The organism is Paenarthrobacter sp. NPDC089714 (assembly GCF_044748905.1).
GTDB lineage: Bacteria > Actinomycetota > Actinomycetes > Actinomycetales > Micrococcaceae > Arthrobacter.
This window is the reverse complement of record NZ_JBIVGX010000001.1, coordinates 1-115,343: the sequence shown is the minus strand read 5'-3', so window position 1 is coordinate 115,343 and position 115,343 is coordinate 1. Positions and strand designations below refer to the sequence as shown.

Annotated in this window: 96 protein-coding genes (1 of these 96 running past the window's edge); 45 read left to right on the top strand and 51 right to left on the bottom strand. The window is 61.5% G+C overall.

Annotation, left to right across the window (positions count from 1 at the left end; all coding sequences use genetic code 11):
• From ACIPY3_RS00480 to ACIPY3_RS00470, 3 genes are all read left to right on the top strand, one after another.
• Positions 1–262: the final stretch of an ABC transporter substrate-binding protein gene (locus ACIPY3_RS00480; RefSeq protein ID WP_397324437.1), read on the top strand. Its footprint begins 533 nt before the window's first position; the window shows 262 of its 795 coding nt (coding positions 534–795); its start codon lies off the left edge, out of view; the stop codon is at positions 260–262.
• Between the two features lie 100 nt (positions 263–362).
• The gene (locus ACIPY3_RS00475; protein WP_397324438.1) at positions 363–1,154 is read left to right on the top strand and encodes an amino acid ABC transporter permease; all 792 of its coding nucleotides are present in this window, start codon (positions 363–365) and stop codon (positions 1,152–1,154) included.
• An 11-nt stretch (positions 1,155–1,165) separates the two neighbouring features.
• Positions 1,166–1,948, top strand: coding sequence for an amino acid ABC transporter ATP-binding protein (locus tag ACIPY3_RS00470; RefSeq protein ID WP_400328733.1), 783 nt, complete (start codon positions 1,166–1,168; stop codon positions 1,946–1,948).
• Positions 1,949–2,185: 237 nt separating this feature from the next.
• Here the strand turns inward: ACIPY3_RS00470 and menD are convergent, their stop codons facing one another.
• Positions 2,186–3,895, bottom strand: a complete 1,710-nt coding sequence (gene menD, locus ACIPY3_RS00465) for a 2-succinyl-5-enolpyruvyl-6-hydroxy-3-cyclohexene-1-carboxylic-acid synthase (RefSeq protein WP_400328730.1) — start codon at positions 3,893–3,895, stop codon at positions 2,186–2,188.
• A gap of 225 nt (positions 3,896–4,120) precedes the next feature.
• On the opposite strand from menD, the gene ACIPY3_RS00460 reads away from it, so the two are divergent.
• The 6 genes from ACIPY3_RS00460 to ACIPY3_RS00435 all read left to right on the top strand — a co-directional run bounded on the left by ACIPY3_RS00460 (position 4,121) and on the right by ACIPY3_RS00435 (position 12,124).
• On the top strand, positions 4,121–5,212 hold the full coding sequence (locus ACIPY3_RS00460; RefSeq protein ID WP_400328727.1) for a LacI family DNA-binding transcriptional regulator: 1,092 nt from the start codon (positions 4,121–4,123) through the stop codon (positions 5,210–5,212).
• A 215-nt stretch (positions 5,213–5,427) separates the two neighbouring features.
• Positions 5,428–6,702, top strand: coding sequence for a sugar ABC transporter substrate-binding protein (locus tag ACIPY3_RS00455; protein WP_400328724.1), 1,275 nt, complete (start codon positions 5,428–5,430; stop codon positions 6,700–6,702).
• Between the two features lie 2 nt (positions 6,703–6,704).
• A complete protein-coding gene (locus ACIPY3_RS00450) occupies positions 6,705–7,649 on the top strand; it encodes a carbohydrate ABC transporter permease (RefSeq protein WP_400328722.1) in 945 nt (314 codons plus the stop codon).
• A gap of 12 nt (positions 7,650–7,661) precedes the next feature.
• Positions 7,662–8,516: a carbohydrate ABC transporter permease gene (locus ACIPY3_RS00445; protein WP_400328719.1), complete on the top strand. Its 855-nt coding sequence runs from the start codon at positions 7,662–7,664 to the stop codon at positions 8,514–8,516.
• Between the two features lie 47 nt (positions 8,517–8,563).
• Positions 8,564–10,477 carry a glycoside hydrolase family 3 protein gene (locus ACIPY3_RS00440; RefSeq protein ID WP_400328716.1) on the top strand — a complete coding sequence of 638 codons (1,914 nt, stop codon included), beginning with the start codon at positions 8,564–8,566 and terminating at the stop codon, positions 10,475–10,477.
• Positions 10,478–10,489: 12 nt separating this feature from the next.
• Positions 10,490–12,124 carry a glucoamylase family protein gene (locus tag ACIPY3_RS00435; protein WP_400328713.1) on the top strand — a complete coding sequence of 545 codons (1,635 nt, stop codon included), beginning with the start codon at positions 10,490–10,492 and terminating at the stop codon, positions 12,122–12,124.
• 186 nt (positions 12,125–12,310) lie between these two features.
• Here the strand turns inward: ACIPY3_RS00435 and ACIPY3_RS00430 are convergent, their stop codons facing one another.
• From ACIPY3_RS00430 to ACIPY3_RS00420, 3 genes are all read right to left on the bottom strand, one after another.
• A complete protein-coding gene (locus tag ACIPY3_RS00430; RefSeq protein WP_400328711.1) occupies positions 12,311–14,401 on the bottom strand; it encodes a PhoX family protein in 2,091 nt (696 codons plus the stop codon).
• 99 nt (positions 14,402–14,500) lie between these two features.
• Complete coding sequence (locus ACIPY3_RS00425) at positions 14,501–15,487, bottom strand: o-succinylbenzoate synthase (protein ID WP_400328708.1); 987 nt, start codon at positions 15,485–15,487, stop codon at positions 14,501–14,503.
• A gap of 60 nt (positions 15,488–15,547) precedes the next feature.
• Entirely contained in the window at positions 15,548–16,159 is a 612-nt protein-coding gene (locus ACIPY3_RS00420) for a hypothetical protein (RefSeq protein WP_400328706.1), read from the bottom strand.
• A gap of 103 nt (positions 16,160–16,262) precedes the next feature.
• On the opposite strand from ACIPY3_RS00420, the gene ACIPY3_RS00415 reads away from it, so the two are divergent.
• From ACIPY3_RS00415 to ACIPY3_RS00405, 3 genes are all read left to right on the top strand, one after another.
• On the top strand, positions 16,263–16,883 hold the full coding sequence (locus tag ACIPY3_RS00415; protein WP_400328703.1) for a DUF2510 domain-containing protein: 621 nt from the start codon (positions 16,263–16,265) through the stop codon (positions 16,881–16,883).
• Between the two features lie 12 nt (positions 16,884–16,895).
• Entirely contained in the window at positions 16,896–17,534 is a 639-nt protein-coding gene (locus ACIPY3_RS00410) for a DUF2510 domain-containing protein (protein ID WP_400328700.1), read from the top strand.
• A 70-nt stretch (positions 17,535–17,604) separates the two neighbouring features.
• Positions 17,605–18,654 (top strand): LacI family DNA-binding transcriptional regulator, encoded by a 1,050-nt coding sequence (locus tag ACIPY3_RS00405; protein ID WP_400328697.1) that lies wholly within the window; start codon positions 17,605–17,607, stop codon positions 18,652–18,654.
• A gap of 75 nt (positions 18,655–18,729) precedes the next feature.
• Here ACIPY3_RS00405 and ACIPY3_RS00400 read toward each other — a convergent pair whose 3' ends face one another.
• The 4 genes from ACIPY3_RS00400 to ACIPY3_RS00385 are packed head-to-tail and all read right to left on the bottom strand — an operon-like array spanning position 18,730 to position 23,404.
• Positions 18,730–20,127: a glycoside hydrolase family 32 protein gene (locus ACIPY3_RS00400; protein WP_400328694.1), complete on the bottom strand. Its 1,398-nt coding sequence runs from the start codon at positions 20,125–20,127 to the stop codon at positions 18,730–18,732.
• Positions 20,128–20,157: 30 nt separating this feature from the next.
• Complete coding sequence (locus tag ACIPY3_RS00395) at positions 20,158–21,030, bottom strand: carbohydrate ABC transporter permease (RefSeq protein WP_400328691.1); 873 nt, start codon at positions 21,028–21,030, stop codon at positions 20,158–20,160.
• A gap of 8 nt (positions 21,031–21,038) precedes the next feature.
• Positions 21,039–21,989: a carbohydrate ABC transporter permease gene (locus ACIPY3_RS00390; RefSeq protein WP_400328688.1), complete on the bottom strand. Its 951-nt coding sequence runs from the start codon at positions 21,987–21,989 to the stop codon at positions 21,039–21,041.
• On the bottom strand, positions 21,986–23,404 hold the full coding sequence (locus ACIPY3_RS00385) for an extracellular solute-binding protein (protein ID WP_400328685.1): 1,419 nt from the start codon (positions 23,402–23,404) through the stop codon (positions 21,986–21,988). Before ACIPY3_RS00385 ends, ACIPY3_RS00390 begins: the two co-directional genes overlap by 4 nt.
• A gap of 54 nt (positions 23,405–23,458) precedes the next feature.
• On the opposite strand from ACIPY3_RS00385, the gene ACIPY3_RS00380 reads away from it, so the two are divergent.
• The 3 genes from ACIPY3_RS00380 to ACIPY3_RS00370 all read left to right on the top strand — a co-directional run bounded on the left by ACIPY3_RS00380 (position 23,459) and on the right by ACIPY3_RS00370 (position 26,918).
• Positions 23,459–24,472: a phosphatase PAP2 family protein gene (locus tag ACIPY3_RS00380; RefSeq protein WP_400328682.1), complete on the top strand. Its 1,014-nt coding sequence runs from the start codon at positions 23,459–23,461 to the stop codon at positions 24,470–24,472.
• A 198-nt stretch (positions 24,473–24,670) separates the two neighbouring features.
• Complete coding sequence (locus tag ACIPY3_RS00375) at positions 24,671–25,483, top strand: VanW family protein (RefSeq protein ID WP_400328679.1); 813 nt, start codon at positions 24,671–24,673, stop codon at positions 25,481–25,483.
• 106 nt (positions 25,484–25,589) lie between these two features.
• Positions 25,590–26,918 carry an acyltransferase gene (locus ACIPY3_RS00370; RefSeq protein WP_400328676.1) on the top strand — a complete coding sequence of 443 codons (1,329 nt, stop codon included), beginning with the start codon at positions 25,590–25,592 and terminating at the stop codon, positions 26,916–26,918.
• A 290-nt stretch (positions 26,919–27,208) separates the two neighbouring features.
• On the opposite strand, the gene ACIPY3_RS00365 is transcribed toward ACIPY3_RS00370, so the two are convergent.
• The 5 genes from ACIPY3_RS00365 to ACIPY3_RS00345 all read right to left on the bottom strand — a co-directional run bounded on the left by ACIPY3_RS00365 (position 27,209) and on the right by ACIPY3_RS00345 (position 32,923).
• The gene (locus ACIPY3_RS00365; protein WP_400328673.1) at positions 27,209–28,426 is read right to left on the bottom strand and encodes an MFS transporter; all 1,218 of its coding nucleotides are present in this window, start codon (positions 28,424–28,426) and stop codon (positions 27,209–27,211) included.
• A gap of 93 nt (positions 28,427–28,519) precedes the next feature.
• On the bottom strand, positions 28,520–30,292 hold the full coding sequence (locus ACIPY3_RS00360; protein WP_400328670.1) for a cell wall anchor protein: 1,773 nt from the start codon (positions 30,290–30,292) through the stop codon (positions 28,520–28,522).
• 98 nt (positions 30,293–30,390) lie between these two features.
• Positions 30,391–31,485: a hypothetical protein gene (locus tag ACIPY3_RS00355; RefSeq protein WP_400328667.1), complete on the bottom strand. Its 1,095-nt coding sequence runs from the start codon at positions 31,483–31,485 to the stop codon at positions 30,391–30,393.
• A gap of 167 nt (positions 31,486–31,652) precedes the next feature.
• Complete coding sequence (locus ACIPY3_RS00350) at positions 31,653–32,537, bottom strand: MBL fold metallo-hydrolase (protein ID WP_400328664.1); 885 nt, start codon at positions 32,535–32,537, stop codon at positions 31,653–31,655.
• 179 nt (positions 32,538–32,716) lie between these two features.
• Entirely contained in the window at positions 32,717–32,923 is a 207-nt protein-coding gene (locus ACIPY3_RS00345) for a hypothetical protein (RefSeq protein WP_400328661.1), read from the bottom strand.
• 34 nt (positions 32,924–32,957) lie between these two features.
• Between ACIPY3_RS00345 and ACIPY3_RS00340 the strand changes: the two genes are divergently transcribed.
• Together ACIPY3_RS00340 and ACIPY3_RS00335 are read left to right on the top strand one after the other, a co-directional pair.
• Entirely contained in the window at positions 32,958–33,785 is an 828-nt protein-coding gene (locus tag ACIPY3_RS00340; RefSeq protein WP_400328658.1) for a hypothetical protein, read from the top strand.
• A gap of 143 nt (positions 33,786–33,928) precedes the next feature.
• Positions 33,929–34,639: a hypothetical protein gene (locus ACIPY3_RS00335; RefSeq protein ID WP_400328655.1), complete on the top strand. Its 711-nt coding sequence runs from the start codon at positions 33,929–33,931 to the stop codon at positions 34,637–34,639.
• Positions 34,640–35,023: 384 nt separating this feature from the next.
• Here ACIPY3_RS00335 and ACIPY3_RS00330 read toward each other — a convergent pair whose 3' ends face one another.
• The 5 genes from ACIPY3_RS00330 to pdhA form a co-directional block, all read right to left on the bottom strand.
• Positions 35,024–37,450, bottom strand: a complete 2,427-nt coding sequence (locus ACIPY3_RS00330; protein WP_400328652.1) for a S8 family serine peptidase — start codon at positions 37,448–37,450, stop codon at positions 35,024–35,026.
• 212 nt (positions 37,451–37,662) lie between these two features.
• Entirely contained in the window at positions 37,663–37,791 is a 129-nt protein-coding gene (locus ACIPY3_RS00325) for a hypothetical protein (RefSeq protein ID WP_400328649.1), read from the bottom strand.
• Positions 37,792–38,185: 394 nt separating this feature from the next.
• Positions 38,186–39,625: a dihydrolipoamide acetyltransferase family protein gene (locus ACIPY3_RS00320; RefSeq protein ID WP_400328646.1), complete on the bottom strand. Its 1,440-nt coding sequence runs from the start codon at positions 39,623–39,625 to the stop codon at positions 38,186–38,188.
• 2 nt (positions 39,626–39,627) lie between these two features.
• Positions 39,628–40,716 carry an alpha-ketoacid dehydrogenase subunit beta gene (locus tag ACIPY3_RS00315; RefSeq protein WP_400328643.1) on the bottom strand — a complete coding sequence of 363 codons (1,089 nt, stop codon included), beginning with the start codon at positions 40,714–40,716 and terminating at the stop codon, positions 39,628–39,630.
• Positions 40,713–41,906 (bottom strand): pyruvate dehydrogenase (acetyl-transferring) E1 component subunit alpha, encoded by a 1,194-nt coding sequence (pdhA, locus tag ACIPY3_RS00310; RefSeq protein ID WP_400328640.1) that lies wholly within the window; start codon positions 41,904–41,906, stop codon positions 40,713–40,715. The genes ACIPY3_RS00315 and pdhA overlap by 4 nt, the downstream gene beginning before the upstream one ends.
• A 171-nt stretch (positions 41,907–42,077) precedes the next feature.
• On the opposite strand from pdhA, the gene ACIPY3_RS00305 reads away from it, so the two are divergent.
• The 6 genes from ACIPY3_RS00305 to ACIPY3_RS00280 all read left to right on the top strand — a co-directional run bounded on the left by ACIPY3_RS00305 (position 42,078) and on the right by ACIPY3_RS00280 (position 51,746).
• Entirely contained in the window at positions 42,078–42,542 is a 465-nt protein-coding gene (locus ACIPY3_RS00305) for an Lrp/AsnC family transcriptional regulator (RefSeq protein WP_397325546.1), read from the top strand.
• A gap of 59 nt (positions 42,543–42,601) precedes the next feature.
• Positions 42,602–43,168 carry a YdcF family protein gene (locus tag ACIPY3_RS00300; RefSeq protein WP_400328638.1) on the top strand — a complete coding sequence of 189 codons (567 nt, stop codon included), beginning with the start codon at positions 42,602–42,604 and terminating at the stop codon, positions 43,166–43,168.
• A gap of 199 nt (positions 43,169–43,367) precedes the next feature.
• The gene (locus ACIPY3_RS00295) at positions 43,368–45,017 is read left to right on the top strand and encodes a hypothetical protein (RefSeq protein ID WP_400328636.1); all 1,650 of its coding nucleotides are present in this window, start codon (positions 43,368–43,370) and stop codon (positions 45,015–45,017) included.
• Positions 45,018–45,642: 625 nt separating this feature from the next.
• A complete protein-coding gene (gene wecB / locus ACIPY3_RS00290; RefSeq protein ID WP_400328633.1) occupies positions 45,643–46,803 on the top strand; it encodes a non-hydrolyzing UDP-N-acetylglucosamine 2-epimerase in 1,161 nt (386 codons plus the stop codon).
• Between the two features lie 239 nt (positions 46,804–47,042).
• Complete coding sequence (locus ACIPY3_RS00285; protein ID WP_400328630.1) at positions 47,043–49,766, top strand: glycosyltransferase; 2,724 nt, start codon at positions 47,043–47,045, stop codon at positions 49,764–49,766.
• Positions 49,767–49,778: 12 nt separating this feature from the next.
• Positions 49,779–51,746 carry a glycosyltransferase gene (locus ACIPY3_RS00280; protein WP_400328627.1) on the top strand — a complete coding sequence of 656 codons (1,968 nt, stop codon included), beginning with the start codon at positions 49,779–49,781 and terminating at the stop codon, positions 51,744–51,746.
• 154 nt (positions 51,747–51,900) lie between these two features.
• Here the strand turns inward: ACIPY3_RS00280 and ACIPY3_RS00275 are convergent, their stop codons facing one another.
• From ACIPY3_RS00275 to ACIPY3_RS00240, 8 genes are all read right to left on the bottom strand, one after another.
• Complete coding sequence (locus tag ACIPY3_RS00275; protein WP_400328625.1) at positions 51,901–52,764, bottom strand: SGNH/GDSL hydrolase family protein; 864 nt, start codon at positions 52,762–52,764, stop codon at positions 51,901–51,903.
• Between the two features lie 164 nt (positions 52,765–52,928).
• Positions 52,929–53,897: an FkbM family methyltransferase gene (locus tag ACIPY3_RS00270; RefSeq protein ID WP_400328622.1), complete on the bottom strand. Its 969-nt coding sequence runs from the start codon at positions 53,895–53,897 to the stop codon at positions 52,929–52,931.
• A 162-nt stretch (positions 53,898–54,059) separates the two neighbouring features.
• On the bottom strand, positions 54,060–55,349 hold the full coding sequence (wecC, locus tag ACIPY3_RS00265; RefSeq protein ID WP_400328620.1) for a UDP-N-acetyl-D-mannosamine dehydrogenase: 1,290 nt from the start codon (positions 55,347–55,349) through the stop codon (positions 54,060–54,062).
• An 11-nt stretch (positions 55,350–55,360) separates the two neighbouring features.
• Entirely contained in the window at positions 55,361–57,034 is a 1,674-nt protein-coding gene (locus ACIPY3_RS00260; RefSeq protein ID WP_400328618.1) for a glycosyltransferase, read from the bottom strand.
• Positions 57,035–57,257: 223 nt separating this feature from the next.
• A complete protein-coding gene (locus ACIPY3_RS00255) occupies positions 57,258–58,151 on the bottom strand; it encodes an ABC transporter ATP-binding protein (protein WP_400328615.1) in 894 nt (297 codons plus the stop codon).
• A complete protein-coding gene (locus tag ACIPY3_RS00250) occupies positions 58,138–59,025 on the bottom strand; it encodes an ABC transporter permease (protein WP_400328612.1) in 888 nt (295 codons plus the stop codon). Before ACIPY3_RS00250 ends, ACIPY3_RS00255 begins: the two co-directional genes overlap by 14 nt.
• Positions 59,025–60,386: a glycosyltransferase family 4 protein gene (locus ACIPY3_RS00245; RefSeq protein ID WP_400330569.1), complete on the bottom strand. Its 1,362-nt coding sequence runs from the start codon at positions 60,384–60,386 to the stop codon at positions 59,025–59,027. Before ACIPY3_RS00245 ends, ACIPY3_RS00250 begins: the two co-directional genes overlap by 1 nt.
• Before the next feature lie 386 nt (positions 60,387–60,772).
• The gene (locus tag ACIPY3_RS00240) at positions 60,773–61,987 is read right to left on the bottom strand and encodes a glycosyltransferase family 4 protein (RefSeq protein ID WP_400330566.1); all 1,215 of its coding nucleotides are present in this window, start codon (positions 61,985–61,987) and stop codon (positions 60,773–60,775) included.
• Between the two features lie 1,146 nt (positions 61,988–63,133).
• Here ACIPY3_RS00240 and ACIPY3_RS00235 point away from each other — a divergent pair.
• The 3 genes from ACIPY3_RS00235 (at position 63,134) to ACIPY3_RS00225 (ending at position 66,771) form a co-directional block, all read left to right on the top strand.
• Positions 63,134–64,681, top strand: a complete 1,548-nt coding sequence (locus ACIPY3_RS00235; RefSeq protein ID WP_400328610.1) for a hypothetical protein — start codon at positions 63,134–63,136, stop codon at positions 64,679–64,681.
• A gap of 56 nt (positions 64,682–64,737) precedes the next feature.
• Complete coding sequence (locus ACIPY3_RS00230) at positions 64,738–65,439, top strand: DUF6270 domain-containing protein (RefSeq protein WP_400328607.1); 702 nt, start codon at positions 64,738–64,740, stop codon at positions 65,437–65,439.
• Between the two features lie 255 nt (positions 65,440–65,694).
• Positions 65,695–66,771: an LCP family protein gene (locus ACIPY3_RS00225; protein ID WP_400328604.1), complete on the top strand. Its 1,077-nt coding sequence runs from the start codon at positions 65,695–65,697 to the stop codon at positions 66,769–66,771.
• A 63-nt stretch (positions 66,772–66,834) separates the two neighbouring features.
• Here the strand turns inward: ACIPY3_RS00225 and ACIPY3_RS00220 are convergent, their stop codons facing one another.
• The gene (locus ACIPY3_RS00220) at positions 66,835–67,617 is read right to left on the bottom strand and encodes an alpha/beta fold hydrolase (RefSeq protein ID WP_400328601.1); all 783 of its coding nucleotides are present in this window, start codon (positions 67,615–67,617) and stop codon (positions 66,835–66,837) included.
• Between the two features lie 451 nt (positions 67,618–68,068).
• Between ACIPY3_RS00220 and ACIPY3_RS00215 the strand changes: the two genes are divergently transcribed.
• The 3 genes from ACIPY3_RS00215 to ACIPY3_RS00205 all read left to right on the top strand — a co-directional run bounded on the left by ACIPY3_RS00215 (position 68,069) and on the right by ACIPY3_RS00205 (position 71,659).
• Positions 68,069–68,464: a hypothetical protein gene (locus ACIPY3_RS00215; protein WP_400328598.1), complete on the top strand. Its 396-nt coding sequence runs from the start codon at positions 68,069–68,071 to the stop codon at positions 68,462–68,464.
• A gap of 480 nt (positions 68,465–68,944) precedes the next feature.
• The gene (locus tag ACIPY3_RS00210; RefSeq protein ID WP_400328595.1) at positions 68,945–70,315 is read left to right on the top strand and encodes a sugar transferase; all 1,371 of its coding nucleotides are present in this window, start codon (positions 68,945–68,947) and stop codon (positions 70,313–70,315) included.
• Positions 70,316–70,375: 60 nt separating this feature from the next.
• The gene (locus ACIPY3_RS00205; RefSeq protein WP_400328593.1) at positions 70,376–71,659 is read left to right on the top strand and encodes a hypothetical protein; all 1,284 of its coding nucleotides are present in this window, start codon (positions 70,376–70,378) and stop codon (positions 71,657–71,659) included.
• Here the strand turns inward: ACIPY3_RS00205 and ACIPY3_RS00200 are convergent.
• From ACIPY3_RS00200 to ACIPY3_RS00155, 10 genes are all read right to left on the bottom strand, one after another.
• The gene (locus ACIPY3_RS00200) at positions 71,588–72,337 is read right to left on the bottom strand and encodes a WecB/TagA/CpsF family glycosyltransferase (RefSeq protein WP_400328590.1); all 750 of its coding nucleotides are present in this window, start codon (positions 72,335–72,337) and stop codon (positions 71,588–71,590) included. The genes ACIPY3_RS00205 and ACIPY3_RS00200 overlap by 72 nt on opposite strands.
• Positions 72,334–73,362 carry a glycosyltransferase gene (locus tag ACIPY3_RS00195; protein WP_400328587.1) on the bottom strand — a complete coding sequence of 343 codons (1,029 nt, stop codon included), beginning with the start codon at positions 73,360–73,362 and terminating at the stop codon, positions 72,334–72,336. Before ACIPY3_RS00195 ends, ACIPY3_RS00200 begins: the two co-directional genes overlap by 4 nt.
• An 87-nt stretch (positions 73,363–73,449) precedes the next feature.
• Positions 73,450–73,752 (bottom strand): PqqD family protein, encoded by a 303-nt coding sequence (locus tag ACIPY3_RS00190; RefSeq protein WP_400328584.1) that lies wholly within the window; start codon positions 73,750–73,752, stop codon positions 73,450–73,452.
• The gene (locus tag ACIPY3_RS00185; protein ID WP_400328581.1) at positions 73,753–74,649 is read right to left on the bottom strand and encodes a hypothetical protein; all 897 of its coding nucleotides are present in this window, start codon (positions 74,647–74,649) and stop codon (positions 73,753–73,755) included.
• A gap of 29 nt (positions 74,650–74,678) precedes the next feature.
• On the bottom strand, positions 74,679–75,911 hold the full coding sequence (locus ACIPY3_RS00180; RefSeq protein WP_400328578.1) for a lipopolysaccharide biosynthesis protein: 1,233 nt from the start codon (positions 75,909–75,911) through the stop codon (positions 74,679–74,681).
• Entirely contained in the window at positions 75,899–77,092 is a 1,194-nt protein-coding gene (locus tag ACIPY3_RS00175; RefSeq protein WP_400328575.1) for a polysaccharide pyruvyl transferase family protein, read from the bottom strand. The genes ACIPY3_RS00180 and ACIPY3_RS00175 overlap by 13 nt, the downstream gene beginning before the upstream one ends.
• A 45-nt stretch (positions 77,093–77,137) precedes the next feature.
• Positions 77,138–77,866, bottom strand: coding sequence for a signal peptidase I (gene lepB, locus ACIPY3_RS00170; protein WP_400328572.1), 729 nt, complete (start codon positions 77,864–77,866; stop codon positions 77,138–77,140).
• Complete coding sequence (locus ACIPY3_RS00165) at positions 77,863–78,987, bottom strand: PqqD family peptide modification chaperone (RefSeq protein WP_400328569.1); 1,125 nt, start codon at positions 78,985–78,987, stop codon at positions 77,863–77,865. The genes lepB and ACIPY3_RS00165 overlap by 4 nt, the downstream gene beginning before the upstream one ends.
• 155 nt (positions 78,988–79,142) lie before the next feature.
• Entirely contained in the window at positions 79,143–79,784 is a 642-nt protein-coding gene (locus ACIPY3_RS00160) for a hypothetical protein (protein WP_400328567.1), read from the bottom strand.
• 200 nt (positions 79,785–79,984) lie between these two features.
• Entirely contained in the window at positions 79,985–80,701 is a 717-nt protein-coding gene (locus tag ACIPY3_RS00155; RefSeq protein ID WP_400328564.1) for a helix-turn-helix domain-containing protein, read from the bottom strand.
• A 288-nt stretch (positions 80,702–80,989) separates the two neighbouring features.
• Between ACIPY3_RS00155 and ACIPY3_RS00150 the strand changes: the two genes are divergently transcribed.
• Both ACIPY3_RS00150 and ACIPY3_RS00145 read left to right on the top strand, forming a co-directional pair.
• Positions 80,990–82,522 (top strand): polysaccharide biosynthesis tyrosine autokinase, encoded by a 1,533-nt coding sequence (locus ACIPY3_RS00150; protein ID WP_400328562.1) that lies wholly within the window; start codon positions 80,990–80,992, stop codon positions 82,520–82,522.
• Complete coding sequence (locus tag ACIPY3_RS00145) at positions 82,522–83,142, top strand: low molecular weight phosphatase family protein (protein ID WP_400330563.1); 621 nt, start codon at positions 82,522–82,524, stop codon at positions 83,140–83,142. Before ACIPY3_RS00150 ends, ACIPY3_RS00145 begins: the two co-directional genes overlap by 1 nt.
• Here the strand turns inward: ACIPY3_RS00145 and ACIPY3_RS00140 are convergent.
• Positions 83,139–83,576, bottom strand: a complete 438-nt coding sequence (locus ACIPY3_RS00140) for a VanZ family protein (protein ID WP_400328559.1) — start codon at positions 83,574–83,576, stop codon at positions 83,139–83,141. The genes ACIPY3_RS00145 and ACIPY3_RS00140 overlap by 4 nt on opposite strands.
• A 113-nt stretch (positions 83,577–83,689) precedes the next feature.
• Here ACIPY3_RS00140 and ACIPY3_RS00135 point away from each other — a divergent pair, with 113 nt between their 5' ends.
• Together ACIPY3_RS00135 and ACIPY3_RS00130 are read left to right on the top strand one after the other, a co-directional pair.
• Positions 83,690–83,938, top strand: coding sequence for a hypothetical protein (locus ACIPY3_RS00135; protein ID WP_400328556.1), 249 nt, complete (start codon positions 83,690–83,692; stop codon positions 83,936–83,938).
• Between the two features lie 72 nt (positions 83,939–84,010).
• Positions 84,011–84,454: a hypothetical protein gene (locus ACIPY3_RS00130; protein ID WP_400328553.1), complete on the top strand. Its 444-nt coding sequence runs from the start codon at positions 84,011–84,013 to the stop codon at positions 84,452–84,454.
• 31 nt (positions 84,455–84,485) lie between these two features.
• On the opposite strand, the gene ACIPY3_RS00125 is transcribed toward ACIPY3_RS00130, so the two are convergent.
• Together ACIPY3_RS00125 and ACIPY3_RS00120 are read right to left on the bottom strand one after the other, a co-directional pair.
• Entirely contained in the window at positions 84,486–85,427 is a 942-nt protein-coding gene (locus ACIPY3_RS00125; RefSeq protein WP_400328550.1) for a lipid kinase, read from the bottom strand.
• Positions 85,428–85,482: 55 nt separating this feature from the next.
• Positions 85,483–86,238, bottom strand: a complete 756-nt coding sequence (locus ACIPY3_RS00120; RefSeq protein ID WP_400328547.1) for a hypothetical protein — start codon at positions 86,236–86,238, stop codon at positions 85,483–85,485.
• Between the two features lie 161 nt (positions 86,239–86,399).
• Here ACIPY3_RS00120 and ACIPY3_RS00115 point away from each other — a divergent pair, with 161 nt between their 5' ends.
• Positions 86,400–87,944: a hypothetical protein gene (locus tag ACIPY3_RS00115; protein WP_400328544.1), complete on the top strand. Its 1,545-nt coding sequence runs from the start codon at positions 86,400–86,402 to the stop codon at positions 87,942–87,944.
• Positions 87,945–87,955: 11 nt separating this feature from the next.
• On the opposite strand, the gene ACIPY3_RS00110 is transcribed toward ACIPY3_RS00115, so the two are convergent.
• The 7 genes from ACIPY3_RS00110 to ACIPY3_RS00080 form a co-directional block, all read right to left on the bottom strand.
• Entirely contained in the window at positions 87,956–88,735 is a 780-nt protein-coding gene (locus tag ACIPY3_RS00110) for an enoyl-CoA hydratase/isomerase family protein (protein ID WP_400328542.1), read from the bottom strand.
• 9 nt (positions 88,736–88,744) lie between these two features.
• Positions 88,745–89,950, bottom strand: a complete 1,206-nt coding sequence (paaE, locus tag ACIPY3_RS00105) for a 1,2-phenylacetyl-CoA epoxidase subunit PaaE (RefSeq protein WP_400328539.1) — start codon at positions 89,948–89,950, stop codon at positions 88,745–88,747.
• Positions 89,951–89,958: 8 nt separating this feature from the next.
• Positions 89,959–90,516 carry a 1,2-phenylacetyl-CoA epoxidase subunit PaaD gene (paaD, locus tag ACIPY3_RS00100; protein WP_400328536.1) on the bottom strand — a complete coding sequence of 186 codons (558 nt, stop codon included), beginning with the start codon at positions 90,514–90,516 and terminating at the stop codon, positions 89,959–89,961.
• Positions 90,513–91,436, bottom strand: a complete 924-nt coding sequence (gene paaC / locus ACIPY3_RS00095) for a 1,2-phenylacetyl-CoA epoxidase subunit PaaC (protein WP_400328533.1) — start codon at positions 91,434–91,436, stop codon at positions 90,513–90,515. The genes paaD and paaC overlap by 4 nt, the downstream gene beginning before the upstream one ends.
• Complete coding sequence (gene paaB / locus ACIPY3_RS00090; RefSeq protein WP_400328530.1) at positions 91,433–91,831, bottom strand: 1,2-phenylacetyl-CoA epoxidase subunit PaaB; 399 nt, start codon at positions 91,829–91,831, stop codon at positions 91,433–91,435. The genes paaC and paaB overlap by 4 nt, the downstream gene beginning before the upstream one ends.
• Positions 91,831–92,826 (bottom strand): 1,2-phenylacetyl-CoA epoxidase subunit PaaA, encoded by a 996-nt coding sequence (gene paaA / locus ACIPY3_RS00085; protein ID WP_400328527.1) that lies wholly within the window; start codon positions 92,824–92,826, stop codon positions 91,831–91,833. The genes paaB and paaA overlap by 1 nt, the downstream gene beginning before the upstream one ends.
• Positions 92,827–93,108: 282 nt before the next feature.
• Positions 93,109–95,469 (bottom strand): glycosyltransferase family 2 protein, encoded by a 2,361-nt coding sequence (locus ACIPY3_RS00080; protein WP_400328524.1) that lies wholly within the window; start codon positions 95,467–95,469, stop codon positions 93,109–93,111.
• A 256-nt stretch (positions 95,470–95,725) separates the two neighbouring features.
• On the opposite strand from ACIPY3_RS00080, the gene ACIPY3_RS00075 reads away from it, so the two are divergent.
• The 5 genes from ACIPY3_RS00075 (at position 95,726) to ACIPY3_RS00055 (ending at position 105,569) form a co-directional block, all read left to right on the top strand.
• Complete coding sequence (locus ACIPY3_RS00075; protein WP_400328521.1) at positions 95,726–97,249, top strand: chitinase; 1,524 nt, start codon at positions 95,726–95,728, stop codon at positions 97,247–97,249.
• A 136-nt stretch (positions 97,250–97,385) separates the two neighbouring features.
• Complete coding sequence (locus ACIPY3_RS00070) at positions 97,386–100,898, top strand: response regulator (RefSeq protein ID WP_400328517.1); 3,513 nt, start codon at positions 97,386–97,388, stop codon at positions 100,896–100,898.
• Positions 100,895–101,821, top strand: a complete 927-nt coding sequence (locus ACIPY3_RS00065) for a diguanylate cyclase (RefSeq protein WP_400328512.1) — start codon at positions 100,895–100,897, stop codon at positions 101,819–101,821. The genes ACIPY3_RS00070 and ACIPY3_RS00065 overlap by 4 nt, the downstream gene beginning before the upstream one ends.
• A 112-nt stretch (positions 101,822–101,933) precedes the next feature.
• Positions 101,934–103,199, top strand: a complete 1,266-nt coding sequence (locus ACIPY3_RS00060; RefSeq protein WP_400328507.1) for a hypothetical protein — start codon at positions 101,934–101,936, stop codon at positions 103,197–103,199.
• Positions 103,200–103,349: 150 nt separating this feature from the next.
• Complete coding sequence (locus ACIPY3_RS00055; RefSeq protein WP_400328504.1) at positions 103,350–105,569, top strand: S9 family peptidase; 2,220 nt, start codon at positions 103,350–103,352, stop codon at positions 105,567–105,569.
• A 79-nt stretch (positions 105,570–105,648) separates the two neighbouring features.
• Here the strand turns inward: ACIPY3_RS00055 and ACIPY3_RS00050 are convergent, their stop codons facing one another.
• Both ACIPY3_RS00050 and ACIPY3_RS00045 read right to left on the bottom strand, forming a co-directional pair.
• Entirely contained in the window at positions 105,649–106,452 is an 804-nt protein-coding gene (locus ACIPY3_RS00050) for a class I SAM-dependent methyltransferase (RefSeq protein ID WP_400328501.1), read from the bottom strand.
• Positions 106,453–106,490: 38 nt separating this feature from the next.
• Complete coding sequence (locus ACIPY3_RS00045) at positions 106,491–106,874, bottom strand: STAS/SEC14 domain-containing protein (RefSeq protein WP_400328498.1); 384 nt, start codon at positions 106,872–106,874, stop codon at positions 106,491–106,493.
• A gap of 195 nt (positions 106,875–107,069) precedes the next feature.
• On the opposite strand from ACIPY3_RS00045, the gene ACIPY3_RS00040 reads away from it, so the two are divergent.
• Complete coding sequence (locus tag ACIPY3_RS00040; RefSeq protein ID WP_400328495.1) at positions 107,070–108,713, top strand: ATP-binding protein; 1,644 nt, start codon at positions 107,070–107,072, stop codon at positions 108,711–108,713.
• Between the two features lie 145 nt (positions 108,714–108,858).
• On the opposite strand, the gene ACIPY3_RS00035 is transcribed toward ACIPY3_RS00040, so the two are convergent.
• On the bottom strand, positions 108,859–109,026 hold the full coding sequence (locus tag ACIPY3_RS00035; protein ID WP_021473873.1) for a hypothetical protein: 168 nt from the start codon (positions 109,024–109,026) through the stop codon (positions 108,859–108,861).
• 107 nt (positions 109,027–109,133) lie between these two features.
• Here ACIPY3_RS00035 and ACIPY3_RS00030 point away from each other — a divergent pair, with 107 nt between their 5' ends.
• Both ACIPY3_RS00030 and ACIPY3_RS00025 read left to right on the top strand, forming a co-directional pair.
• On the top strand, positions 109,134–110,195 hold the full coding sequence (locus tag ACIPY3_RS00030) for a hypothetical protein (RefSeq protein WP_400328492.1): 1,062 nt from the start codon (positions 109,134–109,136) through the stop codon (positions 110,193–110,195).
• 2 nt (positions 110,196–110,197) lie between these two features.
• Positions 110,198–111,754: a putative bifunctional diguanylate cyclase/phosphodiesterase gene (locus tag ACIPY3_RS00025; protein WP_400328489.1), complete on the top strand. Its 1,557-nt coding sequence runs from the start codon at positions 110,198–110,200 to the stop codon at positions 111,752–111,754.
• 141 nt (positions 111,755–111,895) lie between these two features.
• On the opposite strand, the gene ACIPY3_RS00020 is transcribed toward ACIPY3_RS00025, so the two are convergent.
• Positions 111,896–112,483, bottom strand: a complete 588-nt coding sequence (locus ACIPY3_RS00020) for a GNAT family N-acetyltransferase (RefSeq protein WP_400328486.1) — start codon at positions 112,481–112,483, stop codon at positions 111,896–111,898.
• 199 nt (positions 112,484–112,682) lie between these two features.
• Between ACIPY3_RS00020 and ACIPY3_RS00015 the strand changes: the two genes are divergently transcribed.
• The 3 genes from ACIPY3_RS00015 (at position 112,683) to ACIPY3_RS00005 (ending at position 115,183) form a co-directional block, all read left to right on the top strand.
• A complete protein-coding gene (locus ACIPY3_RS00015) occupies positions 112,683–113,144 on the top strand; it encodes a hotdog fold thioesterase (RefSeq protein ID WP_400328483.1) in 462 nt (153 codons plus the stop codon).
• 7 nt (positions 113,145–113,151) lie between these two features.
• Complete coding sequence (gene paaK, locus ACIPY3_RS00010) at positions 113,152–114,492, top strand: phenylacetate--CoA ligase PaaK (protein WP_400328480.1); 1,341 nt, start codon at positions 113,152–113,154, stop codon at positions 114,490–114,492.
• Positions 114,493–114,580: 88 nt separating this feature from the next.
• The gene (locus ACIPY3_RS00005; RefSeq protein ID WP_397325481.1) at positions 114,581–115,183 is read left to right on the top strand and encodes a TetR/AcrR family transcriptional regulator; all 603 of its coding nucleotides are present in this window, start codon (positions 114,581–114,583) and stop codon (positions 115,181–115,183) included.
• Positions 115,184–115,343: the final 160 nt, after the last annotated feature.

Below are 115,343 nucleotides of genomic sequence, written 5' to 3'. Positions count from 1 at the left end.
CTCCGGCCTCCTGGTCCAGGCCCTCAAGGCCGGCACCATCGACGCCGCCGTCGGCAACCAGTCCGTCCTGGGCTACGCCATCAAGGATGACTCCAAGATCAAGCGCATCGAGGACTACGCAACCGGCGAGAAGCTTGGCATTGCCATCAAGAAGGGCAACACCGCCATGGCCGACTCCGTGAACGCCACCCTGAAACGCCTCACGGACGACGGAACGCTGGCAAAGTTCAAGACCACCTGGTTCGGCGAAGCCGCAAAGTAAGGCAACCGGCTCCCGATATCCACGCAAGCGGGGCCCCGTAACTCTCTGTTAAAGCAGTCGGTTCGGGGCCCCCGCTGCGCAACATGATTGTGAGAACACCATGGCAATGACTGCACGTCAACGAGCCAGAGTCAGTCTTTACGTCCAGGCCGGAATCTTCGTTGTGGCTGTGGCCGCAGTGATCATCGCCGTGGACTGGAAGACCATTGGCAACAGCGTCTTCAACTTCGCCAAGATCGGCCCCATGTTCCCGGGAATCTTCCTGGTTGGCCTCAAGAACACCCTCATCTACACCGCACTGGCATTCGTGGTGGGCCTCTCAGGCGGCCTCCTGCTCGCCCTGATGAAGCTCTCCTCCTTCCCGCTTTACCGCTGGATCGCCACCGGCTACATCGAGTTCTTCCGCGGTGTTCCGGCCCTGCTGGTCTTCATCGCCTTCGGCTACGGCGTGCCCCTGGCCTTCGGTGTGCAGTGGGACGTCAACATTGTGGTCATGGTGTCCTTGGGCATCGTCGCTTCGGCCTACATCGCCGAAACCCTCCGCGCCGGCCTCCAGGCTGTTCCCAAGGGACAGATGGAAGCCGCCCGGTCCCTCGGCATGCCGCACTGGCGGGCCATGGTCTCGATCGTGATCCCGCAGGCCTTCAAGATCGTCCTGCCTCCGCTGACCAACGAGATCATCCTGCTCACCAAGGACTCGTCCTTGATCTACGTCCTGGGCCTCACGGCGTCCCAGTACGAGCTCACCAAATTCGGCCGCGATGGCATCTCCAGCCTGGGCGCAGGCCTGACCCCGCTGCTGGTGGCCGGCGCGTTCTACCTCGTGATCACCATCCCCTTGAGCCTCCTTGCCAGGAAATTCGAAAGCCGCTCTGCGCGGACCAAGCGATAGGACGGACAGTCATGACCAACTCCGCAACAGTCCGCGCTGCGGGCGTGGACATCAAGGACCTCCGCAAGTCGTACGGCAACAATGAGGTCCTCAAGGGCATCTCCCTGACCGTCGAGCCCGGACAGGTGGTCTGCCTGATCGGTCCTTCGGGTTCGGGCAAGTCCACGCTCCTGCGCTGCGTCAACCTGCTTGAGCAGCCCAACGCCGGCACCATCAACGTAGGCAAGTTCGAGGCCACGGACCCGGATGTGGACCTCAACCGCATGCGCCAGAGCGTGGGAATGGTGTTCCAGCACTTCAACCTGTTCCCGCACCTGAGCGTCCTGGACAACTGCACCATCTCGCAGGTCAAGGTCCTCAAGCGGTCCAAGTCCGAGGCTGCCGACGTGGCCCGCCGCAACCTGGAACGCGTGGGGCTTGGGCACCTTGCGGACCGTTACCCGGACCAGCTTTCCGGCGGCCAGCAGCAGCGCGTTGCCATCGCCCGGGCGTTGTCCATGGATCCGCAGCTGATGCTTTTCGACGAGCCCACGTCCGCGTTGGACCCTGAAACCGTGGGCGACGTCCTGGCCGTCATGCGCAAGCTGGCCCAGGAAGGCATGACCATGCTGGTGGTCACGCACGAGATGGGTTTTGCCCGCGAAGTGGCCGACCGCGTGGTGTTCATGGACGGCGGCGTTGTAGTGGAGGAAGGCGTGGCCGAGCAGGTCATCAGCGCCCCCACACAGCCGCGAACCAAGGAATTCCTGCGCCGCGTCCTGGACCCGACGCACATCGACGTCGTCGAGGACTGAATCCCCCGTTCAGCGACGCAGGAGGGCGGCACCCGCATTCGGGTGCCGCCCTCCGTGTTTCTTAGCGCGGCATTTCCCGCCCGGCGCACCACTTCTTCGCCCGCGGCGCACCCTGCGATCGTTCCTGACGCACCCACTCCCGCCCAGCGCACCACTGCTTCGCCCGCGTCGCACCCTTTCACGCCTTGCGCCCCCGAGGTTACGGGCGCGGACGGCGGAAACGGGCACGGTCGATTCCTAGCCTGCCGTGAGGACCTTGCCCACGGCTGCGTTGATGGCTTTTTTGATCCGCGCATGGAGTCCCCGCAGGCCCGCCCGGTCCACGCGCACTTCCACAATGGTGCGTCCCTTGAGCGGCGCCCTGAGCGCTTCGGCCAGTGCCGCCGTCGTACTTACCGCGCTGTGCCCGACGCCGTACGCCGCCGCGAGGGCCGCGATGTCCACTGAGTGCGGGGTTCCGAAGAGGCGTTCGACGGCGGTGCCGTAGGCCCCTGAGTCTTCCACCGCACCGTGCTCCAGCAGGCCGAAAATGGCCCCACCGGCGTCGTTGAGGACAACGATGCGCAGGTCCGGGGTGGGTTCGCCTTGGCCGAGGAGAAGGCCGCCGACGTCGTGCAGGAAGGTCACGTCACCGAGCAGGACTGTGGTTTCGCGGCCGCTGCCCAGGGCGATGCCGGTAGCCGTGGCGAGAGTGCCGTCGATGCCGGCGAGACCCCGGTTGGCGTAAATCGTGGCCAACGGGTCGGGGTGTGGTTGCCCGGCGAGGTCCACGTCCCGGATGCCATTGGACGAGCCGAGCACCAGCTTCCCGCGGGCATGTGCCCACACGGTTGCTCCTACCGACGGGCCCGTGGCTGTGGGCTCCCCGTTGAGGACGGAGTCGAGCGCGTGCTGGGCGGCGGCGCCCGCGAGGAGCCAGGAATCCAACCAGTCATCCGAACCGCGGCCCGCGAACTCCGCGAGTTCCGGCAGGGTTTCGACCGGGGTTTCCCGGCGTCGGCCATCCTCGTACCACGCCACGGGAACGGGCTGGTAGATCACTGACTCGACGCTTTCCCTCGCCAGCAACGCCGAGACCGGCCGGGACAAGGTGGGGCGGCCGAACAGGACCACTCGCTCAACAGGGGTGGGTGATTCGGGGCCGAAGTGCTCCAGCAGCAGCCGGTACGGGCCCACGGCGTTGGGGCCGAAGCGGGCGTTGGACGATGGCTCAGCGAGCAGCGGCAGGCCGTGGGCGCGGGCGAAAGCCTCAGCCACGGGACCGGCATCGTGGCCCGCCAGGACCACGGTCCGTCGCTCGGGTAGCTCGCTGGAAGCCGCCGGCAGGTCGAGTGCCTGCGGTCCGGCGTCGTAATGGAAAAGGGCGTGGCCCGCGGCCGGCGGCAGGGCATCGCCCGACTCCGGCACCAAGGGGTCCCGGAACGCGAGGTTTACCTGGACCGGGCCTGGCGGAGTGTCCTCGAGTGCTCCCGTGGCCGCGTACAGTGCCGTGGCGACTGCCCTCTGCGGGTTGCCCCCTGCCGCGACGTCGACGGCGAAACGGACGTGCTCGCCGAAAAGGTCCAGTTGGAGCGTGGTCTGGTTGGCCCCGGTACCGTGCAGTTCCTCAGGCCGGTCGGCCGAAACAACGATCAGCGGAACCGCCGCGTGGTTAGCTTCCATCACTGCCGGGAGCAGGTTCCCGACGGCGGTCCCGGACGTAGTGACGACAGCGGCTGGCGCTTCGGTTGCCAGGGCCAGGCCAAGGGCCGTGAAACCGGCATCGCGTTCGTCGATCCGGACGTGGAGGATCACCCTGCCCGTAGCCTCTGCCTCCGCCAAGGCGTAGGCCATAGGCGCCGACCGCGAACCGGGCGCCACCACCACGTGCCGCACACCGCCGTCGAGCAGGGCGGATACCGCAACCCGGGCGGCGCCAATGGATGTCAGAGAGTCCTGGGAAGTCACCGTCCCAGTCTATGGGCGCCCCTCGGCCCGAAAGCGGCCGAACGGTGAGAGAGCGATCACCGAAAACGGCCATTCGGTGAGAGAGCGTCGGATACCACCGACGCTCTCTCACCGAACACCCCCTTCCCACCGACGCTCTCTCACCAAACACCCCCTTCCCACCAACGCTCTCTCACACGACGGAAGCGAGCTAAGCGCTTAGACTCGATTCAGGAGGAGATTCACATGGCAAAGGGTCCCACGGTCTACCACGTCGCAGAACGGGCGGGCGTCTCAATCGCCACGGTTTCGTTCACCTTTCGGCAGCCGGAAAAGGTCAAAGCGTCCACTCGCGAGGCGGTGCTCGCAGCGGCCGAGGCCCTGGGCTACGTTCCCAGCGCCAGCGCCCGTGGCCTGGCCCGCGGCAGGACCGGCGCCCTGGGCTTGTTCGCTTACGACTACCTGCTGGACCCTTCGCATGGACGGAGGGAAGAGGGCATTGCTGCCTCGGACCCAGCCTTGGCCGAGGGGCTCGGGAATGAGGACCTCCGGCTGTTCCCTTTGTATGTTGACGAGGTGCAGCGCGGCGTCGAGTTGGAATGTTGGCGGCGTGGCCAGGCCCTCCTGGTGGGTGGCGGCAATCCGGAAAACAACGAGGCTGTCTTGTCCGACATCGCAGGCCGAGTGGATGGGCTCGCCGTATTTCCACGCTCGGTCCCCAGCGAAGCCCTCGCCCGAATAGCCCGGCGCATCCCGGTTGTGGAAGTCTCCGAAAGCGTCCTCAACCGGAAACTGGACCACGTGACCGTGGACAATGCGTCCGGCTTTCGACAGATAACCGAGCACCTCTTGACGGTGCATGGCATGACCCGGCTCATGTTCCTTGGCGGCATGCCCTCCTCCGACAATGACCAGCGCCTCCAGGCCTTCCTGGGGACGCTCCATATTGCCGGACTGTCCGCAATCCGCGAGCCGGACTATCCCTGCGGCAGTGACGAAAGCGTGGCAGACGTTATCCGCACGCTTTGCCGGGAAGGGAACCTGCCCGAGGCCATTGTTTGCGCAACGGATCAGGATGCGCTCATGGTCCTGGATACACTTGCCGCCGCTGGACTCAGCGTTCCCAGCGACGTCGCCGTGACCGGCTTCGACGGCATTGCGGCGGGTCGCGTGGTCCGGCCTTCTCTGAGCACGGTTCGCCAACCCATGGAACAAATGGGCCGGGCCATGGTGCAGCTGCTCCTTGACCGGCTTGACCATCCTGATCGACCGCCCGCAACTGTGCACCTTCCCGTTCGCCTTGTGGTGCGGGAGAGCTGCGGCTGCCAGCCCAGGTAATTGCCACCCACCCAGAGTCCGGCATGTAAAACATGCCGGACTTTTTTGTCCACATTCTTCCCACCTGCTGTTGCCAAAGTCACATTCAATGCGCTTAGATTGGGTCTCGTCGGCATATCAAAGCGCTTAGATTCGATGAGCGCAGCAATTCGGCCCTCTCCATCGGCGCTCTCCCCAAGTACCTGAGAAGAGCGGGACCCACGAAAGGAACAACGATGATCCATCCGAACGCCACGAAAGCAGCAGCGATAGGCCTCGCTGCCGCGCTGCTGCTCACAGCCTGTGGCAGGGATACAGCTGCTCCAGCCGGTGGAGCTTCCGCCGCTTCCATTGCTTCAGGACCGGCAACCGGCACCATCACCCTGTGGGCCCAAGGCAGCGAAGGCGAGGCGCTGCCCGCCCTCCTGAAGGAGTTTGAGTCCGAAAACCCCGGCGTCAAGGTGGACGTTACGGCAATTCCCTGGGACGCGGCGCTCAGCAAGTACCAAACCGCCATAGCAGGCGGAACGACCCCTGACGTTGCCCAGATGGGCACTACGTGGATGGGTGACTTCAGTGACGCCTTCGATGCCACTCCCCCGGAGATCGATGACAGCACGTTCTTCCCCGGCTCCGTCAAATCAACGGAGGTTGAAGGCACCGCTTACGGCGTGCCGTGGTATGTGGACACCCGCGTGGTCTACTACCGCAGCGACCTCGCAGAGAAGGCCGGAATCACCGAAGCACCGGAAACCTGGGACGACTTCAAGGCCTTGGCCAAAGCACTCCAGGACAAGGCGGGCGCCAAATTCGGAATTCAGTTGCCCACCGGTGTGGCCGGCTCTTTTCAGGACACCCTCCCGTTCCAGTGGTCCAACGGCGCAAAACTCATGAACGACGACGGCACCAAGTGGACTCTTGATTCTCCCGAGGCCGCCGAAGCACTGAAGTTCTACTCGAGCTTCTTCACGGACGGGATTGCGTCAAAGGCGGCTTCCACAGGAACGACGGCAGAAGCCTCCTTCGTGGACGGCACCGCACCAATGATGATCAGCGGGCCATGGCATGTTGGACTCCTGAACAAAGCCGGCGGGGAAGGCTTCGCGGAAAAGTACAAGGTTGCCCCCATGCCCAAAGCCAAGAGCTCCACGTCATTCGTCGGCGGATCCAACATGGTGGTGTTCAAGAAATCCAAGAACCGGGACGCGTCCTGGAAGCTCCTGCAGTGGCTGTCCAAGCCCGAGATCCAGCTGAAGTGGTACCAGGCCACAGGAGACCTCCCTTCCCAGCAGAGCGCCTGGAAAGATCCTTCCCTTTCCGGCGACAGCAAGCTCTCCGTGTTTGGCGAGCAGTTGAAGAACACCAACAATCCGCCGTCTGTCACCACCTGGACCCAAGTTGCTGCAGCTGCCGACACCGAGATTGAGCAGATTGTCAAGGCTGGCAAAGATCCTGAAGAGGCCCTGAAGTCCCTGCAAAAGACAGCGGAGTCGATTGGCACCGGGAAGTAACGGTGGCGACCACCACTAGCGTCAGGCCTGCCGGCAGCGAGGTGGCTGGCAGGCCCCCTGCCCCGGGAGGACGCCCACGCCGCCGAAACGCCCTGGTGGCTTGGCTTTTCGCGTTGCCGTTCATCCTGGTCTTCTCTGTCTTCATGCTGGTCCCGCTGGTGTCGTCGTTCTTGATGTCCTTCACGGACTTCACCAGCCGCGACATAGATAACCCCTTTGCTGTGGGCTTCGTTGGACTGGACCAGTACGCCGCCCTCTTCAGAAATCCCCAATTCCTGCATTCCGTCCTCAACACGGCGTACTTCGTGGTGGCGGGCATACCTTTGACAATCGTTCTGGCCTTGGCATTGGCAGTTGCCCTCAACAACGGCATAACCCGTTTCCGCACCGCTTTCCGCGTCGGGTTCTATACGCCGGTAGTTACCAGCATTGTGGCCGTCGCCGTCGTCTGGCGTTTCATCCTGCAGCCCGACGGCCTGTTGAATGTCATCCTCGGCTGGGTGGGCATTGCCGGTCCTGACTGGCTCAACAGCACCGCGTGGTCCATGCCTGCGCTGATCATGCTCGCGGTGTGGAGGAATCTGGGAACCCTCATGGTCATCTTTCTGGCGGGTCTCCAGAATGTTCCAGCCGATGTTCTGGAAGCGGCAGCCGTTGATGGTGCCAATACCTGGCAGCGATTCATGCGCATCACTTTGCCCATGCTGCACCCCACCTTGCTTCTCGGCACAGTCCTTCTGTCCGTCGGCTTCCTCCAGTTCTTCGAAGAGCCGTTTGTGATGACCAAGGGCGGTCCGTTGGACTCCACGTTGTCGGTCAGCTACTTCACGTTCAACCAGTTCGGATTCGGCAAATACGGGCTCGCTTCGGCCGCCAGCTATGTGCTGTTCGTGGCCATCGCGCTCCTGAGCCTGATCCAATTTCGAGCCCTGCGATCAAAGGACTGAGGCCGAACTTCAATGACGACTGATCAAATGATACGGAAGGCCAAGCAGCGAATAGGCCCTGCGCGGCCGTTGACGTACGCCGTCCTCATTGTGGCGGTTGCCGCCACCCTTCTGCCGTTTGTGTGGATGTTCCTGGGCGCCTTCAAGACCCAAGGGGAGCTCCTTCGGCGTCCCATCACTTGGTGGCCGGAACAACCCACGCTAGAGAACTTCCTGAGGTGGTTCAACGATCTTCACATCGGCACGTTCTTCCTTAACAGCGTGGTGGTTGCCGTGTTCACAGTTCTGGGCAATCTCTTGTTCTGCTCGATGGTTGGATATGCCCTGGCAAAGATGGACTTCCCTGGTAAGCGATTCCTGTTCCTTCTGGTCATGGTCGTGCTGATGGTCCCGGGCGTGGTGACCTTTGTCCCCCTGTTTGTGATGGTCAGCAAACTCGGTTTGGTCAGCACCTACCCGGCTTTGATCCTGCCGTTTCTCGCTGCGCCCATGGGCGTTTTCCTCATGCGCCAATTCATCATGGGTATCCCGGACTCGCTCATCGAGGCCGCCAGAATTGATGGCGCCGGGGAATTGCGCACCTTCCTGCGGATCGTTTTGCCGTTGTGTGGACCACCTCTGGCGACGCTGGGAATCCTGACCTTCCTTGGGTCGTGGAACAACTTCCTGTGGCCGCTGGTGGTGGCCCAGAGCGAGGAAATGTACACGTTGCCGGTAGCGCTCTCCCTATACTCCACCGGCCAGAACGCCACAGACTACGGACTGCTCCTGGCTGGATCGGTCCTGGTGATCACGCCCATCCTCCTCTTGTTTGTTGCCCTGCAGCGCTTTTTCATCCAGGGGGTTGCTGCCACCGGCATCAAATAGCCTCTGCGCGCCAAACGCGCCCCGAACGCACTAGACCGAAAGTACCCATGACATCGCAAATCCACACCAGCCCGGGCCGGGCAACCTCCCTATCGGACCACGGCACGCCATACCGGGACCTCAACGGCAACGGGTTCATGGATCCCTATGAGGATCCTGCCCTCACCGCGGAGGAACGCGCAGCAGACCTGGCCTCCCGCCTCAGCCTCGAGGAGAAGGTCGGCCTAATGTTCCACACGGTGATCGAAACCGGTCCCGACGGTTCGCTGTTGGAGGCACCCGGGAACATCAGCAAATCGCCCACCAGCACCGTGGTTCTTGGCAAGTTCATGAACCATTTCAATATCCACGGCTTGGGGACCGCCCGTGAGGCTGCCCGCTGGAGCAACGCACTTCAGGAACTCGCACAGCAGACGCCTCACGGGATCCCTGTGACCATCTCCACGGACCCACGGCACGCATTCATGGAGAACTCGGGCGTCTCCTTCACGGCCGCCCACTTTTCGCAATGGCCCGAAACCCTGGGGCTCGCAGCCATCGGCAACGCCGAACTGATTCGCCGGTTCGCGGAGATCGCACGCCAGGAATATACGGCCGTGGGTATAAGGGCAGCTCTCCACCCCACAGTTGACCTGGCAACAGAGCCGCGATGGTGCCGACAGGCGGGAACCTTCGGCCAGGACTCCCAGGTCAGCGCCGACTACGTGGTGGAGTACCTGAAGGGTTTCCAAGGAGAGAATCTTGGGCCCGGCAGCGTCGCCTGCACCACCAAGCACTTCCCCGGAGGCGGCCCACAGCGCGATGGCGAAGATGCACATTTCCCCTACGGGCGGGAACAAGTTTATCCGGGTGGCAGGTTCGACGAACACTTGGCTCCCTTTCGGACGGCCATCGCCGAGAAAACCAGCGCCATCATGCCCTACTACGGAATGCCCATGGGCCTCGAACTCGACGGCGAACCCGTGGAAGAAGTGGGCTTCGGCTACAACAAACAGATCATCGCTGGCCTGCTGAGGGAAAAGCTGGGGTACGACGGCGTTGTGCTCAGCGATTGGGAATTGGTCAACGACAACCTGGTAGGAGACCAAGTGTTGCCGGCGCGGGCTTGGGGTGTCGAGCAGCTCACGGCGCCGGAGCGGATGCTCAAAATCCTTAACGCCGGGGTGGACCAGTTTGGCGGCGAAGAGTGCACGGACCTGCTCATAGCCCTGGTGCGGGAGGGCTTGGTCCGGGTGGAACGCATCGACGAATCCGTACGCCGCCTTCTGTTGGTCAAGTTCCAATTGGGCCTCTTCGACAACCCCTTCGTGGACGAGGATGCGGCAGCAGAAATCGTAGGGAACGCAGAGTTTCGGCGCGAGGGCCACAGCGCACAGGCCCGGTCCGTCACGGTGCTGGCAAACAGCACAAACGACGCCGGTACCACCCTTCCGCTGGCGGGGTCACCTTCCTTCTACGTGGAAGGTTTGGACCCCGCGGGCCTCGCCGAATTTGGAACACACGCCGAGAACCCGGACGATGCGGACATTGCAGTCATTCGGCTGCACGCACCCTGGGACCATCGGGACGATTTGTTCCTCGAGAAACACTTTCACGCCGGAAGCCTGGACTTTCCACCTGGGCTGGTTTCACGCCTGAAGGCGTTGGCAGAACGCGTGCCTTTGATCATCGATGTCCGCCTGGATCGTCCCGCAGTTCTGACTCCGCTGGAGGAGTTCGCTGCGGCATTGGTTGGCACGTTCGGAGTCTCGGACACAGCTCTCCTGGATGCGTTGTTCGGACGAATCCTGCCAGAAGGAAAGCTGCCTTTTGACATTCCAAGGTCAATGGAAGCTGTCCGGGCATCTCGATCGGACGTCCCGGGTGACACCGCGGACCCGCTGTACCCCTTTGGACACGGCCTTCGCTTGCTCCCGCAAAATTCTGCGCCATCTACCGAAACGTCCTCCACAACCGAGTAAGGGACTGATCTCATGAACCAACACCTCGCACGAACCTCCGGAATGTCCGTCGCCACCCGCCGCCAGCTCCTTGCAGGCGTTGCGGCCGTTGCCGCCACAGGCCTCACGGCCGCCACGGCGCAGCCCGGCGTTGCCACCGCAGCCGCAGTTCCGGCGTCGAACGCTTTCGGGCTGGCGGCGGCAACCAACAAGGACGGCATCGATCACAAAGTCATCAAGCGGTGGGCCCAGGACACCTGGAATTCCTTGGTGGCCATGACTGATCCGAGGACCGGGCTACCTGCGGATTACATCGGCGACTCAATCTCCAGTCCACGGCGCAGCGGCTTCACATCCCCGACCAATATTGGGGGCTACATGTGGAGCACAGTGGTGGCACGGGAGCTTCGCCTCATTAGCGCCAACGAGTGCAGGGACCGGCTGACGCAGACCCTGACGACGTTGTCCAGACTGAAACACCACGAGCCCAGCGGCATGCTTTACAACTGGTACGACGAAGCCACTGGCGGCGTCATCACCGTGTGGCCAGAGAACGGCAACGTGGTCCAGCCGTTCCTCTCCAGCGTGGACAACGGGTGGTTCGCGGCTGCGCTCATGGTGGTCCGCAACTCCGAACCGAAGATTGCCCATTTGGCTGAAAGCATCCTCCACCGGATGAACTTCGGCATCTTCTACAACAAAGACGCGAGGCCCGGCGTTGCCGCGGGCCTGTTGCGCGGCGGGTTCTATGACGCCAAACCTACAGTGAACACTGTTCAGGGCAACTACCTTGCCAACGGCCCCGATGTCTATTACACGCCCAACCACTACGACGTCACCAACTCCGAACCCCGCATCGCCACGTACATTGGCATCGCACTGGGCCAGATCCCGCCGGCCCACTACTTCGCCACCATGCGGGTATTTCCGGACACCTGTGATTGGTCCTGGCAGGAGCAACAACCCATTGGAGAGCACCGCACGTATCTGGGCATCGACGTATTTGAGGGCGCTTACACGTACCGCGGCATGCGCATTGTTCCCAGTTGGGGCGGGGACATGTTTGAATCGCTGATGCCAGACCTGTTCGTTCCCGAAGCCAGTTGGGCCCCGAAGGCGTGGGGCATCAACCATCCGCTCACTGTCCGGGCACAGCGCGAGTTCGGTTTGGAGGACGCCAAGTACGGGTACTGGGGCTTCTCACCGGCGAGCCACCCAAACGGTGGCTACTCGGAATGGGGCGTGGATGCGCTGGGGATGAGCAGCGAAGGTTACCCGTCCGATGTTGAGCGGACCAGCGTGGACAATGGCTTTGGCGAGTGTCGGCCGTCAGCCAATCCCACTCCTACGTGGGGCGATGGGGTGGTAACACCGCATGCCTCGTTCCTGGCTATGGAGTACGAGCCACGGGAGGCGTACGACAACCTGATGCGGATGGAAAAGGACCTGGGAGCATACGGCCAAGGCGGATTCTTTGACGCGGTTGCCGTCAAATCCGGCACGGTCGCCCGGCGATACCTTTCCCTCGACCAGGCCATGGTGCTCGGGGCCTTGGGGAACGTTTTTGGCGACAATGTGATCCGTCGGAACTTCGTGCGCGGCGAAGTTGAAAAAGTCATCAAACCGCTCATTGCTGTTGAGGAGTTCGGCGCCGGCTTGGTTGGTTGATTCCTGCTTCCGGCGACGGACGCTCACCAGTCGACCGAAAGCGGCCGAACGGTGAGAGAGCGATCACCGAAAACGGCCATTCGGTGAGAGAGCGTCGGATACCACCGACGCTCTCTCACCAAACACCCCTTAAACGGAAACGCTCCTCCACCCCGGGGGCTGGAGGAGTGTCTACGCGGAACAGGCCTACTTGCGGAACACCTGGACGATCGCCGGGCGGGGCGCACGCACGGAGCCGGCAGCCGGGCGTGATCCCGCGCCGACGTAGTCCGGGAAGTACGAGTGCGGGGCCTCGAACGTACCCTCTTCACCCGGGTGCTGGACGGCGACGAAGACCGTGCGCTCCTCGTCGTGGATGATCGGGCCACAGGTCTCGGCGTCACGCGGGACGGCAAGGAACTGCTCCACCTTGCCACGCTCCGGGCCTTCCAAGGTGACCTTGAAGAGACCGTCGTTGTAGCCGATGGTGGACGGGGCACCGTCGGTGGAGATCCAGAGGTTGCCCACGGAGTCGAAAGCCACGTTGTCAGGGCAGGAGATCGGGGAGACCTTGTCCGCCGGGAAACCGGAGAAGTAGGTGGAGGTGTTCTTGGCGGGATCGCCGGCCACCAGCAGGAGGGTCCAGTTGAACTTGGTCCCGGTCTGGCCTGGCGCCTCGGTGATCTCCACGATGTGGCCGTCGCGGTTCAGGGTGCGGGGGTTGACCTCCGTGGCGCCTTCCTTGCCGGCCTTGCCACGATCGGAGTTGTTGGTGCAGGCCACGTAGACCTTGCCGGTGAGCAGGTTCGGCTGGACGTCTTCGCAGCGGTCCATCTTGGTGGGGCCAACCTTGTCCGCTGCCAGGCGGGTGTAGACAAGGACCTCGGCTACGGACATGCCCGGGACCGCGGACTGGCCGTTGACCACCAGCGGCAACCATTCGCCGGAACCGTCGAAGGCGACGTCAGCGGGGAGCTTGCCGCTGCCATCGATCTCGGCGGCCGGGGAATCGCCGGTGAAGCGTGCAACGTACAGGTCGCCTTCGGAAAGAAGGTTCATGTTGTTCCTGCGCGCAGCGGCAGAGTCGCCAGCCTGGTACTTGCCCTTGGAGACGAACTTGTAGAGGTAGTCGAAGCGCTCGTCGTCGCCCATGTAGGCCACAACGCGGCCGTTGGCAGCGACGATCACGTTGGCGCCCTCGTGCTTGAAGCGGCCCATGGCGGAGTGCTTCTTCGGGGTGGACGTGGGGTCGAAGGGGTCTACCTCCACAATCCAGCCGAATCGGTTGGACTCGTTGGCGTAACCGGAGTTGCGGGTATCGAAGCGGGGCTCGTCGAGTTCCCATTGACGGGTGGTTGCCTTAGCGGACAGGCCGTATCGCTTGTCGCCGTCGCTGGTGCCCGGCGCGGCAAAGTAGCCGTTGAAGTTCTCTTCGCCGGAGAGGATGGTGCCCCACGGGGTGGTACCGCCGGAGCAGCTGCCCAGGGTTCCCTTGATCCAACGGCCGGCGGGGTCGTCGATGGTCTTCACCAGGTTGGTGCCGGCGGCGGGGCCGGTCAGCTCGTAGACAGTGTCCGTCAGGAAGCGGCGGTTGAGGGCAGCGCCCTGGACGTAGCTCCACGGCTTGTTCTTGTTCTTACGCTCAAGTTCCACAACAGCCAGACCGTGGGCTGCACGACCGATGGCGCGGGCCTCGGCGGCATCGAAGCCCACCGGCAGCATGATGTTTTCGTTGGTGTACTCGTGGTTGGTGAAGAGCAGCGCACGGCGATCCTTGGAGTTGGGGATCGGCAGGATGTCCGTGTAGTCGTTGTTGTAACCGAACTGGCGGGCCTGGGCTGCGGCGCTCTGGTTGTTCAGGTCGAACGCCGGCGAGTCCTTGAACAGCGGGTCGCCCCAGCGGATGATCGGGTTCCAGTCGAAGCCCTCGGGAACCGTGAACGCGTCAACAGCGGAGTCAACGGGCTTGATGGCGGTGAACTTCAGCTTGGACTTGTCGAAGCCCTTCTTGGCTGCATCGGACAGGCCATTGCCGGAGTCGGCAACAGCAGAGTCGGCGCCGGTGACAGCGCCACCGAGAACGACGGCGAGCGCACCTGCGGCGCCCAAGCCCAGGGCGGCGCGGCGGGACATGGCCGTGGAGGCGATATCGCGGAAGTAGCCGTTGGAGCTGGTGTTGCATACATCGCCTGCGCAGGCATTGTCGCACTTGAGCGCACAGGTCACCGCGCTGCGCTTGCCCTTGGTGTGGCCAAGCATGGGGAGCAGCGGGAACGTGCGTCCGGTGGTTTCAGACATGGGGGACCTTCCAGAATGTTTACGAGGTTCCCGCCGAGCCTTTCAGCGTAATCCGAAGCCGAGAGGACGCTCTGGTTACGGAACGGTGAACAAACCGCGTCAGGCAGAGGCCAGGACAGCGTGAACCCGGGCCAGCCGCTCCAACCACCAGTCGCGCCGGTCAGCGGGTGCCGCATACCGCTCAAGAAGCTCCGGATCGGCTGCTGCCCCGCGAAGCCGGATGGCGCCGTCGTCCGCTACCAACGGGTCACGCGTGATGTCCGCAGCGAAAAGCGAAACAGTTCCGAGGCCACACGCGTACGGCAGTGACGGCAGCGAGGCGGCGAGCGCCAATCCGGCGCGGATTCCCACGGACGTGTCCAGGGCTGAACTGACGACGGCGGGAAGGCCGGCTTGGGCCACGATGTCCAGGGCACGCGCCACTCCCCCAAGCGGCGCGACTTTCACCACCAGGAGGTCAGCTGCGCCGGCGCGGGCCACGCGAAGAGGATCGTCTTCTTTACGGACGCTCTCGTCCGCCGCGATAAGCACGGGTGTTCCAGCAACCGAAAGCCGCCGCCTCACTTCCGCCAGTCCCTCAATGGTGGGCACGGGTTGCTCGGCGTACTCAAGTCCCACCGCAGAGAGCTTGCTCAATGCGTCGACGGCCTGCTCCACGTCCCAACCTCCGTTGGCGTCCACCCGGATGGCGGCGTCCGGCAAGGCTTCCCGAACGGCAACCACCCGAGCTACGTCGTCGATCAATTCCTGGCCCCGCTCAGCGACCTTGATCTTGACCGCATCAACGCGTCCGAACCTCGCGAGCACATCGGGCACCCGATCCGCAGCGACGGCGGGGACGGTGGCGTTCACGGGAATGGTGTCCCTGAGCGGAACCGGGAACCCTTGCCAGCCCGCTTCCAAAGTGGCGGCCAACCAACGGGAGGATTCGTCGTCGTCGTACTCCGGAAACGGACAAAACTCGCCCCAACCACGTGGTCCTTTCAGCAGGAGCGTTTCGCGCTGCAGGATGCCGCGGAATTTGACCCGCATGGGCAAGGAAACGACGTAGGCGGAGTCCTGTAGTTCTTCAAGGGAAGGGAGCATAGTGCCACTGTACCGGCGGCATTTCGGGCGCGGATGGGCCCAAGCGCGCTATGTGGAAATCTAGTCCACCCAGAACTTTCTGGCTGCGCGGGCTGCGTCGGAGAACAACTCGACGGGCAACGGCACGGAGCTCTCGGGCATCCCCAGGCCATCCCACTTGGCCACAAGGACGGTTCCCACGTCCAGCGGCAGCGGCCACAACCAGTACCGTGAAGTGCCCTGCAGGAATTCGTCGTTGCCGCCGGACCCGCCACCTCCCAGCGGCGTGAGGACCGGCCCCGTGACATCGGCGTCCATTCCGCCTCCCAGGCTGGGCTCCACCAGTCCAGCGAAAACCTTCCGGCCGTTCGGATATCCCACGCCCACCAACAATCCGTCCAGCCCTTGTTGGAAAGGACCGCGGGGTGTGAGTGCTTTGTCCATTGCTTCGCGCCATTCCCCTGCTGTCTGGTCTCCGCGCCGGACTGTCCAAACCAGGTCCAAAACACAACCGGTGGAGTAGACGTCAACGGATTTCAGCGCCAACGCCATGCGGTTGCTGCTGTGCACGAACCCGCTGACCGGCACCACTCCGGGCAATTCATCCGTTGGCGGCCCTACCCAGGCAGGCGGTATGGGCTGCGTATGTCGTGGACGTTCTGGCGGTACAGGAAGGTCCTCGAAGAAGGTCATGTTCCATGCATACACCGACTTCACCGCGATGGGGAGGACCGCTTGCTAAGAGAGAGGCCACAACCGCGATATCCTCTGATTCGACACTCATTCAGGGGGACTCATGACTCAGGGCTACAGCGGTTCAACGACGCCTCCGGGCTGGTATCCGGACCCTTCCAATCCGCAGCAGATGCGTTGGTGGGACGGCGTGCAGTGGACGCCGCATCTGGCCCCCGCGCACCCTCAGTTCATGCCGCTTCAACGCGTACTGATCAGCAACCAGACGCCGGTCTACAACCCGTTCATCTGGGCGATCGTGCTCATTCCCTTGGTTTCCATCCTTCTCCTCCTGACGTGGCAGCCGGAGTTCCGCTTCATCACCACCCGCTCGGGCGCAACGACGCTCGACCCCACGTCCATCTACTCCCCCGGCTATTTCCTCCTCCAGATCTCAAGTTTCGTCATCTGGGCTGTGACCATCCTTTGCGCCTTCCTCGACTATCAACGGCTCACCAAATCAGGGGTGATCCGTCCCTTCCACTGGGCCTGGTGCTTCCTCAGCCCTTTGGTCTACGTCATTGGCCGGACCGTCATTGTCCGCAAGGTCGCCCTGGACCGCGGCCTGGCCCCCATCTGGGTCATGATCGGGACCATCGTGGTGTCGTTCATCGTGTTTGGCATCTGGATGGCGAACTTCTTCAACCAGATCTATTCGCAAATCGGCTACTCAATCAACGCCTAACGGCGGCCACCAATGACTGACGCCAGGGCGCCGGGCCAACTGCCGCAACCAAGCACGACGGCGGCACCCGGCTGGTATGCCGACCCTGCGGATGCGCGCTACAACAGGTGGTGGGACGGTTCCGCGTGGACGGCGCACGTGGGCCCGCCAGCCTCACAGTTGCTGGCCCAACGTCCGCTCATCGGTCCGGACACCCCCGTGTACAACGTCTTCATCTGGCTCATGGCTGTGTTGCCGTTGCTTCCTGCCATCGCCTTGTTGACGTGGAACCCGGACCTGCGTTTCTACGCCACCAGCCGTGGTGGCGTCGCTCCCGATCCCGCTTCGATTTTCACCGTGGGCTACTTCCTCACCGCGGGCTCCTTGGTGTTGGTCTACGTCGCCTCGGTTGTGCTGGCCTTCTTCGATTACCGGCGCTTGCTGCGCGCTGGAGTCGTCCGGCCCTTCCACTGGGCATGGGCGTTCATCTACATGGGAGGCGTGGTGTACGTGATCGGCCGCGCGATCATCGTGAACAAGGTGGCCAAGGGCCGTGGCTGGTGGCCGCTGGGTATGCTCGCCGCGGGATGGATCCTCTACATCGTGGTCGGTTACGTCAAAGGCATCCTGTTGATGCAAAGCATCGTGTCCGGTGTTGGCTACGGTTCGTAGGCGCCACGTCCCGGATCCAGTCCTCACACGCGTTAGGTAGACTGCTGCCTAGCCGCATGAAAGGACCACCATGAACCGCAAGGCCACCGCACTCGACGTCGCAAAACGGGCAGGGGTTTCCCGAAGCGCCGTTTCGTTGGTCCTCAACGGGCGCGGTGACGGCAACGTGGCCAAGGAGAGCCAGGACCGCATCCGGTTGGCAGCGCAGGAGCTGAACTACTCCCCCAACGCCATCGCACTCAGCCTCCGGAACCAGCGCTCCCGCGTCATCGGGATCGTGTCCGACGAAGTGGTGGTCAGCCCCTTTGACGGCAACATCATCGGCGGCGCGGACGATGTTGCCCGCAGCCATGGCTTCGTCACGGTGGTGATGGATACCGAACGCGATGCCGCCCGGGATGCGAGCGCCATCGAGACGCTGCTGGACCGCCAAGTGGACGGACTCATGTACGTCACGGTAGGCCTCAAACCGCTCGATGTCCCTCCAGGCATGCAGCGTGTGCCGTCTGTGCTGGCCAATTGCTACGACAGCCGTACGGAGCCGCAGATCCACCACGTCATCCCGGACGAGGTCACCGGCGGACGCGAAGCCACCGAACATTTGCTGGAGTTCGGCCACCGGGACATTGCCTTGCTGGCCGGCGCGGAAGTGGACCCGGCGGCTCCCCTGCGTGTCCAGGGCTACCGCGACGCATTCGTCGGAGCCAGCCTCGGCGTCAGGGAGGCTCTCATCACCCATGCGGGCTGGGACATCAACGACGGCTTCAACTGGGCCATGCGCCTCCTCGACGGCGTTGCCCCCGCGGAACGTCCCACGGCCATCATGTGCGCCAACGACCGTTTGGCCGTCGGCGTAGCCCTCGCCGCCGCCCGCCTGGGTTTGAGCATTCCGCGTGACCTCTCAGTCATGGGCTACGACGACGAGCACCGCATTGCCAGCACCATGGTCCCGGCCCTCACCACCATGGCGCTCCCCTTGCGCGAGATTGGCCGGGCGGCCATGTCGGCCCTGTTGGGTGCCATCGAGGGAAGCGAAAGTACGACGGCGGCGCCCACCTTGGAGACGATGGTCCCCTGCCGCCTGGTGTTGCGCGAGTCGACAGGCCCAGCACCCCGCTAAACCCACTTTGCGGGGCCCGCTCTACGCACCAAACCTTGGCGAAGCAAATAGAGCAGGCCCCACAACGGGAGGCAATCAGCGCGGGAGGGACAGCTCCCAGACATCGGCCGTCGCGCCGGCGGGAACGTTGAGCGTCCAGGATTCACCGGGAGCAGGGTAGGCCCGCAGCGTGGTGGCCACTGAATTGGACAAGTAAACCTCCACGAGCGAGGCATCGACGAAGATCCGGAGCTCCTCCCCTGCGGCGAGCTCTCCCATATAAACCACCTGCCCTGCAGCACCGGAGCCAAGGACCAGCTCAACTGTCCCGGCAGTGCCGGCAACCAGCACCTCCGCGAAAGCAGGAACGGCAACGGAGCCCGAGGCCTCCGATGCCACCAACGACCCACGGTACGCGGATACCTCCGGCGCAGGGGCAACAACCAACGCCCCGTCAACCACGGACAAAAGGCGAGGATGTGTCAGCACACCCGACCACCCGGCGTCGTCGATTTCATCCTGGGTGCGGCCCCGCCGACCGTCACGGCCGGGACCTTCGTAGGCCCAACCCCACAGCAAAGCCGCCGGCTCAGGGTCAGACGAAAGCTGGACGATTTGGGGTGCGTAGAAGTCTCGGCCCAGATCCGATTTCCCACCCGAAACGGCGGTAAACACAGGCAGCCCGGTCTCGGGATCCGAGGTAAGTGAACCGATCAGGTGTCCGACGCCATTGGCGTGCTCGTGGTCGTCGCCGGAGAGCCAGAGCGAGAACATCATCACCCAGGACGAACCCGAGGACGAACCCGAAGACGAATCCGAGGATGACGGCACCTCCACCAGTTGCGGGCACTCCCAGATCTCGGCGGGCGTGTGCACGGCGGCGACGGGGTCGGCCGACGTCAGCCAAATGCCCTGGTACTTCCAATCATCCAGCGAGTCCACGGTGTACAGCAGCAGCGCAGCCCGTCCATCAGCGAGTCCGGCACCTTGGATGGCGTAGCGGGATCCGTTGAACGTGAAGATGAAAGGATCGCGCACGGCGGTCACGGAGGAATCAGCAGGCATCGACGCGGCAACGTGCCCGTCCTGCGTCCAGGTCACCAGGTCCGAGGAGCCCCGGGCAATAACAACCTGGGAATGCCCGCCGTGGTCCTGAACACCGGAGTAGGCCGCCGTCGGAACGTCACCATCAAGGGTCACCACACCCGTCCAGCAGCCGGCAGAGTCGGGCCCGCCTGCCTGCGGCGCCAGGGCAACGGGATGTTCTTCCCAGTTCACCAGGTCAGCAGTGCTCACGTGGCCCCAGTGGATCTGGGTGTGCCGCGCAGAGGACGGGTTGTACTGGAAGAACACGTGGTACCGGCCATTGATGTAGCTGATGCCGTTGGGATCGTTGATCCAGCCTTGGGCAGGCCGCGGGTGGAAGCGCGGGAACGCGGGATCCGGGTGCGTAGCGGCCTGGGCCAGGGAAGAAACAACTGCAAGGTCCGTCATTGGAAATGCCTTTCGAAGAGAGAAGGGAAACTACTTGCCCGTACCGGCGGTGAGCCCGTCCTGCAGGGCACGCTGCCCGAACATGAACACCACCAGCGCGGGAATCATGGAGAGGACAACGCCGGCCAGGACCACGGAGATGCTTCCGGTGCCGAGGTTGCCTTGGAGGGAGACCAGGCCCAGGGGCAGGGTGAAGTTCTGCTCCGAGATGGTCATGATGAGTGGCCTGAAGAACTCGTTCCAGTGGAAGTTGAACGCCAGGATGCCCACGATTGCCAGGCCGGGCATGGCCAGCGGCGCATACACGGAACGGAAGGTCCGCCAGGGCGAGGCGCCGTCGATCGCGGCCGCTTCAGCGAGCTCACCCGGGAGCCCCATGAAGTACTGCCGCATCAGGAAGGTGCCGAACGCCGTCGGGATGGCCGGGAGGATCAACGCGAGCAGCGTGTCGGAGAGTCCAACGCCGCGGATGAGCATGAACACGGGAACGATCGTCACCTGGGCCGGCACCATCATGGTGGCCAGCACGATCGAGAAGAGCGCTCCACGGCCGCGGAACTTCAGGTGCGCAAAGGCGTAACCGGCCAAAGCTGCGGTGATCATCTGGCCCACGGCGATCAGGCCGGTCACCAGGGCACTGTTCACCACCAGTCCAATGATGTTGAGTTGCTTGAACACTTGGCCGTAGGAGGTGAAGTCCGGGTTCAGCGGCAGGAACGACGGCGGCAGTTTGAACGATTCCGATGGCGGTCGCAGCGAGGTGGACAACGTCCAGAGAACCGGCCCCAGGACAAAGACGGCGGCGATCAGCAGGGCCACAACCCGGGCGGCCACTGACCAGTCGCGCTTCTTCCGCGTTACTACGGGTGCCGTGGTTTTCACACGGTCAGAAATGGTGGTCATGGCGGGCCTTACTGGTAGAAGACGAATCGTTTGCTGAGCCGGAACTGCAGGGCCGTGATGGCCATGATGATGAGCGTCAGGATCACGCCGATCGCGGAGGCCTGCCCGAATTCGAGGCGTTGGAAGGCTGACTCGAAGATCACCATGACGGCGGTTCTGGTGGAGTCGCCCGGGCCGCCGCGGGTGAGCACGTAGGGCTGGTCGAACACTTGGAGTGCGTTGATGATGGCCATGACGGAGGCCACCAGCGTGGTGGGGCTCAGGAGCGGCAGCGTGACGTACCAATGCTTGCGCCATCCGGTGGCACCGTCGATCGACGCGGCCTCGTAGGTTTCCACTGGAATGGAGGCCAGGCCACCAATGAACAGCAGGAACGAGAACCCGAAGTTCTGCCACACATACACAAGAATCACGACGGCGGCAGACCCGGTTGGCGTGGTCAGCCACGGTACCGCTGGGATGCCGACCAGGGACAGCAGCCAATTCACCACGCCGAACTGCTCGTTGAAGAGGTAGCGCATGAAGATGGATACCGAGGCAGCGGACAGGATCAGCGGAAAGAAGAAGGCGGACCGGAAGAACACCCTGAGCCAGGCGGGGAGCTTCTCCTGGACCATGATGGCCAGGCCCAGTGCCAGGCCGAGCTGGAGTGCCACAGCCACAATGACGAAGACGATGGTGTTCAGGAACGACACCCGGACCGTGGGATCCTGGACCACTTCGGCAAAGTTATCGAAACCCACGAACGTCGGCGCCGAGATGATGTCCCAGCGGAAGAACGCAAGGGCCACGGACGCAACGATTGGCAACAGGGTGAAGATGCCCATGCCCACGATGGTGGGGGCCAGGAACGCCCACGGAAGCCAACGCTGTTGGACGCGGCCGCGCCTGGACGCCGGACCACCCTTGTGGGACGGAGCACGGCCGGTGCCCGCCGGGGTACGGGTGACGGTACTCATGGCTGCCTCCTCAGGGCCAGTTCGAGGTCACGCTGCATGGAGTTGAGCGCATCTTTGAGTTGGCGTTCGTCGCCGCTGACGGCAAGGGACACGTTCTTCATGAGCGCGGTTTCGACGGCGGCCTGCTGGGGAGGCGCCGGGATGGGCCCTGTGGTGGGGAACCTGTCCAGGGTGTCGTAGAAGACCTTCCAATGGCGTGGGCCGGTCCCCGCGTAGAGCTGGTCGTTCACCATGGAACGCCGCGCGGGTGTGGTGTTCGGCGTGGGGAAAACGATCTGCATGGCCTCGAGGCTGGAGCTGAACTTCACCCATTCCCAGGCGGCGTCCTTGTCCTTGGCGGTCTTCATGATCGCGTACCCGGCGGTGCCGAACTGGTGACGCTGGGTCCGCCACTTGGGGAAGAACTGCACGTCGAACGCATCCTCAGTCATCCCCGCCTCATGGAGGCCCTGCACCCAATAGCCGCCGGCCGGCGTCGTACCTATCCGGTTGGAGGCGAAGAGGCCGATCAGCGAACTGCCGCCGCCTTCCTCGGGGCGTACGCCCAGCCCGTCCTTGACCAGTCCGCGGAGGTAGTCGAAGGATTCGAAGACGCGGGGATCGTCCGCGTTGGGTTCCAGCCACTGGTACCCACCGGAGCGGAGGCTGCGGGAGGGGTGGTTGGCGTAGAAGCCGTCCCACAGCCATTCGCCGCCGCCGGACTTGGTTTCCTTGAGGAAGCTGGTGTCATTCGCGTAGAGCCACGGCACAACTCCACCGAAGAGGCGGTTGGTCCAGTAGTAGGGCGTGAAGTCCTTGGGGTTGGCCTTCTTCATCGCGGCCAGAGTGGCGCGGAAGTCCGTGTGCGTCCAGTTGTCGGCTGGCCGCTCCAGGCCTGCCTGCCGCAGAGACGTGGCATTGTAATACATGTTGGCGGCGTTCCAGTCGATGGGGAGCTGGAACAGGCTGCCTTTGTACATGAACGCTTCCACCAGGCTCGGATGGACGTCCTGGAAGTACTCCTTCATGTCCTCCGCGTCCCGGCGAAGGTACTCGTCCAACGGATGGGCAAGTTTCTCGGCGAAGAGCTGGGCGCCCTCGGTGGCCACGTAGACCACGTCCGGCGGCGTGCCTGCTGCCACCATGGTGAGGATCTTGGTGAAGAAGTCCTTCCAGTCCACGGCCTGGATGGCCTGGACCTTCACTTTGATTTCGGGGTGGACCTTGGCAAAGGCGTCCACTACCTTTTGGCGGGCTGCGGCGTCTGCGGCGGTGCCCATGATGGCGATGCTGAGGCTGTTGTCTCCCCGGCCTGGAATGTCTGTTCCGGTCAGTCGCGGCCACGACGCCGCCGTTACTCCGACGATCCCAGCACCGAGGGCTGTAAGGGCGGTTCTGCGTGTGAATTGACGCAAAGCCCCGTTGGTTCCCGGCATTGTAGATTTCCTTCCCTAACACGTGTTAGGAACACTAGACCTGTCGCCTAACACGTGTCAAGCGTCACAGGAATGTTGCGTGGATCTCACTTTCGGGACTCGCGGGCACAGCGGACTCACATGAGGCATCCAGCGAATTGTGGCAGGGTAGAGAGAATGAGTTCCCAGCAATTCCGCGTCAGCGGGAGGTCGAGCAAACGGCCACGTCAGGAGCGCCCAGCAGGCGCCGGCACGGGCTTTTTGTTTTGCCTCATCACCCTCGCCTGCATGGTTGGCCTGGCTGCGACGTACTATTTCTTCGTCCGCACCACCGCCGGCCAGTTCATTGACGAGTCAGCCCTTGTTGAAGCCACCGAACTCAGCGGCACGGCAGGCAAAGCCTCCACGGGATTCCTGGACGTCCTGCCCGTCACCTCCTTGATCATCGCCACGCTCGTGGTGCTGTTCGTGACCATTGCGCGCCGACGCTGGACAGCCGCGGGCATCGCCGTCGTCGCTTGCGTCGCCGCCAACATCGCCACGCAAGTCCTCAAACTCCTCATCCCGGACCGTCCGGACCGCGGCGTCCAGACGCTGGAGATGAACTCGCTCCCGTCCGGCCACACCACCCTGGCAGCGTCCGCGGCGGCCGCAGTGTTCCTGATGGTTTCGCCGCGCTGGCGGCCCCTCGCAGGGTTCCTGGGGAGTACCTTCGCCGTCGCCACAGGTGTGTCCACGCTCATCAACCAATGGCACCGACCTGCCGACGTGGTGGCCGCCTTCCTCGTCGTCGGCATCGTGATGCTCCCTGCCGGATGGCTGATTCTGCGCTCCGGCAACAGCTGGAACGTGTGGCGCGGCTACGGCGAGCACTGGGCCTCGTCCAGGCTATGGGCCTTCCTCACACTCGCTGCCTTGCTGGCGGCCGGCGCCGTGGCTGCCTACTCCCTGCTCCAGGTGATGCCGGGCCTCAGCGCGGACAGCACTACCGACTACTTCTGGGCCGGAACCGCCTTCATAGTGATCGCCGGATACCTCTCCGCCTTGGGCGGGATGTGGCTCTTCGGACTGGCGGCCAGGAAGCGTTAACGCACGACGCCGGGTGGCCGGCTTGCGGGTGCGGGCGCGCGGATTTCCGCTTTTCTCCAACGTCTGTAAAGATTTGTCCCGACACCGAACTTTCCGGGCGTCAGGCTGCCCTTTGGTGGGCTCGTTATTGGGGAAACATTGCCACGAAAATTGTTCTGCGAAATCTCGCCGTTGACCTACCGTCTCTCGGTTCAGCGAATGATCGTCACACGAAAAGCCAGGGACTTCTTCTCCCCCACAGCCTTCGCCAAACGGCAACCTCATCAAGTCCTTCCCGAGCTCGTCTACCGCCACAACTCGCTGATCCGGCGCAAGCTCGGAAACGTCGACCTGCACCTTCAGGAGAACAAGGCCGTCAGCCTGGGAATCGCAGCACCGCTGGTCAACTCTGTGGTCATCCGGCCCGGCGAGACTTTCTCTTTCTGGAAGCTGGTGGGCAGTTGCACGGAAGCCAAGGGCTACCGCGAAGGCCTGGTCATAAACCACGGACGGCCCGACTCGGGCATCGGCGGCGGACTGTGCCAGTTCACGAACCTTCTTCATTGGATGGTCCTGCACAGCGAACTTACCGTGGTGGAACACCACCATCATGGCGACCTGGACCTCTTCCCGGACTTCAACCGCCAGATCCCCTTCGGTTCAGGCACATCGATCATCTACAACTACCTGGACTACAGGGTCCGCAACGACACCGACCAGGCCTACCAATTCCTCGTCAGCACCACTGACGAACACCTGCGTGGTGAACTCCGGGCAGAACGTATCCCCGACAAAAAATTCCACATCCGCGAAGAAGACGCGTACTTCCACGAAGCGAACGGCAAGGTCTACCGGCACAACAAAGTGGTTCGCCTGACCCGCGACAAGCGGACGGGACTTGTGACCTCCAAGGAACAGATCATCGAGAACAACGCCTTGGTGGCCTACGAGCGCTCGCTCATCAACGCCCCCATCCTCACAGCGGCCCCGACACCGGAAAGCGACGACGTCCTCGTCGCGGCCACAGCCTGACAGGCACCCCGAGCCCCCGAATCAATCGTTACAACTCCCCATAGCGGGCAGTCTCCTCTTCAACTACTATTAATCCATTCGTTGTATTAATGGTCAGGAGAGACCCATGCCTTCAGCCCAGACCGGCCGTGGCGCAACCCGCTTGGCAGCGGTCCCCGTTTCACGGGACCTCGTGGTGGACTTCATCCGCGTCGCCTGCATGTTTGCCGTGGTTGCCGTTCACCTGCTCATGATGGGCATCAGCGTAGGCCCCGCCGGCATCGGCGTGGAGAATCCCCTGACGTCGTTGAGTTGGTTTGCGCAAGGAACCTGGTTTGGACAGGTCATGCCCCTGTTCTTCGTCGTTGGCGGCTTCGCATCCCTCACGTCGTGGCGTAGCCTGCAGCGGAAGGGCGGGGACGCGGGCGACTATCTCCGCACCCGGGTGCTTCGTTTGGTCCGGCCAACGGTCGCCCTGTACGCCTTCCTCGCCTTGGCGCTCTGGATTGCGACGGCGGCGGGCGTCCCGGGCGACTTGCTGAAAGTTATCGCCGCGGGTGCTGGAGTACAGCTCTGGTTCCTTGCCGCGTATCTGATCTGCCAGGCGATGGTCCCGACGATGGCGCGATTCCACAAGGTTGCGCCGCACCGAACCGTCGCCGCATTGGTGACGGGCGCCGTCGTCGTCGATGTCCTGCGACTCGGGCTGGAACGCAACCCGTGGGGCTTCGATTCGAACCCGATCGGGCTGCTGAACATGGTGTTCGTGTGGGGATTGCTGCAGCAGTTGGGGTTCTTCTATGCGGACGGCTTCTTTGATCGGTTTGCGCGGTGGAAGCTGATTGCGTCGGCAGTTGCGTGCTACTTCGCCTTGGTGGCACTCACGCAGCACGGACTGTACCCAGTGGACATGCTGACGAACCAGAATCCTCCGATGTTCCCGTTGATACTGGTTGGCTTGGCGCACGTTCTGCTGGTGAAGGCTGCGTACCCTTGGCTGCAGCGCGTGGTTCAGCAGGGCTGGGTCCAGAAGGTCATGTTTGTTGTGGGGAGCCGGGCCATGACCATCTACTTGTGGCATTTGCCGCTGATCATCGCGATGTTCGGGCTGGCCCTTGTACTGCGGCTTCCCTTCCCCGAACCAGCGAGCACCGAGTGGTGGCTGAGCCGTCCAGCCTTCTACGTGGCAGCTTGGGCCCTGGTGCTGTTGGTATCCGCACCCCTCGTCCGCCTTGAACTCGCCAGCACCGCACTGGCACCTGGGGCTTCCCGTCCGGCCATGTGGCGCATTGGCCTCGCCACGGCGCTGGCGATCATTCCGCCGTTCGTCGTGATGCGGAGTGCCCTGGATGTTTGGAATGCGTCGTGGGGGTTGGTGTTGATGGTCGTGGCTGTTGCGCTGGTGAGTGGGCGGCGCACAGCCGACCGCAAATGGAAGACGCCAGTAGGGCGATGACGTCAGGGCCAAGGACCCAATCCATCAAATGCTGCGCAAACTAGTGCCTGCGAGGGACGTTCCGTCGGACATCTTCCGCCTGCGCTTCATCGAGCACCCATCGCTGATATTTGGGATGACTCGGATACTTCAAACGAAGGTAGTTTCTGACAACCAGTCCGGGGCGGTCCTCCTCCGTATAGCCCAATTCGCGGGCAAGTTGAACAGGTGTGTAAGTAGCCATAGACAGAGCTTATGCTCCCTTCGTCCCTGGTTACGCCAGGCCCGGTATTTCGGGCCGGCTGCCAACACTAGTAGTTCCGCCGATGCTTCAGTCTCGGAATGGCAATGGCGAACCCTAACGCGGCTGCGAAGCCCAGCACGCCGGTCGCCCATACGCCCGCGGCCAGCGAGATCGCAGCCGTCAGACCGGACAACAAGACAGGGCCGCCGGTCGCTCCGGAGTCCGCAATGAACCGCCAGATCCCCAGGAAGTGGCTGCGGCCATTGTCCGGCGAGAAATCCGCACCCAACGTCATGATCAGGCCGGAGCTGATGCCATTACCAAAGCCGATCAATAGCGCTGCCAGGAGCAATGACATGAAGCCGCCGGTGAACGGAATCAGCACCAAGGCAATGCCCATGATCAACGTGGAGGGAACGGCCACCCATTGCCGGCCTTTCCGATCCATCAGCTTGCCCGCCGGATAGAACACCAGCATGTCTATCGCTCCGGACAAGCCATAGATCAGCGAGGCGTGGGTCGCGTCCATGCCCAGATGGTCCGCCCACAGCGGGATAACCACTTGGCGGGATGCCCGCAACGCGCTCAGCAGAAGGATGCCGAAGCCAACCGACAAGAACACACCCGCGTGGGAGGCCGCTACCTGTCGCAGCGTGGAAGCAGCAGGTGCCGCACCGCCGTCGGAGGTGTCCGGCGCAACCAGATCCGGAATGGTGAGCGACAGCGCAGCAGCCGCCATCATCCCCACGAAACCCACCCAGTAAGCACCACTGATCCCAGCGAACTGCATGACGCCAGCGCCAATGAATGGGCCAATGAAGATACCGATTCTGGTCACACCGCCGAGCGTCGAAAGCGCCCGGGCTCTATAGATTACTGGTACTGCCTCTGTGAGGTACTTCTGCCGTGCCAGGTTGAACACGCTCGAGCTCATGCCAACCACTGTCATCGCCGCAGCCAGCAGCCAAATGCCGTGCTCCCACTGCGGTGCGAACGCTGCGGCTCCGAGCGCCAGGGCACCGGCCGCACCAGCTCCGACGATCGCCCAGCGCTCACCAAACTTAATGGTGATGATCGACGCGGGAATGTTGAAGAGCCACGATCCCAGACCGATCAGCGTGACGATCAACGCCGAAACCGCCACAGACGCCCCGAGGTCGCGCGCCGAGAGGGCTATGACCGGCAGGACCGCCCCTTCACCGATACAAAACAGCAATGCCGGACCGAAGGCCGGGAGGGCAATGCTGCGGAGGCTGAAGTTTTGGTCTGCTTGGGTGCTTGTCATCCCTTTCATCCTAGGACCGCCTAAGCGGTCTCCCCGGCTGTTGTTGCGGTTCCGGAGAACGGACCGCAACAACAGCCGGGTTGCACCTCGTTTCTAGCTGCGGGTTGCAACTGCCTTGCGTCGACTGCTGGCCGCAAGGACCAGACCCAGGAGGACCAGTCCGACTGCCCAGAGCAGGAAGCTCTGATTCAGTCCCGTACTTGCCAGGGCTGCTGAGCTGTTGACCGTGGCAGCAGCTCCCGCTGCCATCGCGCTCTGGGTGCCGCTCATGGCAACTTCGACGCCGCCGGACTGGTTAGCACTGAATCCGGCAGTCGCTCCGCCTGTGCTTGGTCCACCGGTCATGGGAGGGCTTACCACCGGCGGGTTCACTACAGGAGGGTTCACAACCGGCGGGTTCACTACAGGAGGGTTCACAACCGGAGGATTCACCACCGGAGGATTCACCACCGGCGGGTTCACAACCGGAGGATTCACCACCGGCGGGTTCACAACCGGAGGGGTAACCGTGCCCACGGAACCTCCGCCGATGCCGACGGAAGTCGAACCGATCGTGACCGGAGCTGCAATAGGAATGATCAATTGAGTTCCGGAGAGAACTCCTCCCTCGCCGGACGTCGCTCCGCCAGTGGGTGTGCCTGTAGGACCGGTGCCCGTGGAAGTACCGGGAGTCGTGGCGACGGAATCACCGAACACACCGGCCGAAACAGCACCTACATTCACCGGAGCCGTAATCGGAGCAACAACCTGGGTACCAGACGCAACACCATCCGAACCCGAAGTACCAGCAACCGGAGCCGCAGCACCCGAACCGCCAGGAGCAGTGCCCGCTGTCGAGCCCGTCGCCGCCGAATCACCAAGCACACCGCCGGACACGGCACCCACATTCACCGGAGCCGTAATCGGAGCAACAACCTGGGTTCCCGACGCGACACCGTCAGAACCACTCGTGCTGGCACCGGCCGGCGGACCAGCAACGGGACCACCAGCGGAAGACCCACCCGTCGCCGCCGCCGAATCACCAAGCACACCGCCGGACACGGCACCAACATTCACCGGGGCCGTAATCGGAGCAACAACCTGGGTACCGGACGCAACACCATCCGATCCCGAAGTACCAGCAGCCGGAGCCGCAGCACCCGAACCGGTGGCAGCGGGAGCCGCGGAAGTGGAGGTCGAATCTCCCCCAATTCCCGCGGCAGTGGCTCCGATGTTAACAGGGACCGAAATCGGAGCCACTACCTGAGCGCCGGATGCGATACTGTCTCCCCCCGACGTTGTTGCCTGCGCGGGCTGTTGGGCCGGCGCAGTCGTCATTGCAGCTGGTGCGGATGACGCCGATGAGTCCCCCAACAGACCCGCCGATGTGGAACCGACAGTCACGGGGACTGTCACCGGTGCAACTACTTGGGTACCGGACGCTGCTCCGCCCGACCCACTGGTATTTGCCGCAGGAGCTGCCGGTGAAGGTGCAGCCGGTGCGGCAGAATTGGCTGGGCCCGTCGCAGTGGAGCCCCCCAGCAGACCCACTGAGGACGAGCCCAGGTTTATCGGCGCCGAAACCGGTGCGACTACTTGCGTTCCGGACCCGACGGCGTTTGAGCCGCTGGTACCGGAGGTAGTCGGCCGAGCTGCGGCCGGGGTGGCCGCGGGCGCCGTTGAACTTGCGGCAGAGTCTCCCAAGACGCCCAGCGATGTGGAGCCGAGGGTGACTGGTGCTGTTACTGGTGCCACCACTTGCGTCCCGGACAACAGTCCGTCCTTACCGCTGGTGGTGTCTGCGGCATTGGCCGCCGTCGCGCCGAGGGCGAGCAGCCCACCGGCAAAGCATGTGCCGAGAAGGCACTTGCGTACTGTCGAATTCATGATGATCTTCTCCTGAAGGTCTTGTTCCCAGTGACGTCCGGGGTACGGAGCGTCCAATGACCGTCTGCCGCAGATGGTGTTGCGGCGAGGTTGGGAAATTAATCAGGAGATGAGCCGGGATCGAATGAAACCGGCTTTGGATGTTGTTCAGTGCTGACCGATGCGAGGCCAGAGATGGAGCCTGAAGGAATGTCTACTTCGCCGCCCAAGTAGGCAGCCGCGGGGCTAGGAGGACCGTTCTGTGAGCTTCCGGATCCGCTTCCGGTCGAATTCAGCGGGGCGCCCTCTGGGTCACCCGGAAGTTCGAGGGGAATCTCGTCATCCGTGTTGGTGGTGGTACCCGCACCGGTGCCCACGGTGCGGCCTGGTTGAGCCGCGTTCAGTTGCAAAAGCCTGGAAGGCAGAAACGCGGAAGTAACCTCCGCAGCAGTCCTGGATTCTTTTGCCTTCTCCACCGACGCAGCAGGAGTGGCGGCTTCAGGCAAGCTCACGACGGCGGATGGCGGCAGGGTGCCGGTGTCCGGTTTTGTCGGGACTACGGGGCTTCCTCCCCCTGGCAGTGATGGCACTGCCAGGCCGGGCCCTGCTACGGGAGGCACCGCTCCGTTCACCGGAGGAAGGAGGGGGTCGACGATATCGACGATTGGCTGCACGATCGGCTTGGTGATGTCTGTGACAGGTTCCAAGGCGACGGGCTTGATAGCTTCGTTCACCGGTGGGACTACCGTCTCGACTGTGTGGTCTACAGTTTCGGCAACGGGCGTCGCGACAGCGTCCACAACTTTGCCCACGGTGCCGCTTGGAACGACTGGGACTGTGGAAACCACCTTGTCAGTGGAGGCCGCAACTTGCTGGATAACCAGTGTAACCGTCGGAACATCCACCCTGACGATCGGTGCGGGCACGATCGCTTTGACTGGCGCAGGAAGCGGCACCTCCGGCAAAGGAATCTGAACAGTGGCGGCGGGAGCCTTCGGCGCCACGACCTTCGTAACGGTGGCTCGGGTTTCCTCAACCGCCTCAGATGCAGCACCAAGGGTCTTGCTGGTCTGGGCCGTCAGCGATCCGGTAGTCGACGAAACGGAACTTGTTATTCCACCAAGCAACGAGTGGTTGTCCTGGTTGCCGGAATCTGCAGTGGCGGCGGCCGCCGAGAGCGCCATCCAAACTGCGGTGCCGGCCCCTGCGATCATGACGGAGCGGAGAATCCGAGTAGCGCGCGGAAACACCCGTGTGGCCTTCATCTCGACACCCCCCAGGTAGTCGCAAACCGATGGTCGCTTTCATCCTAGGACTGGCCTGACGCAATAGTCCATGGTTTGGAGGGGTCGAGATGAACTTTCTATAAGGACCCTTTGTTTTATGAGGGGTAGAAGCCAGTCTTCTCGGGTCCAAAGTCCGGCACACCCAGGGACGCGCCCGCAGTCTTTCCCTGCTGCGCCTGCGTCTCCTGTAGCCGCTTGATGAACCAGCGCGACTGCTCCGGCCCATAAGGCAGCACGGGAATGGCCTTCGTGGCGTCCGCCGGCATATCGCGGATGGACTGCGTGGCCTGCCGGACGGCTGTGGTCATGGTGTTCGCCATGGTTTTGACGAATTCGTCGCTTGCAGGTTTGCCATGGCCGGGAACAAGGTGCTCGTACCGGTGGCGCAGCGCTGAGATGTGGCGGAGAACGTCCGCCCACTCTTCGGGGTACGAATCCTCGAAGGAAGGGTGTGCACCCTGTTCAACCAGGTCACCAACGAACAGCGTGGAGTTGGTACCCACAAGAAGGTCACCGTCCGTGTGCGCACGGCCCAAGTAGAACAAGGTGGCGGTGACGCCGCCCAGGTCCACGAGAACGGGCTGATCGCGCACAATGGCATTTGGGACTACGATTTCGACGGCGTCGCCTTCCCCCGCTGCCATCTCTGGTTCGTTGGTGGTAACGAAGCGACGCTGCAGGTCACCGTCTTTCTCGATGGTTTCTGCGCAGTTGGCGTGCGCCCAAAACTCCGTCACGCCGTCGTCCGCAAAAACAGCGTTTCCGAAGAAGTGGTCGTAGTGAGCGTGGGTGTTCACCACCACCAGCGGAAGCTGGGTTTTCTCGCGGACGGCAGCGAGGATCTCGCGGCCTTGGCGCGGACCGCACCCAGTGTCGATAACCATGGCGAGCTCAGTGCCCACTACAAGTCCGGTGTTGAGTAAGGAACCCTCGGTTTCAAGGACGTAGTGGTCCGGACCAAGTTCTAGCCATGCTGACAATGAGTTCTCCGTATCCAGTGCAATCCGGCGATGTTCAGGCCTCGATTCTACCCACGGAAAGCTGGGAGGCAGCGGAACGGATGGTGTGGCGCTGCTGCTGGTGTGTACAGAAACGTGTGGCCCGGAAGTTGTAGATTCCGGGCCACACGTTCAGGCTGCACTGATCCAGCGGTAACTGATTAGCTGTGCTTGGAGGCTGCCCTCCTGCGCGTGATCATCATCAGCACGATGCCGAATATCAGGAGCGACGCCGCAGCTGCCGCATACGGAGCCAAATGCGATCCCGTGTTGGCGAGATCACCGCCGGGAGCATCCGTTTCGGGAGCGCCTGCGTTTGGTGTGCCGGTTGCTGGTGCATCCGCGGACGGGACAGCGGCCGTTGGCACACCTGTAGTGGGTGCACTAGTTACAGTCGCAGTCGTGGTGGGTGCATCCGAAACCGGAGCACTTGGCGAAGGCTCATCACCGGCGGGATCACCGCTTGCCGGACCGCCTGTTGGGGGCAGCACGACGACAGGAGTGTCTGGGACGGGCGTCTTCGACGGTTCGGGCGAATCTGAAGGGGTCGGGGTCTCCGACGGGCTCGGGGTTTCCGACGGGGTCGGCGTCTCCGACGGGCTCGGCGTCTCCGACGGAGTTTCCGACGGGCTCGGGGTTTCCGACGGGCTCGGGGTCTCCGACGGGGTCGGGGTCTCCGACGGGGTCGGCGTCTCCGACGGGCTCGGCGTCTCCGACGGACTTTCCGACGGGCTCGGCGTCTCCGACGGAGTTTCCGACGGGCTCGGCGTCTCCGACGGACTTTCCGACGGGCTCGGCGTCTCCGACGGACTTTCCGACGGGCTCGGCGTCTCCGACGGACTTTCCGACGGGCTCGGCGTCTCCGACGGGCTCGGCGTCTCCGACGGAGTTTCCGACGGGCTCGGGGTCTCCGACGGGCTCGGCGTCTCCGACGGAGTTTCCGACGGGCTCGGGGTCTCCGACGGGGTCGGCGTCTCCGAAGGAGTCGGGGTCTCCGACGGGCTCGGCGTCTCCGACGGGCTCGGGGTCTCCGAAGGGCTCGGCGTCTCCGACGGAGTTTCCGACGGGGTCGGGGTCTCCGACGGGGTCGGCGTCTCCGACGGGCTCGGCGTTTCCGAAGGAGTCGGCGTTACGGGGGCGCTGTACTCAATCTCGGCCGATGCCGTGAGGGTGCGGGATTCGGTGGGCGTGAATACCGCGAAAACCTGGCAGAGCGCTTCGCCATTGTGATACCAGTTCAGGCTGTCTTCCGTGGCCGGAACGACGGATGCCGAAACGCTGACCGTACCGGCATCAGCACGTGTGCTGCAGAGGTCAACGTCGACAGTGCTCCCCGGTGTTGCGGGGCTGTTGACAGTGAGCAGGCCGTTCTGATGTGTCGCGTCCAGCTCACCGGCGCACAGGTCAACACTGCCATTTGTGACGTTGAGGTCGATGGCCGTGCCCACCACGTTCGTGGTCAGCTTGAGCTGAGCCTGCTGTCCGGCGGCCTGCGACTGGGAAGCCGGGGTGATGCTCATGGTCGGAACATAGGCCTGCTTCAGGAAATCAAAGGACGTGTCGATCAGATCCGGGCTAAGTCCGCCGTTCTTGCAGGCCTGCTGCTCGTCCGGGTACAAAGTGTCGTAGTCCTTGATGCACCATGCGAGTTCCTGGAGATGCCACCGCTGATCGGTGTTCATTTCCGCCGTAACGAAGGCGTTGGTGCTTCCGTCGTTGTACTGATATCCGTTTTGCACAACGTAAGCGAAGACGCGACGCTGAAAGTCGGTCATGTTGGCGTTCTTGTCAGGGCTTTCGCTCAGGGCACCCATGCCGAAGCACGAATACAGTTCGTGATCGGTGCAGAACATCCAAGCGCTGACCGCCCCACCACCCGCTGGACCTCCCTCGGCCTCGGTGGCATAGCGAACACCGCAGAACGGGGGAAGATCGTAGCCTTCGCCGGGTGCATCTCCGTATATGTCGTAGAGTTCAACAACCAAGCCTTGGTTGTAACTGTCCAAGTTTGTACCAGACATAGTGGTATTCGGGTTGGATGTGTGTTCGGTCTGCCCGGGGCACACAGGTGCATCGAAAACTGACGCGGCCACCGGCGGCGAAGCCGCAGCGGCGGGTGTCGGAACTGCCAACTGGGTCGCAAACACCCCCGCGGCAAGCATGGTGGTCGCAGCCAAGGCCGCGGCGATTCTTCTAAGCATGATTTCCTTCAGTCGATTACTTGGTACGCCAACCGGACAAGGCTCAACGGGAGTCCTCCTGAAGGGCTACGCCGTGCGGAGGACCGCCCTTGTGGGCAGCTTGACCAAGGAAATCGTCTGTATAGGCAAAGGATCGTGGCGCAAAAATCCAGAAGAGTGACGTAGATCAAATGAAGAGGCCACGATCTCTCGATCGTGGCCTCTTCATGGATGTGTCCGGACAAAGCGTGATTAGCGGTAATCGCTAACCGGGCCCTGTGAACTCGGTTACAAGATGATGCTCATGACGTTCCAGCCGGACCCCACTTGCCGGGCGGGGAGGAATCCTCCAGAACCATTGCCTGGGTACAAGACCAGGCCTCCGGCCCCGTTGCGGGCAAGGATGTCCACTGGACCATCACCGTCAAAGTCACCTGGACCCTCGATCGCAGTCATGCCGCCCCAGCCCCAACCGATCTGCTTCGCTGCCAGCCAGCCGCCTTGTCCGTTGCCCGGATACAGCATCAGCCCTCCAGACGAGTTCCGTGCCAGAACATCGGCTTTGCCGTCACCGTCGAAGTCACCAGTTCCGTCAATGGCCGTCATGACGTTCCAGCCGGACCCGATTTGCTTGGCCGCGAGCCAACCACCGGTTCCGTTCCCCGGGTACAGCCACAAGACGCCGTTGCCATCACGGGCTATGACGTCGGCTTTGCCGTCCCCATTGAAATCACCCGGAGTCTCGATCGCGGTCATGACATTCCAGCCCGAACCGATCTGCTTGGCTGCAAGCCAGCCACCCGTCCCATTACCCGGGTACAACCAGAGCACGCCCTTGCTGTCGCGGGCAATGACGTCGGCTTTGCCGTCCCCATTGAAGTCGCCAACGGATTCGATGGCCGTCATCACGTTCCAGCCAGAACCGACCTGCTTGGCGGCAAGCCACCCACCTGAACCATTGCCGGGGTACAGCCAAAGCACGCCGTTGGTGTCACGCGCCAGGAGGTCGGACTTACCGTCCCCGTTGAAGTCCGTGATCTTGATCCGGGTGGACTTGAACGTGTAGCTCCATTTGGTGGTTGCCCCCGCGGCCAAGACGTAGTCCTTGCCGGCCCGGGCCGTAACCGTCACCGTTCCGGTAGCCGGGTATGTTCCGGCGTCAACTACAACGCCGCCAACCAAGTACTCAACACCCTTCACAGCCGGCACCTGGAACGTGTCCTTTGAGGTCCCATCAAAATCACGGAAGACCACAGGGGACGGTGCCACAGGCAGGTTGCCTCCATAGGCGATCAGCGCTGCCGTGGCATCGACCAATCCGGCACCGCATCCTGCCGCGCATCCTCCCGGAAGCTGCCTGGAGGTGTCCTTCAATTGCTGCTCCAACGTATCGGGACTCAGCGAACTTCCTTCAGCGGCGAACAAGAGGGCCGCCAACCCGGAAACGTGCGGAGCGGCCATGGATGTTCCCTGCGCGAACGCATACGCGGGCTCAGCCGGAGCGGTGGTTCCCGTGTTGAAAGTGGACAGCACACCGTTAATCGGATCAGTTCTCATGTCGCCACCGGGGGCTGTGACATCCACGGTGCTGCCGTAATTGGAGTAATAGGCGCGGGCGCCTGCCTGGTTGCTGGCGGCAACCGTAATGACGTTCTGGCAGTTTGCCGGGCTGACATTGGCTGCAGGTTCGTTGGAGTTTCCAGCGGCCACCACCACCGCAGCGCCAGCATTGTGGGCGAAGTTGATAGCGTTCTGGTACGTGGCGGAGCAGGCCTTGACTCCGCCGAGGCTCAGGTTGATGACCTTGGCGGGGTTAGGGTTGACCGGAACTCCGCTCACCACGCCGCCGGCAGCCCAGATGATTGAATCGGCAATGTCGGACGTGTAGCCACCGCAGAAGGTCATAGCCCTGACGGGGAGGATCTTCGCTCCAGGGGCGACGCCGCTGACGCCGCGAGCGTTGTTACCGACCGCGGCGATGGTGCCAGCCACGTGGGTGCCGTGCCAAGACGAATTTTCAGCGGGACTTCCCACGGCGCATTCACCAGCAGGTGCCCAGTCCCCCATGTCGGTCGGATCGGGATCCCGGCCGTCGCCATCGCGGCCATCCACTGCAGTAGAGATCATGTCGTAGCCGGGGAGGACATTGGCGTCCAGGTCAGGGTGCCGTGTAATGCCGGTGTCCACAACCGCCACTACCACGCCCTCACCGTGGGTGTAGTCCCAGGCAAAAGGCATACGCATGCCAGCCTGGCTCTCCCACAAATCCCACTGCTCGTTGAAATAGGTGTCATTCGGAGTGACGGCGATGTGCATCACAGCGTCAGGCTCGACGTAGGCGATGTTCGCGTCCAGGCGCAATGATTGCGCGAACTTCTCGGCATCGGCTGCAGAAAGCGCCTCGTCGAGCTTGACCACATGCCCGCCTGTAGCCGTGTCGCGGATAGTCTTTGCCGCGAACCCAAGCTTTGAGGCTGCTTTGTCGGCTGCGTCTTCCACCACCGCCTGGGCGGCCTGGACCTGATTGTCCTTGAGACCGACGATGAACTGGTCAGTGCCGGATTCGGGCGTCGGAAGCAGAGCTTGTGGCGCACTGGGAAGTATGTTCCCGTCATCGGCCAGGGCTGGCTGGACGGCAAGCCCACCACCGATGAGTACAGCGGCTGTGGCGATGCCCACGAACCGTAACGATTGCTGCGCATATTTCTTGACCATGATTCGGTATCCCCCGGGAAAGCGCGAACGAACCATGGCGGGGTCGATCGCGGGCAACTGGAGACCACCAGCTGACCCCCACGAGATTCTAAACCGAGACTTGACTTGCGTTACAAGCGTCAACTGTTTATGACGAGTCGGTGGACCAAACATCTGAGTCCCGGTCAGCACCCGTGGGATGAAGGCCGGGGCTATCAACTGCCGGGCGATCCTCAATTCCCCGCGGGGAACTCGTACGCATTCACGTTGAGCTCGTCGGCATCCGCCTCACCGATAAGCCGAATAGCCTCCTTCTCGACCTCTTTACGCTCCGGAGCATTTGGCTGGGCTTGCGTTGTCATGCGGTGATTCCTCTGTTCTCTTCAGAGCGGATTTGGTCCAATGAAATCTCACATCGTTCGGCGTTCGAGTGGATCCTGGGTTCCGCATGCCAATCGTTGCCTTCACAGACTGGCCAAATCACGCTCCGAATTCCGCCCCTCCAATGGGAGTCGTGGGGGCAACTTGCGCACTGCAATGGCCGCAAGCCCGGTATTACCGTGGCTATCTTCTGTTGGCGCTTCAGCCCCTGAACGTAGGCAGACCAGGCTTCCGGCGTGTGCAATAAATTGTCCTACGCCATTGCACAGATTGTCCTAGGAACAGAAGAGCCCCTGACTATCCACGGATAATCAGGGGCCTTGCCCGCGAATACGGCTGCTTGAGGATGCACGTTCAGCAGCCGGTGCGGGCCAGTTACATATCCGCGAGCGCGCCACCCGGATTCTCAATGCAGTCCGCCACATACCGTAGGAATCCAGCTGCCGTTTCACCGTCGCAAACCCGGTGGTCGAAGGCCAACGTCAGCTCGGTGACCTTGCGCACGGCCAGCTCACCGTTCACCACCCAGGGCTTATCGATGATGCGGCCCACACCCAGCATCGCCACCTCTGGGTAGTTGATAATCGCCGCTGAGCCGTCCACGCCGAACACGCCGTAGTTATTCAGTGTGAAGGTGCCCGATCCCAGTTCGGCGGGGGTCGCCTTGCCATCGCGCGCGACTGAGGTCAGCCGCCGAATTTCTGCGTCGAGTTCGCGGGCGCTCAGCTGATGGGCATTGCGTACCGACGGAACCACCAGACCACGGTCTGTTTGCGCGGCAAAGCCGAGGTTGATTCCGTCGAAGCCCACGATCTCCTGCGAACCGTCGGCCACCGTTTCGAAGCGCGTATTGAGTGCCGGATATTTTTTTAACCCAGCAGTGATAAAACGGGCAATGAAGGCCAGGAGCCCGGGAGTATCGTGTGGCGCGCGCTTTTTCAGTTCGGCCCGCATTTCCAGCAAAGCTGTTGCGTCAACATCCACCCATACAGTGGCTTCCGGGATCTCCGACCGGCTCTTGGCCATGTTCGCAGCGACTGCTTTGCGGACGCCACGCACCGGCGTGCGCAGTGATACAGCCAGCCCGGTCCGGGAATCGACATCGCCCTCCACAGCGGGCTGGGCCTCCGGCGCTCGGGTCGGCGCGGGCGCGGCAGGAGCCTCGGGCGTGGCAATAGCCGCTTCCACGTCCTTGCGCATGATCAGGCCGCTGGTCCCCGAACCCTCAATGGAGTCCAAGGAGACGCCATGATCCCGGGCCATCTTCCGCACGAGCGGCGAGATGACGGCGCTGAGCTTTCCGGGGATCCTCGTGCCGGCCAAAGCGGGTTCCAGCGGAGCCTCCTGAACAACTGAGTCGACGACGGCGACACTCCCCTTCCGCGGTCGCGTCCGGCCAGCGGTCGCTCCGCCAGGGGTCCCGTAGCCGATGAGGACGTTGCCGGAGCCAGCCTTCTCCTCTGTCCGGTAGGTTTCGGCGGCCGCCGAGACCTCGGGCGAAGCCGCCACACCAGTCGACACTGCGTCTTCGACAGCGGCAGGAGCCTCGGGCGCAACCGGAGCGGCACCCACGCGAGCGATCGAGATCAGCGGCTTGCCGACGTCGAGCGTTTCACCAGCCTGGCCGTGCAGTTCTGCGACCGTGCCCGCATAAGGCGATGGCACCTCCACCATGGACTTGGCCGTCTCAACTTCGGCGATAGGTTGATCGACTTTGATTTCATCGCCGACGGCGACGAGCCAGTTCACGAGTTCGGCCTCGGTGAGGCCTTCCCCCAGGTCCGGCAGAAGGAATACCTGCATATCTGAACTCATGGTCAGTCCTCCCACTGAAGGTCGTCGACGGCGTCGAGGATACGGTCGACGCTGGGCAAGTAGTAGTGCTCCAACTTTGGAGACGGGAACGGTACGTCGAAGCCTGTGACCCGGCGGATCGGAGCTGCCAGGTAATGGAAGGCACGCTCTTGGACCCGGGCAACGATTTCGGAGGACACAGACGCAAAGCCATGCGCTTCGGCAATCACGACGGCGCGTCCCGTCTTGCGCACTGACGCGCAGACGGTTTCGTCGTCGAAGGGGACGATGGTGCGGACGTCGATGACCTCGAGGGAACGGCCTTCTTCGGCGGCAGCCGCTGCGGCTGCGAGCGCGGTAGGCACGGACGGGCCGTAGGCGATGAGCGTCGCATCCGTCCCGGGACGCGCGACGGCGGCGCGGCCCTCAGTGGAGGTGCCGGCGGTGTGCTCTGCGCGCAACGCGGCCAGGTCCACCTGGTCCTTCGACCAGTAAAGCTTCTTGGGTTCCATGAACATGACCGGGTCATCGGAGTCGATGGCCTCCCGGAGCATGCGGTAGCCATCGGCAACTGTCGCGGGGGTATAGACCTTCAGGCCGGCGGTGTGGGCATAGTACGACTCAGAGGAATCGCAATGGTGCTCCACTCCCCCAATTCCGCCGGCGTAGGGAACACGGATAACCATGGGCATTTTGAGCTTGCCCTTGGTGCGATTGTGCATCTTGGCCACGTGGCTGACGATCTGCTCGAAGGCCGGGTAGGCGAAGGCGTCAAACTGCATCTCGATTACCGGACGCATTCCGTTGATGGCCATGCCAACGGCCATTCCCACGATGCCGGACTCGGCGAGTGGAGTATCAAAGCAGCGCTGTTCGCCGAACTCGGCCATGAGTCCGTCAGTGATGCGGAAGACGCCGCCGAGCATGCCGACGTCTTCGCCGAAGACCAGCACCGAGTCATCTGCCCGCATGGCATCTGACATTGCCGTGTTCAGTGCCTTGGCCATGGTGATGGACTGGGGCCCCGTGGCTTCAGCGGTTGCTGCGGCCGAAGCAGCAGCACTGGCCGTGGCGGCGCTGACGTTGCCGTTAACGGAAGTGGTGACGGTCATTTTGCGCCTTCCTCACGTGCGAGTTCGCCGGCAAGCAATTCGGACTGCTCTTTCAACTGCGGGGTCTGCTTGGCGAAGACGTACTTGAACAGGTTCTGCGGTTCCACAGGAACGTCCTCGCCAAGCCCTTCCCTGAGCTGGGTGGCAACGGCTTCAGCGTGGTCGGCGATCTTCGCGTTGGATTCTTCGCTCAAGAGGCCCTTGTCCGTGAGATACGCCTTCATGCGGGTCAGCGGATCCTTCGCCTGCCATTCGGCGACTTCGCTGTCCGGGCGGTATCTGGTGGCGTCGTCGGCGTTGGTGTGGGCCTGCATCCGGTAGGTATGAGCCTCGATCAGCAGGGGACCCGAACCTTCCCGGGCAAGTTTGACGGCACGGTCCATGACAGCGAGCAGGGCTACAAGATCGTTGCCATCAACGCGCTCCCCTGCCATTCCATAGCCAACAGCCTTGTGCGCGAGGGATGGCGCCACCGACTGGTGGCTGAGCGGTACGGAGATTGCGTACTTGTTGTTCTGCACAAAAAAGATGACAGGCAGGTGGAAGACAGCTGCGAAGTTGAGGGCCTCGTGAAAGTCACCTTCGCTGGTGGCACCGTCACCGCACATGGCCATGACCACCGTGTCTTCGCCGCGGAGCTTCGCAGCGTGGGCAACGCCGACAGCGTGCAACAACTGTGTAGTCAACGGTGTGCACTGGATGCCTACATTGTGCTCCTTGGGGTCATAGCCGCCATGCCAGTCCCCGCGGAAGATGGTCATTACCTCAACAGGGTCAACGCCCCTGGTCATAACAGCTACGGCGTCTCGATACGTCGGGAAAAGCCAGTCCCCTTCACTAAGGCACATGGCCGCCGCGACCTGGCACGCTTCCTGGCCGTGGCTTGACGGATAGACGGCCATGCGGCCCTGCCGGACCAACGCGGAGTTCTGGTCATTGACGCGCCGCCCGATGACGAGTCGCTCGTAGGCTTTCAGAAGTTCCGCGTCACCTGGCGTCGGGTATTCATGGCCCGGTTCGGTGCCTTGCATCTCCTTCGAGCGGAGGGTGCCGTCCGGGTTCACCATCTGGATCTGGTGACGGGCGGGCAGCATGTAGTCCTCCACGCTGATGCCGAATTTTCTCCGAACGTCAGCAGCCTGGTCCTCCGCTGCCGTTTCCGGCGCAGAGTGGTCTGCATGGATCGTCATTGGTCCGTCCTTCTCTAGCCACTATGTGCTTCCAGTATCGTCCGGGTTGATGTTTCGTATCCAGCATTGCCGGAAATCATGGAAGAGCTTGTTACAGAGGGCTATTCTGAGAGACGAATTGCCAATGTGAGCTGGGTAACTACCGGCGCTGTAGACGAATTGGAGCCTTCTGTGAGCGAGACCGAGGCCGAGCAGACCGCAGTCCCCCTGGACAGTGTTGACCGTGACATCATCCGCGAACTCACCACCGACGGCCGAATGTCCATCACCCAAGTGGCGGAGAACGTGCACATCAGCCGTGCCCACGCCTATTCCCGCTTGGCTCGCCTGACCGGCGAAGGGGTGCTCACCAAATTCACGGCCTTGGTGGATCCGATCAAGGCCGGCCTCCGCTCCTCGGCCTACGTGACCCTGAAGGTTCAGCAGCACTCATGGCGGGAATTGAAGGAACAACTGCGATCCATCCCCGAGGTGCACCACATCGCCTTGGTGGGCGGGGACTTCGACGTCATTTTGTTGGTGCGGGCTACTGACAACATCCACCTCCGCCGTGTGATCTTCGACCAGCTTCAGTCCATGGAAGGCGTGCTGGATACCCAGACATTCTTGGTTTTTGAGGATGTTGATACGAGGTAGTCGGCTTTGGTGCAGGGACCTTGTCCGGAACGTCCAGACTAGGACCATAAACTGTCCCCGTGCCCACCAAAACCGCCTTCATGACGCGCGTCGCTTTGCGGTCGCTCATCGCGTGTGTGGCGGCACTTGCCGTGTGGCTTCTCCTGGCGATCCAGTTCTTCGCGCTTCCTCCCCAGGCCACGCCGCACCACACCGACGCGATTGTGGTGCTCGGGGGAATGAGCCGCGAACGCCTTCCGGTCGCGCAGGACCTACAGAAATTACTCGACATCCCGGTTCTGGTTGTTTCTACGACAGGGTTGTCCGGCAACGTTGAGGGTGACGCCCTGTGCAGCGAAAGTGCCGGCGACGATGCGGATTTGATCTGTTTCCGGCCCGAGCCTCTGAACACTCGTGGAGAAGCCGATGCGGTTGCCTCCCTGGCCGCCAAACATGGTTGGGAGTCCGTCACCGTGGTCACGTCGGACTACCACCTGATGCGGGCGGGCACTTTGATGCGGCAATGCACGTCAGTTGAGGTGCAAATGGTGGGGTCCGAGCCGGAGCTCTCTGCAGGCGCGTGGCTGGATCGCTTCGCTGTTGAAACCGGCGGTTTGATTGATGTGTGGATGCGGCCGGAGTGCTAGCCCTAAGCGGTCTCCAGCTTGTGACAATCGCCGTCATAGCGTGACAAAAATCGCATGAAGTTCGGCACAATTCTTACAAATACACTCGCATTATTTCGCCGGCATGAAGAATCCAGTAAAAGCATTGAGTTTACCCTCGGAGCCAGCCATCCTTTAGCCATAGGTCCAAGGTCTCACCCTACGAGCCCAAGGATCCGCCGTGGCAAAAATAGAGACCGGGACGTTCCTCAGCAGTCATCGCAACGTCCGCCTTCTAACAGCGAGCTTACTGGCCGCTCTCGCACTGATGCTGGGCTTTCTGCATGGAAACCCAGCCCAAGCCGCTACGCCGCCTCCCGTATATCCGGTGAGCGGCTACTTTATTTTCGGTAGCACAAACGATGACGCAAATCTGAAAAAGTTGACGGACATTAAGTCGGTCGGCGGGGATACCGTCATCACTTTCGGCTCCACGATCAAGCCCACAACACTGGCTCAACTGCCTTCGGACTGCACCATTTCCGGCGTCAATTGTGTGGCAGCAGCCACTTCTGGTGTGAAAGTGAATAGGTACTTCAGCTACAGCGACGGAAATTCTTGGGGCGCTGCGTCCTTGGCATGCCCGCGCGACAAGACCGTAACGAGCGGCAGCAACGTCTACACCGTGATGGTGATTCCCACTCAAGGAACGAGCTGCAATTCGTCCAATGGACTCTACGACGTCGTGTTCATCACGAGCGGGACCGCCTCGATTTCTGTATCGGTTGCCAAAGCCGCCACGGCCCTGGGGCTGAAGTTCTACGCAGGCATGCCGGCGCCCAGCAAGGACACCACGATCACGTACGTACCAGACCTGACCTACCAGTCCACGTTTACCGCGTTTACCGCCCGCTTCATCAAGTTTCAGGCCAAAGTAAACAACGTCGCCGGGCTTGTAGGTTTCTACCATCACACAGAGATGCCGGTCGGAAATGGCTCTGTTTGGAACGCGACGCTCACCGTGTACTCCATTCAGAATTCCGCAATCGCAACATATGCTCCCGGACGGGCCGCACTAATAAGCCCCTATATGGACACTCGGACGGACTACTCCGCGCACATTACGGTGGCGCAGGCCAGCCAAGGCATTCGGAACATTGCTGGCACCGCCAAGGGTGTGCGCATGGCCATCGCCGTTCAGGACGGCATGGGTACCGGTAAAGCAGGTTCATTCTTCAGCAGCGATAGCGGGACACAAGTTGACCCCTATGCAGCATCGATAGCTGGCAGCGGGACATGGGGATCCAGGTATCTGGCACCCAACCGCGACTACTTCTACGCAATGGCAGATGCCCTTGCCGGGACAGGTGTTCAGCTCTGGGGCAATATGGAAGGAATGGCCCCCGCAACGAGCCAGAACCCCTGTGATGGCAATTACCGGGGCCAAAGCACGAAGGCCCGCCATGACAAACAGCTCCAGCAGATGGGCAACGCCCCTGTAAAGGTCATCTCGTACATGTGGGATCCCTTCTACACTTGCCGAGGAACCTGGGCACCAATGCTTGATCAGATGAAGTCCGGGGCGATGACACCCGTGATTACTGACACTATCTTCTATGGCAACGGCGAAGTCCTCGTCACGGGCCAAAACCTCAGCGGTGGCACCGTTCAAGTGAAGTGGACGGACACGTACGGCCGTGTCTTCGACAAGACGGTCACAGCGTCGAACTTCAATCCGAGCTACGGGAAGCAGACCGGCATGAACCCGCTGCTTGAATCTGTCACAGCAAAGCTTGGCAGCACGTCGCTTGGCTCAGGCAAGTTCTACTTCGTCAACGTGATCAACGGTTCCGGAGTGCGGAACGACGCGACCTATTCAGACCGCGGTTAGCCGATTAGACAGGTGGCCCGCAGGCTAGTCCTGCGGGCCACCTGTCTGTTTGCAGCGGTGTAAACATGGCACGTTAAATGGGCACATGTTGCTGGGACCAGTCGATTGGAATGTTGCCTACGGCTCCGCAAGTGCAAGAATTGGAGCTGTCCTGATCCTTCCGGACGCAGCTGAGGAGTGAAGAAGTGACGGATACTGTCGGCCAGCCGGTGGTCGTTTCGCCCTCCCCTCGACACATGCGAAAACGGCGTCTACTCGGGGATATCTCGGCTTCGCAATTGCCGCCGTCTCACCGGATTGAGAGGGCGAATCCCGTGTCCAGGCCTGTCAATAGGCTGCCTGACAACGAAAGCAAACCGGCTCCAGAGCCCTCAGCACCGGCACCCTCCCTGCCCGCCAATGCCCGACCGCTCCTGCGAACATCCCCCTTCAAGAAGGCCAGTCTTCGTCAGAAGCGCGTCATAGCGTTGGCCGCTGTGATCCTTGTCTCTCTCGCCATCCCCCTTCTGGTCCTGACCTTGATGTTTGGTCTCTGACGGGCAGACTTCGTCATACACAATTAATCACCTCGATTGGCTGTGCGATAGCATCGGCTGGTCAGCCACTGCCTTTCCCGGGGGAATCCATGCCCAGCGTCATGCCAATTTTCGGTACTCGTCCGGAAGCCATCAAAATGGCTCCAATCGTGAACGCACTTCAGAACTCTGCGGAGTTTGACTGCGTGGTGACCGTCACCGGTCAGCACCGGGAAATGCTGGACCAGGTTAATGACCTCTTCGGGATTGTCCCGGATCACGACCTCAACATCCTCCAGCAGCGCCAGTCGCTTTCCGCCATCATGACCCGGACGATCGATGGACTGGACAAGTTGTTCACGGCAAACAAGCCGGATGCCGTTATTGTTCAGGGCGACACGACGACATCAACGGCGGGAGCCATCGCGGCCTTCTACCACGGTATTCCCGTTGTGCATGTTGAGGCCGGCCTCCGTAGTGGCGACCTGTTTTCGCCCTTCCCGGAAGAAGCGAACCGCAAAATAACGAGTCAGATCGCCAGCCTGCACCTGGCTCCTACCAGCACGAGCAGGGCCAATCTGCTGGCCGAAGGGATTCCGGCCGAGGACGTCGTTGTCACCGGGAACACTGTCATTGATGCTCTGCTGACGACCGTTGACAAAAATGTTGCATTCTCCGACCCGAAGTTGGAGGAGTTGGCGGCGAGCAAGGGAAGAATCTTGCTGGTCACTACGCATCGCCGCGAAAACCAGGGTGACGCGATGCGGGGCGTCGGCCGTGCATTGGCAAGAATTGCAGATGCTGAACCGGACCTCACAATCGTTCTACCTGCACACAAGAACCCCGTTGTCCGCGAGGCGGTACTGCCTGCCATTGAGAACAAGCCAAACGTAATCGTCACAGAGCCGCTTGCCTACGGCGAATTTACCCGCATGCTGGCACTCGCCCACGTCGTGCTTACTGACTCTGGCGGAGTTCAGGAGGAGGCACCCAGCTTGGGCAAACCTGTGCTGGTCATGCGTGAAAACACTGAGCGGCCAGAAGCCGTTCATGCGGGCACCGTGGCCCTGATCGGAACAGACGAAGAAACAATCGTCAAGGAAGTGGATCGCCTCCTCAACCAGCAAGATGCGTTCGATGCAATGGCCAACGCGGTAAACCCCTACGGCGACGGAAAGGCGGCCGAAAGGACAATTGCAGCAATCGCCGAGCTCCTGGGCGTTGGTGTCCGGATCCCCGAGTTCGACAGCGAGGCACAGCCCGTTCGCTAAGGACGGAGGCATAGAAGCCGATGTCCGTATGATCACTCCCCGACCTGAGAAAATGGAGCCGAGCGTTGCTTCGCAAAATCTTTGATCGCCCTGTACTTCAGCAACCCATTTGGACAGACGAGGAGACTGCGAGGCCGCGTACTGCGGTACTGCTGGATTCCAACGAGGCCGCTTCCCACCACGTGATGCTCCGCAAGCGTGCCACTGAGATAAGACTGGAAGTCGTTCCAGGGGCTGAAATGACGGCACGATTCCAAACTGTCAGCAGTCCAGATCAGCACGGCACCAAATCCGGGATTATCTGGGTCAAGTTCCTGGACGCCTCTGGAAACGAAGTGTCAAGCAGAGGCCGGATCAGCAAGGGCCGCCAAGGAAACTACATCTACGTAGTCCCTGACGCGCTCGGCTGGGGTGAAGCGAAACTGTATATTCCGTGGGAGTGCACAGAAGTCGTGCTTGGCTTCGCCTTATGGAAAGGCTATGCGGGTAGCCTGTCGCTGGGTAATGGCATTCATGTCTTCCACAGCGTCGTTCCCCCCTTCCCGGCTGGGGAAACCGCACAGCTTCGCCGGAACCGGATCGTACTGACCCCGGACAGCCCGGCCAGTGCTGAAGTGCCACTGTCCAGAGACCCTTTCTCGCTTCATCTCTCGACCCTGGATTCGAAGCACTTCCGGGTTGAGGGGAAGTTTGCGGGCGCCCCCACGGTCGGCCCCCGCGACGTAGTGGTCCTTCTTGCATTTGAGAACAAGGACGGAGATGAGGTTGGCAGTCTGACCGACGTCTCGAGGGGTCCACTCGGCGAGTACATGTACCTGGTGCCTGCTGATGATGAAAGCTTTTCGTTCGAGATCCATGCGCCTACTGACTGCGCCCGCGTACGCATCGCGCTGGCTGCCTGGCATGCCCAGGAGGGGAGCCTCCGCGTTTTCAATGCTGTGGACATTGTCGAACTGCCTCCTGAATCGGCCGACGCACTGCGTCCTGGATATGGAGTCCCCCAGACGAATCCCAAGTCCTTGGTTTTCGACCGCCTGCACGACTCAGCGTCGAACATCAGCGTGACGTCCAGAGCACAGTGGGCGCGGCTCCCCATTCGGCACATTCAAGGCCGCACCTTAACAGTCAAGTTCACTGTTAATCCCAGAGTCGAAGGCCTCTCGAAAAAGAGCGGACTGGCCTTGGTTGAGTTCGCCGACAGCGGCGGCGGAACAATTCTTCCGACTGAACTTTCCATTTCTGAGCACGGGCCCTACAAGTACATCGACGGTCGTCAATCCAACGAAATGTCCCTCACTCTAAGGGTCCCCGAGAATGCGACTGAAATTCGGGTGGGAACAATGCTCTGGGATGCAGCGAAGAACCAGCTGCAAATCAGCAATGCATTCTCAGTCGAGGGGGCGGGGGCTAAGTCTAAAGATAAACCCGCGGCCGTACAACAATCCGCAATGCCGAAGCCTGGCCACGTAGCGGATGATGTCGCCAATCCCAAGCGTGCGAAGAATCTTAAAGTCGCGTTGATCGCAGATGAGTTTACATACAACTGCTTCAAATACGAATTCACTCCCATTGTCTTTGAGCCGCACAACTGGAGGGAACGATTTGAATCCGACCGCCCGGACCTCTTCTTGTGCGAATCCGCGTGGTCCGGAGTTGACAGTGTAGAACGCCCTTGGAAGGGCCGTATCTATGCGAGCTCCAATTTTCCGCGGGAGAATCGTACTGAACTGCTTGAGATTCTTGCCTGGTGTAAACGCGAGGGGATCCCAACTGTTTTCTGGAACAAAGAAGACCCCACGCACTTCGACGATAAAGTGCACAATTTTATCGATACAGCCATCCGGTTTGACCACGTATTTACCACTGACATCACGTGCGTTCCGCGATACCAGAACGAATACGGCCACCCCAGCGTCCACTGCCTGCCGTTCGCCACTCAACCCCGACTGTTTAATCCAGTAGAGACCGCACCAAGGACGGAGGGCGTTTCATTCGCCGGCAGTTGGTACGCGAATCACAAAGAACGTTCCGCAGAAATGTCCATCATCTTTGAGCAAATACTCAATGAGGGTTTGGACCTTCAGATTTTTGATCGGTTCTGGGGCTCCGAAGACGAACTGCACCACTTCCCTGAGGAGTATCGCCACCTTACCGAGCCTGCTATCCCCCATGCCAAGATCGCAGATGCATACAAGTCGAAGACATTCGGCTTGAACATCAACACCGTGACGTCTTCACCAACAATGTTTGCCCGCCGCATCTTTGAGTTGATGTCATGTAACACCTTGGTTGTTTCAAACTACTCGCCGGGCGTCGCCACCTTCTTTGGTGACCGTATCTTGTTCGCGGGCGATGGGCATGCAGACATCGTTGATCTTGAGGACGGTAAAGCTGCAGAGATCCGACACGCGGCTCTTCATGATGTCTTGGCCCACCACACATATGAACGACGCTTTGAATACATCCTCGATGCGATCGATTTCGACTACATCAAGGCAAACCGACTCTTGACACTGGTTTGCCCTGTGGAGAATGAGGCGGAGTTGAAGCAGGCTATCGCGCGCCAAAGTGAGTATGTTGACATTGCCGACCGGCTTTTAATTGTCCTTGGGCGGGAATTCGAAAAGAGCGATGCCGCCCATTACCAAGCCAAATATGGTCGTTTCGGTGTTGTCGTCCTTTCCCACGCGTGGGCTGAGGATGCGACCATAGAGGCCTCCACTTATGTCAAGGGTGATGCTTTCGCGGTTATCTCCCCACGTACTGAAATCACTGCGAAGACCATCTATGAAGCCAGCCTTCACCTGAGTTACGCCGGTGGCCCCATTGCGATAGAAGCCGACAGTCCGTATCGCTTCGTCACGGAACATGCGATAGAGAATATTGTGGCGCCCCCGTCATTCCTTCGGAAGGCTGTCATCAACTACGGTCGCACCGTGTCCGATAACTTCTACCTCGTATAAAAGAGTTTGAACATGCAAACGCAAGCCCATGAGGATTCTCAGGTTATGAAGCTCAGCATTGTTGTTCCCTGCTACAACGCAGAAACCAAGATCGGGTTGTGCTTGGAGTCCCTGGAACGCATCGACCTGCCCGACCACGAGTTTGAAGTGCTCTTCGTTGATGATCATTCGACTGACGGCACGCAGGCGTTACTGGAGCAACGCTGCGCTGCACACATCAATTGGCGGGTTGTGCCGCTCGGGGCGAACAGCGGCTCTCCATCACGTCCTAGAAACGTCGGCACGTCCAATGCAATGGGTGAGTACGTTTTCTTCCTGGACTGCGATGACGAGATTCTTCCGGCCGCACTGCGGCATCAACTCGAACTTGCCTCCAACGAAGACTCGGATATCGTCCGGGCGTCCTTGTACACCGTCGAGCGTGGCAAGGATCCGGTGCTCCTGAACAGAGTTAAGGACTTCAAGTTCTCCGACTCGAGAACTGAGAAAATTGCCAAGATCGTTCGCGATCAAAGCACGACAAATTCTTCTCTGATTCGACGCAGTCTCCTCATCGAAAATGGAATCATTTGGCCCGAGCACCTGCATATGGGCGAAGACACCGTTTTTCTAAATAATGTGTTGGCCGTTGCGCAGCACATTTCTTACCTGGATGAGCCTGCCATCGTGTACCACAAGAGCATCGGCTTCATCCGGTCATCAACACAACAGTATGGTGCACGCGAACTGGCTTCACATCTTGAGGTCTGGGAAAGTGCCGAGACCACATTGGGTCAAGTCGATCTAAGTTATATGGCTCTACGCGGACATGTAGCTCTCAGGGTTGCCATAGAGTCCCTCTACCGGTTCAACCGGGGCGACATCGATTCCGGCTTGTTCTCCAAGCTGTCACGGCTGGTACACGGTAATTGGGAGGCAATCAGCCAGCGCGTCTTCCGACCCCGAATCAAGGAAACACTCGAGGTTATTAACGAAGGCGACTATGACGCCTTCCAGCAGAATATCAAGCAGCGTTTGGTGATCGCTGGAATGGATCTCAAGTTTATCTCACCCGCCATCCCTGCGTTACAGGAACTGTACGATGTCAGGCTTGATGAGTGGGTAGGACACGACGCCCATGATCCGGAGAAGAGCAAGGAACTTCTTGAATGGGCGGACGTAATATTCTGCGAGTGGTTGCTCGGGAACGCGGTGTGGTACGCGAGGCACAAACGCGCCCATCAAAAACTCGTCGTCCGGCTTCACCGTTTTGAGCTCAATGCCAGGTTCGGACATGAAGTCGACCAATCAAAAGTGGACTGTTTCATCTCCGTGTCACTCCATACGAGTGAGGACATGATCCGCATCTTTGGGATGGACCGCACGAAGGTGAGGATCATCCCCAATTATCTCGACGTCAAAGCCTACGAAAGCAGTGACGACCCGAAGAAGACCACCAGGTTGGCCATGGTGGGCATGCTCCCTAAGCTTAAGGGCTACCACCGGGCCTTGGAATTGCTCCACTACCTCAACACCCACGGAGACTTCACCTTGACCGTGTTCGGCAAGGGGCCACTTGACCTTCCTTGGGTTTACAAGAATCCCGTAGAACGCTCCTATTACGAGACCTGCGAGCAGTATATCGTTGACCACAATCTCTCGGAGAAAGTCACTTTTTCCGGCTGGGTGGATACAAAAACAGCTTTGGCCGATTTTGGCTTTGTTTTGTCATTGAGCGACTTGGAGAGTTTCCACGTCGCGCCTGCAGAAGGATTCGCATCAGGAAATCAGGGCGTCTTCCTGCCGTGGCACGGAGTCGACTATATCTATCCAGAAGATTACATCTTCGGGGATATTTTTGGGATAAGAGACTACATTCTGGGCAATCAGGACATCGACACATTCAATAAAAATGCGAAGCGTGGCCAGCAGTTCGTACGGGAACGCTACTCTCTGGAGTCCTTCGTATCCCTGGTGCAAGAGGCCCTCGAAGAAGTCTGAGCCTGAAGGTGCGTTGGCACCCCGTGACTAATGCGCGGGACGGCGGCTCAATGCCCCGTCCCGCGCACCATATTCAAGCTGTTGCCCCGATTATGGAAGCGGCGCCCATCCCCAAGAGGAAGGACGCCACCGATCATATACATCTCAGCGTGAGCTAAATCGTCAGCCTAATACGCAGCTGGTCGGCCAACCAGGCAGCAAAGATGTCGTGTCCGGAGTCGTTCAAGTGCAACTCGTCATAGAACGCCGATGGTTTGTCCAAGAATTCCGTGTCGGCATCGATGAAAGTCACTCCACTGGTCGCGACAAACTTGTGCACTGCCGTTCGAATGTCTTGGCGCCGCTGCGCCAAAGACAGGTGCTGATCGGCTGAAATGCGCCGGGCCAAGTAGGCATCTTCTTCCCGGGTGGCGTTGCGGTGCGGAGATGATACGAGGATGAGGTCTATCCCAAATTCCTGAGCCGCCCAGACAGCCAAACCAAGAATCGCCGTCAGTGCGCTGGAACCCCGAGGCAGGTCCGTGGCGGCAGGCTCCACAGGCGGCAACAATGGCGCGTAGCGGTCGGTTGGGTACCAATAGCTATGGGGCCTGAAGTAAATCGGCAGATCGGATTGTGGGAGGAAAAACACCACTTTTCCGCCTCGACCTACCAAGGGCACCACTTTATTCAGGAATACGTTGAACAGCTGCAAGGTGGTAGCACCCGAGTATCCTCCATTGAGGCATCGGAAATTCAGCCCGTCGCTTTGCAGATGGCGCTCGACCTGAGATACGAAACGGATACTTTCGGGGGTGAAGGTGGCTTCCACAAAGGAGTCACCAATGAAGACCAGCGGTGGAGCTCCTGCAGCGACGTCGTTACCTGTGACAATGAAGCCATGCTCGTCAGTCCGCACCCGCCATGGGCCGTCCCCTACGGTCCCATCAGTGGCTTCAAGGTAGCCCTCCGGCCGTGCCCTCATACCATCCAGATTTGGCGTGGATTCCTTCAGCCGGATGAAGCGGCGCTCTGACACTGTGGGGCTCCCCAAGGATACGACGGACTACAACCTGTCGATCCTATCGCTTGTGCCCCGGTGGCCCGTAATCCGCTGGGCTTCGGTTTCAAACATGGACACGTTCTGTCTTCGGTAAACCGCAGATTAACCGACGACCGATTCGACTCGCGTCGCTGGATTCCTCAGGCGCGGTCTTCAGCCTCATCCTGCCCTTCATCCAGTCGTTCGGAGAGCCGCCGAACAGTCTCCTCCAACTGCCCTACGCGCGCCGAAAGTGCCGCCACTAGCTCTTGAACGTCTGCGCCGGCAGCAACCAGGGGGACATTCGTTTCCTGCACGTCACGAACCGTACGAAGGTCGCTGTTGACCAACCCAAGACGATAGTAGAGATCTCTTGTATTCCAATGGGTGCGAGTTACCAAGCTGGAGGCCCGCCGCTCGATCTTCGCCCTTTCCAAAGGCGTTGCTGACGGCGCCAGAATATAGGTAGGCGTTGCGTTGAACTCAGCAACGAACGAGTATCCGGCCTCAGCGGCGAAGTGCTCAAGGTCACTTTGATCAGCCTTGGAAGCAGCTTCAACTGCGATGATGGGGCGATCACGTGAAATCAGGTCCGCGGCGCCGCGAAGGACCTGCAAGTCCATACCTTCGGCGTCAACCTTGATGAGGGCCACCCGTGCTGTGATGGCCTCCGCGTCCAAGGAACTCACCTCGAAATCGCCGTCCGAGTCGACGGCAAATGTTGTGGCACCTACGTTTGTCAAATCGAGCTTCTCCAGCTTGGCCTTCGAAGGCGCTGCGCCCAAGGCTTTTTGCCGCACTTCGATTCTGTCTTCGAGAGAGTTGGCATGCACGTTGCGTTGGAGAACCTCGAACGCAAGCGGAAGCGGCTCAAAAGCAACAACGTCAGTGTCGCAAACCCCAGCAAAGAAGAGGCTATGGTTTCCGATGTTGGCGCCGACATCAATGACTGTATCTCCAGGCGCCAAGTACTCGGCCAGCGTTCCGAGGAACTGCCACTCGTAGAATTTCCTGCCAGCGGCGATGGTTGCGCCTATGTGATCACCGCTGACGGCTTCAACGGTAAAGCGCTTGTCCCCGTGTTCCACGGTGAGCTTCGTGGTCTCAATAGATTCGGTAGAACTGTTCATAGCTTCTTTCACGAGTGACGCCGATCTCAACTTATGAGGGGATTCTTCCATATCAGACGCCTGTTCCTGCATTCCAGCTGGCCCACCAACGGAGACGGCCGAGGCAACATGCCCCGGCCGACTCTCGCACAGAAGATTTTGTATCCGCTTCCCAGACCGGCGCTAGACCTTTTCCGGTGCGGGTGTCTCCTCTGACACGATGTCGCGCCAGATACCACGCGAGTCGATAATGGACTTACCTGCAAGGGTATCGGTGTCGATTGCCTTGAACTCATCATGATCCACGAGTACAACCACAACATCAGCTTGGGCGATCGCATCGGCGGTTCGTGTGAGGACGACATTTGCACGGCCGTCCAGAACCCTGGGCAACGACTCAACATGCGGCTCGGCTACAAGGAGTCGGGACTCCGGAAGCCCTTCAGCCAACTCGACTGCGATACCGATCGCCGGCGACTCGCGGAGATCGTCAATGTTTGCCTTGAAAGCGAGCCCAAGGACCGCGATCGTGGGCTCATTTCCATGGGTCTGGGCTGCCAGCCGGACCTTTTCCACTACCCAGTCCGGCTTGGCGTCGTTGACGTCCCTGGCAGTCCTGATGAGCCGCGACTCCTCGGGAGCAGCAGCCACAATGAACCAGGGGTCTACGGCAATGCAGTGACCACCTACGCCGGGACCCGGCTGCAGAATGTTGACGCGCGGGTGATGATTTGCCAAACGGATCAGTTCCCATACGTCGATGCCGAGCTTATCGCTAATGACTGAAAGTTCGTTGGCAAAGGCGATATTTACATCACGGTAAGAATTTTCAACGAGTTTGGCCATTTCCGCCGTGACGTCATCCGTCAGCAGAATCTCACCTTGGCAGAACACGGCGTACAGATCCTTTGCCAACTGAGCGGCCTCGGAAGTGATTCCACCGACGATTCGGTCGTTGGTGACGAGTTCGATCATGACTCGTCCGGGAAGCACCCTTTCAGGGCAATGGGCAAAATGGATTACGGGTGCACCGTTTGCTCCATCCAGGGACAGATCCGGGCGGAGCCCCAAAATGTAATCTGCCAGATGACGGGTGGCACGAGGAGGAGACGTCGATTCAAGGATGATAAGTTCATCCCCTGTTAGCTGCGGTGCAATCCCACGCGCCGCGGCCTCAATGTAGCTCAGGTCAGCAGAGCGATCATCACGGAATGGCGTCGGAACCGCCACGATGTAGGCCTGCGACGCTGGAGTCTCTGTCGTCGCCCTAAGCTTTCCTTGACTGACGGCTCCTGCAACATGCACGCCGAGGTCCGGTTCAACAAAAGGAACTTCCCCTCGATTCACGGCATCTACGGTGTTCTGATTAACATCCACGCCGACGACGCTGATGCCGTTGGTGGCCAGGATGGCGGCCGTGGGCAGTCCTATATAGCCCAAGCCAATCACTGCAACGGAATTGATATCAGTCATTTTTCCCCTTTTTAAACGGTTATGTGTTCTTTGGGATCTCCAAAGAACTGAATTTCTCCGGATGCCGCCAATTCTTCATCAGTGGCATCCCAGGTGTGCCCTCCGGAGTTACGCATCTGGCAGAAGTTGAATCTGTCCGCAGCGTAGATCAAACCTCCGGCATCCGAGACAGACTTAAGGAATGCCGTATCCTCACCCCTGTTGAGTGCCTCGAAGGGATGCGCTTCGAAGACCTCCCGCGAAGCCGTGATGGTAGGGCCCATCACAAATCGGCTGTATTGATGCTCGTGCTGAGGCATGCGCAGCACGGTCATTCTGCTCATAGTGAAGTGCATGTGGTGCGCGTGCTTGCCTACTACATCAGCCTTCGAGTAATCGAGCGCATGAAGCATGTCCGCCAGGTAGTTCGGACCGTAGTAGTCGTCATCATCCATCTTTGATAGCACTGCTCCGGAAGCTGCCGCAACGCACGCGTTCAGGCACTCGCCCAGTGTGGTCTCCTGACTTCGGGAGAGAACCCTGAACTTGCGTACCCCGTACTTCGAGGCCAGTTTTTGCACATTCGCCAAGTCCGCTTCAAAACCATGTGTCAGAAGAACCAACTCAAGGTCTACGCCGCTCTGGCCACCCACCGTGGCGAAAATGTGTTCCAGCTGCTGGGGCCTAATTGTCGACACGAGAGCACTGACGGACGGCAGGGCAACAGGCTTGCTTCGCCCCGGCAGAACTGATGCGATGACCGTCTCCGCACGATGAGCATAGGTGTGTCCGCTCCAGATACGTCTCTGCCCTCTGTGAACAACACGGGCGCTGAACTCAGGGCTGCGCGCCAGCATCCGTATCTGGTTCGCTCCTTCTTGCCGTGTTTCTGCTACCAGCACTTCGTCGGCAGCAAAGAACTCACCGATTGCTGCGCTCTTGGCAGACACCACCGGTGTACCGGCAGCGGTAATTTCAAAGATCCGTCGAGCACACATGCTGGGAGAATCTACAACGGAGTTCACGTTCAGGAATACCTTGTATGCCCTATAGGCGGTAAGCATTCGTGAATACTCAAGGCTCCCCACGACGTGTTCGTTAAAGGGCACTGGGAACTGGTAGTTTGGATCTCCCCCGAGTTGCCGGGAAAAGATCTCCAGTTCGGGCCCACCTGTGCGGGCGGATGCATCGCGCGCCGCCGAAAGTATCAAGTCCATCTGTTGTCGGCGCTCAGGATACTTATGGGCAAAATACATACCCGCGAAGGCAACTCCACGAGAGTGCCACCCGGGCCCGACTCGGATCGGGTTGTGAATGGCAGGCTGGGCAGCGAATGGCAGCGCCGCTATGCGGGTATGGCCCAGATCCCGCTCATAGTGCGGAATCTTCTCCGAGTCGCTGGTAAAAACCACATCGAACTCTTTGGCCGCAGGAAGAAAATCTTCGTAGTGCGGAGGGTCTTCCTTGTTCCAAAATACGGTAGGAATTCCACGTTGCTTGCACCAAGCGATTAGAGCCAAAAACTCAGGTTTCGGCCCCGAAGCACCCATCAGCTGGTATTTCCAAGAACCACCGTTGCCATTCCACGCCGACTCCACGAACAAGAAGTCCACGGGGCGCTCGTTGAGCTGCTCAAGCCACTGGTCCTTTAGCAACAGAACAACGTTCCATTCAAAGGAGAAGGCCGCCGCTGAGAAGTCATCCAAGATGACGCCAACCGTGAGGTCAGACCGCCGCGGGACACGGTCGGGTATGCGGTGGGGGGCGAAGTCGGGTGGCCCTAGTTGCGCGGGACCCGTACCGACGACTTCCCTCCATGCTCCGATTCGCTGGTCTATTCTGCGACGCCGCCTAAACTCCGTCAGCTGGAGCAGACCTCCCTTACGGAGATGCCACAGCGCCTTGCGCACATCATCGAGTACTCCCATGTCAGCGTCCTTCCAAACGGCGTCCGCTTGCACGCTCAAGAACCTGTGTTGCTATCAGGTTTGCCCTCGCCTGGTCCTTGATCTTGGCGGCGCTAATATTGTTTCCCTTGGATAGGTGCGAAGAGAACTCGTGATAGAGCTGGGTGGTTTCTTCGGTGTCCCCGTCCATGATCAGCTCCCCTTTGTCCAACCAGATCACGCGGCTGCACATGGTTCGGATCGTATCGAGACTATGGCTAACGATGAAGACGCAGCCTGCCTGCGCCCGCAACTCATCCATGCGAGCCTTACTCCGGTTGTTGAACTGCGCGTCGCCCGTGTTCAGGGCTTCGTCGACCAGGAGAATTTCCGGATTGACGGATGCCGCGATCGCGAACCTGAGTCTTGACGCCATACCAGAGGAATAGGACTTCATGGGCAGGTAGATGGCTGAGTCCAGTCCAGAGACTTCAACAATACTGTCAAAGCGCTCGTTGATTTGTTCCAGGTCCATGCCCATGGCGAGACATCCCAAGACGACATTTTGATCGCCTGACAGATCAGGAACAAGTGCTGCGTGCACCCCAAGCAGCACAGGTGTACTTGAGGCGTAAACGGCCCCGTGAGTCGGCGCTACCTGACCGCTGATGAGCTTCATCATTGTGCTTTTGCCTGAGCCGTTGCGCCCGATAATCCCGACTGATTCACCCCTCTCAACTACAAGTGAGATCTCCTTCAACGCGCTCACAGTCACGAGATTGGACTGCTGGAAAAGCTTCTTAATGGCACCTCTAAAGCCACTTCGGCCCGCCGTGGTTCGGCCATCGGAGGAAGGCACCTTGTATGTCATCCGTACCTTGTCAACGACAACGCAGGGTGGGCCGTCAAGGAACACGGCCTCATCAATCGCGACCATAAGTCTCTTCACCCCTCCAGAAGAAAACAAAACCAACCAACAGCGCCGCCAAGGCAACGACGGACAGACTCGCCCATGATTCCCACGAGGGCACTGTGTCGTAGAGGACGCAACTGCGGACGATGTCAATCACGTTAAAAAGTGGGTTGTATTTCATGACGGCCAAAAGCGTGGGCTCATGGATGAATCGTTCATACGAATAGAACACGGCGGAGGCGTACATCCAGGCGCGGATGACAAAAGGAAGCAGGTGTGTGACGTCATTGACCATGGAAATAACCCGGGCCAAAATCATGCCGATACCAAGGTTGAAGATTCCTTGAAGTACTACCGCCGGGACGATGAGAAGCCACAACCAACTGATCTTCTCCGCCGGTGGGATGATAACGATCAACAGCAACATGCCAAGAATCAATGGAACGGAAGACAGGATCTCCCTGATGTTGGCCCCAATCGGAAGTGCCGCCCTCGGAAAGTTGAAAGCCTGCACTACAGACTTCCCATTGCGTATGGACCGGGCACCTTCGGTGATCGCACCTGCACTGAACTGGAACATGAAAATGCCCACAATCAGATAACCCAGAAAGTTCTCGATCCCGCCCTTCGTGTTAAGAAGCAGGCCAAAGATTAGGTAGTACGTCAAACCGTTGAAGACGGGATTGAGCAATAACCATGCACTACCCAGACGGTCCTTGCGTGTGCCGGTTTGGACCCTCGCCCGAGCATCGTAGAAAATAAACTGCCTATAGTCCCAGAGCTGGACCAGGTAGTCTAGAAAGCCCGGTCTCGAACCGACACGCGACAGCTTTCGCATGTCCACAGACATCGGTTGGATGGCCGCTGGCGGCGGAAGCTTTGCCTTTTTTGCGGACACTAACTGGCTCTCCTCATTCTCCGGCACACTAAATCGTCGTAGGCACGTCCATATGCGTCGGCGTTGGACGCCCACGTTCTAGTGCGCAGGACCTCTTGCCGGCCTGCAGCACCAAGGACTTGGCGCGTTCGTTCGTCCTCGAGCAGCTCCAACAGGACCGCGGCCAGCAGCTCAGGATTCTCAGGATCGGCCAGCTTTCCGTTGAATCCGTCCTGGACTATCTCGCTTAGGGCTTCCAGCCGGCTGGCCACTACAGGTCGGCTGCATGCAAGGGCCTCAACAGGCTTCAACGGCGTCACAGAGCGCGTCACAGCCAAGTCCTTTCGGGGTACTACAAACACATCCAAGGCCAAATGATAAAGGCGCGCCCTGTCCGGGCTTACGCGACCCGTAAAGATGGTTCTCGCGGAAAGTCCCAGTCGTCGCACTTGCTCCCGGAGCGCGGGAGCGGCAACGCCGTCACCCACTAGGACCAGCTTCAACTTTGGCAGCCGCGGAGCGAGCAATGCAAATGCTGTGACGAGATCATCCAGGCCTTCGTAGTCAACAAGGCTGCTCACTGTACCGATGTAGAGGCCTTGGGCTTCGAGCCCCAGCGCTACTCTTGCCTCAGCGTGGTCTAACGGCTCTGCAAGGTAATCGTCTCCGACAGCGTTGGGAGCAATCAGTATCTTCTGTGCCGGAATACCCGCCGTCTCAATGTTTCGCTTCATGGTTTCGCCCAAGGTGACGACAAGATCAGCGCTTTGCATAACGTCTGCTTCACGCTCAAGAAACAGCTTGTACCGCTCACTTTGGCGTGCGGCCTCTCCTCGGGTAGAGGCCCAAGTGTCAGCCAACTGGCCCCGCACTTCATAGACCCAGGGAATGTCCAAGGCATCAGCAACCTCGCGCGCAACCAGCCCGTTAACGAAGTGCGTGGTCGTGTGGAGGATGGATGGGCGGAAATCCTGTGCGAGGGCGAGAAGTTCATCAGCCTGCTGCTGCAGGCGACCATCCATGGATGGTTCCAGGCGTGCAGGGAGCAAACGCCGGTAGGGAATACCGTCGACAACGTCCTGAGCGCGAGCACTCAGCGTGCCCACCTGAACGGGATACCCCAAGCGCGTCGCGGCGAGGGTTTCCCAACCGGCGCTCATCTGGGCTCTTAGTATTGAATGCGAACGCCGCGCATACCCGCTACCCGTGTGGGGAACAGAGTTCGTAAGCAAATGGAGCACCCTGCCTGCCCGCCCACCTGCCCGGGTTTGCTGCAGAGCAGGGCGCCAACCACGAAAGACAGTGAGCTCGGATTGAAGGCGCAGCCCCTGCTTTGAAGTGTCCCGACCTTGTTCCTTAAGCACAGCGATGGCACCCGACATATCGCCTTGGTACCACCGGCGGCGAGCCAGCGTGGCCGAAACCTTGGAAGCACCCTTAGCCCTTACAAGAAAGCGATCTGCCCATGTCTGGTCACCAGCGGCCAGAGCAACTTCGGCCGCCTGCCTGGCCCGGTCCGGCTTAATGTCCCCCGCAATTCCGTGCTCAAACCTGACATTGAGCCTCTGGGAATCGCCCGCAGCAAAGCTTGCAAGCAATAGGGCGGGGTGGGAGGACGCTGGAGCGAACCTGGCTAAAGCTACGGCCAATGGCCGCACCAGACGCGTAGGAAGTTTCCGAAGAACCTGAATCGCAAGCACAAATGGTGATTCCGCGAGTTGCTCGGACACCGTGCCGGCGGCGAGGCGGAGATTTCTCAGGATCTGAATCACGAAGTTCGTCCTGGATTAGACACGTCGTCAAGACCAACAAGCGTCGTAATGGCCTCCATGTAGCGGACGGCTAATTGCGCATAGTCCGCGTTATGGCGCACCCAGTCACGACCACTCATTCCATACGAAAGGCGTTTACGGTCGAGTGCCAACTCCTGCCACAATCTCGCCACCGACTCAGGATTTGCCGCGACCACGTCGCCGCCTCGAGCCTCCAAAATGATGCGCTCGGCCTCACCGCGCACGATCGCAGTCACGTGTCTCCCAATTGCCAGAACCTCATAGGTCTTGGATGGGATGGTGGTCTCAAACGACTTCCAGTCATCCCGCAGCGACACGATGCACGTATCGGCTTCACGGTACTTTTCCATCACTGCCGGTCCGTGAAGCGAGGGAAAGAAAGTGACCGGAGCATTCAGTTCTCGGGCCAATTTGACCAACTGAGGCCGGCTCGTGCCCTGGCCGACAAGAGTCAGATGAAATTTGTCGCCAAGAAGAGCGCTGGCCCGTATGACGACGTCCAAGCGTTGGCTTTTGCCGTGGTTGCCGAGATAGAGAGCGTGAAAGACATCCCTTTGCTCCGGAGGCGGTTCCAGGAACGGCATCGAGCTAAGGTCCAGGCCGTTGCTTACGGTGACCACATTGGTCAAACCACGGTCACGCAGCGTCTCGGCGAACCCCTCGGTAACTGTGACAACCAAATCTGCGCGAAGCTGTACAAATTCAACGACTCGCTCAACAACGCTCTTTACGCTGCCTTGCACGATCCGGGCATCGCGGGCAAGGTCTGGCCACGCGTCCCGCATTTCCACAATCAGTGGTACCCGGCGAAGTCTTGACAGTACATATCCAGTTGCAAGCGTCGGAAGGCTTGGCGCCGTCGCAAGAATCGCATGGGGCTTAGGACAGAGGAGCGCCACAGGAACAGAAACAATCGCCGAGAAAAGCTGATCGATGAAGCGTGCAAGAGAGGACGACCCGATGTGCCGCAGATACGGCACCCGGCGTATGGCTTCGCCGTGCGGACCGTGCTGCCGGGAAAACGCCACTCCGGCCTGCCGACGAGGCAGGTTTCGTCGGCCATTCGGGTAATGCGCGACGGGGGCGACGACGTCCATCGCCCAGCCTGCCTTGCGAAACTCGCGGACCAGAGACGACCATCGGCGTTGGGGTGGGCTGTGTTCTGGCCAGTAGGAATGCGTTAATAACATGAGCCGCATTGGCGATGCATGATTCTTGGCAGCCCGGTCCCTTGAAAGGGATTTAAACATGATCCTACTTGCCGTTTAGGCGGGGTCCGCGGATCCCTTTAGTCCGAAGTGCACGGAAGTACGCAACACCAAGGAGGACGAGAACGAGGACCATCAGTCCTTGGGCCACAGGGTTGTTTTCGGCGACGGGCGCCAACGCTACCTTGAGGGGACCCGCGATGTCTGCACTGGCCACCGGAGGAACTGCCGTCGAAGTCGGCGTTGGTGTTGGAGTCGGGGAAGCTGTCTCCTCAACCGTTACAGCCGCGGCCGAATCAACAGGCGCTTCAGGTTCTACCTGATATGACTGTGCTCCTTGATCGACGGGCAGAGGCACGACCGGAACTGCTGGAGCGTTAGTGGGTTCGACCGGCGGAACAACCGGCGCAGGAACCTCGGTTGGTGTTGATGGTTGGGATGGAGCCGGGACCGGCTCCTGCGGGGGCTGGACTGACGGTGCGGGCTCGGGTTCAAGAGGCGACGGAGTGGGAACCGGTATCACGGGCGGAATGACCGGCGGAATGATGGGCTCTGTGCTCCCATCCCCCGGTCCGGGTTGTTCTGTTCCCGGTGCCGGGTTTGTTTCCGTGGCGAGGGCAGGTTGGATCCCGACGAACCCGAACACTGCCAACAGCAAAACCACCGTTGCGGTCTGAACACGTTTGATTCCGGTGCCCAACTTTCCCCCCGTTACAAGTACTCTCAGAACGCTGTCAGCGCCTAGTCAATCGCCGCCGCCTGAGACATTGGCAGCGCGGGGGCTACCACCGGTAGGAGGGCAGCCCGATTTAGTTTATCGTATGGATTAGTCGCCCTCCTTCGGCGTCGGCACGGCCTCTCGAGGCGGGTTTCATTGATAGAGTTTCTAAGTGCTGATGCCTATGTCCCTAGGAGCACATGACACCCCGGCCGAGGAGCAGGCGCGAACCTGCGGCAAACCCCCTGGCAGTTCACCGACGCGACCGCAGACGCCTTTTGACCCGCAGGCTCCTTGCAACACTGTTTGTAGGTGCTGCGCTCTTCGTCTCTGCAGACGTACCCTCCCCCCGTACTCTGACCCCCGAGTCGCATTCGGCGACAGCCGAAGAGCCTAAACCGGCAGTTCAGGTGCCAACGGAGCCGGGTCAAGCCAACCCGACCTACCCAATCAGCGGCTTCTTCATTGCACCGAGCTCCAGGGATTCAACGAATCTTGCAAAGCTGTCAGACATCAAGACATTCGGTGGCGACACTGTCATAACGTTCGGAACGCCTCTGCAGCCGGTTACCCGCGAAACCCTGCCGCGAGATTGCGTCATAGACGGTAAGAGCTGTGTAACTGCGGCAACGGGTTCGCTTCAGATCAACCGTTATTTCACCTACCTGGACGGCAGCCACTGGGATTCAGCCGACCTGCAATGTCCAAACGATCGAAGCGTCATTCACAACGGCAAGTCATACACGATCCTGATACTTCCCACGGAAGATCGAGGATGTACATCGCCGAACGGCAAATACGACGTAATCGTCATGGGTGGTGGCACCACCAGCTCAGCCGATCCCTTCACGTCGCTGGCCTCGGCCGCAACTCGTTTGCAGATGAAGTACTTCGCGGGGCTTCCCGCCCCCGCCAAAAGGGCGGATATCCGGTACCTACCCGATTTGACCTATGGCCACACCCTTGACCTTTTCACTGAGCGGTTCCTGCGATACCAGGCGGCAGTGAATGACGTTCCCGGTCTGGCAGGCTTCTATCACCACACGGAGATTCCTCTTACTGACAGCAGCACATACGATTCAGTGCTGGCCCTGTACGCGGCCCAAAACCTCCAGATTCATCGATTCCATCCAGGGAGGCAGGCAGTGGTGAGTCCCTTCATTGAAGCTCGCTTAGGCAAAGCCAGCGCCAGCCCCGCTCAAGCTGAGGTGGGGATTAGAAAGATCGCGAAGACGTCAAACGGTGTCGTCCTCAACATCGCCATCCAAGACGGCATGGGCACCGGCAAGGGAGGGGCGTTTTCGTCTGCCGAAGCGGACTCTCCCGTTGATCCTTCCACTGCCAGCGCAGTTGGCAAGGGTACTTGGGCAAGCAAGTACGTTGCCCCAAACCGCGACTACTTCGTCGCGGCTGCAGATGGCGTTTCCGGAACCAACGCCGTTTTGTGGGCCAACGTGGAGGGAATGACTCCCGTGAGTACGGGAACGATCTGCGGCGATGGATTTCGTGGGCAGACTACGAAGGCGAGACTCGATAGACAGCTTCAGCAGGTGGTGAATGCCAAGAAGATCGTTTCGTACATGTGGGACTCATTTTTTACCTGTACCGGCAACGGCACAGCTCTGAAGAATCAGCTCGAAGCGGGGCTGAAGACTCCCATAATCACAGACGTAACGTTCCGCCCCGCCACGGGTCAGGTACAGGTAGCAGGCTTCAATTTGCAGGGAAGCTCTGTAAGAGTGCGATGGACAAGCCGCGATGGGAAGCCCCAAGTCAGAGTCCTTCGGGCCACAGGCATTAATGCAGGGTATGGGGCGCAACACGGCCTGAATCCGAGTCTCGAGATGATCTCCCTGAGCGTTGGCAAGACCACCGTTGACGTGAAGGCCGTCTATTCCCTGACAGTTACTAACGGCTGGGGCGGTACCGCTCCGCAGTTCTATTCCACGATTCGCTGACACAGCGCGAATGGTGGACCATCATGTGTCGATGGCCTCTCCTGTAGGCTGGCCAAGTGCCATCAGTATTCATCTACGGGAGTTGCGTATCCCGCGATCCCTTCGAGAAACCTAGCGATTTCACGTTAGAGGGTTACTTCGCGCGCTCTTCGCTCGCGAGCGCCTTCAGCGCGCCCCTTGCACAGGATGCTCTGCAACCGGATTTTGAAGCTCTAAGCAGCAACTTCCAGCGAAGGATGCTTCAGACAGACATTGAAAAGTCCCTTCCGGAACTCCTCAGGTCGACACCGTTCGACGTTTTGGTTGTGGATTTCATCGATGAACGCATGAACACCCTTCAACTCGGTGAGAGCACGATCACTGAATCCGAAGAGCTGAAGGCCACGGGCTACCCAATCGCAGCATCAGATGTCTACGAGCCTTGGAGCGAGACCGGCCTCGCCTTGCGGCTCCAAGGGATCCAGGCTCTGACCCGCATTGTTGATCCAGCAAAGATCATCGTTAATCGTGTTTACTGGGCGACAGTGGATACCGAGGGAGTGCCCTTTCCCCGCTCCCGATGGTTCGACAGGAACAACCGTCTTCTCTACGACCTTTATAAAGAGATCGAGCGAATCCCGGGCGTCCGATTTATCGACTACCCGGGTGGCGCCCCCATGGCGTCCGCCAACCACAAGTGGGGTCGACAGCCCTATCATTTCAGCGAAGTTGCAAACGATCATTTCCTCGCTGAACTAAAGCGCCTCACAGACCAGTAGCGGCGTTCAGAATGATTAGGCGTTCAGGGCGCTGAAGCCGTCCGTCGAGGTCGCGCGCGGATAGGCTTGCCAGGAATCATCGCAAGGCGTCCAAAGGGCGCAACCAGCGCTGCCGCCGTCGTTGGTTTCTGCCGTCAGGCCCGCGCATAAGGTCGAGCCGCTCCCGGCGGAAGTTGGACCTCCGCGCCCCATTGAAAAGTTCTCCAACTTCAAATTGATAGAATCGTCCCTGCTGACGCCGACACCTAGGAACCCATGACGCTGCCGACTGACACCGATTCTTCCTCGACCGAGTCCCGTCCCAGACGCCAAAAGAGTGGCAAAAAGACCGCCCGGAACGTACTCCTTGGCTTTGCCGCCGTGGTTGTTGTAGTTGGTCTGGTGTGCGGCCTTTATCTCTTCAACTTGGCCCAAACCTTCAACAACGGGTCCAGCAAAATTGACGCCGCCTTCCCCGAGGAGTCCACTCGTCCTCAAAAGGCGGAGCCGGTCAACGGCACTGCCGCCATGAACATTCTGGTCATGGGCAGCGACACCCGCGGAACCGACCAGGTGGACCTGGAAACCAATGCGGCCACGGACCAGCGTTCGGACACCTTGATGCTGGTGCACATTCCTGCCGACCGCAAGAACGTCTACGCGGTCTCCTTGATGCGTGACCTTTGGGTAGACATCCCGGGCAAGGGCGAGTCCAAGATCAACTCAGCTCTTGCCTACGGGGGTGTGCCCCTGGTGGTCCAGACGGTCGAGTCGTTGTTCAAGCAACGCATTGACCATGTGGCCATGGTGGACTTTGAAGGCTTCAAGGGCCTCACCGATGCTCTCGGAGGCGTTGAAGTTGACGTCAAGATTCCCTTTGCTCCGGCATCCGGCCCCATGAAGGGCCATTACTACGCTGCAGGAAAGCAAACGCTCAATGGCGACGAAGCGCTTGCCTTTGTACGCGAGCGAAAGTCCTTCAGCGACGGCGACTACCAGCGTGTACGCAACCAGCAGGTCTACATGAAGTCGATCATCAGCAAGGTCATCGCCCGTGACACGCTCACCAACCCGGTGACCGTCAATAACATGGTCTCCGCCGTTTCTCCGTTTGTGAGTGTCGATAAAGGATTCGATGCGACGGCTATCGGAACGCTGGCCGTCAGCCTCAAGGATCTCCGGGCCAACGACACCGTGATGTTCACCCTGCCTACACTCGGCACTGGCACATCCGCGGACGGCCAATCGATCGTCGTGGCGGACACTCAAGCCATCTCGGATATCGCAGCGGCACTCTCCAAGGACCAGCTGGGTACGTACGTCACGGCGCATTCCCTCCAAAAGGGCAACTGAGGCCTGACCGAATTATCCGTTCAACCCCGGCTTCCGCTGAACTGCGGCAGCCGGGGCTTGGCTTTAAGTCCGGGTTGATTGAGTTACCTCGCGTACAAAGGCCCAAGCGTCAGCAGCCACTCGCTCAGGGCATTCCCACAAGACGAGGTGCCCTGTCTCCGGATAAATCGTGAACCGTGCACCAGGAATCCGTGCAGCGAGAGTTTCTTGGTGGGATCGGGGCAGCAGGTGGTCGTGCGCGCCCCAAAGGATGAGTGTCGGTGCCGGGATCGAGCCAACGTCCGTAGGCGGCACGGCTTCGAAAAGTCCCCTCATCGATGCCTTCCAGACAGCTGCCGGGATGGACAGTCCATCCTGAACGCGGTCTTCGATGTAGTCCGGAGCTACCGCGTGGAGCAGCCGGTACCAGGCCAGCGAGTCACGCACCCATTTCTCGGAGACTGGATCAGCCAGCTGCTCAACCTCGTCAGCGAAGACAGGACGCGCCTGCAAACTCAAGGGAGCACCCACCAGCATCAAGGAGAGCACCAAATCTGGACGGGTCACGGCCAACTGCTGGGCCACGTATCCCCCGCTCGAGGAGCCCAGCACATGGGCACGCTTCACCCCGAGGCACTCACACAAGGCGGCCACGTCGTCAGCAACCTCAATGAGTGAATAACCCTCTTCCGGCTTGTCGGCACCACCGTGCCCCCTTAGATCGGGGGCAACAACCACCGCCGAGGGAAGCGCAGCAATCAGCCTCACGAAACTCCGCCAGGATTCGCCCCAGGCGTGCAACAAGAGCAGCGGCGCAGCACCGTCGTCGTTCGTGTTCCCTGCAGACCCCTGTACGAAACACGTCACGCTGATCCCCGTGCGCAAAGCCACAGCCCTGACCCCGGACTCCATGGGGCCACCCTACGCCGCCATCGGGCGCTTGCATCAGTGGTTCCCACGGAACAACAACGGATAGGTGGCACGGCATGGTTATCCTCCCGGACGATGCAGGCTCCGGCTTACGCACCTGCCTGCCAAAAAGGATAGGCAAAACTACCCTATTGAGTAGTCGCACCCAATTTATGCGCTATATTTTTGACAACTAAAAATGTTCTCACTTTGTCGGTGTACGCTCATTGGCAGAACAAATTAGAAACCTGTAGAAAACTTGCTTTTCACAGGAAAATATAGATGGGGGAAACCGTTGGGGGCGGATGAGCTATCGGCACGACTGTGGCGCGAACGTAGGCAACTCGATTACTTGCTCTTCGTCCTGGAAACACAGCTGCTGCATCTGGAAGCCGGAAATTGGCATCGCTTGAGTTTTACAGCGGCAGAACTCGAAAAAGTCATCGAGAACCTTAGGTTCGATTCACTGGCGCGAGGCATGGAGGCTTCCGCCCTGGTTTCCGAATGGATTGAACAGGAGCAGCAAACGCTCCCCTCGCTGGTCTCCCTTGCACCATCGGGCCTCTGGCAAGAACTCCTGGAGGAGCATCGTCGCGCAATGTCTTCACTCCTAAGCGGCATCGACATGGTTGCCGCAGCCAACAATTCCCTGTTGAAGGGTGGCGCTCCGGCACCTGCCGGCGAAGGTATCGAGGCGTCCGACGTCGACCTCTCCGCCATCGCACTTGCCGCCAACATCCAGCGCGCCGTGGCCGCCGTTGCGAGCGCTTCACTGCCCGCAGTCAGGGAATTCCTGGGACCTTGAGGGGCGGTCCGGCGCCGCTCGCCGAGCGCGCAGGGCGGGGACAGTATTCTAGGCGACCCATTTATCAGCCAGCTGTCAATTGCACGGATATTTCCAATTTGTGCACAAAATGGAGTATGTAAGTTGACTTGCAATTACGATGATACGCCAATACATTATTGCGGATCATCCAATCATTGCACTCAATTTGTAGCCCAACTAAAGTCCCTTTAGGATTGACGTTGAAGTGTCAAGTCAACAGCACGCAGCTGGGCTTGTGCGATCATTTTACGTACGCCGTCTTGGGCGTCGGGGCAGTTATGGGGGCTGAATCGTGAATGTTTGTGTCTTGACTTTGAAGACCACCTTGCTATGTCCGCGGCCATCAGCGGGCACATCACTCCGACATAAGTAGTAGTCGGCATGGCCACTTCGACTACAGCCTCGACGTCGACTGACTCCTCTGGCAGCACTCTCTGGCTTCGCTCACAAAGTACGCAGATGCGCGTTCTGGACCTGATTTGCGTGGTTCTTGCAGTTGGCGGAGCGCACGTTCTGCGCTTCGGGGCGGAGGACGCGTCGATCGCCGAGACGGAAGTCTCCTACGCGACTGTTTCGGTCCTGCTCGTCATCACCTGGCTGGGTGTGCTCGAATTCAGCGGAACCAAGGACATGAAGGTTCTGGGTACAGGGACCGAAGAGTATAAGAGAGTAGCGGCCTCTTCCCTGTGGCTCTTTGGAGCCCTCGCCGTGGTCTCCTACGTGTTTCAGCTCCAGACGGCACGTGGTTACGTTTCGGTGGCGCTCCCGTTGGGCGTACTGCTGCTGTTAGCGAGCCGCTGGCTGCAACGGCAAGCGCTCCATAAGGGACGGCGTGATGGTCTCTACCTCCATCGCGTTCTGTTGATTGGAGCCGCCCACAGCGTCGACCACCTGTGGAAGAGACTGAATCAACACATCGTTTCGGGGTATAAACCCGTAGCAGCGTTCCTCACGGATTCAGGCACCGTTGATCAAACGCTGCCGGTCTTGGGCACTAATCCCTCGGTTGACGATGTGCTCAACGCGATTGGGCAGCGGAAAGCTGACACCGTGGCTATATCCAGCGGAGCAGACCCCACGTTTCTACGCCACCTGGGGTGGGCACTGTCAGCCCGCGATGTTGGCATGATCATGGCTCCGGCATTGACCGATGTGTCCGGACCAAGGATTCATATCCAGCCAGTTGCAGGGCTGCCGCTGGTCCATGTCACCACCCCAAAACTCGAAGGAATGCAGGCCATAGCCAAGCGGGCCTTCGACATTGTGGCGTCCACGGCACTGCTTGCCGTGTTGTGCGTTCCTATGGCCGTTGTGGCGCTCCTGATCAAACTGGACAGCCGCGGACCGGTGTTCTTCCTTCAAACGCGCATAGGAAAAGCCGGCGAAGCCTTCCACATGTACAAGTTCCGGTCCATGCGCACCGATGCCGAGGTGCAATTGGAAGCGCTTACGCAGCTCAGCGAAGGCAACGAAGTACTTTTCAAGCTGAAGAACGACCCCCGGGTAACGCGAGTGGGGCGATGGATCCGCCGGTATTCCGTGGACGAACTCCCCCAGCTCATCAACGTCCTCAAGGGCGACATGAGCCTGGTAGGCCCGCGTCCTCCTCTGCCACGCGAAGTTGCTGTCTATGAGCAGCACGAACACCGCCGTCTCATGGTGAAGCCTGGGATCACCGGCCTGTGGCAAGTGAGCGGCCGAAGCGATTTGTCCTGGGAAGAGTCAATCCGCCTGGACCTCTACTACGTTGAAAACTGGTCGCCAGCGCAGGATCTCATCATCCTTTTCCGGACACTGCGTGCGGTCCTCGCCAGAGATGGGGCTTATTAAGTGTCAAATCCCGCGTACCAACGGGTGGCGCCAAAGCGGGAGAACGGTCATCCCGCGCCTATGACCCGGCTGCATCGAGGGCTCTTCTTCGCCCCGGACAAACCAGGATGGGCCGTCGGTGTTTTGGCTCTCGGTGCGCTGCTGGCTGGTCTGGCACAGAACATACTTCTCACGTACTCATCCTTCGGCGGGTTCAACCTCATGGATGACGTGTGTATCTCCCTCATGTTCCTGGTGGCGCTGGCACGTTTGGCGCACCGGTTCACGGTACCCGCTTTGTTATCTGTCGTCTGGATCATTGCCTGCCTGATCGCTCTCTGGAGAACTGTGGACGAGAGCCTCATTCCCGGCGATTCCGCGTTCTTCCTGTTTCGGCAAGTGTGCATGCCCGTACTCGTCATTGTGTGTGGACTCGTGATGACCCGACGGGAATGGCGTTGGGTGTTGTTCGCGGTACTTGCCATCAGCATTCTCAACACGGCCTACATTGCCCTGGAGTCCCTGGGCATCAGGATCATTGATCCCACACCTTTTGCCCGCCTCAGCAAGACGGCAATCTACCCTAACGGCCTGCCGGGCTATTACATGTCCTTCGACCTCGCCGGCGAGCTCGCCGTGCGTGCCGGCGGATTGTTCCTCAACCCGCCCACAACCGGCATTGCGACGGCCGCCGCGGCAGTCATTGCATTCCATGCTTTCCGCTCGCGCTGGCGGAATCTCTTGGTCCTGGCATTGGGTCTCGCAACCATCGCGACCATCAGCCGTGCGGGCATCCTCCTGCTGCTGATTGGTATCGCCGGGCCCTGGATTGCCCGCAAGCTCCACCCAGTGGTTGCGCTTCCCATCCTGGGTGTTCCAGTGCTCATGGCTGGGAACAACATCGCTGACCTGGGAAACTCCGATTCACACGTCGACGGTCTGACGGTAGGGATTGAGCATGCCTTTGAATCGGTCATAGGCCGTGGATTCGGGTACGTCGGCAACTTCGCTGGAAAGGCCGGCGAACTCCAAGAAGCGTCCGAGAGCCTCTCCGGAATCGCCTTCTCAGCTGCGGGATTGGTGCCCTTGGCCATCTACGCAGTTGCTCTGGCGGCGGCTGTCAGGTCCCTTCTCCGCGCGTCGGACCGCTGGGAGAACTACCTGGTCATCGGAGCTTTGGTCATTGCCATGCTGGCGGAAACGGCCGGCTCCATGAACGCGACGGTCCCCATGTGGCTTTTGGTTGGCACGGCCTTCGGTTCGCATGTCAGGAACGGCAGCACCCATGATCCTTCAGCCCTTCCGGAGCCGGGTCCTCAACGTCAACAGAACAAACCGGGTGTTCCCAACGAGGTACCGCTTTAGCAAACGCCTCGGCTCCTGAACGAACCTGTAGCACCACTCGAGGCCCAGCCTCTGGATCCACAACGGTGCCCGCTTCAAGCGCCCGGAAATGACGTCGAAAGATCCCCCCACACCGAAAGCCAAGCCGGCATTCAACTGCTCCTTGTGGCGGAGCACGAAGTGTTCCTTCCTGGGACTGGGCAACGCCAGGAAAAGCAGGTCCGGTTTGGCTGCTGCGATCGCCTGGACAACATCGTTCTCCTGACCAGGTGTCCAATATCCGTCGCGATAGCCCACCACATTGACGCCCCTGCCTACGAAATCCTGGGCAACCGCTCCGACTACATCTTCCCTGGCCCCCAACAAGTACACCCGGTCTCCACGTTGGGGAGCCTTCTCGATCAGTTCCAGGAACAGGTCAATGCCGGAGACGCGCTCGGGAGCAGGAACGCCAAGGATACGGCTGGCCCATACGATCGACTGCCCGTCAGCGTTGCTGATGGCGCTGGTCTCCACGTATTGCCTCAACAGTTCGTCTTCCAGTGCATCAAGGACAATCGAAGCGTTCAGGTCGGCACGCCAATGACCACGCTGGGCAAGAAGGTTATGGCAGAGCTCCACGGATTCCTCCATGGTCAACAGGTCAAGGGGAAGATCGAAGACGCGCTCTCTACGGACCACTTGGTTGGCATCATTCATTCGCTTGTTCCCCCATCACCTTGTATCCACTCCGAAAGCCTCTTGAGCGCCGTGGTCTGTTCCCGGACCCTGCGGGTCCTGAGATCCACGATCAAACGTTCCAGCTCCGCTTGGCGGTGCACGGCATTGTTGGCTGCCTCGGCGTAAAGCTCTGCTTCAGGCGGAACGGTCAAGGCGGCGGTACCGAAGAAATCCTTGAGGACGGCAGTGTCCGAGGTGATCAGCGCTTTCCCTGCGCACATGGCTTCGTAGCCGGCTCTCTGCATGGTGTCTTCTTCGGTAGTCGGCGCCACCAGGACGTTGGCATGGCCCAAGAGCCTGAGGTACTCCGACCTTGAGACAAACCCCGGGAACACGGTGTTTCCAGGATTGCAGTCCGTTTTGAATGACTCCGGGGCCCTGCCCGTGAAGACCCACACCAGGTTCGGAGCCAAATGGGTGGCGGCAGCCAACTCCGCCAACGGTTCGTCGTACGAGTAGGTGATGGGAACCAAAACGTATGTCTTTGCCTGTAATGCGGCCAGGTTCACGTCCTCAAATTCGCCCAGTTCGCCTACCTCGGGGTACGTCTCAATGAGATCGTGAAGCACCAGCGCTTCGGCGCCGTTGTCCTGGGCTTGATCGGCCAAGGCCTGGTTGGTGACGATCGCCAGATTGGGAGCTCCAAGGAGCTTGGCCACCAGCTTGCTGGCCCACTTCCACTTGGGGTCGTAAAAAGTGCCGGTGTGCAGGTCACCGCAAATGCGGACATCCTTCCCGACGGCGGCCCTCACGGCCAGCAGCGCCACGACAGGCGGCTGCATAACGATGACCTCAGTGGGTTTGTATTGACGAAGAAACTTCCTGGTTGACAGCCACAACCGCAGGTAACGCAACGGCAGCGGTCCGGACCCGCCGCCGTCGGACCATTCATCTATCCCCAAGCGGCGGGCAATTCCCTCACTGCGACCGTGGAAATCTATCCAACTGACAAAAACGGGCTTCTTCTGGGCAATGGCCGAGCCCGGCTGGAGCAAAGTGGTCACTAGCCTGCATCCCTCTCAAGAAATGTGCAGCCACGACGGATCATTTGCATTTTCTATTTCCCCCAGTTAGACGGTCAGGAAGAGCCGTCATGATCTTCCTTTGTATTCTACCCGCTGTGCCAGACCGGCCCGCTCCAAATCCAAGAGAAATGAAACCGTCTGGGTCCTGATTTCTTCGATCGAAATCCCAAAATCATCCGCCACGTTTCCGAGGACGTCATCTTCTGGTCGAGGATTATCCGCACTTCCGAGAAACGACCAGATCAGGGCCGCTGGTCCTTGGAGGGCACGCGGACTCAGTTCCCCTTCCACATCCCGCAGATCCAGGACGTAAACGGAATCACCGTAATATTCGAAGGCCACCCCCGGAGGCCTGTACCAGCTGTCCATTTAGTTGACCCTGTTCCTGAAGAGGTTTATCGAAGCCGCAGGCAACGTTCGAATTCCTCGGGCCAGTCTCTTTGCACGTGTCCTCACCATTTCGAGATGGTTGGCATCCGCCATCCCCGGATCTTTCCGGAGCTCTTCATTGCTGGGATGAAGAGCCCTGAAGAAGATGCCGATCTTGGCCTTCCATCCAGCGGTCCTTATGGCGTACAGCCAACCACCCGTGGTGGCCTCGGCACTGGTCCGGTTGATCTTCCAGCGCGCCAGTTCAACAGAATCCAGATCATCAAAGGGACCGGCAACGCCCAGCTCCCGCAACTCCTCCTCCAGGACCCGCCTGACGCGACCAACATCAGCCAACCGGACGAGTGCCTGAAACTCGGCCGGTTCCATGTCCCGCTTCAAGGCGGCCATGATCTCCGCATGCTGGACGTTGTCCTCGGCGGCAGGTGAGTTCCGCAGAACATGGAGCAGCGCGATAACCGCATTCGCCACACGACTGGCTGTCGGGACCGGGACGTTGGCCAGTTCACCTTCTATCCTGGTTTCCCACAGAAGATCAAAGACCTCATCTGCCTTTCCGAAGAAACCCGGGAAATAGGAATGCACGTCAATATCGCTGGGCCAGTTTGCATGGATCAGGGTTCGTGAGTGGGGATCCAAGATGCTTGGCGAAAAGCGTACTTCACGGTCATTCCAACCATACTTTTCCAGAATGGCGCAGAACTCCGACATCCTGGACGGCTCCACGAGGATATCCGCATCGCTGGAAATCTTCTTGCTCCGAAGTCCCATCTTTTCAAGGAGGGGACCCTTGATGGCAAGTATGCGGACGGAATGCTCCGCAGCTATGCGGGCCACCAGTGCATATGCAAGCGGCGTAGCAGCGGCTATGGGCAAGGAGACCGCGGCTGAGTCTGCCGGTCTACTCATTTGAGGCCCCCACCCAATTTTGATTTCTTTGCCCGCAAAAATATTACCCCGGGGACCAGCATCACCAGGTATGCAATGGAACCTGCAATTGCTGCACCCACTGCTCCGAAAGGGGACAACACCACCATTCCACCCACGCTGAAAACAACCGCCGTGAGGGTGGCATAGGCCCGCATCCTCGCGTGTCCCGTCTTGACCAGGATTCCGTTGACAAGGAAGCCCAGGCCCTTGGCCCAGCCACCCAAAGCGAGGATCAGTGCAGGCAGAACGGCTCCGCGGAACTCCTCGCCAAAAACCAAGGGAATGACGGCCCAGAGGCTGCCGGCGCAAACCACTACTCCAACGGTCATCACCAGTGCGCACCATTTGATGACACCGGTAAACTCTCCGGCCTTTCGTAATCCGTGCCCCCCAGCCATGGCTGCGTCCCTGAAGGGCTTGGCCGCGACGGTGAAGAGCTCAGCAACCAGCATGCCGATCGCGTAGTAGCCCAGTTGCTCCGCACCGATCAGGGGTCGAAGGACAATGGGGTCCAGATTGACCAGGAGTACGCCGCCGAGGCCGCCCAGCACTGCCCAGTTCAGCGTCCTCAGCGGCCTCAAAGTCACCTTGCGCATGACCCGCGTTGTTGGGATGCCCACCTCGCGTGGAACCCGGAAGGAAACGGAGAGAAGGTACAGGTAACCCAGAGCCTGCGGTACCACCAAGGTCAAAACCGCCGTTTGCGGATTCAGGAATCCTGTGGCGAAGAACCCAGCGGTCAAGCTCAGTCTGGACATCGCCGTAATCCACTTTTCCACCGAGATGGCAAGGATCATGTTGCGGTTCAGTGCATCTCCGCGTTGAACCAAGGCTGCGGCGAACATGACAGCCCCCAGGCCCAGGAGCACGCTCGAATCGGGGTGCAAGTAGCCGGCCTGCACAAAGATGTAACCCGCTGCCGCCGCGAGAAGGAAAGCGACGGCAAGCACTGCCATCCACGCCCCGAACCGAAACCTCCGAAGCCAGTAGTTTCCGTAGACAGCGAGTGAGTCCGAGGTTCCGAGTCCCAGGATTGAAGCGGCCACCACAATAATGGATTGGCTGGTGGAGAAATCGCCTTGTCCTGCGGGACCCAGGGCACGTGTCAGCAGCGGGGCCACCAGCAACGAACTCAAAGGCACGAGCACTGAACCCAGGGCATTCAGTGCATGGTGGCTGCGCCTGACGGGCAGGTCTACAGCAACCATGGTGGTGGAGTGCTGACGAAATCAGGCTTGGCAGTCGCGCCGCGAATGGTCATTGCGGCCTTGACTCCCAGTTCGGCAACCAAGTGAGCGTCGGGGTTGTCTTCCCAAGCCACCACGGCGTCATCTGCTCCGTACCAATGGAACTGTCCCGAGAACTTGTCCACGTAGTCCAGCCCGACGCACGGGACACCCTGGCTGAGCGCGGCGACGCCGGCGTGCATGCGTGCAGTAACCACAACGTCGGCCAGGGCCAGCATGCCTTTCGCTTCCTGCGCATGACGGGGCACGGCCAACATCACGTCCTCGGCGGACGTACCACCCACCAGTTGCTCTGACATGGCTATGTCTCCGGGTTCGTCGCGAACATCATGCGGGAGGACCACCACAGCGAACCCTGCGTCCAGCAAAGCAATCATGTAGGACTGGAATCTGCGCGCCACTTCCTTGTACCCGGTACCGTTGAACGCCGCCAAGTGGGCGTTCGGAACAAGGACAGCAACAGGCCTGTCACGTCCCGCAACCCAGGACTGCAGCGCATCGATTGCAGGGCTCTTGCCCGGCTTCATATAAGCCGCCACATCAGGGTGAACTCCTACATCGCGTTGCAGGGCTTCTGCGGCACGCCGTTGGGAGTTCTTGTCGCGGGCGGTCAGCCGTACCCGCCTGTCCAGGCGTCGCAAAGACGTCAGTGCGTCCGGGCTGGGATTTCGGCGGAAGCTGAAGTTGGCCAATTCCGCACGCCGGCCCTGCGCAACCGAGACGTTCAGCAGGCTGACCCGTTGGGAGATGGACCGGATACCGTAGGCGCCGTCTATGGAGTCGGCCCCCAGGACTACAACCCGTTCTGCCCGAGTGAGGAGTCGCAGCTTACGGGCATCCATGTGCATCCGGCCAAGGGCAATGACCCTGTCAATCGACCGTATGCCGGCCACTCCCATCGCAGTCCAGGGTTCCACTGGTCCGGGAGTGTACAACTGGGGCGTGCCTGAAGACGCGATGATGCTGTCCCGGCTCCCCAGGATCATCCCTTCATCGCCGAATGAGCCGTAACTGGCCGGCGAAAGTACCGCGGTGACACCGGGTTTTGTTTGTGCCGGCCTTTGAAATCCCAGCATTCTCCGCTGGCCGTTGACCAGCGTCGGCGCCGCATATCCGGCAACCAGGCGGTTGAGATTACCCACAGGTCCATCCCCATTTCTTCATGCGCATTATCCTGCGGGCTTTGGTCATCGCGAGCCGCCGATCGCAGCATTCAGGCCGTCGCTGCCCCATTTGTTGAACGGATACAGGAACCAGCCGACGGTCCCCACCACGTCCGAACGCGACGCCGTTTTGGCACAGTCGCTGCCCGCAGAGGCGCTCCGGCATGCTGCAACGGAGTCGTCAGAGTTGGAACGGTGGTCACCCAAGAACAGGTACTGGTCATCACCCAGCCGGATCGGCCCAAAGCAGCGGGGTGAGGACACCGCCGTCGTGCAGTCGAGGCTTCCCACATCGAAAGGGAGGTCCTCGAAGACGTAGGGCTCAGCGATCGCTTGGCCGTTGACCATGACCTGGCCGCTGGCGCCGCAGCATTCCACTGTGTCCCCGGGCAAGCCCACCAGGCGCTTCACCAGGTATTCAGTGTTGCCAGGCCCGATGCCCGTCACCTCGCCGAACCAGCCGACGACGGTCCGAGCGAATCCGTGCTGGGGCGGCGGTCCCCACGTGGCCGGCTTCCGGAACACCACTACATCCCCGCGTTGCGGTTCAGCGAACGCGTAGGCGGTCCTGTTCACCAGGACGCGGTCGCCCACGCTGAGGGTCTGTTCCATGGAGCCGGAAGGGACGCTGTAAACCTTCAGGAAGAATCCCTGGACCAAGGAAACCAAGATCAGCGCCAGGACAGCATGGAACCAAGGTGACCGAAGGAATCGTCGACGGCGGGTGGCGGCCGTCGCGGGTGCGCCGCTCATGCGTGTGGTTCCGGAAGGCGGAGCACAAGCCCGGCATCAGCGAACGCAGCAAGGACATCGACGACGGCGGCGTCCAGGCTCTGTTCCGGCGGCGCGCCGAACTCCCGTTGCACTTCCCCCAGGATGGCCTCAAAATCAAGACCGTCGCTCAGGGTCCGCCACACCAAGGGACCAACGCCGTCAAGGACGTGCACCACGCGGTTCGCATCAAGGACAGCAGTTTGGCCGTCAGCCTCCACGGCGTCCAACACAAGGGAAGGCACAAAGGATTCGTCCGCGAACGGGCTCCGTACACCGGCGTTGACCGCCGGCATCACCGCAGCCCACGGGCCGGGTTCCACTCTTGAGAGAAGTTCGGGGACCAGGGGCAGGACTTGCGAAGCTTCACGGTACGTCACCTGCTGGATCGCCCCGCTTCGGTCCACGTGCCGGGCTATGGTCTGCAGGGGCTTGTCCATGTCGGCCAAGTAGCTGGCCTCCGGGACGATCGCGGCCAAGGCCCCGCAGAGTCCTAGGGTGACAATACGCGGTGGGCCAGCGAAATCTTCATCGCGGTCAACCACCACAAGGCCGCCCAGGCGGAGCGGCACGCCCGGCAATTCCCGAAGTCCCAGTGCCGACGGCGCCAACTGTTCCTTGAAATCCTTGCCTGATCGCAGAACGGACAAGGGCTTGCGGTAAGGGTGGACGGCGCCGTCCGAATCGATGCCCACGGTCTCATCCGTGACGTAGCCGTAGTCAGAGCCCAGAGTGCGTGCCAAGGTGGTTTTGCCCTTGCCGGAAGGCCCAATGAACGCCAGCACTTCCCCTGATGCGTCCGCGATACCGGCTGCGTGCAGCATCAGCAGGCGGCCCCGCTTGGATTCGATGGCCGCGAGGGTGGCGTAGGTGGACAACTCCGCTATGGATCCGGGAGTTCCGGCGGCGTCGGGAAACCGCCACACCAGTTCGGCTACGGGATTTACGACGGCGGCACCCGCCTCGTTTCTGTGCGGCGAGGCATCCCGCCAGGGTTCCTCGAATTCCCGGAAACGTTGTTCGTCAAAAGCATGTTCGGCAAAATCCAGGCGAATCCTGACATGGCCACCCAAGGCATCTACCGTAAAGTCACCGGTCCGCATTTATCCCACCCAAAAAATCATCAGCCCGAGGTGCAAGCTAAGCATCCTTGCATATTCCTGCGCAGAAAGAATCAACCTCCGCGATCAGGACGCACGAAAACGCGTCAGCCAATTTGCTGACGCGTTTTCGATTCTAAAGTTTCCTCAAAGAAACCTTAGAGAAGACCCGCACCCACCGGCACGGAAATCGTTCCGCTGGCGGTAAGCGTCCTGGTACTGAACTGCACAGTGATGGTTACCGGGAAGGTGGCCAAAAGGCTAATGGCAACGCCGGTGCTGATACCTGCAAGACCGAACACGATGGGAATATCCAACGTGCCGTTGCTCGCCACGTTGATGGCCTGCGTGGTGGTAAAGGTTGTGGTCGGCATCCCGTACTGGCCGATGATCGGGGCAGTCTGGTAGCTCGTGGTGCGCTGGCCGGCAGTGCTGTTGACACCGTTGTAGGAGTAGACGCCGAAACCGCGGGCACGTCCAACCGGAATGTTGATACCGGCAGGGCGGGCAACCGTCACCGTGATCGTTGCAGTTTCGTTGATGGCTCCGGGGCCATTGGTCAGCGTGAGCTGGGTGGGAACCGTGGTCAGCGCCTGCGCGGTGAGGGTGCCACCACCATCCAGCAGGTTGAGGGTCAGCAGACCGGTCTGCGTGCCGGTCACGGCGAGGGCCGCGTTGTTCACGGAGGCAACAGCGGCAGGCGCTGCAACAGCTGCCGCGATGACCGGAACGGACCAAGCTGCGCCCTTGACCACTGCACGGCGTGTGTGCGGCTTGGAGACCGTAAGTTCGTCGCTCATAGTTCTTCTTTCAGCTAGGGATGAAAACCATCGGTTGGAATCCAGCACATGCCGAGTTCCCCCATCTGGGATAGAGACTACCCACGGTTTTTTGGCCCAAATGAACAGATTCGGCGTTTGCGCGCAGATTGTCGCTGTATGGTTCAAGGTCTGCACGAAACGTCCGTCACGCCCGGCATTTCGCCACTTTCAGGCCCTGGCTAGTCTCTTCCCCGACGGTCGCGCAGGTCTGAGGGACCACAGCCGTACAGTTCGTCGAGCGTCCGCCGGAGGGCCGCCGTCGTTCCGAAGCCGGTCTGCTCGGCGATCTGTTGGACGCTGAGAACGTCATACCGCGTGTCGGTGAGCAGGGTGCGGGCGAGCCTGCCCCGTTGCCTCCGGATCTCGGCAGCAATGGAGTTCCCCACCTCGGCAAAAGCGGCCTGCACCCGTCGCAACGAAGACTGCACGGCCCTGGCCACAGCGTCCGGATTCAGCTCCCTGTCCGCACAGCGTTGAGCGATGACGGCCATGGCCTGGTCCCTCAGCACCGACGTCACTGACGTGGAATTCCAACTGACCCCGCAGTGGTCCAGGAGCAGGCTTCCCGTCAGTTCCAACAGGATCTGTTCGGTTGCATAGGACTCGATGGCAGAACCTTCGCGGGATGGCTGCTCCAGGATGGCACCAATGAAAGCCTCGGCCGCTGCATCCAGCCTGGACTTCACCTGGGTTACAGTCACGCTGTCCAAGGCCTGCGGCACAAATGTTTCAGCCGCAGCCCGTTGGATGGAGATCCGTTTGACCTCGCCCTCCCCCACGAAGGGCGACGCCAACTCCTGCCCGCCAGGCACTATGACCACCGTTCCTTCAGCCGGAATCAACGTGCCCGCGCCCGGATCGCGGACAGCCCCGGAAGCGACGAAATAGATATTCACGTTGTCCGGCGAAGCATTTGGATCAAGCAGCTCCAAATCACCGGAAATGGACCCAAGGGAAACAGCACCGAATATGCACTCGTGGTGGCCCCTTGACGGTGCACTACCGAGACCACTATCGGCTGCTTCACGTTCGAGAAAGTCAGTATCCTGCATTGTCATAAATCCCCCATCCCACCCAGTGGTGAGTCGCCCCTATAGAACTGCACGTTACGATATCCGTGGCGCAGTTCAAGAACCGCGTTCTTTATTGTGTCGAGGGCACACAACATCAGGGGGACATTTTTCATGGAGCTGACGGACTATTGGAAGGTCCTCCGGGCGCATTGGATTTCAGTCATTGCCATCACGGTTTTGGGTGGAATAGTTGCCTTTGGCTGGACCCTGACCCAGACGAAGGTCTATAGTGCCGACGCCAGTGGCATCATTTCCGTTGGTGTGAACAAGGACCTTGGAACGGCCATGGCCGGTGAGACCTACTCCAAGTCCAGGGCGAAGTCCTACATGGATGTCGCCAAGTCCCGTTCCGTGGCAGAAACAGTCATCCAGGACCTTCGGCTCCAAGGCACCACTCCTGAGCAACTGATCGCACGGGTTTCCGTCCAAAACCCCCAGGACACGGCAACGTTGAAGTTCAGCGCCCAGGCAAGCACTCCCGAGTCTGCACGCGACCTCGCCGAGGCATGGGTCCGGGCGGTCGGCAAGCAAGTTGACGAGCTGGAAAAGGGCGGCGCCAACAGCACCGACACATCGATTGTCAGCTTCCGTTCCCTCGATGCTGCACAGTTGCCAACATCACCGACGTCCCCGAACACCCGGCTTGCTTTGGTCATCGGCTTGGTAGCGGGGCTGGTGGTTGCCATCGCGTACGCCCTGCTGCGTAATATTTTCGACCGCCGCGTCCGCTCGGCCGTACGCCTGGAATCCGAAACCGGCGTTGCAGTGATCGGCACGGTCCCCTTCCACAAGAACTTCGATGGTTCCAACCGCATCGTGCTGTCCCAGGGCGGCAACGACCTGGAGAACAAGAACCACCAGGACTACGCCGTGGCCGAAGCCATCCGAGAACTGCGAACCAACCTGCAGTTCATGGACGTGGACAATCCCCCGCGCATTATCGTGGTCACCTCCGCACTCCCCGGCGAAGGAAAGACCACCGTCATCGCCAACCTTGCCCAGACCATCGCGGCTTCAGGCCAGCGCGTTGTAGTGGTGGACGGCGACCTCCGCCGGCCCAAGCTGGCCAAAACCTTCGGGCTCCTCACCAACGTCGGCCTGACCGACGTACTCATAGGACGCGCAACGCTCAACGACGTCCTGCAGCCGTGGGGCGAAAGCGGCGACTTGTTCGTCCTCGGCGCCGGCTCCGTCCCGCCCAACCCCAGCGAGCTGCTCGGGTCCAATGTCATGCACACGCTGCTGGAGGACATCGCCAAGCACGCCATCGTCCTGGTGGACGCCCCACCCCTCCTGCCGGTCACGGACGCAGCGATCCTCACGGCCCGCACTGATGGCGCCATTGTGGTCAGCCGGGCGGGCAAGACCACTTACGACCAGCTCAAAAGGGCGCTGCAGAACCTGGATCGGGTCAAAGGACGCCCCCTGGGCCTCATCATCAACGGCGTCTCCCGGAAGTCCTCAAAGGGCGAAGACTACGGCTACCAGTACTACACGTACTACAACCGCAAAGAAGCAGGCAGCGACTCCCCCAATGCCACCCACGTTCCGACCTCCGAGTCACAGCCGGTGGCTCCAACGGATCACGTTCCCCTCGAAGGCCAGCGCCGCGGCCGCCGTCGCGAAAGCACCCCCGCACTGTGATGCCGTCCAACGCCGGCAGCCAATCGCCGTCGTCAATCCTGACGGTCTGCACCGGCAACATTTGCCGGTCACCGCTCGCGGAACAGTTGATCCGTGCCCGGCTGGCCAAGGCCGGAATCGGGAACTTCTCCGTGGCCAGCGCTGGCCTGCACGCAGCGGTCGGCGCCCCCATGGAGCCCTTGCCCGCTGACCTGTCCAGGGAGTACGGCGGCAACCCCGACGGCTCGGTGGGCGAACAGATCACGGACGAATCCGTAGCGGCAGCCAACCTGGTGCTGACCATGACCCGGAAGCAGCGTGACGAACTTGTCAAAAGGTTCCCCGGCGCAGCCCAGCGGACCTTCACCATGGCCGAATTCGTGAGGGCGGCGCAGACGCTTCCTGTCACCATGAGCCAGCCCGCGGCGCCCAGTTGGGCGGCCGTGACCGGCAGCGGTGCCGATTCCGCCGTCGCGCGTTTGGTGCGGCGAACCGCGGCCGTCCGGTCAGCCGCCGTGCTGGTCGTCGCCGACGATATCCCGGACCCCATCAACGCCACCGAGGCAGTGCACCGCGAGGTGGGCCACCGCATCGCAGGGTACTGCGACGACGTTGTGGCGATCCTGGGCAAGCACCTCTAGGCGCTCCGGCGCAGCCACCAGCCCGCTGCAGCAGCGCCGATCACTGCGCCGGCCGTGTTGGCGATGACGTCCGACAACGCCGTCACCCGCCCCGGAACCAACAGCTGCGTGAGCTCGATGAACGTGGACGTCGCGGCTCCCAGCAGCAGGATGCGCCACCAGTTCCAACGCCTTGGCCAGAGGAGCCGGACCAGTCCTCCGAACGGGACGAACATGACGATGTTGGAGACGAACTCGACGACGACAGCCGCTTCCTTGAGGGGCAGTCCCACCGCGGCAAGCCAACCGGCGATGATCCCGACGAAACCCGTGACCGTACTGGCTTCCTTCGACGGCAGGAAGACCACGAGGGCCAAAGCCACCAGGTAGGCGGCGAAGGCTGCCTGCAGCCACCTCTGCGCGCGGCGGGTGGCGGAGTCCTCGGCGGTGGTCATTCGACCAGCCTAATGGGCCGGCCGACGGGAGGTAGTGCTTGACAAGCATGTAACGCCGGCCTCTTGGCTTCGCTCGGTCCAATATTGTCTGCGAATGGATTTATCCTTGTGGGATGGGAATTGGGGACCACAAGACGCTCGATCAGGGCCTCTTACACCACGAAAAATGCGATGACTGCCGTGAGACCCGGCCTGCCCTCAAGACGTACATCGATAGCGAAGACCCTCTTGTTTCCGTGGAGCGTTACATCCAGTGTGGATCGTTCGTCTGGGACTTCAGCGTCGGCCTGCTGGCGGCTCATCACGTAACCAAGACCATGGAAAGCGTGGTCCGGGCCTGCTCGGCGCATGCTGGACAATGAAGAACAGGCTCATCAGGCGTCAGTTGATTCTTACAGGCGAGTGATTGGAGACGCAGTCGAGTGGAGAGAAGCATGGCGAGCAAGGAAATACTGAAGAGTCGCGCACACATCGCGGCCCGGTTTTCTGCCCTGATGCGCACCCCTAAGTTTTACGACGCCGCCAGCGAAGTCATGCCTGTTGACTCCCAAGGTGAGTACTCCGTGGTTGTCGCCGACCCCTCCGAGTCCGCAGTCGTCACCATTCATCGCATGGAGCAACTGCACGAACAGGCGCTCACGCTGGTGACCATCCTGGAGGACCGGGTCAACGTAACGTCCTTTCGAGTCAACCGAAAGTCTCCACCATCCGCGATTCCCGCTGAAGGAAAGACCCAAGACACTGTTGACGTCACCGGTGGCATGACAGTTGAGGAATGGCTCTTGGCAATTGATGTCTTCGGGCAAGGCAAGCCATTCACGGTGTCCGGAAGTGAGTTCGCATCCGAGCTGATGTCGATGAGTATGAGTGCCTCGTAGACTCCGTCGGGGCTCTCCGATCCGCGGCGAGTCACTTCACAGGACCATCGAACGTGGCACTCGTGCTCCCCTGCGGCACCACCACGTGGACGGCGTTCCGCTGCACACTGAAGTCCGTGGGCGTTTCGGTGGCGATCTCGCCGTCGAGGTTCACTGACAACGGCGGCTCGGTGACCAGCCGGACGTTTCGGGTTTCCAGGTGGTACACGCGATCGTGCTCAATGAAGCTTCCATCCTTCAGCAGGCGCGCGATCTTGACGTGCTCCCGGAGTGGCGCCGCGAGGATGGCGTAGATGTCCAGGGTGTGGTCGTCGATTCCGGCCATGGGCGAGACGGTGTTCCCGCCTCCGTAGTGCCGGCCGTTTCCCACGGCCACCTGAAGCAAGTCCTCAAGCTCCAGGGTTTGGTGGTCCCCATCCGGGAACTCCAGTCGCGCCCGGAATGGCTGGTGGCGGGCGTACGCCTGAACAGTGGCGACACCATAGGCGAGAGGGCCGATGTGCTTCTTCAAGCGTGGGCTCAGGGCCTCGGTAACACCCACCGAGAGGCCCACTGAGGCGACGTTGAGGAACGGCTTGCCGTTGGCCCTGCCCAGGTCGATGTCCACCACCTTGCCTTCGGCCACCACGGCGCACGCCTCGGCGAGGCCGCTGGGAATCTCGAGCGTCCGGGCAAGGTCGTTCGCCGTGCCGAGCGGAAGGACACCGAGGGCGATCTCCGTGCCGGCCAAGAGCCCCGCCGCGAAGCTGACCGTGCCATCCCCGCCACCGACCACCACAAGGTCGTGCTGCTCCGCGATCACCCGTTCAAGTGCTGCCCCCAGCTCCGCGCCGGAGGTCACCGCGTGCACCGAGGAAAGCGGCAAGCCTGCCTGCCGCATCGCAGCGACGGCGGCGTCAGTGGCAGCGGCGCCACGACGTGACGCCGCATTGATCACCAAGGCAGCAGAGCGTACGTCACGGGCAGAAGTCATGTGGTCCATGGTAGGTGGCCCCACCTGGGAGAACCCTGCGTACTGGCTGGACGACCTACTGCCTGGCCCAGGTACCGCAGCCGTGGGTGGTGAACCTCTGCCCCTTGCTCAGTTTCACCACAGGGTATCCACTGGTGACGGCGCCCATGGTGCCGTCACTTCCTCCGCCGGGCCTGGTAATCCGCCAGTAGCACCCATCCGTGACTTCGTTGACCGTCTTGTACTCGCCTGGCGCTACGTCTTCTCCTACCAGCCACACGCCCTCCACAATGGTGCCCGCAGCGGCGGGTGCGGCAACCGGCGTCGAGCCCTTCCACGTTTCAACACCAGCGGCGATGCCGCCCAGGACCAGCGACACTGCACCGGCTATGGCGACAGCGGCTGCGGCTCTCCTGCCGGGGAGCCCGGCCCAGGAAGCCCTCTTGAACACGAGCGCGTAGAGTCCGGTGATCGCCGCCGCCACGCCAAGCAAAACCAGGATGGCCTCGCCGCTGCCCAGCACTGCGCCGACCAAAGCAACAATGGCCAGGAGTGAGCCCGTAAACCAGAATGATGGGCCAAACGCCCCGCGCGCTCTCGAAGGGTAAGGCGCCGGTGCGGGCACAGGGCCGGGGCCTGGGCCGGGCACAGCGTACGACGGCGGTACAGGCGCCGGATACGCCTGGTAGGGAAAGGGCTGCTGCGGCTGGTAGTACTGCGGCATCGGCGGCGGGTACGACGGCGGCGCGAAACCTTGGGCCTGGAGCGGCGGCGCTCCCACGGGTTGCGTTGGTTGCCGTCCGTAGACCGAATCGCTCGTCTCGTTGGTCATTGAACCCCCATGAATATCCCGGACGCGACTCCGCGCCGTCGCAACAGTAACACCGCCGCCGATGTCAGCTATCCTCTATCTCAGCCACGTCCAGTTGGCACTCTCTGGTTTGGAACAAACACCCAACAGGTGCTGAACCTCAAACGTTCCTTGGGGGAACCATGATGTCATCCGCCTCCACCGCCCGTGGGCGTAAGCGCTTTAAGCTCCTCGGCGTGGGTCTGGCCGCTGTGGGGGCACTGTTGCTGTCCTCCTGCGTTGCCCTCCCTTTGCCGGGAATGCCGAAGGCAACACCCACCTCACCGGCCCCAACCAAGGCGCCTGATGCGCGGAACACGGAAACCACGACGGCGGCCTGGGAGCTTCCGCTCGAACCTCTCGGGCAGCCTGTGGTTTCTGATGGCGTCGCACTGGTTTACGCCAAGGTTTCCGGTGGAGTGGAGGCGCACGCCATCGCTGTTTCCACTGGCAAGGAGCTCTGGAAACAACCCGTGCATCCCGGTATCGGGGCACCTGCCATCCCTCTGGAACCTGCCCTCACCAAAACCGAGGCAGGACAAACCGCAGCGATTTTTCTCCAAGCTGCAACTCCCCCTGCTGATAACGGCGGCACCTCCTGGTGGACAACTCCAGTGGCCGTGGACCTGAAGACGGGCAAGGAGCTTTTCCGTGGTCGGGCAGAACTGGTTACCACACCCCCGTTTGCCTGCGATGACCACGTGGATTTGTGCTTTATCTCCTTGGATGATGCGTCGCTGTCAGTGGAGCATTGGATCGATCTCACATCGGGCGAGGACCTCTCCGGTCCTGACATCAATCCACTTACGGGCAACTTCCGTCCAGTGGGCAAGGGGTTGTACTCGGTGGTGACAGGCGCAACCGAATCGCTGGCCCGCGTTTCCTACGGCGAAGTCTTGTGGCAACTGGACGTTGAGAAAATCTTCGGAAAAGGTGCCACCACGGATCTGGGCTGGTACTTCACCTACTCGGAAAAGTTGGACCTCTATGTTGGTTCCCTGGGCTACAACCCCACGGACAAAGATGCAGCCAAACTCTGGGAGACCACTCTTAGCATCGACCTACGCGATGCCTTCAAGACTGTCGGGTTCCGTGCATCCAGCGGCCGTGTCCTCTGGAGTTCGCCCGGATCGCATGTCATGTGTGCCAGGTCCATGGGAACGGCGGCCACCAAGTTCGAAGGAGGCGACGCGTTCCCTATTCGTTGCGAGTACACAGAAGGGTTCGTGGACTACCCCTCCGGCAATTACCGCGGCTCCCGCGGCAAGGTAGTTGGCTACGACCCCCAAACAGGTGATTCAAAGTGGGAGTCGAAACCTGTGGACGTTAACTGGTACAGCCACGGCATGCTTCCATCGGTAAACCGCGGCGACCAGGTAATGGCAGGCACTTTCTGGGATTCGAACCTTATAGACACCCGCACGGGAAAATTCCGAAGCAAGACTACGTTCGAGGACGTCTTTGTCTGCCTGAAGGAAACTGACTTCGACGTGCCTCCGAACGCGCCCTATAAGAGCGCCACCGCCGCGGGCGGCTTTACCGCTTTCCCCTGCACGAAGGGCGGAACCGCCGTCCCATCATTCACTTACGGCGCCCTCACCGACGTCGACACCACTGACAACGGGATCGCCGTCATTTCCCTGGAGGGCAAAGTGGCCGGCTACAAGCTCCTGAAGGAATTCACCTAGGCCCCAGCGGGCTATCCCTTGAAAATCGGGGCCCGCTTCTCCTGGAACGCCCGGAAACCCTCGGCGTAGTCGTCGGTCTTGCACAGGCGTGCTTGCTCGGTATTCTCCTCGGCCATGGACTCCCACAGTCCCAGCCGCTGGTCGCGGATGTGTGCCACGAGTTCCTTGGAAGCAACGAACGCCTGGGTAGCTCCGGAAGCTACCCGTGAAACGATCGCGCGGGTCTCCGAAAGCAAGGATTCAGCCGGCATCGCCCGGCTGAACAGCCCCTGCGCCACGGCTTCCGAACCCGAGATGAGGTCCGCCGTGTAGATCAGGTCCAGCGTGCGGTGCATGCCCAGGCGCTCGGTGAAGTACCAGTGCCCACCGGAATCGAGCGTGGCCCCGAGCTTGGCAAAGGGAGAACCGAACTTGGCGTTCTCCGCCACGTACACCACGTCGGTAGCCAACAGAAGTCCGAGGCCAACACCCAGGCAGGCACCGTGTGCAGCGGCAAACGTGGGGGCAGGGAAGGACGCCATCTTCTTCAGCAACGGTTCAACCAGTCCCCCCAGGTACGCCTGGGCATCGTCCGTTTCGGGCGTGACTCCGGCAATGTCGCGGCCGGCGCAGAACGCACGCCCTTCTCCACGAAGGAGCAGCGCCCGCACGTCACCGCGGGAGGCGGCGGCAGCAGCGTCGTCGTACGCCTTGCCCAACTCAACCAGTGCGTCCTCGTTGAGCGAGTTCAGCTTTTCCGGGGCATTGAGGACAATTTCGGCAATGCCGTTTTCAAGGGAGAGCTCGATCATGGGGACTCCTTAGACGTCGAAGTCGACGGTCACTTCTTCGCTGGTGGGGTGGGCCTGGCAGGTGAGGACGTAGCCCTTGTCCAGCTCGTCCTGTTCCAGGGCGTAGTTCTCATCCATGGTCACGGTGCCGGTGACCAGCTTGGCACGGCAGGTGCCACACACGCCGCCGGCACACGCGAAAGGCACGTCCGGACGGACACGCAGCGCGGCGTTGAGGATCGATTCGCGGGCGTGCGTCGGGCTCGCGACGTCGCCGGTGAGGCCGTCCAGTTTGAACGTGATCTTGAACGTTTCCTGCGATTCGTCCTCCACCACGGGACGGCCGGCGTGGCCCTCGGGACGGTCCGGGCGGCCGGTGGTAAACAACTCGAACCGCACGTGCTCCGGCTCCACGCCGCGGGAAGCCAAGGTGTCGCGGCACAGCTGGACCAGCTCGAACGGACCGCACAGGAACCATTCGTCCACGTCCTCCGCGTGAATGGCGGAAGAGAGCAGCGACTGCAGTTTCTCCGCGTCAATGCGGCCGGTCATGAGCGGGGCAATCCGCTGCTCACGGGACAACACATGGTGCAGGGCCAGGCGCGACGGGTACTTGTCCTTCAGGTCCGCGAGCTCCTCCAGGAACATCACGTCCATGGCGGCCTTGTTGGCGTAGATCAGGTCGAAGCGGGTCTCCGGGTTAGCGGCAAGCAGCGTCCGGGCGATCGCGATAACCGGGGTAATGCCGGATCCAGCAGCAATGGCCACGAAGCTCCCGGCGTCACCGGCAAGCTCCTCAGGGTGGTTCATGGAGTTCATCACGTTGTGCTGCACGGCCGCACCATCCTTGCCGTGCCGGGAGATGAACGCACCCTGCGGGCTCATGACATCCAGCACGTCACCGGCCTTCAGCTCGGCATTGGCCCACGTGGAGAAGATGCCGCCCAGGTCCTTCTTGATGGCCACCCGGATCTCGCTGCTGCCGTCCTCAAAGCTGCGCGGCTCTGCGCAGATCGAGTAGCTGCGGCGGACCTCGTGCGGCTCACCGTTCTCATCCGGCAGCGTGGTGCGCAGGGCAACGTACTGGCCCGGAAGGTAGTCGTACTGGCCGGCCAGCTCCGCGGGCACACCGAACGTGACCTCGATGGCATCGTCCGTGAGGCGCCGGACTTCCGCGACGGTCAGGTTGTGGAAAGACGCACGACGGCGGCTGGCCGTCTGGGTTTCGGTGGTCATGGAATTCCTTAGAGGACTTTGAAGTAGTCGAACGGTTCCTTGCAGTCCTGGCAGACGAACAGCGCCTTGCAGGACGTGGAACCAAAACGGGTGAGCTCCTTGGTGTTCAGCGACGAACACTGCGGGCATTTCACGGCGAGGCTCAACCGGACGGGGCCGGAGTGGCCACCAGCAGCGGCACGGCCCGAAGGCGGAGCGATGCCGTACTCCTCCAGCTTGGCCTTGCCGGCTTCTGTCATCCAGTCCGTGGTCCACGCCGGCGAGAGCACCAGGTTCACGTGCACGCTCGCATACCCGGCGTTGCGGAAAGCGGTCCGCAGGTCATCGCCGATCGCGTCCATCGCCGGGCAACCCGAGTAGGTGGGCGTGATGGTGACCTCGACGGCGGGACGTGCGGTCCCGCCGTCGTGCTTGCCTTCAGCGTGAGGTGCTTCGGTGACCCGTACGCCGCGCAGGATCCCCAGATCCTCGATGGTGAGCACGGGGATTTCCGGGTCGCAGACCGTGGACGCGATATCCCAGGCCCGCTGCTCTTCAGTCCTTGCGAGGGTTGCCACGCTGGTCACCAGCTCGCGCCGGGGTGTTCACGGGCCAGGACCTGCATTTCGGCCAGGACGTAGCCCAAGTGTTCTGAGTGCTTGCCGCGACGTCCGCCGCCCAGGGACTGCGGTGTGCCGGGAACCTCGAGCCCGGCTTCGGCCATGATTTCGCCGGTGAGCCGATCGAAGGCCTCGCGCAGGCTGGACGGCTGCACCGTTACCCCGGCCTCGGCGAGGCGGGTGGTGAGTTCGTCGTCCTCGAAAAGTTCGTCCACGTACGGCCACACGAGCTTGAAGCCCTGGATCATGCGTGCACGGGACTCGTTCGTACCGCCGGCCAGGCGCAGCACCCACTGGGCACTGTGGTCGCGGTGGTAATCCACTTCCTTCACGGCCTTCGCCGCGATGGCTGCGATGGTGGGATCCGTGGACGCCATGAGCGCGGTGTACAGCTCGAACTGGTAGAAGCTCACAATGAACTGCCGCGCAATGGTCACAGCGAAGTCGCCGTTGGGCTGCTCGAACAGGTGCGCCGAACGGAACTCGTGCTCGCGGCGGAAGTAGGCGAGGTCGTCCTCGGACTTGTCCCAGGCTGCACCGGCGTAGGTAAGGAAGGAGCGGGCATGCCCCAACTGGTCCAGCGCGATGTTGCCAAGGGCAATGTCTTCCTCGAGCTCAGGGGCACGGGAAATCCAGTGGCCCAGCCGCTGGGCGAGGATCAGTCCGTCGTCGCCGATCCGCAGGGCGAACTCGGCAACGTCTTCGCTGGGCTTCACCTCGCCGCGGCGGATTTCAAGGGCGATGTCCTCGGGGCGCAGCGCGTTGCCCGGCGTGATGCGGGTGGCGCTGGCCGAGCCGTCACCGGAGGCACCGGCGCCGTGCACGCCCACGGAAATGTCGCCGTGGCCGTCGATCGCGAAGTCAGTGTTCGTTTCGTGGGAAGTCACAGGTGCTTCACGCCTTCGCTCTTGGTGTAATACGTCGCGTGGCGGTAATCCTTGCCCTGGGGCGACTCGAAGAACGCACCCTTGGAGTCCGGATCACTGGAAGCGATGGCCTCGGCCGGGACAACCCAGATGGACACGCCTTCGTTGCGGCGGGTGTACAGGTCACGGGCGTTCCGGAGGGCCATGGCCGCATCCGGGGCGTGCAAGGAGCCGGCGTGGACGTGGGACAAGCCACGGCTGGAGCGGACAAAGACCTCCCACAGGGACCACGGTGTTTCGTGCGCCGCGCCGGAGGTGGCCGGTGCCGCCGTCGTGCTTGTTGCAACCTTGGGCGCCTCGCTGGCGACTTCGCCGGCGGCGCTGGCCGGTGCTTCGGGGTTTCCGTGAGGAGCCATTATGCTGCGTTCACTTTCTCTGCTTGCTTGCGGGCGTAGGCTGCGGCGGCTTCCCGAACCCAGGCACCGTCTTCGTGTGCTTCACGGCGGCGCTCGATGCGCTGCGAGTTGCAGGGACCGCGGCCGGCCAGGACTTCCTTGAACTCGTTCCAGTCCAGGGGTCCGTGCTCCCACTTCTTGGTCTCTTCGTTGAAGCGGACGTCCTTGTCCGGGAGGGTCAGGCCCAGGACCTTCACCTGCTCCACCATCATGCCGACGAACCGGCTGCGCAGTTCGTCGTTGCTGAACCGCTTGATGTTCCACGCCATGGACTGCTTGGAGTTGGGTGAATCGTCATCCGGCGGGCCGAACATCATGAGCGACGGCGCGTACCAGCGGTTCACGGCGTCCTGGGCCATCTGCTTCTGCGCAGGCGTGCCGTTGGACAGTTCCAGCAGGATCTCGAAGCCCTGCCGCTGATGGAAGGACTCTTCCTTGCAGATGCGCACCATTGCGCGGCCGTAAGGACCGTACGAGGCACGGCACAAGGGCACCTGGTTGCAGATGGCCGCGCCATCAACGAGCCAGCCGATGGCCCCCATGTCCGCCCAGGAAATGGTGGGGTAGTTGAAGATGGACGAGTACCGGGCCTTGCCGGCGATGAGGTCCTCCATCATCTGGTCCCGGGACTGCCCCAGTGTCTCTGCGGCGGAGTACAAGTACAGGCCGTGGCCCGCCTCGTCCTGGACCTTTGCCATGAGGATGGACTTGCGCTTCAGGCTCGGTGCCCTGGTGATCCAGTTGGCTTCCGGCTGCATGCCGATGATTTCCGAGTGCGCGTGCTGCGAGATCTGGCGCAGCAAAGTCTTGCGGTAAGCCGCCGGCATCCAGTCGCGCGGCTCGATGCGCGAGTCTTCCGAGATGATGCGATCAAAGTACGCCTGACCGGCTGCCTCCCGCTCCTGTTCCTCCGGGGACAGCTCAGCGGGCACAGACTGCAGATTCTGCGATGCCATGGTTGCTCCTAATAAATTACCGACCGTTCGTTCAGAATATGCGGAGCGGGTGATTACAGTCAACCTTTTGGCTTCGATTCAGCGCGGGCAGGACATTCTGCTGGATCATTCCCGGCACGCCGCGGGCCGGGCCCGCCATTCCGGGCCTGCGAGGTTCGCCCTGCGGAATGATGCAGCAAAATCTCGAGCCAGATACGCAAGAACCCGGGCCCGGCAGTGTGCCGGACCCGGGTTTAGGGTGCTTCAGCGGAGCGCCTGGGTTAGGCGCCTCAGCAGACTGCTCTAGCGGAGCGAGATTCGACGACGGCGGTCGGTTCCGCCGCGCAGGTCCCGGTTGAGCCTGCGGTCACCGTGGTACAGGATCGACTTCCAGTCCACTTCCTCCGCGGTCTTGGGAACCACGAGGGACACCTGCGGCGCCTTGGTCTTGGGCGTAACGTAGAGCCAGTTGACGGCGCCCAGGGCGATGTCCACCACGGAGTTCCAAATGCCGATGTAGGCCTGGATGCAGCTCATGGCCAGCACGGCATTCAGGGTGGCGAAGGCTACGTTGCCCCAGTTTTGCTGCTGCACGTCCCGCCAGATGGTGAGAACGGAGAACGCGACGATTGCGTACGGAATCAGCACATAGATGGCCGGCGCGGCGGTCCGGTCCTTGACCTTGGGGGTGCGGACGAACGGAATCTTGTCACCGGTCAGGCCCTGCTGGAGGGACTTGAGGACGCCGGCCAGGTTCACCGGAAGGAGGATGAGGTTGAAGCCGTAGATCCGGAAAATGTCACTGAACCGGTGGCCACAGTCCCGCAGATCCGAACCCATGCACAGGAAGTAAGGCAAGGCCGCGATGAACACAGCCGGGCTCAGGAGCCTGCTGTCGTAGGGGTAGGCCAGCAGGAACAAAAGTCCGAAGCTGGCCCAGGTGATGGAGGCCATGTAGTTCACGCGCAGGAGCACCTCGCGGATGAGGATCCGTTGGCGCTGCATGCGTCGCTGGGACAACTGGTTCCACAACTTGGGCAGGATCAAGAGGCCGCCGTTGGCCCACCGCCGCCGCTGCACCACCAACGAACCGAAATCCGGTGGGGTGGCGCTATAGCTCAGGCGTTCGGGGTAGTTCACCAAGGTCCAGCCATGGGTTCCCAGGTCGATGCTGGACTCGGTGTCCTCAATGACCGTCCGGTCCTGGATGTAGGTCCGGACCTCGAACCCGCCCACGGTTTCCACTTCAACGATGTCTTCCAAGGCACACTTGCGGATGATCGCGTTGGCTCCCACCCAGAAAGTGGCTCCGTAGTAGGACATGCCCTGGTGCAGGATGTGCTGAATGTCCGTGGTGGCACCGGCGATGCGCTCGATGCGGGTAGGTGCGCCGCGGAACGAGGAGTACGGGGTCTGGGTAACCGCTACGCGCTCGTTGCCGGCCGATTCCAGGAAGTACACCAACCGCAGGCAGTAGTCACGCAACAGGAGGGAATCGGCGTCGAGGGTCAACAGGTAGGTGCTGTCCGGCACCACCAGGTCATCTTCACGCTCGGTGGTGGTGGGCCGCAGCACCACGCTTCCGTCCGTCTGGTCCTTCCGCCACCGCTTGCCCATGAGGGAGATGTACGCGTTGAGGTTCATGGCCTTGTTGGCCTCGTGGGACAGGCTGGCGTAGGCCTTCCGCTCGAACGTGTCCATGCGGACGTTGAAGATCCAGGTAAGGCGCAGGTACAACTGCTCCATGCGCTCCGGGCTCGGCGCCGTCTTTTGGGCCTTCGCCGCCTCCAGTGCCAGCAACACGAGCCGGAGTTCCCGGGCCAGGCCCATGATCACCAGGTCGACAAAGAATTCGTCCACGTGGTCCTGGACCGACTCTGCTTCCGCCATGGCCTCCAGCCACTCCACGGCGGCCTCGTACTCGGCGATCAGCAACTGGAGTTCTTTGGTGGTGGCAGACGGGGCGTCGGAGGTGGCGGGTGAGTGGCCGTAGGCCGCACGGAAACCTTCCAAAGCCTTGTTTGCGCGTTGCGCCGGCCCGGACATGGCTTTCTGGATCTGGCCCGCCAGGGCCCGCGTCTGATCCAGCCGCTGGATCTTTGCCGGGTCCGTGGGGTTGGGGGGATCGTCCAAGAGCAGGACAACGCTCAGATCGGGGAATTCCTGCAATGCCGCGGACCAGAGAGTTCCACGGACCACTCCCGGCTCTTCGGCGTAAGAAGGCACCAGGACGGTAATGCCATCCGAGTAGTCGGTGAAATGATTATCCAATTCACCCCGCGGTACCCGGCGGTGTTCCTTGAATCGGTAAAGTGCCCCTTGGCGCGCCAGGAGGTACATGAGGGCAGAAAAGGTCAAGAAAGTAACTACAACAAGGTAAGAAACCGATTCCAGACCAAAACGGAATCCGGAGTTCGGGTTATCCACGAACTGCCGGATGATGGTGGAAACCACGTAATAAATCCACGAGGCGATCGTAACCAAAATAGCCAAACGGCCCAGGACGATCTTCCGTGACGACGGCGTCGGGTGCACGATAGCGAGCGGCTCCGACCTGCGTTCGGATCCCCACTGCCTCTTGCGTCCCTTGCCTTCCGCTGCTTCTTCCGGCGTTTCCGCCGAATTTCGCGCAAGATCAGGTGAATCAACCAGCTGGTCTGTCATGTTTCCCCATCAGACTGCATTACGGGACGTTGGGCCCGTTGTCCGGTTCGACGTGCGCCTTCTATGCCCCAAGTCACGTCGATTGCCCTTATAGTAATCGACGTTGGGCATCTGTTATTTCCTGTCTCTAAGGGTTGACAGTGCCGGTCTTATTCGGCAGCTCCGCACCACGTTTTGTACCTGCTCCACCTCAAAATTCCCCTCAACGTTTGGGTGTTCCATGTCGAAATATTTCCCGGGGCGGAAGCTCTCCATTGTGAGGCTTTCCGTTCTGTTGCTCCTCCTGGGAGGACTCGTAACTGCTGGAGTTGTTTCATGGCGCAGTTACACGGACACCCGGGCCGCGGCAGCCTCACCCTCTGTATTCGCCGGATACGTGGACGTCACGGCCACCCCGCGGTACGCGTTTGAACAGCCTGTCAATGCCAACGCCAAATCCGTGGTCCTGTCCTTCATCGTGGCCGACGCCAAGGACGGTTGCACCCCGTCGTGGGGCACCTTCTACAGCCTGGACGCGGCAGCTTCACAGTTGGACCTGGACCGCCGCATCGCCAGGCTGCGCCAGTCCGGCGGCAACGTCAGCGTCTCCTTCGGCGGCTTGACCAACAAGGAACTTTCCACTGCCTGCACCGACGAGACCAAGCTCAAAGCTGCCTACGCCAGCGTGGTGGACCGGTACGAACTGACCTCGATCGACCTGGACATTGAGGGTGCCGCCCTGTCAGACAAGGCGGCGTTGGCGCGGCTGGCCAAGTCCGTGGGGGAGCTGCAGAAGGAGAAGGCCTCGGCCAAGGGCCTGGCCGTGTGGCTCACCCTTCCCGTGGCACCCAGCGGACTGACCGCCGAAGGAACGGCCGCAGTGAAGCAGATGCTGGATGCCGGCGTTGACCTGGCCGGCGTGAACATCATGACCATGGACTACGGTGACAGCCGCGTTCCCGGCCAGTCGATGCTCCAGGCTTCCATTGCCGCGGCCGAGGCAACGCACGCCCAGTTGAGCGACGTGTTCAAGGCCGCCAACCAGGACCTCGGCGCCCAGACCCTGTGGCGGAAGATCGGCCTGACCCCCATGATCGGCCAGAACGATGTTGTTGCCGACGTCTTCACCCTGGCCGATGCCCAGGGCCTGCACGACTTCGCCGAGAACAAGGGCGTGGGCCGCATGTCCATGTGGTCCCTGAACCGCGACGCCGAGTGCGGCCCCAACTACCCCACCATCTCCGTGGTCTCTGATGCGTGCAGCGGTGTCTCCCAAGGTGGCGCCCTCTTCTCCGCCGTCCTTGGTGCCGACATTTCGGAGAAGGGTGCCCCGGCCTCCGCGGCGGTTCCTACGGACACCGGCACGGCGAGCGCAGTGGTTGACGATCCCGCCACGAGTCCGTACCCGATCTGGTCGCCCATCGCCACGTACTCCAAATCGGACCGCATTGTCTGGCAGGGCAATGTCTACGAGGCCAAGTGGTGGACCAAGAACGATGTGCCCAACAACCCCGTGGCCAACGGGGCAGCTGCACCATGGACGTTGATCGGCCCGGTCCTTCCCGGAGACAAGCCCCAACCGGAAGTAACTGTCCCGGCGGGGACGTATCCGGAATGGTCGTCCGCCACGGTTTACCGGAAGGGCGACCGGGTCATGTTCGACCAGAAGGTCTTCGAGGCCAAGTGGTGGGTCCAGGCCCAGAGCCCGGAGGCCGCCCTGCAGGGCTCCTCGGACACGGCCTGGACGAAGCTCTCCAACGAGGAACTGGCGAAACTTCTCGCCACCGCTTCACCTAAATAGTGCTCAGCACCTATCGGCATGACGACTGATGCCGATAGGTGCTGATACTCAGGTTGGTTTCACGTATGCTCGCATCAGCGCGAGGCAAGAGGCGCTGTTCGCTTTTGGTGGGGCCACGGTTGAAGGCAGGGGTTCAGTGGCAGAAGTGAAGCTTGGGGTTGGTCCGGTACGCCCAACCGGTTGGCATGGTTTGCCGCTGTTCCTGATCGCTGCGGGCGTCTGCGCCGTGTTGCTCGCCGTCGGTCTGGGTAGCGGGATTGGAAGCACGACGGCGCAACTCGCCGGCGATCTGGCCATCCTTTTGGCTGTGCTCACCGCACTCGCCACGCACGCGCGGGCCGCTTTCAGACGGCGCGGCAACGCAGTGGGCCGCTGGTTCGTGGTGGCCGGGCTGGCTGTGTGGAGCGCGGGACAAACTGCATGGACGGTCAACGGGATCACCCTCGACCACCAGTACCCTTTCCCTTCCTTCGCGGATGTCGGGTTCGTCTGGTACGCCCTGCCAACGGCCATCGGGCTGGTCCTCCTGCTCCGGGGGCAGGGACTGAAGCTGTCGCTGCGGCGAACCATCCTGGATGCCGGTGTGGTTGCCAGCGCCACGTTCTTCATCGCGTGGAGTTCGGTGCTGGGCCCCCTTGCACAGGAATCGAACCAGGACGCCTTTGCCCACATGACGCAGATGGCGTACCCGATGGCTGACGTGTTGATGGTGTCGGTGGTCATTGTCCTGACCATGCGCGCCGCCCGGGGCCGCCGCCTGCCGTGGTTGTGCCTGGGTATCGGCTTCTGGATCCTTGCCATCACCGACCTGACCTACGTCCGCTTCACCCTTGAAGGCATTACGGGGGTCACAGGTTCTCCTTTGGCGTTTGGCTGGGTGATTGCGTTCCTCTTGGTAGCACTGAGCCCGCTGGTCCCGGAAGCAGACCGGCAGCGCAAGGACGGCCGGGCCTATGCTGCGATGCTGGAACTCCTCCCCTACCTCCCCGTCTTCAGCGCTGTGTTCTTCTCGCGCAGCCGCCCCATCGGCACGGACCCGATCCTGCTGGTGACAGGCTTGGTGGTCGTTGCGTTCGTCATCGTGCGGCAGGTGCTGATCGTCGTCGAGAATGTCACGCTGACCCGCGAACTGGAGACGAAAGTCGCCGAACGCACGGCCGAACTCGAGGGCCTGGGTGCGATCGTCAATTCCTCGGGCGATGCGATTGTTGGCAAGACCACCGATGGGATCATCACCAGCTGGAATCCGGGCGCCGAACGGATCTACGGCTACCCGTCGTCGGAGGCCATCGGCCGGAACAGCACCTTCTTCATCCCCGGAGAACTGCTGGTGGAGGAACGCGACGCCATCGCCCTCACCGCAGCCTCCGGCACCATCCAGAATTACGAAACCAAACGCACGCGCCGGGACGGCAAAACCATCCCCGTCTCCATCACCATGTCCCCCGTCCGCGGCCCAGATGGGATCCGCGGTGTAGCAACCATTTCCAGGGACATCACCGAGCGCAGGGCGGCAGAGGCCGAACTCCTGGACGCCCGCGAAGCCGCGCTCGAGGCCAGCCGGCTCAAGTCCGAGTTCCTGGCCACCATGAGCCACGAGATCCGTACCCCGCTCAACGCCGTGATCGGCCTGACCTCCCTCATGATGGACACGGAGCTCAGCGAGGCCCAGCGCCAATACGCCCAGGGCGTGAAGGGCGCCGGCGAAGTGCTCCTGACCCTGATCAACGACATTCTGGACTTCTCCAAGCTGGAGGCCGGGAAAGTGGACCTGGACATCGCCTCCTTCGATCCGCGTGCCTTGGTGGACGAAGTCGCCGGACTGGTGGCCGAGGCAGCGCAGAGCAAGGACCTCGAACTCATTTCCTATTGCCACCCTGACGTTCCAGCGCGGCTCATGGGCGACTCCGGACGCATTCGCCAGATCCTGCTGAACCTGTCCTCCAACGCGGTCAAGTTCACCTCCAGCGGAGAGGTGGAAATCCAGGTGGCGGTCCTTGAACAGGATGGTGAGGACGCCCAACTGCGCTTCGAGGTGCGTGATACGGGGATCGGCATCCGGCCGGAAGACCACCGGCGTCTCTTCGACTCCTTCGCCCAGGCAGACGCGTCCACCACCCGGCGCTACGGCGGGACCGGACTGGGCCTCGCCATTTCCCGAAAGCTCACCGAAGCTATGGGCGGCGACATCGGGCTCGACAGCCGCGTCGGCGTGGGCAGCAAGTTCTGGTTTGTGCTGGACCTGCCAGTCGGTCCGGTTTCCCCGGACACCGTAGCCCTCCCTGCCTCGCTCTCCGGCCGGAAGGTCCTGGTAGTGGACGACAACGCCACCAACCGGCTGGTCCTGGAGAACCAGCTCGCCAGTTGGGGCATGGTGCCGGTCGCCTTCCCCGATGCCCGGAGCGCGCTGGACGAATACCACGCAGCCGCCACCGCGCACACCCCCTATGACCTCGCCGTGGTGGACATGTGCATGCCGGACACCGATGGCCTGGAGCTCGCCCGCAGGATCAAGGCCGAAAGCAACGGAACGCCATCGCCGGGGATCATCCTCCTCACCTCCACCATGGCCGTTGACAAGGCAGACCTCACGTCCGCCGGGATCCGCGAGTACCTCACCAAGCCTGTGCGCAGCTCCGAGTTCTACAACCGGTTGTTAAGGCTCATGGCCACTAAGACGAGTCCACGCACGGCTGCCGAACCAACCGCACCTCAGGTTCCCGTACCAACCCTCCCGCGGCTCGGCACGCTCCTGGTAGCCGAGGACAACGAAGTGAACCAGTTGGTGGCCCGGGGCATGGCGAACCGTCTGGGCTACGACGTGGAAATCGTGGACGACGGCTCGCAAGCTGTCGCTGCCACCCTCACCGGAAAATACGCTGCGGTGTTGATGGACTGCCACATGCCCGTGATGGACGGCTTCGAAGCTACTCGCACCATCCGGGCCCGCGACGCAGGCGCTTACAGGATCCCGATCATCGCCATGACGGCCGGGGCCTTGGACGAAGACCGCGAGCGCTGCTTCGCCGCCGGCATGGACGATTACGTCAGCAAGCCGGTGGATGTGGACAAGCTGGGCGCGGTCCTGGCCAAGTGGGTCCCGGCCGCGCCTGCCAGCGCCGATTCAGGAGAACGTACGACGCCGGATGGTCGGGAGGCGGTGCAACCACCCTTGCGTGCCGGACACCTTCCGGATGCCCCGCCGCAGCAATCGGCGGGCGAACCACCCTCGACTGCGGCAGCACCGGCGTCGGACGTTTCCGCGGTGCTGGACGTTCCAGCGGAACTTGACGGTCCCGCGCCCTTGGACGCCGAGCGGCTGCAACTGCTGCGCGAACTCGGCCCCAGCCTGCTGCCGGCAGCCATTACGGCCTTCCGCGACGAAGCCGAACGCTCCCTTGCCCACCTCAGCAAGGCACTGTCCGCTGGCGACGGCAAGGCCCTGCAACTGGCGGCGCACAAGCTGTCGGGAGCGGCGGGCAACATTGGAGCTGTTGGCGCCGCCGGTCTGGCCAAGGACCTGGAAAAGCTGGGCCGGGAGGACCGCCCGGGGTTGGAAGCCGACGCCACGCCGCTGATTGAACAGTTGAAAGACGAACTCGCCCGGGTTGACCACGCACTCGAGCGGACCTTGTTGGGAGCCCCATGAAAGTCCTGATCGCGGACGACGACCAGATTTCCCGCCTCATCACCAAAGCCGCAGTGGAGCAATCCGGCCATGAGTGCATCGTGGCGCTGGACGGGGACCAGGCCTGGGAGCTGTACCAACTGCACCGTCCTGAAGCGGTGGTCACGGACCTCATGATGCCGGGCATGAACGGACTGGACCTGTGCAGGACCATCCGTTCTGCCGAAGGCGACTCGTACACGTACCTCATTCTGGTCACTTCCCATGGTTCCCGGGACGATGTGCTGGCAGGCATGGAAGCGGGCGCGGACGATTACGTCACCAAACCGCTGGATCCGTTCAACCTGCGCATTCGCCTGCTCGCTGCGCAACGGATCACTTCCCTGCACGCCGATCTGGCCCGGTACCGTTCCGCGTTGACCGAGCAGGCCCGCACCGATCCGCTCACCAAGCTGCATAACAGGTTGAAGCTCACCGAGGACCTGGCAGAACTCCACAGCCTCAGCGACCGCTACGGGCAGGAGTACTGCCTGGCCATGGTGGACGTGGATAACTTCAAGAGCTACAACGACCTTTACGGACACCAGGCGGGAGATGCCGCGCTTGTGGCCATCGCAGCCACGCTCGCCGCGGAGGTGCGGGAGACCGATGGAGTGTACCGATTCGGTGGGGAAGAGTTCCTGCTGGTCCTTCGCGGGCAGGGTGCTTCAAGTGCCGAGGGTGTCATGGAACGCGTCCGCTCGGCCGTGCACGCGCTGGACATCGAACACTCGGGTGATCCGGACGGCGTGCTGACCATCAGCGCGGGGGTCGCCGCGCACAGCCATGAGCACCCTGCCGGAACGGAGAAGCTCCTCAAGGAAGCGGACCTGGCGCTGTATGCGGCGAAGGCCTCGGGCAGGAACCGGGTAACCCTGGCCAGCCCCGGCTCCTCCCCCAACTGACTCAAGACGTTATCCACAAGGCAACGGGAGTGGTTTTCCGGGTACATCTGTCAACACCTAAACTCCAGCGAGCGGCGCGGACGGAGCGCTCTATCACTTTGGAGGGACTGCAATGAGAACTGTTGACATAGATCCGGGACTCGCCCAAAACCGCACTTGGACAAAACCACGACGGCGGTGGTCAGCCTTGGTGGTTGCCTCCGCAGCCGCGTCGCTTGCCTTGGCCTTTGCCCCTGCTGCCCCAGCTTCGGCGACCCCTGCATCAGCTGCCAATACGGGCGCGGTATCGGCCATTCCCACAGCCACCACCACGGTGGCGGCATGCACTAAGAGTGGCGCGACGGGCAGCAATGCAACCACGGTCTACTCGGTCAGTACCACCGTCAACGACAGCGGAGATGACACGAGTGCCATCCAGAACCGCATCAACACCGCAGGGGCAGCAGGTGGTGGCGTGGTCAAACTCGTGGCCGGGACCTACATCATCAACGGCAAACTTCGGATGGCGAACAACGTCAAGCTGGAGGGCGCAGGCCCCACCACGGTCCTTAAGGCGGGCCCGAACTTCCTGTCTACAAGGGGACCGTCAGGCGGCTACCCGATCGTCACCACCAACTACGCGAAGAACACCACCATCAGGAACCTCACCGCAGACCATTCAGGCAACACGCTCGCAGCGAGCGTCACCTTGGACGGGCGCCTGGACGAGTACGTAGTTGACATTCGGGGCGGCTCGAACAACGTGGTGGATGGCGTGCACGTAAAGAATCCCTTCACCTACTCCATCGTCGCCGTCGCCACCACTAAGTTCTGCGTGAAGAACAGCACTACCACCGTTGCGACGAGCGGCAAATACGACCAGCTCGACGGAATCCACGTATTGGACTCGTCCTTTGGCGACGTTACCGGCAACACCATCGACCAGCGCCTCGGAACCGACGGTGACGACGGTCTCGTAGCCCACACCATCAACGGACCCACCCACGACATCAATTACATCGGGAACAAGGTTCGGGGCGGACACCGGGGCAACAGCATGCAACTTGCCGTGGGCAACTACTCCATTTACAACCTGAAGATCGCAGACAACGAGTTCTATGGGGCTCCGTACGGCATCCGCACTGGTTACTACGACAACCGCACTGGGTCCGTTAACGGGGTGACACTGACCGGTAACTACATCCACGACCTGAAGGCAGGTTCCGCGTTCCCCGACGGTAGCTTCGATGCCATCCACATCGGCGACTTTGGCGCCCGCGGCCCGATCACGAACGTGGTCGCAACCAACAACAGGGCGTGCGCAGCCGGAAAGGTCTATGTCGCACCGGGCACCGGCAACGTCAACCAGAACAACACGGTCCAAACAGGAACCTGCTGACCACGAACGAGGACCCTCAGGTCTATGAGGACTCCGCGTGTCGAGTCTCCGGCGTCGAACTGGACCGGACGCCCCCGGGTCGAAGTAAGGCGACGGCGCTCTCAGCGAAATTGCTGGCTCGCTGTCAGAGCCCGTCGATAAAGTGACCACATGAGCCACATCTCCCCCGCACCTGCCGCTGCCACGGAACCGGCGCTTCAGCCTCCTGTCGCCAAGAAGGTCCCCGTCCATCGCGAACACCACGGCGATGTCTTCGTGGACAACTACGAGTGGTTGCGGGACAAGGAGTCCCCCGAGGTCGTGGAGCACCTCAAGGCTGAGAACAGCTACCAAGAGGCCGTTACCGCGCACCAGGAGCCCCTCCGCGAGGCCATGTTCCAGGAGATCAAGGGCCGCACCCAGGAAACCGACCTTTCCGTGCCCAGCCGCAAGGACGGTTGGTGGTACTACAGCCGCTCCGTGGAGGGCAAGGAATACAGCATCCAGTGCCGCGTCCAGGCTGAAGACACCGGAGACCGCGTGGCCGATTGGACGCCGCCATCCGTGGAGCCCGGTGTGTCGATCCCCGGCGAGGAGATCCTCCTGGACGGCAACGTAGAGGCCGAGGGCCAGCCCTTCTTCAGCATCGGCGGGGCCGCCGTAACCGTCGACGGCAACCTCTACGCCTACGCCGTGGACAACGCGGGCGACGAACGTTTCACCCTGCGCATCAAGGACCTCCGCACGGGTGAGCTCCTGCCTGACGTCATCGAGAACATTTTCTACGGCATTGCCTTCTCCCCCGACGGCACCCACCTCTTCTACACAGTGGTGGACGATTCCTGGCGGCCGTACCAGGTGAAGGCCCACGTCCTGGGCACGCCCGTCACCGAGGACGAGGTGCTGTACCAGGAGGACGACGTCGCCATGTGGTTGGGCTTCGAGCTCGCCTCCGACCGGCGTCACCTGGTGCTCAGCATCGGCTGCTCCGAGTTCAGCGAAACGCGCCTGCTCCGCTTCGACGACTACGAAGCCGGCCTCACCACTGTCATATCCCGCGACGAGCACATCCTCTACGAGGCTGAGCCCTTCCTCCTGGACGGTCGCGAAACGCTTCTCCTGACCCACAACAAGGACGCCATCAATTCCATGGTGAGCCTGGTGTATCCGGAAGAACTGGCCAAGCCGCTGGCCGAGCAGGACTGGCGTACCGTCGTCGGGCATTCCGACCAGGTGCGCGTCAACGGTGCCGGAGTGACCGCCACCCACCTGGTGCTGTCCATCCGCAAGGACACGATCGAGCGCGTCCAGGTGCTGCCACTGGAGGGCCTGGGAACTGCCGCGCAGGGCTCACCGGTTGAGCCATCCTTCGACGAGGAGCTGTACACCGCTGGTGTGTCCGGCTCCGACTACAACGCCCCGGTGATCCGCATGGGCTACACGTCCTACTTCACGCCATCGCGGGTCTACGACTTCGTGCTGCCAACCGTTTCGAAGCCGGCCGGCGAATTGCTTCTCCGCAAGGAGAGCCCGGTGCTGGGCGGCTACTCCCCCACCGATTACCTAGCGACGCGCGAATGGGCAACGGCCGACGACGGCACCCGGGTTCCGCTCTCGGTGCTGCGGCACGCTTCGGTACAGCAGGACGGCACGGCAGCGGGCTTGGTGTATGGGTATGGCTCGTACGAAATGAGCATGGACCCCGGCTTTGGGGTGGCCCGCTTGTCCCTGCTGGACCGCGGCATCGTCATGGTGATCGCGCACATCCGCGGCGGCGGCGAACTCGGCCGGCACTGGTACGAGGACGGCAAGAAGCTCACCAAGAAGAACACCTTCACGGACTTCATCGCAGCCACGGACTGGCTCGCTTCCTCGGGGTGGGTTTCTCCAGGGCGGATTGCGGCCATGGGTGGGTCCGCCGGCGGGCTCCTCATGGGTGCCGTGGCAAACCTGGCTCCTGAGAAATACGCGGCCGTGGTGGCACAAGTGCCGTTCGTGGACGCCTTGACTACCATCCTGGACCCGGACCTTCCGCTGTCCGCGCTGGAGTGGGAGGAATGGGGCAACCCGATCCTGGACCCCGAGGCCTACGCGTATATGAAGTCCTACACTCCGTACGAGAACGTGCGATCTGTGGCCTACCCGAAGATCGCGGCCGTGACGTCCTTCAATGACACCCGCGTGCTGTACGTGGAGCCGGCCAAGTGGGTGCAGGCGCTGCGTTCGGCGACCACGGGGTCCGAGCCCATTGTCATGAAGATCGAGATGGACGGCGGACACGGGGGTGCTTCGGGGCGCTACGTGCAGTGGCGCGAACGGGCCTGGGACTACGCATTCGTGGCTGACTCCCTCGGTGCCACCGACCTACTCCCCGGAGCCGGCCTCAAGTAGCGCTCGTGGCACCCAACTGAGTCGCAGTTAAGCGCGTTTTGAGGGCTCAAAACGCGCACAAATGCGACTCAGTTGGGTACTAGCGGGCTCGGAGGATCGCGAAGTAACCCGGGATCACGTCCGGCTTGGACGGGTTGCTCAGAGGTCGTGTCTCGATGCTCGCCTCGCCCTCCTCCACAAGCTCCCAGTCCGCCGCCGGGAAGGCCTTCCGGCGCTGCGCGGCACCAAAGCGGCCCGGCATCGGCAGGCCACGGATGGCCCATTCGAGCGGCGCCGGAATGGAGTCCTTGGTCGCGCCCAGATGGGTCACGTAGTCCACAGGCGTGCCAGGAAAGTTGGTCTCGGCGAGGAACACCATGCCGCGTTGTCCGACGACGGGCAGCAGGTTGGCGGCCAAGGCGGCACGGCCCTTGCGGTCCAGCACGTGGAGCACCCCGCGGATGAACACGTTCGCATCGCCGGAGTACCCCGCCCTGCCCAAGGCCGTCGCCACGGTTCGCGAAGCGTCAGGTACCGTCATGTCGCAGACCCCGTAGCTCGCCGTCGTACTTCCGTCCGATTCCAGCCGTGCCCGCTCCACCGCGTTTTCCGCATAATCCAGGCCGAGGGCGTGCGGGAAATGCCGCGCCAGCGAGCGCGTGAAACTGCCGTTCCCACAACCCACGTCCACGATCGGAAGGGACTGATCGAGCACGGAAAATTTGGGAAGGTAGCCCTCAAGCTCGTGGTCGCTGCCCGAATCCCAGAGGACATCGCCCGCGGCCCCGGTGGAACGGACATTGCCCCAGTACGTGTCCCATGCCGTCAGCGGATCTTTGGGCGCGCTCGAGGAAAGCCGGATCAGGCGTGGAATCAGCAGGTATTTCCGGAAAGCGGAGAGCATTCTCCCAATATAGGGGGCCACACCGCCCTCACCTGCACTTATTCCTCCACCAACCACTCCAGGGCTTCCGTTTGGTCCGTGAAGAATCGGGTAGGGCAGGGTGGCTTCATGATTCCCAGGAAGAAGTTGGCGATGACCCGGTCCACCGGGGACGAACCCCACAGGGCGATCCGGTTGGCCTGACACGGTTTGGCGAAAACCGAGCGGGCACCGCGTGTCACATCGTCCGTGGTGGCCATGTCCACGATCATCGGGTACCGGTCTGCTCCGCAAAGCTCGTTGACCCGGTCCATGGCACGCTGGGCGTCCGCTTCCTTGATCCTGGCTCCGCGCGGCCATGTCAGCCGCAGGATGCCCTGCTCCTCGAGTTCCAGTTGGAAGGTGACCGGTTGAAGGTCTTCCGAAGCGTCTGGGTGCTCCACTGTGCTCCTTGGCGTTGGGTCGGGGCGGGGCAGCCCCAACAGGCACTTTAAGGCTGGCGAATCCCTGGGGCAAGGATGGGGCCGAACGCTCCGACGCATTCTGCGCCGCTGGTCCGCAGCCGGGGCATGCGCTGATAGGGTGTTGCCAAATCTGGTATTTGCCGTGGAACGTAAAGTTGTATCGGAGGGGGCTCAGTGGTTTCGGACAGGGCCGATGTCCAGCAGGTCTCACTCTCCGCCCTGGTGGCGGACTCCGACATCGAACGGCTGACGGTGACCTCTGCTGCGCTGACCGCTGCGGGGTTCCAGGTGTTTCCTGCCTCCAACGCCGCCTCTCTGGCCATCAGCCTGGAACACAACAGCCATTCGGTGGTGGTGCTCGACAACTCGCTGGCACACGGCCTCCGCAGTCCCGGCGTCCCCGTCCTGTTGCTGCTGGACGCCGTTGACCAGGTGGATCTCGAAGAAGTCGAAGCATGGCGCATGGTGGACTATGTCCTCAATCCGGTCCGCCCCGAGGAACTGGTTTACCGCGTCAACACGCTTATCGGCCGTTCCAAGGAACGGGCCCGTACCCGCGGCGAAGTGGAAACCCTGCGCGAAAGCCTCCGCAACGTCTCCTCCGCCATCCGGGAAACCAACGATCCCCAACTCATTGCCGACCTCGTGGTCCGCGGCTTCGGCGAAGCCCTGGCTGTTGACCATGTGTGGTTCGCAACGTTCCGCGACGAACGGGTTCCCTCCATCCGCGCCCAATGGAACCGCGCCGGCGTCGCGCAACTGCCCGCGAAGCTGGGCGAAATGGAGAGTGCCATCATGGGCCTCGCCAACAAGCTCTGGACCCAGGCGGATGTCCGGGCCATCCTGGACCACCGGACGGAACCCGATTCACGCATCACTGCGGCGCTGCGTGAATGGTCGCCCGAGCTCAGTCCCGTATCCTCGGTGATCCTTCCCGTTGGTGAGGGTGCTTCTGCTTTGGGCGTCATCCTCCTGGCCACTGAAGAGGCGAGCCACGAGTGGACGCGCCCGGAAATCAACCTCATGCAGCACGTTGCCGGGAACGTTGCACACGGCCTCATCCAAGGCCACCTGATCAGCGCCCAGCAACGGGTTCTCCATCAACTGCGGCAGCTCGACAAAGCCAAGACGGACTTCCTGGCCACGGTGAACCATGAGTTGCGTACTCCCCTGACCTCCATTACCGCCTACCTCGACATGATCCGTGACGGCTCGGGCGGTCCCGTGCCGGACGGCATCAGGAAAATGCTGGATGTCATCGCCCGGAATTCGGACAGGCTGCGGCGGCTTATCGAAGACATGCTCACGGTGTCCATGCAGGACGGCAGCAACCTGGACCTGAAACCCGTGGACATCGCCAAGCTGCTGCAGGTGGTGGTTGCCACGCTGCGTCCGCTTGCGGAATCGCGGCACGTCGCCATCTCCTATGTGGAGGCCTCCGAAGACATCGAGGTGACAGCGGACGAGGCCAAGCTGGAACAGGTGTTCACCAACATCGTTGCCAACGCCATCAAGTTCACGCCCGAGGGTGGCCGGGTGGGCATCACGAGTGTTCTGGCGGCCACCGAGGATGGCGGCCAAGCGGCCCTCGTCCAAATCGAAGACACCGGGCTGGGCATCCCCGAGCACGATCTCCCGCACATCTTCACGCGCTTCTACCGCGCCTCCAATGCGACGGCAGCGGCTGTCCCCGGAAGCGGCCTGGGATTGGCCATCGCCCAGGACATCGTCAGCAGGCACATGGGTCGCTTGGACCTGGACTCGACGCTTGGGGCCGGGACCACCGTGTCCGTGGAACTGCCCGTCGGGGGACCCTAGCTTGTGACAAGACTGTCAACCATGGCAGCCCGCCCTGACGCGGATCGTCACTAATCCGCGACACATGCCGAAACAAAACTGATGCCCCGGGTGGTAACCCGGGGCATCAATTTGCGTCATGGGGCCTTTACAGGCGTCCCCCCAATTAGTTCGGCCACCAACCGATGCTGGTGGTGTTGGTCTTGGTGGTGACGCTGTTCGGCCACCAGCCGATTGCCGTGCTGTCCTGCGAAGGCTCGGCGTTGGCCGGAGCAGCAAAGCCTGTTACCGCCAAGACTGCTGCCATGAGCAGTGTTGCCGCAAATTTCTTCATTCGCTGTGCCCTTTCGTTCTGATGCGAATTTCTTGTTCGTGACTTGAATAAAGTCACGGGGCAAACTATACGAGCTTTTCTTCCGCAATAACATGGATAATGGCCTCATGCAGAGTCCCCAACTAACGCCAGTGGTCGTAGCCGGACTCAACGCACGCGCCAAGTGGAAGGAACGCGACTTCGACGAAGCCTTCCGGCTGGCCGGCGAAGCCGCCGATCTGGCCACATCGGCCGGTGATGATGATGCCTGGTGGAACATGCTCTACCTGCAGGCAGAGTGCCGCCGCGACCAAGGACGGATCGAGGAATACCTCAAACTTGCAACGGCCCTCAATGACCTTCCCCTGACCGCGTCCTCTGCCGAACGCGGCGCCATGGCGGGAACCATGGTGGCTGTCGCCCTGCAGGGACTCGGACGCCTGGCCGAAGCCGCTGCCATGGCCTCGGACGCCGCGAAACTTGCCGCCGGGGATCCGGACCTGCTGTATGTGCAGATCCTGGCCCAGCGTGCCCTCATCGCCTCGCTTGCAGAAAGCAGGATGCTGGAAGACGCGTGGCGCGAGTGCCTGGAACTCGAGAACCTGCTGGCCGACGTGGACGAAGACACAGCAGGCAAGGGCTATTGGGTGATCGGCAACGTCGCCTTCCTCGCGGACAGGGTTTCCGACGGCGGCCTCTACCACGATCTCGCGGCCGAAAGGCTGTCCCCTTCCAAGGACGTGGACCTGTGGGCACGGTTCAACCGGGCATCCGCCGAAATGCGCCTCCAAGCCAAACTGAGCGACGCCGCTACCCTGCGCTGCATCGAAAGGGCCGAGCTGGCCACGGACATCGTGGGCGGCTCGGAAAGGGACCACCTGGAGATGTCACTGGTCCGGGCGCGCTGGAACTATCTCAACCAGGACATGCCCGCCGCCCTGGCCATCCTGGAGCCGCTGTGCAACCGTTCCTCCGTCCTGGCCACCCAGACCGCAGCCGAGGCGCATTTCCTGCTGGGCCGAACCCTGCTGGCCCTGGGACGGCAGCAAGAGGCCCAGGCAACCTTCGACGAATCGGCCGCATTGTTCGAGCAGGCAGCCCTCCCGGAACGCAGCTCTGCCGTTCACGAGTATCTCCGCGATAATGTTGGGCGTACCGCAGATGAGCGAGGCGGACCGCACGGGGGGTGAGCATGTCCGAGGAGAAGTCTGACGCCGGCAACGATCCGCGTCTGGGGTTGCTCCTGGAAGGCATCATCAAACTGGCCGCCGGAGATCTCGACGCCCGTATTGAAGTCTCCGATGCCCGGGACGAGATCGATGCCGTCATCATGGGGACCAACCTCCTGGCCGAGGACCTCCAGATCATCTACGCCGAGCTCGAAGAGCGCGTAGCGGCCAGGACCAAGCAGCTGCACGAGGCTCACCGCGAGATGCAGCACATGGCCATGACAGACTCCCTCACCGGGCTCAACAACCGCTCGGCCTTCACCTCCGCCCTGACCGATGCCCAGGAACGCGCCCGCAACGGCGGGCAACGGCCCGCCATCCTGCTCCTGGACATGAACGGCTTCAAGGGCATCAACGACTCCCTCGGCCACACCATCGGTGACCAGGTGCTGGAAATCGTGGCCCAGCGGATCAGCGGAGCAGTCCGGGAAGAGGACATGGTGGCCCGCATGGGCGGCGACGAGTTCGCCGTCCTGCTGCGCGACGTGACCCCGGCGATCGCCAATTCCATCGGCAACCGGGTGCTTGCCGCCGTCGACGGCATCATGGAAATCGAGGGGCACCACCTCCGCTGCGGCGCCAGCATGGGCCTTCGAATGGCGCAGCCGGAGCAGACGGCCCAAGTACTCATGATGGAAGCCGACATCGCCATGTACGAGTCCAAGGCCGAGGGCCGTGGGCGCTTGAAGGTGTTCAAGCAGGAGATGCTGCACGCCCGCCAGCTCCGCAACCAGCTGGTCAGCGAACTCAAGGAAGCCATCACCGGCTCACAACTGGTGCTGTTCTACCAGCCGATCATCCGGCTTGATACGCGCGGGATCGAAGGCGTGGAAGCTCTGGTCCGGTGGAACCACCCCACCCGCGGCATGGTGATGCCGGACGAGTTCATCCCCATCGCCGAGGAAACGGGGATGATTTCCGAACTGGGCACCTGGGTGCTGCGCACCGCCGTCGAGCAGTTGCAGCAGTGGCGCAGCGACCCCCTTACCGCCCACCACGATTTCAATATGCGCATCAACGTCTCCGCGGCGGACCTCCAGCGGCTGGAGTTCGTAGAGGACGTCCGGGATGCATTGAGCTCGGCGGGCCTGGACCCGTCCCAGTTGGTCCTGGAGTTGACCGAGTCAGCAGTGATCCAGGGCAACGACCTTGACCGGTACACGCTCAAGGCCCTGGAGCGCTTGGGCGTCGGCATGGAGATCGACGATTTCGGCACCGGCTACTCCTCCATCGACTACCTCCGGCGACTGCCCGTGCATGCGGTCAAGGTGGACCGTTCCCTGCTCTCGGCCCTCGGCAGCGACCCTTCGCAGCCGGCACTGCTTGCCGCGGTGCTGCAACTCATCCGGGCATGCGGCCTGGGTGCCGTGTGGGAGGGCATCGAAACCGAGGACCAGGCCGAGTACTTGCTCAGCATTGGCTGTACCAGCGGCCAGGGCTATTTCTTCAGTCGTCCCCTGCCCGAGGCGCAGCTCACCGAACAGCTCAGGCACCATAAGGCGTGGCCGGTCCGGGATTGAGCCTGCGGCCTGTTGGCGGACGACGGCGGCGGGCCGGGTTGGGTGCGTTGCCGCACGACGGCGGCGGCCCGGGTTCGGCGCGTTGCCGCACGACGACGGCGGGCCGGGGTTCGGCGCGTCGCAGGCGTCCTTTTGGTTTTGCTAATGGGGCGCGACGGCGTCCTGGCTGTTCGCGACCCTGCGTGCCCGCCATTCGGAGTCCAGGATCGCGTAGATGTTTTCCGAAGCCCATTGGCCCTTGTAGTGCCAGATGTCCACGAGCGTGGCTTCAAGGCGCATACCGATTCGTTGGCAAATTCCCGCTGAGCCGGCATTTAGCGCGTCAAGCTTCGCGTCCACCCGATGGAAGGCCAGGAGTCCGAAGGCCAAGTCCAGCACGGCCTCGGCCGCTTCGGTGGCGATCCCTTGGCCCCTCGCGTCCGGGTGCAGGATCCATCCGATCTCCGCCTGCCCGGGACCTTCCAACCATTTCAGCACCACTTCGCCCAGGAGTCCCGGCTTGTCCTGCCGCTCGATGGCCAGGCACACCCAGTCCCCTTCCTGCTTGAACTCGAAGTTGGCGTAGCGTCCCAGCACCTCCATGGATTTGGTCTTGCTCAGCTCGGGGCGCAGCAGGAACCGTGCGGTCTCGGGCAGGGATTGGTAACCGTGGAAGCGCTCAAGGTCTTCAGCTTCGAAGCGCCTGAGGATGAGTCGTTCAGTGAGGATGGGAAGCTCAATGTCGGGCATGCCTCCGAGGCTACAGTGTTCGCCAGAAGCGGTGTCCAATCGTTGGCATCCGGGCACGGACCCCACCGCGCATCCCAGTCCCTTTCCTGTCATTTTTCCGGCCTGCTTCACCGCCCGAATCCTCGTCCAGTCTTGACAGTTCGCCCGATCTGGGATTACCTAATGAACATTCGGTAAATAAAGCTGGAGGCAATGACGCATGGTTGAAACAACCCTCTCCGGTGCTTCGCACCACATCCTGACCAACGACTACGCGTCCGAATGGATGGGCATAGAGGTCCTCAAGCTCGACGACGGCCACGCCACCATCCGCATGAAGCTCCGGCAGGAAATGCTCAACGGCTTCGGCATGGCCCACGGCGGAATGATCTTCGCCTTCGGTGACACCGCCTTCGCCCTGGCCTGCAACCCGGCCAACCCCACGCCCGAGGAAGCCGCCACCATCACGGTGGCCTCCGGCGTCGACATCAACTTCATGAAGCCGGCCTTCGAAGGCCAGGTGATTACCGCCGTCGCGAACCGCCGCGCGAGTACCGGCCGCAGCGGACTGTATGACATCCAGCTCTACGCCGCCGACCCGGCTGACTCCCCCTCCACAGACGCGCCCGGCGAACTCATCGCAGAGTTCCGTGGCCGCAGCCGCACCATCTCCAAGAAGTAGGAAGCTCATGACACAGAACACCGTCGCCTCACCGACTGCGTCCACGTCCGATGCCGTGCTGGACCGCGAGGAAACCATGTCCCGCGACGAACTGGAGGCCCTGCAGCTCACCCGCCTCCAGCACACCGTCGCCTACGCCTACGACCGCGTGCCGCTGTACAAGCGCAAGTTCGATGAGGCAGGCGTGCACCCCACGGACCTCCGCGAGCTCGGCGACCTCGGCAAGTTCCCCTTCACCACCAAAGAGGACCTGCGACTGGAGTATCCGTTCGGCATGTTCGCCGTTCCGCAGGACCAGGTGGCCCGCATCCACGCGAGCTCCGGAACCACGGGCCGGCCCACCGTGGTTGGCTACACCAAGACGGACCTCGCCAACTGGGGCACGCTGGTGGCACGCTCCCTGCGCGCCTCCGGCGTCCGTCCCGGAATGAAGGTCCACAACGCCTACGGCTACGGCCTCTTCACCGGCGGCCTGGGCGCCCACGCCGGAGCCGAAGCCCTCGGTTGCACGGTCATCCCGATGTCCGGCGGCCAGACAGAACGCCAGATCCAGCTCATCCAGGATTTCAAACCGGACGCCATCCTTGCCACGCCCACGTACCTGCTGACCATCGCGGACGCCATGGCCCACATGGGCATCGATCCCACGTCCACCTCGCTCAAGTACGCGGTACTGGGTGCCGAGCCGTGGACCGAGGAGATGCGGCACGAGCTGGAAACCACCATGAACATCAAGGCCTCGGACATCTATGGACTGTCGGAGGTCATGGGCCCGGGCGTCGCAGGCGAAGCCGTCGAAACCCAGGACGGCTGCCACATCTGGGAGGACCACTTCCGTCCCGAAATCATCGACCCGTTCGACCACTCCACCGTCCTGGGCGATGGCGAACCCGGCGAACTGGTTTTCACGTCCTTGACCAAGGAAGCGCTGCCGATCATCCGGTACCGCACCAAGGACCTCACCCGTCTGCTCCCCGGCACGGCCCGCCCCGCACACCGACGCATGGGACGCATCACCGGCCGCAGCGATGACATGATCATCCTGCGCGGCGTGAACCTCTTCCCGTCCCAGATCGAGGAAATCGCGTTGCGGATCCCGGAGCTCAGCCCCCACTTCCAGCTGGAAATCACCCGGCCCGAGGGCAAGCGCATGGATTCGCTGACAGTCCGGATCGAGCGCCGCGAAACCGTCCCGGTCGAGGCAGGCACGACGGCGGCCCACACCTTGCGCGAGCAAATCAAGATCCACGTTGGGTCCTCTTGCGTGGTTGACGTGGTGGAACCCGGCTCGCTTGAACGGTCCAACGGGAAACTCCGCCGGATCTACGACCTTCGCCCCAAAGGCTGACGTTCTTCCTCGCGGCTTCGCATGTTTGCCCTGACATGCGAAGTCGCTGAACGGCAGTCACGCCCAGAGAACGTGAGAAGATGCCACCATGCCTAGTGAGACCACAGCCAAGCGCGGACGGCCCGGCTACGACCAGCAGTCGGTGCTCCGCATCGCCGTCGACGTCTTCAACCGCCACGGATACGACGCAACGTCCATGGGCATCCTGGCCGAGAACCTGGGGATCTCCAAGTCAGCCATCTACCACCACGTGCCCTCCAAGGGCGACCTCCTGAAGCTTGCCCTGGACCACGCGCTCGGCGGTCTTGAAGCAATCCTGGAGCAGCCCGCCGCGTTGACCGGCCCGGCTGACTCCCGCCTGGAATTCGTGCTCCGCCAGACCATCGCCGTACTGGTGGATCGGCTGCCCTTCGTGACCCTGCTGCTTCGCTTGCGGGGCAACACGGACATCGAGCGCGATGCCCTGGAACGTCGCCGCGCGTTCGACCACAAAGTGGCCGCGCTGATTTCCGCGGCCCGTGAGGACGGCTCGCTGCGTCAGGACATCGATCCCCGCACCGTCACGCGACTCTTGTTCGGCACCATCAACTCGATCGTGGAGTGGTACAAGCCCGGCGGTTCGCTGTCCCCGGAGAAGCTCGCCGACGACGTCATCACCATGGCCTTCGACGGCCTCCACGCCGCCGCCTGACCCTCTCTCACCCAACCGCCCCTTTTGGTGCTCCCTCTCTCACCCAACCGCCCATTTTGTTGCTCTGCGGTCGTCAAGTTTCTGAGACAGGTTCGTTGTTTGTTTTGGTTAGGCGGCCAGGGGTTGCCGGGCGCGGGTTTGGTAGTTGGTGTGTGCTTTG

Coding starts and splice junctions, on each gene's coding strand:
- ACIPY3_RS00285 (WP_400328630.1), top strand. CDS start 47,043: ATGACGGCACGATTCCAAACTGTCAGCAGTCCAGATCAGCACGGCACC.
- ACIPY3_RS00160 (WP_400328567.1), bottom strand. CDS start 79,784: ATGAGCGACGAACTTACGGTCTCCAAGCCGCACACACGCCGTGCAGTG.
- ACIPY3_RS00140 (WP_400328559.1), bottom strand. CDS start 83,576: ATGACCACCGCCGAGGACTCCGCCACCCGCCGCGCGCAGAGGTGGCTG.
- ACIPY3_RS00460 (WP_400328727.1), top strand. CDS start 4,121: ATGGCAAAGGGTCCCACGGTCTACCACGTCGCAGAACGGGCGGGCGTC.
- ACIPY3_RS00190 (WP_400328584.1), bottom strand. CDS start 73,752: ATGGACAGCTGGTACAGGCCTCCGGGGGTGGCCTTCGAATATTACGGT.
- ACIPY3_RS00245 (WP_400330569.1), bottom strand. CDS start 60,386: ATGTCGGGTGCCATCGCTGTGCTTAAGGAACAAGGTCGGGACACTTCA.
- ACIPY3_RS00180 (WP_400328578.1), bottom strand. CDS start 75,911: ATGGTTGCTGTAGACCTGCCCGTCAGGCGCAGCCACCATGCACTGAAT.
- pdhA (WP_400328640.1), bottom strand. CDS start 41,906: ATGACGATCCATGCAGACCACTCTGCGCCGGAAACGGCAGCGGAGGAC.
- wecB (WP_400328633.1), top strand. CDS start 45,643: ATGCCCAGCGTCATGCCAATTTTCGGTACTCGTCCGGAAGCCATCAAA.
- ACIPY3_RS00270 (WP_400328622.1), bottom strand. CDS start 53,897: ATGAACAGTTCTACCGAATCTATTGAGACCACGAAGCTCACCGTGGAA.
- ACIPY3_RS00470 (WP_400328733.1), top strand. CDS start 1,166: ATGACCAACTCCGCAACAGTCCGCGCTGCGGGCGTGGACATCAAGGAC.
- ACIPY3_RS00355 (WP_400328667.1), bottom strand. CDS start 31,485: ATGATCGCAGGGGCCGGCACCGCAGTTTGGATGGCGCTCTCGGCGGCC.
- ACIPY3_RS00205 (WP_400328593.1), top strand. CDS start 70,376: ATGACCCGGCTGCATCGAGGGCTCTTCTTCGCCCCGGACAAACCAGGA.
- ACIPY3_RS00055 (WP_400328504.1), top strand. CDS start 103,350: ATGAGCCACATCTCCCCCGCACCTGCCGCTGCCACGGAACCGGCGCTT.
- ACIPY3_RS00320 (WP_400328646.1), bottom strand. CDS start 39,625: ATGAGTTCAGATATGCAGGTATTCCTTCTGCCGGACCTGGGGGAAGGC.
- ACIPY3_RS00110 (WP_400328542.1), bottom strand. CDS start 88,735: ATGATCGAGCTCTCCCTTGAAAACGGCATTGCCGAAATTGTCCTCAAT.
- paaB (WP_400328530.1), bottom strand. CDS start 91,831: ATGGCTCCTCACGGAAACCCCGAAGCACCGGCCAGCGCCGCCGGCGAA.
- ACIPY3_RS00020 (WP_400328486.1), bottom strand. CDS start 112,483: ATGCCCGACATTGAGCTTCCCATCCTCACTGAACGACTCATCCTCAGG.
- ACIPY3_RS00115 (WP_400328544.1), top strand. CDS start 86,400: ATGATGTCATCCGCCTCCACCGCCCGTGGGCGTAAGCGCTTTAAGCTC.
- ACIPY3_RS00475 (WP_397324438.1), top strand. CDS start 363: ATGGCAATGACTGCACGTCAACGAGCCAGAGTCAGTCTTTACGTCCAG.
- ACIPY3_RS00145 (WP_400330563.1), top strand. CDS start 82,522: ATGCCGTCCAACGCCGGCAGCCAATCGCCGTCGTCAATCCTGACGGTC.
- ACIPY3_RS00135 (WP_400328556.1), top strand. CDS start 83,690: ATGGGAATTGGGGACCACAAGACGCTCGATCAGGGCCTCTTACACCAC.
- ACIPY3_RS00360 (WP_400328670.1), bottom strand. CDS start 30,292: ATGAATTCGACAGTACGCAAGTGCCTTCTCGGCACATGCTTTGCCGGT.
- lepB (WP_400328572.1), bottom strand. CDS start 77,866: ATGAGCGGCGCACCCGCGACGGCCGCCACCCGCCGTCGACGATTCCTT.
- ACIPY3_RS00035 (WP_021473873.1), bottom strand. CDS start 109,026: ATGAAGAAATTTGCGGCAACACTGCTCATGGCAGCAGTCTTGGCGGTA.
- ACIPY3_RS00415 (WP_400328703.1), top strand. CDS start 16,263: ATGACTCAGGGCTACAGCGGTTCAACGACGCCTCCGGGCTGGTATCCG.
- ACIPY3_RS00240 (WP_400330566.1), bottom strand. CDS start 61,987: ATGTTATTAACGCATTCCTACTGGCCAGAACACAGCCCACCCCAACGC.
- ACIPY3_RS00120 (WP_400328547.1), bottom strand. CDS start 86,238: ATGACCAACGAGACGAGCGATTCGGTCTACGGACGGCAACCAACGCAA.
- ACIPY3_RS00060 (WP_400328507.1), top strand. CDS start 101,934: ATGAGAACTGTTGACATAGATCCGGGACTCGCCCAAAACCGCACTTGG.
- ACIPY3_RS00200 (WP_400328590.1), bottom strand. CDS start 72,337: ATGAATGATGCCAACCAAGTGGTCCGTAGAGAGCGCGTCTTCGATCTT.
- ACIPY3_RS00405 (WP_400328697.1), top strand. CDS start 17,605: ATGAACCGCAAGGCCACCGCACTCGACGTCGCAAAACGGGCAGGGGTT.
- ACIPY3_RS00165 (WP_400328569.1), bottom strand. CDS start 78,987: ATGCGGACCGGTGACTTTACGGTAGATGCCTTGGGTGGCCATGTCAGG.
- ACIPY3_RS00410 (WP_400328700.1), top strand. CDS start 16,896: ATGACTGACGCCAGGGCGCCGGGCCAACTGCCGCAACCAAGCACGACG.
- ACIPY3_RS00080 (WP_400328524.1), bottom strand. CDS start 95,469: ATGACAGACCAGCTGGTTGATTCACCTGATCTTGCGCGAAATTCGGCG.
- ACIPY3_RS00065 (WP_400328512.1), top strand. CDS start 100,895: ATGAAAGTCCTGATCGCGGACGACGACCAGATTTCCCGCCTCATCACC.
- ACIPY3_RS00015 (WP_400328483.1), top strand. CDS start 112,683: ATGGTTGAAACAACCCTCTCCGGTGCTTCGCACCACATCCTGACCAAC.
- ACIPY3_RS00425 (WP_400328708.1), bottom strand. CDS start 15,487: ATGCTCCCTTCCCTTGAAGAACTACAGGACTCCGCCTACGTCGTTTCC.
- ACIPY3_RS00445 (WP_400328719.1), top strand. CDS start 7,662: ATGACGACTGATCAAATGATACGGAAGGCCAAGCAGCGAATAGGCCCT.
- ACIPY3_RS00130 (WP_400328553.1), top strand. CDS start 84,011: ATGGCGAGCAAGGAAATACTGAAGAGTCGCGCACACATCGCGGCCCGG.
- ACIPY3_RS00395 (WP_400328691.1), bottom strand. CDS start 21,030: ATGACCACCATTTCTGACCGTGTGAAAACCACGGCACCCGTAGTAACG.
- ACIPY3_RS00440 (WP_400328716.1), top strand. CDS start 8,564: ATGACATCGCAAATCCACACCAGCCCGGGCCGGGCAACCTCCCTATCG.
- ACIPY3_RS00210 (WP_400328595.1), top strand. CDS start 68,945: ATGCGCGTTCTGGACCTGATTTGCGTGGTTCTTGCAGTTGGCGGAGCG.
- wecC (WP_400328620.1), bottom strand. CDS start 55,349: ATGACTGATATCAATTCCGTTGCAGTGATTGGCTTGGGCTATATAGGA.
- ACIPY3_RS00390 (WP_400328688.1), bottom strand. CDS start 21,989: ATGAGTACCGTCACCCGTACCCCGGCGGGCACCGGCCGTGCTCCGTCC.
- ACIPY3_RS00325 (WP_400328649.1), bottom strand. CDS start 37,791: ATGACAACGCAAGCCCAGCCAAATGCTCCGGAGCGTAAAGAGGTCGAG.
- ACIPY3_RS00365 (WP_400328673.1), bottom strand. CDS start 28,426: ATGACAAGCACCCAAGCAGACCAAAACTTCAGCCTCCGCAGCATTGCC.
- ACIPY3_RS00435 (WP_400328713.1), top strand. CDS start 10,490: ATGAACCAACACCTCGCACGAACCTCCGGAATGTCCGTCGCCACCCGC.
- ACIPY3_RS00050 (WP_400328501.1), bottom strand. CDS start 106,452: ATGCTCTCCGCTTTCCGGAAATACCTGCTGATTCCACGCCTGATCCGG.
- paaA (WP_400328527.1), bottom strand. CDS start 92,826: ATGGCATCGCAGAATCTGCAGTCTGTGCCCGCTGAGCTGTCCCCGGAG.
- ACIPY3_RS00255 (WP_400328615.1), bottom strand. CDS start 58,151: ATGGTCGCGATTGATGAGGCCGTGTTCCTTGACGGCCCACCCTGCGTT.
- paaK (WP_400328480.1), top strand. CDS start 113,152: ATGACACAGAACACCGTCGCCTCACCGACTGCGTCCACGTCCGATGCC.
- ACIPY3_RS00400 (WP_400328694.1), bottom strand. CDS start 20,127: ATGACGGACCTTGCAGTTGTTTCTTCCCTGGCCCAGGCCGCTACGCAC.
- ACIPY3_RS00385 (WP_400328685.1), bottom strand. CDS start 23,404: ATGCCGGGAACCAACGGGGCTTTGCGTCAATTCACACGCAGAACCGCC.
- ACIPY3_RS00375 (WP_400328679.1), top strand. CDS start 24,671: ATGATCGTCACACGAAAAGCCAGGGACTTCTTCTCCCCCACAGCCTTC.
- ACIPY3_RS00125 (WP_400328550.1), bottom strand. CDS start 85,427: ATGACTTCTGCCCGTGACGTACGCTCTGCTGCCTTGGTGATCAATGCG.
- ACIPY3_RS00370 (WP_400328676.1), top strand. CDS start 25,590: ATGCCTTCAGCCCAGACCGGCCGTGGCGCAACCCGCTTGGCAGCGGTC.
- ACIPY3_RS00150 (WP_400328562.1), top strand. CDS start 80,990: ATGGAGCTGACGGACTATTGGAAGGTCCTCCGGGCGCATTGGATTTCA.
- ACIPY3_RS00420 (WP_400328706.1), bottom strand. CDS start 16,159: ATGACCTTCTTCGAGGACCTTCCTGTACCGCCAGAACGTCCACGACAT.
- ACIPY3_RS00025 (WP_400328489.1), top strand. CDS start 110,198: ATGTCCGAGGAGAAGTCTGACGCCGGCAACGATCCGCGTCTGGGGTTG.
- ACIPY3_RS00005 (WP_397325481.1), top strand. CDS start 114,581: ATGCCTAGTGAGACCACAGCCAAGCGCGGACGGCCCGGCTACGACCAG.
- ACIPY3_RS00030 (WP_400328492.1), top strand. CDS start 109,134: ATGCAGAGTCCCCAACTAACGCCAGTGGTCGTAGCCGGACTCAACGCA.
- ACIPY3_RS00455 (WP_400328724.1), top strand. CDS start 5,428: ATGATCCATCCGAACGCCACGAAAGCAGCAGCGATAGGCCTCGCTGCC.
- ACIPY3_RS00315 (WP_400328643.1), bottom strand. CDS start 40,716: ATGACCGTCACCACTTCCGTTAACGGCAACGTCAGCGCCGCCACGGCC.
- paaE (WP_400328539.1), bottom strand. CDS start 89,950: ATGACCACCGAAACCCAGACGGCCAGCCGCCGTCGTGCGTCTTTCCAC.
- ACIPY3_RS00330 (WP_400328652.1), bottom strand. CDS start 37,450: ATGGTCAAGAAATATGCGCAGCAATCGTTACGGTTCGTGGGCATCGCC.
- ACIPY3_RS00335 (WP_400328655.1), top strand. CDS start 33,929: ATGTGTCGCGTCCAGCTCACCGGCGCACAGGTCAACACTGCCATTTGT.
- ACIPY3_RS00280 (WP_400328627.1), top strand. CDS start 49,779: ATGCAAACGCAAGCCCATGAGGATTCTCAGGTTATGAAGCTCAGCATT.
- ACIPY3_RS00225 (WP_400328604.1), top strand. CDS start 65,695: ATGACGCTGCCGACTGACACCGATTCTTCCTCGACCGAGTCCCGTCCC.
- ACIPY3_RS00430 (WP_400328711.1), bottom strand. CDS start 14,401: ATGTCTGAAACCACCGGACGCACGTTCCCGCTGCTCCCCATGCTTGGC.